At 61.9% G+C, this 84,542-nt stretch carries 67 protein-coding genes and 2 pseudogenes (1 of these 69 cut by a window edge); 42 read left to right on the top strand and 27 right to left on the bottom strand.

Translation table 11 applies throughout. From position 1 onward, the window contains the following. The coding region (locus ACFY9W_RS15320) for a TRAP transporter large permease subunit (RefSeq protein ID WP_391131634.1) at positions 1-498 on the top strand (498 nt) is incomplete at its 5' end. Positions 499-546: 48 nt separating this feature from the next. On the opposite strand, the gene ACFY9W_RS15315 is transcribed toward ACFY9W_RS15320, so the two are convergent. After that, positions 547-1,437 (bottom strand): LysR substrate-binding domain-containing protein, encoded by an 891-nt coding sequence (locus tag ACFY9W_RS15315; protein ID WP_391131632.1) that lies wholly within the window; start codon positions 1,435-1,437, stop codon positions 547-549. Between the two features lie 112 nt (positions 1,438-1,549). Between ACFY9W_RS15315 and ACFY9W_RS15310 the strand changes: the two genes are divergently transcribed. From ACFY9W_RS15310 to ACFY9W_RS15295, 4 genes are all read left to right on the top strand, one after another. Next, positions 1,550-2,932: an MFS transporter gene (locus tag ACFY9W_RS15310; protein ID WP_391131631.1), complete on the top strand. Its 1,383-nt coding sequence runs from the start codon at positions 1,550-1,552 to the stop codon at positions 2,930-2,932. Between the two features lie 142 nt (positions 2,933-3,074). Beyond that, positions 3,075-3,818, top strand: a complete 744-nt coding sequence (locus tag ACFY9W_RS15305) for a gluconate 2-dehydrogenase subunit 3 family protein (protein ID WP_391131629.1) — start codon at positions 3,075-3,077, stop codon at positions 3,816-3,818. Positions 3,819-3,825: 7 nt separating this feature from the next. Continuing rightward, entirely contained in the window at positions 3,826-5,589 is a 1,764-nt protein-coding gene (locus ACFY9W_RS15300) for a GMC oxidoreductase (protein WP_391131627.1), read from the top strand. After that, positions 5,586-6,809 carry a c-type cytochrome gene (locus ACFY9W_RS15295; protein ID WP_391131625.1) on the top strand — a complete coding sequence of 408 codons (1,224 nt, stop codon included), beginning with the start codon at positions 5,586-5,588 and terminating at the stop codon, positions 6,807-6,809. The genes ACFY9W_RS15300 and ACFY9W_RS15295 overlap by 4 nt, the downstream gene beginning before the upstream one ends. Before the next feature lie 39 nt (positions 6,810-6,848). Here ACFY9W_RS15295 and ACFY9W_RS15290 read toward each other — a convergent pair whose 3' ends face one another. From ACFY9W_RS15290 to ACFY9W_RS15280, 3 genes and pseudogenes are all read right to left on the bottom strand, one after another. Next, positions 6,849-8,084, bottom strand: coding sequence for a beta-propeller fold lactonase family protein (locus tag ACFY9W_RS15290; protein WP_391131623.1), 1,236 nt, complete (start codon positions 8,082-8,084; stop codon positions 6,849-6,851). Positions 8,085-8,235: 151 nt separating this feature from the next. After that, a complete protein-coding gene (locus ACFY9W_RS15285) occupies positions 8,236-9,105 on the bottom strand; it encodes a methyl-accepting chemotaxis protein (RefSeq protein WP_391131644.1) in 870 nt (289 codons plus the stop codon). Next, a pseudogene (locus ACFY9W_RS15280) lies at positions 9,097-9,867 on the bottom strand (MCP four helix bundle domain-containing protein); the annotation flags it as partial. The pseudogene ACFY9W_RS15280 and the gene ACFY9W_RS15285, both read right to left, overlap by 9 nt. A 249-nt stretch (positions 9,868-10,116) precedes the next feature. Between ACFY9W_RS15280 and ACFY9W_RS15275 the strand changes: the two are divergent. From ACFY9W_RS15275 to ACFY9W_RS15250, 6 genes are all read left to right on the top strand, one after another. Further along, positions 10,117-11,022, top strand: coding sequence for a LysR substrate-binding domain-containing protein (locus tag ACFY9W_RS15275; RefSeq protein ID WP_391131642.1), 906 nt, complete (start codon positions 10,117-10,119; stop codon positions 11,020-11,022). A gap of 149 nt (positions 11,023-11,171) precedes the next feature. Continuing rightward, positions 11,172-13,844 carry an aconitate hydratase AcnA gene (gene acnA, locus ACFY9W_RS15270; RefSeq protein ID WP_391131621.1) on the top strand — a complete coding sequence of 891 codons (2,673 nt, stop codon included), beginning with the start codon at positions 11,172-11,174 and terminating at the stop codon, positions 13,842-13,844. 115 nt (positions 13,845-13,959) lie between these two features. Continuing rightward, positions 13,960-15,012: a beta-propeller fold lactonase family protein gene (locus tag ACFY9W_RS15265; RefSeq protein ID WP_391131619.1), complete on the top strand. Its 1,053-nt coding sequence runs from the start codon at positions 13,960-13,962 to the stop codon at positions 15,010-15,012. A 63-nt stretch (positions 15,013-15,075) separates the two neighbouring features. Next, the gene (locus ACFY9W_RS15260; protein ID WP_391131617.1) at positions 15,076-16,392 is read left to right on the top strand and encodes an MFS transporter; all 1,317 of its coding nucleotides are present in this window, start codon (positions 15,076-15,078) and stop codon (positions 16,390-16,392) included. Between the two features lie 95 nt (positions 16,393-16,487). Continuing rightward, positions 16,488-17,741: an OprD family outer membrane porin gene (locus ACFY9W_RS15255; RefSeq protein WP_391131615.1), complete on the top strand. Its 1,254-nt coding sequence runs from the start codon at positions 16,488-16,490 to the stop codon at positions 17,739-17,741. Positions 17,742-17,797: 56 nt separating this feature from the next. Beyond that, positions 17,798-18,532: a transporter substrate-binding domain-containing protein gene (locus ACFY9W_RS15250; RefSeq protein WP_391131613.1), complete on the top strand. Its 735-nt coding sequence runs from the start codon at positions 17,798-17,800 to the stop codon at positions 18,530-18,532. A gap of 120 nt (positions 18,533-18,652) precedes the next feature. On the opposite strand, the pseudogene ACFY9W_RS15245 reads toward ACFY9W_RS15250, so the two are convergent. The 5 genes and pseudogenes from ACFY9W_RS15245 to ACFY9W_RS15225 all read right to left on the bottom strand — a co-directional run bounded on the left by ACFY9W_RS15245 (position 18,653) and on the right by ACFY9W_RS15225 (position 24,632). Continuing rightward, positions 18,653-20,034 (bottom strand): annotated as a pseudogene (locus ACFY9W_RS15245) (tyrosine-type recombinase/integrase). A gap of 466 nt (positions 20,035-20,500) precedes the next feature. Then, positions 20,501-21,451 carry a LysR substrate-binding domain-containing protein gene (locus ACFY9W_RS15240; RefSeq protein WP_391131611.1) on the bottom strand — a complete coding sequence of 317 codons (951 nt, stop codon included), beginning with the start codon at positions 21,449-21,451 and terminating at the stop codon, positions 20,501-20,503. A gap of 96 nt (positions 21,452-21,547) precedes the next feature. After that, the gene (locus tag ACFY9W_RS15235) at positions 21,548-23,071 is read right to left on the bottom strand and encodes a tripartite tricarboxylate transporter permease (protein ID WP_391131609.1); all 1,524 of its coding nucleotides are present in this window, start codon (positions 23,069-23,071) and stop codon (positions 21,548-21,550) included. Then, positions 23,068-23,598, bottom strand: a complete 531-nt coding sequence (locus tag ACFY9W_RS15230; protein WP_391131607.1) for a tripartite tricarboxylate transporter TctB family protein — start codon at positions 23,596-23,598, stop codon at positions 23,068-23,070. Before ACFY9W_RS15230 ends, ACFY9W_RS15235 begins: the two co-directional genes overlap by 4 nt. 20 nt (positions 23,599-23,618) lie before the next feature. Beyond that, positions 23,619-24,632: a tripartite tricarboxylate transporter substrate-binding protein gene (locus ACFY9W_RS15225; RefSeq protein WP_391131605.1), complete on the bottom strand. Its 1,014-nt coding sequence runs from the start codon at positions 24,630-24,632 to the stop codon at positions 23,619-23,621. A gap of 229 nt (positions 24,633-24,861) precedes the next feature. On the opposite strand from ACFY9W_RS15225, the gene ACFY9W_RS15220 reads away from it, so the two are divergent. The 8 genes from ACFY9W_RS15220 (at position 24,862) to ACFY9W_RS15185 (ending at position 34,874) form a co-directional block, all read left to right on the top strand. Next, positions 24,862-26,187 (top strand): MFS transporter, encoded by a 1,326-nt coding sequence (locus ACFY9W_RS15220; protein WP_391131603.1) that lies wholly within the window; start codon positions 24,862-24,864, stop codon positions 26,185-26,187. After that, on the top strand, positions 26,180-27,139 hold the full coding sequence (locus tag ACFY9W_RS15215) for an amidohydrolase family protein (protein ID WP_391131601.1): 960 nt from the start codon (positions 26,180-26,182) through the stop codon (positions 27,137-27,139). Before ACFY9W_RS15220 ends, ACFY9W_RS15215 begins: the two co-directional genes overlap by 8 nt. After that, complete coding sequence (locus tag ACFY9W_RS15210) at positions 27,136-28,149, top strand: 4-hydroxythreonine-4-phosphate dehydrogenase PdxA (RefSeq protein WP_391131599.1); 1,014 nt, start codon at positions 27,136-27,138, stop codon at positions 28,147-28,149. Before ACFY9W_RS15215 ends, ACFY9W_RS15210 begins: the two co-directional genes overlap by 4 nt. Before the next feature lie 105 nt (positions 28,150-28,254). Then, entirely contained in the window at positions 28,255-29,505 is a 1,251-nt protein-coding gene (locus ACFY9W_RS15205) for an OprD family outer membrane porin (protein ID WP_391131597.1), read from the top strand. A 195-nt stretch (positions 29,506-29,700) separates the two neighbouring features. Beyond that, positions 29,701-31,014: an MFS transporter gene (locus ACFY9W_RS15200; protein ID WP_391131595.1), complete on the top strand. Its 1,314-nt coding sequence runs from the start codon at positions 29,701-29,703 to the stop codon at positions 31,012-31,014. A gap of 31 nt (positions 31,015-31,045) precedes the next feature. Further along, positions 31,046-32,221: an L-lyxonate dehydratase gene (locus tag ACFY9W_RS15195; RefSeq protein WP_391131593.1), complete on the top strand. Its 1,176-nt coding sequence runs from the start codon at positions 31,046-31,048 to the stop codon at positions 32,219-32,221. 53 nt (positions 32,222-32,274) lie between these two features. Further along, on the top strand, positions 32,275-33,264 hold the full coding sequence (araD1, locus tag ACFY9W_RS15190; protein WP_391131591.1) for an AraD1 family protein: 990 nt from the start codon (positions 32,275-32,277) through the stop codon (positions 33,262-33,264). Between the two features lie 29 nt (positions 33,265-33,293). Beyond that, positions 33,294-34,874: an aldehyde dehydrogenase family protein gene (locus ACFY9W_RS15185; protein WP_391131589.1), complete on the top strand. Its 1,581-nt coding sequence runs from the start codon at positions 33,294-33,296 to the stop codon at positions 34,872-34,874. 34 nt (positions 34,875-34,908) lie between these two features. Here the strand turns inward: ACFY9W_RS15185 and ACFY9W_RS15180 are convergent, their stop codons facing one another. After that, a complete protein-coding gene (locus tag ACFY9W_RS15180; RefSeq protein ID WP_391131587.1) occupies positions 34,909-35,697 on the bottom strand; it encodes an SDR family oxidoreductase in 789 nt (262 codons plus the stop codon). Positions 35,698-36,070: 373 nt separating this feature from the next. Between ACFY9W_RS15180 and ACFY9W_RS15175 the strand changes: the two genes are divergently transcribed. The 3 genes from ACFY9W_RS15175 (at position 36,071) to ACFY9W_RS15165 (ending at position 38,884) form a co-directional block, all read left to right on the top strand. Next, positions 36,071-36,904: a transporter substrate-binding domain-containing protein gene (locus tag ACFY9W_RS15175; RefSeq protein ID WP_391131585.1), complete on the top strand. Its 834-nt coding sequence runs from the start codon at positions 36,071-36,073 to the stop codon at positions 36,902-36,904. Between the two features lie 69 nt (positions 36,905-36,973). Beyond that, positions 36,974-37,990: a 4-hydroxyproline epimerase gene (locus ACFY9W_RS15170; protein ID WP_391131583.1), complete on the top strand. Its 1,017-nt coding sequence runs from the start codon at positions 36,974-36,976 to the stop codon at positions 37,988-37,990. Positions 37,991-38,158: 168 nt separating this feature from the next. After that, positions 38,159-38,884 (top strand): FCD domain-containing protein, encoded by a 726-nt coding sequence (locus ACFY9W_RS15165; RefSeq protein ID WP_391131581.1) that lies wholly within the window; start codon positions 38,159-38,161, stop codon positions 38,882-38,884. A 113-nt stretch (positions 38,885-38,997) separates the two neighbouring features. Here ACFY9W_RS15165 and ACFY9W_RS15160 read toward each other — a convergent pair whose 3' ends face one another. After that, a complete protein-coding gene (locus ACFY9W_RS15160) occupies positions 38,998-39,261 on the bottom strand; it encodes a 2-hydroxymuconate tautomerase (RefSeq protein WP_391131579.1) in 264 nt (87 codons plus the stop codon). 299 nt (positions 39,262-39,560) lie between these two features. On the opposite strand from ACFY9W_RS15160, the gene ACFY9W_RS15155 reads away from it, so the two are divergent. From ACFY9W_RS15155 to ACFY9W_RS15090, 14 genes are all read left to right on the top strand, one after another. After that, a complete protein-coding gene (locus ACFY9W_RS15155; RefSeq protein ID WP_391131577.1) occupies positions 39,561-41,642 on the top strand; it encodes a hydantoinase/oxoprolinase family protein in 2,082 nt (693 codons plus the stop codon). A 20-nt stretch (positions 41,643-41,662) separates the two neighbouring features. Next, positions 41,663-43,369, top strand: coding sequence for a hydantoinase B/oxoprolinase family protein (locus ACFY9W_RS15150; protein ID WP_391131575.1), 1,707 nt, complete (start codon positions 41,663-41,665; stop codon positions 43,367-43,369). Between the two features lie 79 nt (positions 43,370-43,448). Beyond that, positions 43,449-43,946 (top strand): Atu1372/SO_1960 family protein, encoded by a 498-nt coding sequence (locus ACFY9W_RS15145; RefSeq protein ID WP_391131573.1) that lies wholly within the window; start codon positions 43,449-43,451, stop codon positions 43,944-43,946. 44 nt (positions 43,947-43,990) lie between these two features. Further along, complete coding sequence (locus tag ACFY9W_RS15140; protein ID WP_391131571.1) at positions 43,991-44,821, top strand: ATP-binding cassette domain-containing protein; 831 nt, start codon at positions 43,991-43,993, stop codon at positions 44,819-44,821. An 8-nt stretch (positions 44,822-44,829) separates the two neighbouring features. Next, positions 44,830-45,501: an ABC transporter permease subunit gene (locus tag ACFY9W_RS15135; protein WP_391131568.1), complete on the top strand. Its 672-nt coding sequence runs from the start codon at positions 44,830-44,832 to the stop codon at positions 45,499-45,501. Between the two features lie 11 nt (positions 45,502-45,512). Next, positions 45,513-46,178, top strand: coding sequence for an ABC transporter permease subunit (locus ACFY9W_RS15130; protein WP_391131566.1), 666 nt, complete (start codon positions 45,513-45,515; stop codon positions 46,176-46,178). 44 nt (positions 46,179-46,222) lie between these two features. Further along, a complete protein-coding gene (locus ACFY9W_RS15125; protein ID WP_391131564.1) occupies positions 46,223-47,569 on the top strand; it encodes an FAD-dependent oxidoreductase in 1,347 nt (448 codons plus the stop codon). 6 nt (positions 47,570-47,575) lie between these two features. Continuing rightward, on the top strand, positions 47,576-48,607 hold the full coding sequence (locus ACFY9W_RS15120) for a proline racemase family protein (protein ID WP_391131562.1): 1,032 nt from the start codon (positions 47,576-47,578) through the stop codon (positions 48,605-48,607). 75 nt (positions 48,608-48,682) lie between these two features. Continuing rightward, on the top strand, positions 48,683-49,558 hold the full coding sequence (locus tag ACFY9W_RS15115; RefSeq protein WP_391131560.1) for a saccharopine dehydrogenase NADP-binding domain-containing protein: 876 nt from the start codon (positions 48,683-48,685) through the stop codon (positions 49,556-49,558). 80 nt (positions 49,559-49,638) lie between these two features. Beyond that, positions 49,639-51,045 (top strand): DUF4147 domain-containing protein, encoded by a 1,407-nt coding sequence (locus ACFY9W_RS15110; protein ID WP_391131558.1) that lies wholly within the window; start codon positions 49,639-49,641, stop codon positions 51,043-51,045. Position 51,046: 1 nt separating this feature from the next. Beyond that, positions 51,047-52,321 (top strand): enolase C-terminal domain-like protein, encoded by a 1,275-nt coding sequence (locus ACFY9W_RS15105; protein ID WP_391131556.1) that lies wholly within the window; start codon positions 51,047-51,049, stop codon positions 52,319-52,321. A gap of 34 nt (positions 52,322-52,355) precedes the next feature. Continuing rightward, positions 52,356-53,477, top strand: a complete 1,122-nt coding sequence (locus tag ACFY9W_RS15100) for a tyramine oxidase subunit B (RefSeq protein ID WP_391131554.1) — start codon at positions 52,356-52,358, stop codon at positions 53,475-53,477. A gap of 54 nt (positions 53,478-53,531) precedes the next feature. Further along, the gene (locus tag ACFY9W_RS15095) at positions 53,532-54,377 is read left to right on the top strand and encodes a TIM barrel protein (RefSeq protein WP_391131552.1); all 846 of its coding nucleotides are present in this window, start codon (positions 53,532-53,534) and stop codon (positions 54,375-54,377) included. A 31-nt stretch (positions 54,378-54,408) separates the two neighbouring features. Continuing rightward, positions 54,409-55,779: an MFS transporter gene (locus ACFY9W_RS15090; RefSeq protein ID WP_391131549.1), complete on the top strand. Its 1,371-nt coding sequence runs from the start codon at positions 54,409-54,411 to the stop codon at positions 55,777-55,779. A gap of 426 nt (positions 55,780-56,205) precedes the next feature. Here ACFY9W_RS15090 and ACFY9W_RS15085 read toward each other — a convergent pair whose 3' ends face one another. From ACFY9W_RS15085 to ACFY9W_RS15035, 11 genes are all read right to left on the bottom strand, one after another. Then, positions 56,206-56,910, bottom strand: a complete 705-nt coding sequence (locus ACFY9W_RS15085) for an FCD domain-containing protein (RefSeq protein WP_391131547.1) — start codon at positions 56,908-56,910, stop codon at positions 56,206-56,208. A 97-nt stretch (positions 56,911-57,007) separates the two neighbouring features. Further along, the gene (locus tag ACFY9W_RS15080; RefSeq protein WP_391131545.1) at positions 57,008-58,042 is read right to left on the bottom strand and encodes a proline racemase family protein; all 1,035 of its coding nucleotides are present in this window, start codon (positions 58,040-58,042) and stop codon (positions 57,008-57,010) included. A gap of 69 nt (positions 58,043-58,111) precedes the next feature. Further along, on the bottom strand, positions 58,112-59,131 hold the full coding sequence (locus ACFY9W_RS15075) for a proline racemase family protein (RefSeq protein ID WP_391131543.1): 1,020 nt from the start codon (positions 59,129-59,131) through the stop codon (positions 58,112-58,114). A gap of 10 nt (positions 59,132-59,141) precedes the next feature. Then, positions 59,142-60,623: an aldehyde dehydrogenase family protein gene (locus ACFY9W_RS15070; RefSeq protein ID WP_391131541.1), complete on the bottom strand. Its 1,482-nt coding sequence runs from the start codon at positions 60,621-60,623 to the stop codon at positions 59,142-59,144. Then, positions 60,620-61,900 (bottom strand): FAD-dependent oxidoreductase, encoded by a 1,281-nt coding sequence (locus tag ACFY9W_RS15065; RefSeq protein ID WP_391131539.1) that lies wholly within the window; start codon positions 61,898-61,900, stop codon positions 60,620-60,622. The genes ACFY9W_RS15070 and ACFY9W_RS15065 overlap by 4 nt, the downstream gene beginning before the upstream one ends. A 58-nt stretch (positions 61,901-61,958) precedes the next feature. Continuing rightward, positions 61,959-62,834: a 4-hydroxy-tetrahydrodipicolinate synthase gene (dapA, locus tag ACFY9W_RS15060; protein WP_279839681.1), complete on the bottom strand. Its 876-nt coding sequence runs from the start codon at positions 62,832-62,834 to the stop codon at positions 61,959-61,961. A 28-nt stretch (positions 62,835-62,862) separates the two neighbouring features. Beyond that, positions 62,863-63,528: an ABC transporter permease subunit gene (locus ACFY9W_RS15055; RefSeq protein ID WP_391131536.1), complete on the bottom strand. Its 666-nt coding sequence runs from the start codon at positions 63,526-63,528 to the stop codon at positions 62,863-62,865. A gap of 10 nt (positions 63,529-63,538) precedes the next feature. Beyond that, positions 63,539-64,210, bottom strand: a complete 672-nt coding sequence (locus tag ACFY9W_RS15050) for an ABC transporter permease subunit (RefSeq protein ID WP_391131534.1) — start codon at positions 64,208-64,210, stop codon at positions 63,539-63,541. Positions 64,211-64,220: 10 nt separating this feature from the next. Further along, positions 64,221-65,042, bottom strand: coding sequence for an ATP-binding cassette domain-containing protein (locus ACFY9W_RS15045; protein WP_391131532.1), 822 nt, complete (start codon positions 65,040-65,042; stop codon positions 64,221-64,223). 53 nt (positions 65,043-65,095) lie between these two features. Then, on the bottom strand, positions 65,096-65,932 hold the full coding sequence (locus tag ACFY9W_RS15040) for a transporter substrate-binding domain-containing protein (RefSeq protein WP_391131529.1): 837 nt from the start codon (positions 65,930-65,932) through the stop codon (positions 65,096-65,098). A 218-nt stretch (positions 65,933-66,150) separates the two neighbouring features. After that, positions 66,151-67,071, bottom strand: coding sequence for a LysR substrate-binding domain-containing protein (locus ACFY9W_RS15035; RefSeq protein WP_391131527.1), 921 nt, complete (start codon positions 67,069-67,071; stop codon positions 66,151-66,153). Between the two features lie 101 nt (positions 67,072-67,172). Here ACFY9W_RS15035 and ACFY9W_RS15030 point away from each other — a divergent pair, with 101 nt between their 5' ends. The 3 genes from ACFY9W_RS15030 (at position 67,173) to ACFY9W_RS15020 (ending at position 71,610) form a co-directional block, all read left to right on the top strand. Continuing rightward, on the top strand, positions 67,173-68,519 hold the full coding sequence (locus ACFY9W_RS15030; protein ID WP_391131525.1) for an aminotransferase class III-fold pyridoxal phosphate-dependent enzyme: 1,347 nt from the start codon (positions 67,173-67,175) through the stop codon (positions 68,517-68,519). A 76-nt stretch (positions 68,520-68,595) separates the two neighbouring features. Next, the gene (locus tag ACFY9W_RS15025; protein WP_391131523.1) at positions 68,596-70,092 is read left to right on the top strand and encodes a CoA-acylating methylmalonate-semialdehyde dehydrogenase; all 1,497 of its coding nucleotides are present in this window, start codon (positions 68,596-68,598) and stop codon (positions 70,090-70,092) included. Positions 70,093-70,305: 213 nt separating this feature from the next. Further along, complete coding sequence (locus tag ACFY9W_RS15020) at positions 70,306-71,610, top strand: aminotransferase class III-fold pyridoxal phosphate-dependent enzyme (protein ID WP_391131521.1); 1,305 nt, start codon at positions 70,306-70,308, stop codon at positions 71,608-71,610. 69 nt (positions 71,611-71,679) lie between these two features. Here ACFY9W_RS15020 and leuS read toward each other — a convergent pair whose 3' ends face one another. The 4 genes from leuS to ACFY9W_RS15000 form a co-directional block, all read right to left on the bottom strand. Next, positions 71,680-74,274 (bottom strand): leucine--tRNA ligase, encoded by a 2,595-nt coding sequence (gene leuS / locus ACFY9W_RS15015; RefSeq protein WP_391131519.1) that lies wholly within the window; start codon positions 74,272-74,274, stop codon positions 71,680-71,682. Between the two features lie 1,106 nt (positions 74,275-75,380). Continuing rightward, entirely contained in the window at positions 75,381-77,747 is a 2,367-nt protein-coding gene (gene ppsA, locus ACFY9W_RS15010; protein WP_391131516.1) for a phosphoenolpyruvate synthase, read from the bottom strand. A 32-nt stretch (positions 77,748-77,779) separates the two neighbouring features. Beyond that, complete coding sequence (gabP, locus tag ACFY9W_RS15005) at positions 77,780-79,180, bottom strand: GABA permease (protein WP_391131514.1); 1,401 nt, start codon at positions 79,178-79,180, stop codon at positions 77,780-77,782. 93 nt (positions 79,181-79,273) lie between these two features. Then, complete coding sequence (locus tag ACFY9W_RS15000; protein WP_391131512.1) at positions 79,274-79,798, bottom strand: heme-degrading domain-containing protein; 525 nt, start codon at positions 79,796-79,798, stop codon at positions 79,274-79,276. Positions 79,799-80,123: 325 nt separating this feature from the next. Here ACFY9W_RS15000 and ACFY9W_RS14995 point away from each other — a divergent pair, with 325 nt between their 5' ends. The 3 genes from ACFY9W_RS14995 to ACFY9W_RS14985 all read left to right on the top strand — a co-directional run bounded on the left by ACFY9W_RS14995 (position 80,124) and on the right by ACFY9W_RS14985 (position 83,551). Further along, on the top strand, positions 80,124-80,957 hold the full coding sequence (locus tag ACFY9W_RS14995; RefSeq protein ID WP_391131510.1) for a transporter substrate-binding domain-containing protein: 834 nt from the start codon (positions 80,124-80,126) through the stop codon (positions 80,955-80,957). Positions 80,958-81,031: 74 nt separating this feature from the next. After that, positions 81,032-81,802, top strand: a complete 771-nt coding sequence (locus ACFY9W_RS14990) for an SDR family oxidoreductase (RefSeq protein ID WP_391131508.1) — start codon at positions 81,032-81,034, stop codon at positions 81,800-81,802. Between the two features lie 975 nt (positions 81,803-82,777). Next, the gene (locus tag ACFY9W_RS14985) at positions 82,778-83,551 is read left to right on the top strand and encodes a pyrroline-5-carboxylate reductase (protein WP_391131506.1); all 774 of its coding nucleotides are present in this window, start codon (positions 82,778-82,780) and stop codon (positions 83,549-83,551) included. Between the two features lie 373 nt (positions 83,552-83,924). Here ACFY9W_RS14985 and ACFY9W_RS14980 read toward each other — a convergent pair whose 3' ends face one another. Further along, positions 83,925-84,542, bottom strand: partial view of a hypothetical protein gene (locus tag ACFY9W_RS14980; protein ID WP_391131504.1) — the 3' portion only. Its footprint extends 120 nt past the window's final position; only the last 618 of its 738 coding nucleotides appear in the window; its start codon lies off the right edge, out of view; it ends in the stop codon at positions 83,925-83,927.

Below are 84,542 nucleotides of genomic sequence, written 5' to 3'. Positions count from 1 at the left end.
CCGCAGATGCAAGACCAGCGTCGACGCATCTCCGCGCATGCGCCGACTGCGCTCAACCAGATCGCGATCTTCCTGGCGGCAGGGATTCTCGCCGGCATTCTGTCCGGTACCGGCATGGTGGATGCAATGTCCAAGAGCTTCCTCAACATGCTGCCGGCGCAGTGGGGCCCATACATGGCGCCGATCACTGCACTGGCCAGTATCCCGGGGACGTTCTTCATGTCCAACGATGCCTTCTATTATGGTGTGCTGCCGGTACTGGCCAAGGCGGCCGAGGTGTACGGCATTACCCACGCCGAAATCGGCCGGGCTTCGCTGGTCGGCCAGCCGATCCACCTGCTCAGCCCGCTGGTGGCCTCGACTTACCTGCTCTGCGGCCTGGCTGGCGTGGAGTTCAGCGACCACCAGAAATACACGCTCAAGTGGGCGTTTGTCCTGTGCATGGTGATCATGCTGGTGAGCATGGCGTTTGGGTTGTTCCCCTGGAGTGCAGCCTGAACCCAGAAGCTCATGCAGGCCGCCAGGCCTGCATGATTTTTCAGCCGGTCAATGGCGAGCATCGGCTGGCAGGATTGTGCCCGTGACGAATTCGATGAAGCGCCGATTTGCCAAGGAAAGGTGCTCGTCGGCCCGCCAGCAAAGGCTGAACTGCAAGTGCTGAGGGGGCTCGAATGGAATGCCTGTCAGGCCGCTACTCGCCTGCATGTTGGAGCGGAATATCGTTGTAGCGCCCAACCCTCGTTGAGCGGCTTGCAGTACCAGTGGTGCATCGTTGCTTTCCAGCACGGTGTGGAATGCAATGCCATGGAGCTTGCAGTATTCATCCAGCATCACGCGCTGAGCGAAGCGGCCGTCGAGTAGCACCATGGGCTGTTCGTGCAGGCATTCTGGCGACAGGGTGTCATGCCGCGCCAGAGGATGTGTTGGCGATACGCCGATGATCAGTTCATCGGCGTCGACCAGCGCAGAGCGCCAGTGGGGTTTCACCCTGCGGGCATTCATCAGTGCTATGTCGATTTCTCGTGACTCCAGCCGCAAGCCCACTTCCTGGCCGCCCCCTTCCAGTGCCTTGAAGCGTACACCTGGGTAACGCTGGTGGAACTGTTCGAGCCAGGACGGAAGGCGCCCCATCCCGAACATGGGAGCAAAACCGAGCCGCACCTCACCCGATGCCAATTGATTGAGCGCGCCCAACTCTTGCCGGGCGCAGGCAAGCTCTTGCAGCGTCAAGTCCACCCGCCGCAGAAAGCGCTCCCCCTCGGCCGTGACGGTTACGCCTCTGGCATTGCGTTCGAAGAGGGCAACCCCAAGCTCCTGTTCGAGGCGTGCGATTGCCATGCTCAGCGCGGATTGCGCGACATGCAGACATTGAGCGGCGCGGGTGAAGCTGCCCGTATGGGCAACTTCAACTGCATATTTGAGGGCTTTCAGGTTCATGGCGTAAGTTATCACGGAAACAGATGCCTAACCCTACATTAATGAATTTTCTATTCCAATTTGTGGTGGTTAAGCTGTGGCCTTGATTCACAGGCAGGAATGACAGCGCGACATGAACCGATCAACTCAAATTGCTTTTTTGGTGGCGGCGACGTTCTTCATGGAAAACCTCGATGCCACTGTGATTGTCACAGCGCTGCCGGAAATGGCGCGCAGCTTTGGCGTCAAGCCGGTCGACCTCGGCATTGGCATGAGCTGCTATCTACTGGCGATGGCTGCGTTCATACCCCTCAGCGGATGGGCAGCAGATCGCTTCGGCGCCCGTACCACCTTCACCGTCGCTATTGCCGCGTTTTCTTTGTCTTCCCTGCTGTGTGGTCTGAGTCAAAGTCTTGAGATGTTCGTAGCCGCACGGGTGCTGCAAGGCGTCAGCGGGGCATTGATGGTGCCCGTGGGGCGGCTGGCGGTGCTCAGGGCAACCGACAAGAAGGACCTGGTCAGAACGCTTGGCTACATTACCGTGCCTGGGCTGGTGGCGCCCGTGCTTGGGCCGCCGGTGGGCGCTTTGCTGGTAACGCACGCTTCCTGGCCCTGGATTTTCTATCTGAATGTGCCTGTCGGCATTGTCGCACTGATCGTCGCAAGCCGTTTGCTCGATGATCATCGGGCAGGGAGCCGGGGCGCATTCGACTGGTTGGGTTTCGTTTGGGTATCGGGTAGTTGTGTGCTGCTGCTATCAGCCTTCGAAATGCTGGGCCATGCGAGTACCCAGGGTTGGGTCGCAGCGCTTGTGCTGTTGTCGGCTGTGCTGCTTGGCGCGATTGGCGTGCGTCACCTGCGGCTGGTACCGGAGCCACTGGTGAAGCTTGCAGTGCTGGGTGTTCCCACCTTTCGCCTTACATTCGTCAGCGGTTCGCTGTTCAGGGTCTGTATCAGCACACTGCCGTTCCTGTTGCCGCTGATGTTCCAACTGGCGTTCGGCTTCTCCGCTATCGCGGCAGGGAGCCTGATGATCGCTGTGTTTGCTGGCAACCTGGTGATGAAAGTGTTTACTACCGGGATACTCAAGCGCTGGGGGTTTCGGCGCGTATTGCTGATCAACGGTTGGTTGGGCGTGCTGTGTATCGGTGGCTGCGCGCTGCTTGACAGATCAAGCAGCCAACACCTGGTTCTCTTGCTGCTGTTCATGGGAGGGCTCTCGCGTTCGCTGCAGTTCACTGCCTACAACAACGTTGGCTTTTGCGAAATTCCAGCGGCCGACATGCGGGACGCATCCACGCTGTTCAGCATGGCGTTCCAGTTGAGTATGGGGCTGGGAATCGCGATTGGTGCGTTGCTGCTGCGCGCGGCAATGCTCACCCACGGCAGCGCGGGGATTCCGAGTGCGCATGATTTTCAGTTTGCATTTGTGTGCGTGTCTGTACTTGCGGCGGTAGCTATATGGGATAGCTGGAAAATGCGCCGTGATGCTGGCGCCCTTGTTTTACAAGGATAAACGCTTTGCGCTGGTGTCAATTCAACCGAGGCAAGCCCGCTGCTTCCGGTCGGATCTGAGCAATATTAATTTAAATTTTGTATTTTGATGTTACAAAATCCATTAACATGCCGGCCGCTCGTGATTGTCCTGAGAGGCCTGTATGAAAGAAACACCCAATGGGATCACTCGTCGCCAGTTACTGGGCGCCGGAACGCTCATCGCGGTGAGCTCGTCCTTCAGCAACGCTGCCACCATCGTCGGTGGCCAAGCGTTGCCCTGGACACCTGGCGCGGCTGACCCGCCTGCCGACATCAACCCGCATAACTGGACGTTCTTCAACGACCAGGAGCGGCTGGCGGTGGAAGCCATCGTAGAAACGCTAATCCCTGCTGATGAACTGAGCCTGAGCGGTAAAGACGCCGGTTGCGCCATCTACATCGATCGTCAGATGTCCGGGCCGCAAGGGCAGGGGGCGCGTATGTACCTGCAAGGCCCGTTCGCCAAGGGGCTGCCTACTCAAGGCCCGCAGTCGCCGCTGACACCCGCGGAGCAGATGCGCGCGGGCCTGGCTGCCCTGGACAAGCACTGCCAGGCTGCCTTTGGCCAACCGTTCGCTCAACTGGCCGCGCACGACCGCGAAGCGCTGCTGAGAGGGTTGGAGAGCGGCCATGTGGAGTTGCCCGACGGCGTTCAGGGCAGCGCATTCTTCGAAGTGCTGCTGTCGCGCACGATGGAAGGCTTCTTCGCCGATCCGATTTACGGCGGTAATCGCGACATGGTGAGCTGGAAAATGATCGGCTACCCAGGCTCGCGCTACGACTATCTGGACTGGATCGACAAGCATGGACAGACCTATCCGAACCCTCCCGTGAGTATTGCCGGTCGTCCAGACTGGAAGGTGTAAGAGTCAGATGATCAAGTTACCCAAGAAAGACGTCGCGATTGTCGGCCTGGGCTGGTGCGGTTCGATCATGGCGATCGAAATGGCCGAGGCAGGGCTGGAGGTGGTCGCGTTCGAGCGCGGACCATGGCGCGATACCGGCACCGATTTCAACCCCGGCTACGTGCAGGACGAACTGCGCTACGTGATCCAGCAAGAACTGATGATCACGGCCGCGGAGGACACCTACACCTTCCGCAATGCCTACGGCCAGACAGCGCTGCCGATGCGCGAGTACGGTTCGTTCCTGCTGGGTACCGGCCTTGGCGGCTCGGGCGCTCACTGGAGCGGCCTGACCTGGCGCTACAACCCAACCGACTTCGTCCTGCGCTCGCACCTGACCGAACGTTATGGCGCCAAGGCAATCCCCAAGGACCTGCTGGTTCGCGACTGGGGCGTGACTTACGATGAACTCGAACCGTTCTATGACAAGTTCGAGAAAATGGCCGGTATCGGTGGCAAGGCCGGCATGCTCAACGGCCAGTACCAGCCGGGCGGCAACCCGTTCGAAGGCAATCGCTCCAGCGAATTCCCGTTGCCGCCGATGCCGATGACCTATGCGCCAACGCTGTTCGCCGAGGCCACTGCGAAGATGGGGCTGCGGCCTTTCCCTACGCCCAGCGGTAATGCCTCCAAGGTCTATACCAACCCCTACGGCGTCACGATGGCGCCCTGCACCTATTGTGGTTACTGCTCGCGCTGCGGTTGTGCCAACTACTCCAAGTCGACGCCGCAGACCAACATCATCCCGGCGCTGATGCGGCGGCGTAACTTCACGGCCCAGGTGCAATCGGAAGTGCTGCAGGTCAAGCTCGATGCGTCTGGCAAGCGCGCTATTGGCGTGATTTATGTCGATGCCAGTGGTCAGCAATACGAGCAGCCTGCGGATCTGGTGATCCTCACGGCGTTTTCGGTACCGAACGTACGTCTGCTGTTCGCATCCGGCATTGGCAAGCCGTATGACCCCGTCAACGAGACCGGGCTGATCGGCAAGAACTACGCATACCAGACCAACTCCAGCGTGCAGGCGTTCTTCGACGACAAGAACTTCAACCCCTTCATCGCCGGTGGTGGCGTGGGCCAGGCCTGTGACGAGTACAACGGTGACAACTTCGACCATTCGGGGCTGGGCTTCTTCGGCGGTGCCTGCATCATGTCCAACGTCACCAGCGGCTGGCCGATCAGCAACCGCATGACACCACCGGGCACGCCACGCTGGGGCAAGGGCTGGAAGGCTGCGACCAAGCAGCACTACCTGAGCACTACGGTGGTCCGCACGCAAGGCAGTTCCTACCCGACCCGCTCGAACTACCTGGGCATCGATCCTACCTACAAGGATCGTCACGGCCGCCCAATGATGCAGCTGACCTTCGATTTCCCAGAAAACGACTTGAAAATGTCGGCCTTCGTCACCGACAAGGCCGCTGACGTGGCGCGCGCGATGGGTGCACGGCAGATCGTGGCCAAGCCGGCGAAAGGGCCGTACAACATTGTGCCGTTCCAGAGTACCCACAACACCGGTGGCGCGATCATGGGTGACAACCCGCGTGACAGCGTGGTCAACAAGTACCTGCAATGCTGGGACGTACCCAACCTGTTCGTGATCGGCGGCTCTGCTTTCCCACAGAATGCCGGCTACAACCCCACCGCGACGGTGGGCGCACTGGCTTACTGGGCCGCGCATGCGATCCGCACTCAGTACCTGAAGAACCCTGGCCCTCTGGTGCACGCATGATCAGGACAGCCACCGCAGCAATGGCTGCTTCGCTGATGCTATCCGCTGCCGCCCACGCGGACAGCGCGTTCTTCCCTGATATCGAAAAAGGCCGCTATCTGACGACTGTGGGTGACTGCACGGCCTGTCATACCAGCGAGCACGGCCCAGTGATGGCCGGCGGCAAGGCCATCGAGACGCCGTTCGGCAAGCTTGTCGCGCCCAACCTCACGCCAGACCGCGAAACAGGCATTGGCGCCTGGACCGACGAGCAGTTCGTGCAGGCCCTGCAGAAAGGCGTTGGGCACCACGGCGAACTGCTGTATGGCGCGTTTCCCTACACGGCCTACACGAAGGTCAAGCGCGAGGATCTGCTGGCGATCCGTGCCTACCTGGCCACCCTGCCGCCGGTCCACAACAAAGTGGTGGCCAATCAGCTGCCATTCCCGTTCAACGTCAGGACCAGCCTGTATGGCTGGAACATGATGTTTTTCAAAGAGGGTGAGTACAAGCCCGACCCAGGCAAGAGCGCCGAATGGAATCGTGGCGCCTACCTGGCCGAAGGCCTTGCTCATTGCGGCACCTGCCACAACTCGAAAAACCTGTTGGGTGGCGATACCGCCGACGGCCACCTGCAGGGCTACACCTTGCAAGGTTGGGTGGCGCCAACCATCACAGGCGATGCATACCGGGGCGTCGGCGGATGGAGCAATGCCGAACTGGTCGAGTACCTGAAGACCGGGCGCAACCGCTTTTCGGCCGCATCCGGGCCCATGGGCGAAGTGGTGATGCATTCCACCCAGTTCATGAAGCACGAAGACCTGAACGCGATAGCCACCTACATCAAAAGCCTGGACGCTGGGCTCAAGTCGCCCAAGCCCGTGGACGCGAAAACCCAGGCGATGGTGGCGGGCAAGGCGTTGTACGCCGACAACTGTTCGGCGTGTCACATGGCCAATGGTGAAGGTGTGGAGAAGATTTTCCCGTCTCTGCGCAATGCCGGTGCGGTGCTGGCGGACGACCCCGCCACGGTGCTACGGGTGGTGCTCGAAGGGGCTCAGGCGGTTGCCACCGATGCCGCGCCGACCGGCCCGTCCATGCCGTCTTTTGCCTGGCGCCTGGACGACAGCCAGGTGGCGGCGGTGGCCACCTACATCCGCAACACCTGGGATAACGCTGCGCCTGCCGTGACGGCCGACCAGGCCCGCGCAGTGCGCGAAGACCTGGCTGCCGGCCACTGAAAACGATCGAGCCCCGCGCAATGCGGGGCTCGGCGTGATTCAGATGTCCATCCAGAGCAGCGATTTGCTCTCGTCATCCATGTCGTATTTGCGCACGAACTGCAACTTGCCTGAATCTTCTATACGGAATACCGAAAGGTTCGAATGTTCCTTGCGCAGCGTGCCGTGGTCATTGACCCACTGGGTCAGCTGGTTGGCCACGATCAGCAACTTGCCGGACGGGTCCACCTGCATGGTGCGGGCTTCGATGCCGTGGCCGTCGACAATCTGGATGCGACGAGGTTCGCCGGTGCGGGGGTCGATAGCGAAGACTGCGATGTTGTTCTCCCCCCCGTTGTTGACGCGCTTGCCGTCTCGCTCGGTAGCGGCGTCGGCGCGGTTGCTCACGTACAGGAAGCGCCCGTCTGGCGACACCTGGATCACGCCACCGCGCTGACGCGGAAACTCCATGTTGTCGAGACTTTTCAGTGTGTCTTTCACATAAGTGGGTCGTTCTGCCAGCCGGCCATCGGCGTCGCGTGAATACATGTAGAGCTTGTTGCCCCTTTCCATCGCCATGTAGACCCAAGGTTGGCTGGGGTGATAAGCGAGGTGGCGAGGGCCGATGCCCCGGTCGATCGCCTGGCTGGAGACCTTGTGCAGCAAGCCCTGTGCGTCGAGCGAGAAGGTATTGATGCTGCCTGGCTGATCCGGTACTTGCTTGACAGCATCGTTGCCGCGGGCGAGTGCTATCACGTATTGATCGTCGGGAGTGAAGGTCACCTGATGGGTGAAAATGCCTGCCTGAGGAACCTGGCCCTGAGCCACGGCGTTCCCGACGCCGCCATCGGCGCCGATCGGGTGGACGCTGAGGGTCGCTGACTGGTTGTAAGCCACGATGGCAAACCGATCGCCGCGATCAAGCCCCAAATTGATGGGGCGTTCTGGAAGGTTCACATTCTCTCCGACCTGTACCAGGCGGCCGGAGGCGGTGTCGATGCGATAGGCCTGGAGCACATGGGTATCACCCTTGGCGCCGAGGGTACCGTTGCCAGCGTTGCTGGAAACTACGTACAACATGCTGCCTGTCGAGTTTTTCACCGCGAACTGCAAGTTTGCCGGGGCAAGCGTTTCGCCTAGCGGGTGCAGTTCTGCCGCGTCGGGATCCACTCGATAGGCGAGAATACGCTCACCAAGGCTCGCGTAGAGCAGTTCTGGTTCTTTGGGGGGGGAGTCAGCCAGAACCGCGGTTGGCAGGGCTGCTGCCAGCAGCAGGGAAATCATGTTTTTTTTCATGGGCGTCAGCTTTCCTGATTGTGCAATGCCAGCGTGAGCATGGCTGCTGTAATTGTATTTGAGTATGCACAAAAGCAATAATGAAAGGTGTCTCAGTTTCTTGCAAGCGGCTCGCGAGCGCTCCCCACAATTTGCTGGGCGCAGAACGGTATCAGCGAGCAATCTGGAAGCGGCCAACCAACTGCATCAGCTGCGCTGCGAGTGCACTCAGTTCGCTGCTTGCAGCGCTGGTTTGCCGGGCACCGGTGGCGCTCTGGATCGAGTGGTCGCGGATGCTGACCAATGCTCGGTCGATTTCGCGAGCGACTTGCGCCTGTTGCTCCGCTGCGGTAGCGATGACTGTGTTGCGATCATGGATCAGATGGGTCGAGTGAGTGATCTCATCCAGCGCCGCGCCCGCTTTATGCGCCAGTTCCCGGGTGGTCCTGACCTTGTCGGTATTGCGCTCCATGCCAGCCAGTACCTGACCGGTGCCTTCGCGCATGCCTGCAATCATCTGTTCGATTTCGAGGGTGGATTGCTGAGTGCGACCTGCCAATGCCCGCACCTCGTCGGCAACTACTGCAAAGCCGCGACCGGCTTCCCCGGCGCGCGCAGCTTCGATGGCTGCATTCAACGCGAGCAGGTTGGTCTGGTCGGCAATGGCGCGGATCACATCCAGCACGCTGCCTATTTCCTGGGATTGCGATTCCAGTACCTGCACGGCCGTTGCTGTTTGTGCAGCCTCTTGGCTCAGCTCGGCAATGGCGGTCAGGGTCATCTCCACACGTTCCCGGCCATGCTCGGCAGAACGGCTGGACTGGCTCGACGCTTCGGAGGTGGATACCGCATTGCGGGCTACATCTTCGACAGCAGTGGTCATTTCATTGACTGCAGTGGCCGCTTGTTCGACCTCCTCGTTCTGTCGGCGCAGCCCCTCGCTGGAAGCTTCGGTAACGGCGTTGAGTTCTTCGGCGGCAGCAGCCAGCTGCGAGCTCGAGTCGGCAATGCGTGCTACGGTTTCTCGCAGTTGCCCCTGCATCTGGCTGATGGCGAGTTCGAGCTCCGTCACTTCGTCCGCGCCGCTGATCTGCTGTGCATGGCGCAAGTCACCTGCTGCCACGCGCTGGGCTGCCTGGATCGCGCTGCGAAGGGGGGCAACGATGCTATGGGTCAGCAGCCACGCCAGGGCGATGGTTGCCAGGGCCGCCACTGCAACCATTGTCAGCACGATGGTGCGAGAACTGCTGAAGCCTTCGGCAGAGCGTGCGCCGGCCTGCTCGATTTCATGGCTGTACACATTGCCCAAGGCATCAAGCTGCTCACTGGTGCGGTCCACGATGCCCTTCATGCCCGTGAGTGTCAGCTCCTTGAGGGCCGCCTGTTCACCATTTCGGCTCAAGGCAAAACTCTGGGTCATGAAGTTGCGGTACGTGTCGAAACCTTTGGCGAATTGCTCGTATAGCTGACGTTCAACTGGTGTGTCGAGCTGGTCGCGCAGTTTATGCAAATTGGCATCGAGTTGGCGCTCTCGCTCTCGAAACTGAGTCATGAAATCTTCGGCATGCTCGGGTGATGCATCCAGTGCCAGGCGCAGGCCAACCGTGCGAATACGCAACATGTCCTCTCGCAGATTGCTGACCAGCTGAAGATTGGGCACCCAGCGCTGCTCGGTCTGGATCTGCCGATCACGCATCTGGCCCATCTTGGACAAAGAAAACAGACCGACGAAGGCCACGAGTACAGCGATCAAGGCGAAGCCGAAGCCTGCCCGGGGGGCGATTTTAAGTCGACGCAGAAACATCTCTACTGCCTTATGGGTAATAGGGGGAGCGGTAGCTGAATGCGAGGTGACGGAGCTTTCCTGGGCTCCTTCTGTCGCAGATGCGAAGGGTTTTTGGGTTATTGGCGCTCAAAAGTGCAACATAATGTGTCACATTGCCACCTTCAAATCATGGTTTACGGTCGGTGAGAAGGTAATGGACTGTATTTTTGTGATCTAAAGATCAATAATGACTGTGTTTTGGATGGCCGGCCCGGACAATTGAGGGCTATGACGAGGACTCATGCCGTGCTCTACGACCTTACAAGCCTTGATCTTTTCATCACGGTCGCGCAGGAGCGTAATCTCACCCGCGCCAGTCGCATCAAGCACATGGCGGTCTCAGCAATCAGCAAGCGCATCACCGAGCTAGAGGCACAGATCGGCTCGCCGTTGCTGGTGCGCAACGCGAGGGGCGTGGAGCTGACGCCAGCAGGCCAGTCGCTGTTGTTTCATGCCCGCCAGATCAAGCAAACGATGGCCCAGTTGGACATCGAACTGAGCGGGTACGCCAGTGGTGTCAAAGGGCACATCCACCTGCATGCCATCACTTCAGCCCTGTCCCAGTTCCTGCCACAGGATCTGGCGAGCTTTTCCCGGGTCTACCCTGCTATAAAATTCGACATCGAGGAGCGCGTCGGCTCAGCGGTGGTGCGTGCGGTCGCCGATGGGCGTGCCGAGCTCGGGATCATCGCCGAGCAAACCCCGACCCAAGGCTTGGAAACCTATCCGTACCGCCATGACGAACTGACCTTGGCAGTGCCCGTTGGGCATGCGTTGGCACATCGCGAGCGTGTGACCTTCAAGGAAGTGCTGGCCCATGAAATGGTGGGGCCTCACCTGGACAGCTCAATGCATACCCTGCTGACCGCTGAGGCTGCCAAGCTCGACATGACGCTCCAGTTGCGTATCCGCGTCAGCAGCTTCGATTGCATGTGCAGGATGGTGTCGAACGGGCTGGGCATCGCCGTGCTTCCACGCAGCGTGATCAGTCAGTATCTGCGCAGCCACAAACTCAAGGCGGTAACACTCGACGAGCCGTGGGCCAAGCGAACGCTGCTGCTGGTGGTGAAAAAATATGACGCAGCCTCCGCCACACTGAAAACCTTCATCGATCATTTGCGGCTGGCCCCATAGGCCTGTTTCTGAGCGTTCTCGGTTGACGAACGCTGTCGTGGCGAATGACCAATTTTCAACCTGGCAGGCTGCTTTTAGTATCGGTTCATCGACAGGACTGATTGCAATGCCAGTGCTGTTAAAACGATAAGAAGCCGAGCGAACCGAGCATGACCGAGACTGCCCGCGACCTGATGAGTCACCTGGAAATCGACCAGGTGCGATTTGCCTATGTTGACCTGAAGAAGCTGCTGACCCCAAGCCAATTGCAGCGCTTGCCTTATTCGATCCGCATCCTGCTGGAGAACGTCGCCCGGTGTACGCCCGAGGCTCTCGAGCCCGTGCTGGCGCGCGCCATCGGCCAGGGCCCGGATTGCGAAGTGCCGTTCCAGCCCAACCGTTTGATGTTCCATGACACCACCTGCCTGCCTGCGCTGGCCGACTTTGCCGGGATGCGTGACGTGGTCGCCGAGCTGGGTGGGGATCCGGCTGCGATGAACCCACAAATTCCGGCGGTGCTGACCATCGACCACTCGGTAATCGTTGAACGTTACGCCGAGCCTGAGGCAGTCGAGCAGAATCTCGACATCGATTTTCGCCGTAACAGTGAACGTTATCGCTTCATCAAATGGGCGCAAAAAAGCCTGGATAACTTCGGCGTGATCCCGCCGGGTACCGGCATCATTCACCAGATGAACATGGAAGCTTTGGCCAAAGTGGTGTGGGAAAGCCGCACTGAGGATGGCGAACGCTTGCTGCACCCGGATGACATGGTTGCCACCGACAGCCATACGCCGATGATCAATGCCATTGGTGTCCTGGGCTGGGGCGTAGGCGGTCTGGAAGGGCAGGCTGCGATGGTTGGTGAGCCGGTACCGATCAATTTCCCGCAGGTCATTGGCTTCAGGGTTACCAACGCCTTGCGCCCCGGTGTCACGGCGACCGACCTGTCACTGCATGTTGCGGAAATCCTGCGTAAACGCTCTGTAGTGGGCAAGTTCGTGGAATTTACGGGCCCAGGTCTGACTACCCTGAGTTGGGCTGCACGGGGCACGGTGTCGAATATGGCCCCGGAATATGGCGCCACCGTAGTGTTCTTTCCATTCGACGATCAGACCCTGGATTACCTCATGCTGACTGGTCGCTCGGAGGCGCTGTGCCTGCAGGCCGCCAGCTACATGCATGTTCAAAACCTGCATCGGCGTGACGAATTGCCTGAGCCCGAGTTCGACGAACTCATCGAGCTCGACCTTGCAAGCATCGAACCGAGCGTCGCCGGGCCGTATCAGCCACACCAGCGCCAGCCGTTGTCACGTTCGGGCCCCTCGTTCAGGGACGAAGTGCTTGGCGGCGGCAACCTGATTGCGGGGCCGAAGGCAGAACAGTTCTTCGAACCCTCCTTTGGCCAGCCAATCAGCCACGGCGCCGTGGTTATTTCGGCGATCACCAGTTGCACTAACACCGCCAACCCGGCGCAGATGATCCAGGCCGGCCTGCTGGCGCGCAATGCCCGCCGGCTTGGGCTGCAGCGCAAACCCTGGGTCAAGACTTCGCTGTCGCCAGGCTCGCAAGTGGTCGCCGATTACCTCGCTGAAGCCGACTTGCTACAGGATTTTTCTGCGCTTGGCTTCGAGCTGGCAGGGTTCGGCTGCATGACCTGCATCGGTAACTCCGGCAAGCTTGAGGAGCATGTCGAGATCTTCGCCGACCAGGGCCTGAAGGGCGTCGTGGTGTTGTCTGGCAACCGCAACTTCGAAGGTCGGGTGAACCCCAAGGTGCCGGCCGGCTACCTGGCTTCGCCGGCCCTGTGCGTGGCGTTCGCCATCACCGGCAACATTGACACCGACCTCACCCGGGATGCGCTCGGCTACGACGCGCAGGGCAATCCGGTATACCTGCACGACTTGATGCCTTCCGATGAGGAAGTAGCCGCGCTGGTAGCCCGAGTAGTCAAGCCAGAGTTCTTCCGCCAGCGCCTGGCCACAGTGTGGGACGGTACCCATCACTGGCAGGCGCTGTCGGCCGAAGGCAGCGTGCAGTTTCCTTGGGACGCCCGTTCGACTTACCTGCGCCGCCCGCAGTACCTGGCCGATATCCAGGCCGAGCCTAAAGCCAGCCTGGCCATTCAGGGCGCGCGGCCGTTGATGGTGCTGGGCGACAACGTCACCACCGACCACATCTCACCCGCTGGCGCGATCCCGGCCAACAGCCAGGCTGGCGAATGGCTGCTTGAGCGGGGTGAGGACCCACAGGACCTCAACCAGTACTCCACCCGGCGCAGCAATCATGAGGTTATGCTACGCGGTGCCTTCACCAACAAATCGGTGAAGAACCGCCTGCTCGGTGAGGAGCAGCCTGGCCCTGGCGCCTGGGCCTGGAATGCCGACCGCAGTCAGCGCGAGCCACTGTACGATGCCGCCAAGAGCTACGCCGAAACACCCATGGTGATCTTCGCCGGCATCAACTACGGCGCAGGCTCCAGCCGCGACTGGGCGGCCAAGGCGCAAGCCCTGCTTGGCGTGCGTGCAGTGGTAGCGCGCAGCATCGAGCGCATCCACCGCAGCAACCTGATCGGGATGGGCGTATTGCCATTGTTGTTCGAAGCAGGGCAGGGCGTGGAAGACCTGAACCTCGATGGCAGTGAGCACTTCGACTTTATTGGGCTCGACGAACTTGGCGTGGGTGATAACCGTATCGGCATGATCGTTCACCGGGCCAGTGGCCAGCGCGACGAAATCCAGTTGGTCGCCCGCATCGATTCGCTGCAGGAAATCCGTTACCTGAGCAACGGTGGCGTGCTGCCCTATGTCATTCGCAAGGTCGTCAAGCGTACCCGCCAATAAGGCGTAGAGACCCAAAGATCATCGGCGGTGGCAGTGATGCCACCGTATGGCCGGCGCTTGCGCGGACGAAAGTCCCCGTGTGCCTGCCACGCACCTCTAAACCGGAGAACAATCTATGTATGCCTATGTCGGTTCCCGTACCACCCGCGAGCGTAACGCGCGGGGCGATGGCATCTCGGTCTACCGTGTGGACCAGCAGTTGGGCACCCTGGACCTGATCCAGGTACTGGGCGATCTGGTAAACCCGTCATTCCTGGCGCTCAACCGTGCCGGCGACCGGCTGTATGCCGTGCATGGTGACCGCAGTGAGGTGAGTGCCTTCAAGGTCAGCGTGCAGGACGGTACGTTGAGCTGGCTGAACACCCAGAGCTGTGAAGGACGCAACCCGGTGCACCTGGCGCTGGACCCTAGCGAACGTTACCTGGTCGTATCCAATCACATTACGGGTACGCTGGCCGTACTTGATGTCCACACCGACGGCAGCCTGGGTGAGGTCAGCCAGTTAGTACAACTGGAGGGGCCGGTCGGGCCTCACCGAGTCGAGCAGCCTTTCGCCAAGCCCCACTTCAATCCGTTCGATACCTCGGGCCAGTTCGTGCTGGTACCCGACAAGGGCCTGGACCGGGTATTCAGCTTCCGTTTCGCCGATGGCAAGTTGCTGCCGGCCGACCAACCTTTCGTGGCCTGCCGCGAAGGCGCGGGGCCTCGGCACATCGCGCTGCACCCGAGTGCCCCATTGGCTTTCGCAGTCAATGAGCTGGATTCGACCGTGACCAGTTATCGCTTCGATGCCGCAAGTGGTGCGCTGCAACCGCTGCAAGTGCTTTCGTCGCTGCCTTCGACCTTCACAGGCAACAGTCGCGCTGCCGAGATCGAGATCGACCGTAGCGGCCGTTTTCTTTACGCCTCCAATCGTGGTTACGACAGCATCGCGGTGTTCGCCATCGACACCAATAGCGGCCTGCTGACGTTGGTCGATGTGGCGCCCACTGCCGGGCGCACGCCACGATTCTTTGCCTTGACCCCCAACCAGCGCTTCGTCTTCGCCCTCAACGAAGACAGCGACAGCATCGTAGCCCTGGCAGTCGATGCGCAGCACGGACGCTTGAGCAGAACGGACTTTTCGGTTTCGACCGGTAGTCCGGTGTGCATGGTTTTCTCTGCCTGAACCGTGCTGTAACGATAACAATGAAAAGGGGCTGCTCCAGGGCCGCCCCATAGTGAGGACGCCATGAACAACAATAAGACTGTCGATGAACAGGCCACGGTCCGCAAGATCACCCTGCGCATCATCCCCTTTATGTTCCTGCTCTACATCGTGTCCTACCTGGACCGGGCCAACATCGGCTACGCCGCGCTGGAAATGAACAAGGAACTCGCCTTGACCAGCGAGGCCTTCGGCTTTATTTCCGGGATATTCTTCATCGGTTACTTCCTGTTCGAAGTACCCAGCAACGTCATGCTCAACAAGTACGGTGCACGGGTATGGATCGCCCGCATCCTGGTGACCTGGGGGGCGATTGCCGCCGCTACCGCATTTGCCCAGACCGCCAACCAGTTGTACGTGCTGCGCTTCTTCCTGGGGGTGGCCGAGGCCGGCTTTTTCCCAGGTGTCATCGTCTACTTGACCTATTGGTTCCGCTCCAAAGAGCTGGCCACCACGGTAGCCCTGTTCACTGCCGCGATTCCGGTCAGCTATATCATCGGCGCGCCGCTTTCGACCTGGATCATGGACAACATCAAGTGGCTCGACTGGAGCGGCTGGCGTTGGATGCTGTTCCTCGAAGGTGTGCCAGCAGTGTTCCTCGGGGTGGCGTGCTTCTTCTTCCTGACCGACAAACCCGAGCAGGCGAAGTGGCTGACCGAGGCGGAGAAGCAGTGGCTGCTCGCCGAACTTGAGCGCGACCGTCAAAGCCGCAAGAACGTCAAACGCCTGAGTGTGTTCAAGACCATGATCAACCCTAAGGTGCTGTACCTGGCGTTCATCTATTTCGTCTACCAATGTGGCAGCCTCGGTGTCGGCTACTGGATGCCGCAGATCATCAAGGGCTTCTCCAGCAGCCTGACTCATACACAGATCGGCTTGATCGCCATGGTGCCCTACATCGTCGCGACAATCCTGATGGTTGCGTGGTCGCGCAGCTCTGATCGGCGCAATGAGCGCAAGCTGCACTCGGCCATTCCCTTGGCTGTGGCCGCGATGGGCCTGCTGGGCGCCGCGATGCTACCCAGCCCGGTCGCCTCAATGGCAATGATCTGCGTCGCGCTCACCGGCCTGTACAGCTTCAAGTCGCCATTCTGGGCGCTGCCCACGCTGTTCCTCGACCGCGCCACCGCTGCGGTTTCCATCGCCGTGATCAACTCCATCGGCAACCTCGGTGGCTTTGCCGGGCCGTCGCTGATCGGCGTGGTCAAGGGCGAGACTGGGAGTGCCGCGACCGGCCTGATGTTCCTCAGTGGGCTGTTGCTGTTGGCCTTCGTCATGACCTTGTTCATGCGGGTCAGCAACAAGGAACCTGGGCAGCCAATGGCCGCTTCTGCACATTGATCCTTTGGGGTTGCTGCGCAGCCCCTGTTTCATCCGCTAACGCCTGGCTCTGATTGGGCCACGGCATCCGCATGCCTGAAAAACGGAAACGCCAGATGCACAACAACAAAAAAATCCTGCGAATCTTGCTCACTCTGTCCCCCTGCCTGGCCGCTGGCGCCGCCAATGCCGAAGGTTTTTTCGAGGATAGTAAAGCCAACCTGCAACTGCAGAACTTCTATTTCAACCGCGACTTCCGAGATGGCAATGGGCAGTCCAAACGTGCCGAATGGGCGCAAGGTTTCATATTCGATTTCCGCTCAGGTTATACACCGGGTACCGTCGGTTTTGGCCTGGATGCGCTGGGCATGCTTGGCGTGAAACTCGACTCGAGCCGTGACCGGGCTGGCTCGGGATTGCTGCCGGTACATGACGATGGCCGCGCGGCCGATGAGTACAGTCGCGTTGGGCTGACCGCCAAGGTTCGCGTTTCGGCCAGCGAGTTCAAATACGGTACGTTCATCCCCAAGATGCCTACCCTGCAGGCCAACACCGGACGCATCCTGCCGCAGACATTTGAAGGTGGTGTGCTGAGTGTGAAGGAAATCCAGGGGTTGACCTTGACTGGCGCTCGGTTCGATCGAGTGACTGACCGCGACTCCACCAACCCTGTCAAGCTTAGCCTGAACAACAAGAACCGGCGTTTCTCCGGCAGCGTGGAGGCCGACGACTACTGGGTTGGTGGCGCCGACTATGCCGTCAGCAAGCAGCTCAACCTGAGCTATCAATACGCAGAGCTGCAAGATGTGTACCGGCAGCATTTCTTCGGTGTCGTTCACACGCTGGACCTCGGTCCAGGCAAACTGAAAAGCGATCTGCGCTACATGCGCAGTGACAACGCCGGCCGGGCGCGGGGCGGTGCGATTGACAGTGGAGCGCTCAACGGGATGTTCACGTACAGCCTGGGCGGGCATGCGTTCGGGTTGGGGCTGCAGAAGATGAACGGCGACACCTCGATTCCTTTCCTCAACGGTGCCGATGCCTACCTGGTGAACTACATCCAGATCAACGATTTTGCCGAGCCGGGTGAACGTTCCTGGCAGCTGCGTTACGACTATGATTTTGCCGCGCTTGGTATTCCGGGCCTCAGTTTCATGACGCGCTACATCCGTGGTGACCATGCCAACCCTTCGACTCAGGCAGATGAAGGGCACGAATGGGAACGCAACACTGACATCGCCTACGTGATTCAGGCCGGCCCCTTGAAGAATGTCGGCATTCGCTGGCGTAATGCTGCTTACCGTTCCAGTTTCACCCGTGACGCTGACGAGAATCGCCTGATCGTGTCCTACTCCTTGCCTATCTGGTGAGGCCCAATCGGGGGCCCATCCGCCGATGGGGCCGCCTGGAAAATGGAGAACAACTGATGTCCACCCTAATCACCCCGCAACTCCTGGCCGAACTTGCTCCTGATGGTGTACTCACCGCCGCCATCAACTATGGAAACCCAGTCCTTGCCCAGCGCGGCCCAGATGGCGAGCCTCAAGGGGTGTCGGTCGCTTTGGCAAAAGCCATGGCTGAAGAGCTGGGCGTCGCGCTGAGCATGCGCACTTTCGACGCGGCGGGTAAGGTGTTTGCTGCACTGGAAGAGGGGGCATGGAACCTGGCGTTCTTGGCCATCGAGCCAGTACGCGAAGAACAGATCTTCTTCAGTGAGCCCTACGTCCTGATTGAGGGCACTTACCTGGTCAAGCATGATGCGCCGTTCACCCATGTCGACGATCTGGATGAAGCCGGATTACGAATGGGCGTTGGGAAGGGCGCCGCTTATGATCTGTATCTCAGCCGTACCCTGAAGCATGCCGAACTGGTCCGTGCCGAGACTTCAGCAGGTGCTGTCGATCTTTTCATTGAACAAGGCCTGGATGCTGCCGCAGGCGTGCGCCAACCTTTGCAGAAGGTTGCTGATGGCAATGCTGCTTATCGGGTGCTCGATGGCGCGTTCACTGCTATTCGTCAGGCTATGGCAGTGCCCAGAGGTAAAGATGCAGCGGCGGCGTATGTGCGTGATTATGTCGAGCGCAGCCTACGCAGTGGTTTCGTGCGTGGAGCATTGTTGGCTACGGGGCAAACCGATGTCAGTGCAGATCCAAAAGACTGATCTGTAAAGCCAAAAAATGAATCCAGAATCACAGCTATCTCTGTTTCAGGGATAGCTGAGACATTTTTATTTTAGAGCCTCGCATCCCGATGCGAGCCTCGTTTCCCGCTTCACTGATCATTAGCTTGAGCTCGAAAGAATATTTACAAGGTGCGCCCCTAAGACGTGCCATGCTTCACTCTTTTCTTTTGCATAATCATAATGCAGATAGTGCCGACGGACTTTTGTACCTCCAAGTTGGTGATTCTGGCAGCGGTCGATGATGTCCAGGTTAACGCCCAGTTCCTGCATCAGAGTCGCTCCAGTGCGACGTAAGTCGTCCATTCACCTTTTGTCCCTTGACTCAACACCAGCGAGTCATCGTGATGGCGGCCAGGCAGCGGTTTGCTGCGATTTTTTAGGCTGCACTGCCGGTCGCCTACCAGTTTGCTGATAGTCTTTGTATCGACGTGACTATTTTCGTCTCTGCTGGGGAAGCAGAAACGCGTATGCCCGGTGTGTGCTTGCAACAACTTGAATTGCTCTAAAGCAAAAGCGGATAGGAAAACGTGATGATCTTGACGTTTCCCCTTATGTCCCTTGGTGGCCTCGGCCGGAATGAACCAGTTCCCCTTTTCAAGATCCAGGTGCTTCCATTCGGCTTTCAGCAGTTCACCGATGCGGCAGAGCGTACCCAGGCAAATCCATACGGCACATTGCACACGTTTGTTGGCCGGGCGGACGCCTGAGTATTTCTGGCCTGGATCCAGAGCTTCATAGTCGAGCTCCAAACGGGCGAAAATATCACGCAACTCGCGAATTTCGTCCGGAGAGAGCAGGCGGTTACGCTCCTCATGATAATCGTGATCAAGCAGTTGCTTCACATCTATCAGGTCTGCGGGGTTGCCGTCGACCATTAAAGACCGCCATGGCTTGCGTTTTTCAGCCCAGCGCAGCATCTGTCCGATATCGTTACTGCGAATCACGACTGTGCGGTTCAGCCCGCGGGCTTTCACCGAGCGCAGAACTGTGAGCAGATCTTTCTCTGTAAGACTACGTAGTGGCTTCTTCCCAATTAAGGGAAGTACATCCTTGGTAAAGCTTCGACGGAGCTCTACATTGGCGTCCTCGCGAGACACACCGTCGCGTATCCAATCCTCGAAGAGTTCAGAAACGGTCTTATTTTCGGCAATGCTCTGTTCGGCTAATGCGATGGTCGCTGCTACCGCTGCCTGAGCCTCTATGTTGGCGGCCTTGCGAGCAGCTGCGGGGAGAATGCCTTTGGTGGTAACGGCCTTGACTTCATCGCGTTCGGCGCGGATCTGGGCTAGCGATTTTTTGGGCCAACTGCCCAAGCTCAAATCGCGTTTCACGCCTTCGTGTTTGAACTCGAAGCGAAAGAGTATGGTTACGCCACGCACTCCAGCGCGGATTTTTGCGACCAGTCCACCGTCCTCTCGGAGAATGGTACCGTGATCATCAGCCGTGAAAGCTTCCAATTTTTTTGCAGTCAGCTTGGTCATGTGTCACCCCAGCTTGAACCGGTTAGCTCGAATTTTACCCCACTTTTACCCCACCGAGTGACTCGGCTGTCGGTGGATTCTGGCGGATTGAGGTGGAAGGCGATCGGGGCTGTAGTGCCCGAATTTGCTGGGTTTCGGCCTGCCAAGGCTGGCCATTGACATCCATGAAGAACCACGTAAAAGACGCATGGGGTGCAAGGGGTCGAGTGTTCGAATCACTCCGTCCCGACCAAACTCCAAAGAATCCAGTCACTTAGCGGTGACTGGATTCTTTTATGCCTGTCCGTTTTTCTCTGTTTGGCAATTTTGCCCCACTATATACCCCTCAAATTTCAGCTACCTAAAAGCACCTATGTATTCTCCAGGGTGCTCAAAGCTTGTTCACCCTCGAAAAAAGCCTTTGCCTGGCTCAGGATGAGCCTGGCGCGCCGCTTTGACATCAAGGCTGCAATGACCGTTACACGAATCACCCAAGCCGCTCTGATTGCCTTTGCTGTTCGTGTATTGCGGCCATGAACGTTTGCATCGCCGAGGAGAGTACCCGGTTGCGCCGTGTAATCAGCCCATAAGGCGGTAAGCGGGGCTCCAGCAGGATCGGCAGTATCGCCAGCAGATGGCGACCCGGGTAGTCATCGATCACCGAGCGTGGGGTAATGCCGATCATGTCGGTCTGCTGCAGCAACGCCAGTAAGGTCATGATCGAGGTGGTCTCGACGATGCTGCTGGGCAGGTCGATACGGGCGTTGTGAAATGCCTGGTTGACGATGTTGCGCATTGGGCTTGGATGCGGCTGCAATACCCAGGTCATTTCTTGAAGTTCGGTCCAGGCGATCTTTTTCGCCTTGGCCAGGGGGTGCTGGGCGCCGGTGATCACACACAGGGCCTCTTCGCCCAGGCTGTCGAACTGCAGGTCTTCGGCGCGCGCATTGCTGGGGATGCGGCCCAGCACCACATCGAGCTGGTCCTGCTGCAGGGCCTGCACCAGCACGTCGCTGGTGTCGACCTGCAGGCTCATCGACAAGCGCGGGTGGCTCTGCTTGAGCGTGGCGATGGTGCGCGTCAGCAACCCGGAGGCCAGGGCCGGAATGGCGCCGATGGTGACCCGGCCGAGGTTGCCTGACTCGAGGGCGACCATTTCCTCACGCATGCCGGACAGCTCGGCGAAGATCATCCGTGCGTAATAGATCAGTGTTTCGCCGAACGGCGTGGCGCGCATCCCACGGGCCAGGCGTTCGAACAGTTCGACGCCGAGCAGGTCCTCGGCCTCGTGCAGCATCTTGGTCGCGGCCGGTTGAGTCATGCCGATCTCCTCGGCGGCACGGCGCAGCGAGCCGAGTTCGTCCAGGGCCAGCATCAGGCGCAGTTGCCGCAGGCGCAGGCGGCTGTGGATGATATTGGCGTCGGGGATGCGGGACATGGTCTGGCTCGTGGTCATGGAGGTCGCCAAGATTGACAAGAAATGCAGGAGGGCGCCAGCGGTGGGGGCAGGCAACGCCCCCGCCGCTGGCAGTTTTCAGGCGTTACGGCGTGCCAGGTGGCGGCCGACGCCGGCACGCAGCCCGGCGACGGCCCTGGCCAGCAACGGCCAGCACAGCATCAGCAGTGCCGCGCCGGTCAGGCTGCCGACCAGCGGGTTGGACCAGAAGATTGACAGTTCCCCGTCGGAAAACAGCATCGACTGGCGGAAGGCGTCCTCGGCCTTGTCGCCCAGCACCGCAGCCAGCACCAGTGGCGCGATCGGGTAACCGAGCTTCTTGAACAGATAGCCCAGGGCACCGAACACCAGCATCAGGCCCACGTCGGTCATCGAGTTGTGCACCGAGTAGGCGCCGATGGCGCAGACCATGATGATGATGGGCGCAATGATCGAGAACGGGATGCGCAGGATCGAAGCGAACAGCGGCACGGTGGCCAGCACCACGATCAGGCTGACGACGTTGCCCAGGTACATGCTGGCGATCAGCCCCCAGACAAAATCGTGCTGCTCGACGAACAACGTCGGCCCTGGGTGCAAGCCCCAGATCATCAGGCCGCCGAGCATCACTGCCGCAGTCGCCGAGCCAGGGATACCCAGCGTCAGCATTGGCAGCAGGGCACTGGTGCCGGCGCTGTGGTCGGCGGTTTCCGGGGCAATCACACCTTCCACCTCGCCACTGCCGAAGCGCTCGCGGTGCCTGGAGAAGCGCCGCGCCAGGCTGTAGCTCATGAAGGACGCTGCGGTCGGGCCGCCGGGGGTGATGCCCATCCAGCAGCCGACCAGGGCGCTGCGCAGCCAGGTCAACCAATAGCGTGGCAGTTTGGCCCAGGTGCGCAGGATCACCATCGGCGTGATGCGTGCCCGTTCGCCCCGGAACACCAGGCCTTCCTCGACCGTGCAGAGGATTTCGCCAATGCCGAACAGGCCGATGACCGCGACCTCGAAGCTCAGGCCGGACAGCAGCCAGGGTTGGTCGAAGGTCAGGCGCAACTCGCCAGACACCGTATCCATGCCTACCGTGGCCATGCCAAAGCCGATCATCATCGCCACCACGGTCTTCAGCGGCGGGTTCTTGCTCAGGCCGATGAAGGTGCAGAACGCCAGCAGGTAGACCGCGAAGAACTCCGGCGAACTGAACTCCATGGCAAAGCTGGCGATGCGCGTGGACAGGAAGGTCAGCAACAGCACGCCGACCAGGGCGCCGAGCAGCGCCGAGGTGAACGCGGCTGTCAGCGCTTCGCCGGCCTGGCCGTTGCGTGCCATTGGATAACCGTCGAAGGTGGTCGCCACCGAGGACGGCTCACCCGGGATATTGAACAGGATCGAAGTGATCGAACCGCCGAACAACGCCCCCCAGTACATGCACGACAACAGGATGATTGCAGACACCGGTTCCATGGTGAACGTCAGCGGCAGCAGCAGTGCCACGCCGTTCGGCGCGCCCAGCCCTGGCAGCACGCCGACCAGAATGCCCAGCAGCACGCCTACTACCATCAGCCCGAGGTGGTGGGCGGTGAGGATCAGGCTCATGCCCTGCATCAACGAATCGATTTCGCTCATGGCCGCAGCCCTCCCAGGTAGCTGGCCAGGTCACCCAGCACGCCGGCTTCCAGCGGTACCTTGAACCACACCGCGAAAATCAGGTAACTGGCCAGCGCCGCGCCGCAGGCCACCAGGGCGATGGTCAGGCGCCCATGGCCCTGGCCGGCCTTGCGCGCGCGCCACATGAACCAGGCGATGAACAGTACCGAGGCCAGGTAGATACCGGCGAACGGCATGGCGGCGACATAGGCGGCGATCGGCAGAAACACCGCCAGCACCCGGCGGAACGCCTGGCGGCCAACGAACGCTTGCGTCATGGCTTGCCGGTGCAGCAGGGCTGGCAGCAGGTTGCCGAGGCTGGCGCAGGTCAGCAGCAGGCCGATGTAGAAGGGGAAGTAACCAGCCTCAGGGCCGGCATCGCCCCAACCGATGCCGATTGCCAGGCTGCCGTGCATGACGATGCCACCCAATGCGGCGGTGAACAGCGCCAGGCCAATCTCCACCCAGCGGGTGGTGATCAGCGGCTTGTCTGCGGTCGTGTTCATGATGCTCTCCCTTGCGCCGGTCACTGGCGCAGCCAGCCGGCATCCTTGAACAGCGGGATGACCCGCGCACGGTCCTGCTCGATGTAGCTCACCAGTGCCGGGCCTTCGAGGAAGGTCGGGGCCAGTGCCGAGCGCTCGACGTAAGCCTTGAACTCAGGGGTCTGGCTGACCTTGCGCAGCAGTTCGACGTAGAAAGCGCGTTGCGCGTCGTCGATGCCGCCCGGCAGGAACACCGTGCGCGGGAAGCGGTACTGGTCGATGCCCAGGCCCTGCTCATGGCAGGTAGGGATATCGGCCCAGGACTGTTCGGCGGTGACTTTCTCCTGGTAGATCATGCGTTCTCGGCTGAACACGCACAGCGGCCGCACCTGGCCGCCGCGCCACTGGCTAAGGCTTTCGGCGGGGTTGTTGAGGTTGGCGGCGATGTGTTTGCCAGCCAGCTGGATCGAGGCTTCGCTGCCGCTCTTGAAGGGAATGTAGGTAAGTTTGTTGCCGACTTGTTTGCCGATCAGCAAGGCCAGGGTCTGGTCGACATCCTTGGACTGGCTGCCGCCAAAGCGCAGCTTGCTGGTGTTGTCGGCCAACGCGCCCTTGAGCGCGGCCGCGTCGGCCCAGGGGGCGTCCTGATAGGTCCAGAGGATGAAGTCGTCTTCGGCGACCGCCGCCACCGGCGTCAGGTCGGTCCACTGGTAACCGAGCTTGGCCACCAGCGGCAACAGGTAGACGTTGTTGGTGCCGATCACCAGCTTGTTCGCGTCGCCCCGGGCCAGTTTCATGTCGAGGAAGGCTTCGGCGCCGTTGCCGCCGCCTTTGTTGAGGACCACGGTGTTGACGTCCAGCAGGTGGTGCTGGCTGATCGCCGACTGGATCAGCCGCGCCAGCTGGTCGGTACCACCGCCAGGCCCACCGGCGACGAGGATCTCGACGTTCTTCTCGGGTTTCCAGGCCTCGGCGGCGGCGGGCAGGGCAGTGGCGCAGAACAGGCTGCAGCCGGCCAGGAACGACGACAGGTGACGCGCGTAGGCGTATCGCATGGGTGACCTCTTTGTTGTCTTTGTTATGGGTCAGCGGAGTGTGCGAAGGGCGGTGATAAGCGTCTACTCAAAATTGCCTATACATCGATAGCCCAGGGTTATGCCACAGCGATAACCACAGGCAATGGCTGTATGAGCAGCTTTGATTAGACGGTTATCGTTGCCACGGCCCATAGTGGCCAGGCCGGAAAACACCCGAACACAACAATAACAACCAGAGGTACCTCCCATGGCTCAGGCACAAACCGCTGTGCTTAACGCCGGGCGCTCGGCCGACCAGGCCACTGCCCTGAAGGCCAGCAACGTCCGCTGGCGTATCTTCGCCATCATTTTCGCGCTCACGGTGATCAACCTGATCGACCGTGTTTCCCTGTCGATCGCCATGCCCACCATAGCTGCCGAGTTCGCGCTGACGCCGAGCATGCAGGGGCTGATCCTGAGCAGTTTCTTCTGGGCCTACGCCTTGCTGCAGATCCCGGGTGGCTGGCTGATCGATCGCTATGGCCCGCGTCGGGTGATCGGTTGGTCGACCGGCCTGTGGGGCACCTTCCAGACGCTGGCGGCTTTCGCCACCGGGGGCCTGTCGCTGATGTTCGCCCGGGTGGCCCTGGGCGCTGCAGAGGCGCCACTGTTCCCGTCGGGCGGCAAGCTCAATTCGCTGTGGCTGGGTGCCAACGAGCGCAGCCGCGGGGCGGTGCTGATGGACTGCGGTGGCCCGCTCGGCGCTGCGCTGGGCGGGCTGATCATTGCCTACCTGATCGCCGTGCTCGGTTCCTGGCGCATCGCCTTTTTCGTCGCCGGCATCGCCACCCTGGCCATGGCCTGGCTGGCCTGGCACTACCTGCGCGACAACCCCGCCGAACATGCGGCGGTCAACCAGGCTGAGCTGGACACGATCAACCAGGGCCGCGCAGTGCCGCTGGCGGATGCCGCCCGGCAAACGGCCAAGGGCCTGGGCATCGCCGCGCGTTCGCTGACGGGCATCCTGCTCGGCCGCGCCAGCTGGGCCATGGTGTTCTTCGGCCTGCTGACCTGGGGGCCAAGCTACCTGGCGCATGCCCGCGGCTTCGATATCAAGGGCATCGGCGCTGCCACCTTCATCATCTTCCTGTGTGGAGCGCTGGGTTCGCTGGTCGGCGGTTTTCTGTGCGACCTGCTGATTCGCAAGGGCGTGCGCCGCGGCCTTGCCGCCAAGGGCCTGCTGACCTTGTCTGGCCTGGTTGCGCTGTGCGCCTTCCTGCTGTTGCCTGGCCTGAGCGATGCCTACGCTGCTGTCGCGCTGCTGTCACTGACCGCCTTCTTCCTGATGTGGGGCAGCTTGTACTGGAGCTTCCCGGCGTTGCTCGCTGCACCGTCGCGAGTCGGCCTGATCGGCGGCGTGATGAACCTGGCCGGCAGCCTGGGCGGCATTGTCGTGCCGATCCTGGTGGGCGTGCTGCTGCAGCACTTGGGGGGCTACCCCGCAGTGCTCGGTTTCTTTGCCCTGTGCTCGGCACTGTTCATCGTCGGCACCCTGTTGATTTCGCTGGACAAGACCGAGGTGAACCATGGCTGAGCTGTACGACGGGCCGATCGTCGATGCCCACCATCATTTCTGGGACCCTGCCAACAACCCCCATCCGTGGCTGTCGGGCAGCGAGAACATCCCGTTCCGCTATGGGGACTACAGCGCCATCAAGCGCCGTTACTTCCCCCAGGACTATTTTGCCGATGCCGGCACGCATCGGGTGATCGAGACGGTGTATGTGGAAACCGAATGGGACCCACGCGACCCGATTGGCGAAACCCGCTTCATCCATACCCTGGCCGCGCGTTATGGCGCGCCCAACGCAGTGGTCGCCCAGGCCTGGCTGCACGCCCCTGATGCCGCCGACGTAATCGTCGCCCAGGCAAGTTTCGAGCGGGTGCGCAGCGTGCGCCACAAGCCGGGTGGGCCGACTCACCCCTCAGAAGCCGGCCGCTCGCGCAGCCTGATGAGCGATGAGCAATGGCGCCGGGGCTATGCCGAACTTGGCCGCCACGGTCTGCACTTCGACTTGCAGACCCCGTGGTGGAACCTCGACGAGGCGGCGCAACTGGCCCGCGACTTTCCGGACACCTTGCTGATCCTCAACCACGCCGGGCTGCCTTCGGACCGAAGCGAGCAGGGCCTGGCCAATTGGCAGGCGGCCATGGCGCGCTTCGCCGAATGCACCAACGTCGCGGTGAAGATTTCCGGCATCGGCCTGCCTGGCACGCCGTGGCGCGCCGATGACAACGCCTGGATCGTGCATCAGGTGATCGAACTGTTCGGCAGCGAGCGGGCGATGTTCGCCAGCAACTTCCCGGTCGACGGCCTGTGCGGCAGCTTCGATGACATCTATGGCGGCTTCAAGCGCATCGTCGCCGACCTGCCGCGCACGTCCCAGGAACAGCTTTTCTACCGCAATGCACGGCGCATCTACCGCACCGTGCCCGACACCTTGCGCCACGCCCAGGTGCCGACCGACAAGAGGACCCCCGCATGAGCAACCAACCCCTCCCGCGCCTGGCCATGGTGCTGGGTGACCCGGCCGGTATCGGCCCCGAGCTGATCGCCCGCCTGCTGGCCGAGCCAGAGGTACGGGCGAAGGCGCACGTGGTACTGATCGCCGACGAGCAGGAGCTGCGTCGGGGCATGCAGATTGCCGGGTGCGAATTCCCATATCGGCGTATCGACGCGCTGGCTTCACTGGACTTCAGCGACGAAACGCCGCTGCTGTTTGCCTATCGCGGTGACGCCCAGGGCGCCTTCCCGCGCAGCGAAGCCAGCGTGGTCGGCGGGCGCTACAGCCTGGACACGCTGGCGGTCGCGCTGGAGCTGACCCAGGCGGGCAAGACCGACGCCATTCTGTTCGGCCCGTTGAACAAGACCTCGCTGCACATGGCCGGGATGGGCCACAGCGATGAACTGCACTGGTTTGCCGAGCGCCTGGACTTCGCCGGGCCGTTCTGTGAATTCAACGTGCTCGATGCGCTGTGGACCTCGCGGGTCACTTCGCACGTGGCCCTGGCAGAGGTGCCGGGCCTGCTCAGCCAGCAGCGGGTGCTGGAGGCCATCGGCCTGATCGATACCGCGCTCAAGCGCAACGGCCTGCAGCGACCACGCATCGGTGTGTGCGGGCTGAACCCGCACAACGGCGACAACGGCAGCTTTGGCCGCGAGGAGCTGGACATCATCGGCCCGGCCGTACAGAGGGCGGCAGAGCAGGGGATCGACGCCGATGGCCCGTACCCGGGCGACACCATCTTCCTCAAGGTGCAGGGTGACGCCCAGGCGTTCGATGCGGTGGTGACCATGTATCACGACCAAGGCCAGATCGCGATCAAGCTGATGGGCTTCTCCCGTGGCGTGACCGTGCAAGGCGGCCTGCCTATCCCCATCACCACCCCGGCCCACGGCACCGCCTTCGACATCGCAGGCCTCGGCAAGGCCAATGTCGGCGCCACCCGCCAGGCATTCGAAATCGCCTGCCGCATGGGGCGCAACGCCCGCTGAGTACTCGGCGGCTCCGTTCGGGGCTGCCTCTTTTCTGACCACAACCCGTGCCTGGAGCCTGCTGGCTCCACGGCCGGTTTCACCCCGGAAAAAGGAAAAACAACAATGACAAAAGCCTTTTCTCACCTGCGCAGCGCCGGTGCACTTGCCCCGTGCCTGCTGGCCACCCTGGCACAGGGCGCCCATGCCGAGGGTTTCGTCGACGACGCCAGCGTCACCCTGGGCCTGCGCAACCTGTACTTCAACCGCGACTTTCGCCAACCGGGTGCGGCGCAGTCCAGGCAGGAGGAATGGGCCCAGGGCTTTCTTCTGCAGGCCAGCTCTGGTTACACGCCCGGAGTGCTGGGCGTGGGTATCGACCTGATCGGCCAACTGGGAGTGAAGCTCGACAGCAGCCCGGCGCGCAGTGGCTCGGGGCTGCTGCCTCGGCACAGCGACGGCCGGGCGGCAGACGAGTTTTCGCGCCTCGGCGTGGCGCCCAGGCTGAAGTTGTCGAAAACCGAACTCAAGTTCGGTGAACTGATGCCTGAACTGCCCATCCTGCTGCGCAATGATGGGCGCCTGCTGCCGCAGACGTTCCAGGGTGGCATGCTCAGCTCCAGGGAAATCGACGGCCTGCACCTGCAGGCCGGGCAGATGCGCTCGTTGAGCCAGCGCAATTCCACCAACCATGAAGACCTTTCGGTGGATGGTCGGGGCGGGGTGTTCGCCGATCGCTTCGACTACTTCGGTGGCGAATACCGCTTCAATGCCGACCGCACCCAGGTCGGTCTATGGCAGGCCCGGCTGGAGGATATCTACCAGCAGCGTTACTACAGCGTGAGCCACAAGCAGAAGGTTGGCGAGTGGACCTTGAGCGCCAACGCCGGGTGGTTCACCACCCGCGAGGACGGCAGCGAAGCACTCGGCGCCCTCGACAACCGGGCGTTGACCGGTTTCCTCAGCGCCAGGCGCGGCGGGCACACCGTCGGCGCCGGCTACCAGCGCATGTATGGTGATGACGGGATGATCTACATCGCCGGTACCAGCACCCCGTTGGTCAACGACATTCAGGTGCGCAACTTTACCACCGCAGGGGAGCGCTCGTGGCAGGCGCGCTACGACTACGACTTCGTCGCCCTTGGCATCCCCGGACTGGCGCTGATGGCCCGCTACGTCAGCGGTGACCATGCCCAGGTGGCGGGCGGCAGCAGCGGCCAGGCCTGGGAGCGCGACCTGGATATCACCTATGTGATTCAGGACGGGCTATTGAAGAACCTTGGCGTGCGCTGGCGCAACGCTACGGTGCGTTCCAACCATGTGGCCGATGTGGACGAGAACCGGCTGATCCTCAGCTACACGCTGAAGCTGCTCTAAGCCAACCGGGGCTGCGTGCCCCCTATAACCTCGTCGCTACCAACCCGGCAAAAAGTATTACCCCAGGCTATCGATGGATACGCATAAGTGATTATCCGCATGGCCTGGACCCCTCTACAGTCAGCCCAACACCAACAACAAGAAGCCCGCCCCGGCGCTACGCGGGGCGATCAAGGCAAAACGGGGAATTCCTCCATGAGCGATCATGCCAGCACCCTGGCTTCGGCCATTTCCACCAGCCGCGCGCGGCTACTGCCCTTTCTCATCCTGATGTACGTCCTGGCCTTCATCGATCGCGCCAACGTCGGTTATGCCCGTGCGTTCCTGCAGGCCGACACGGGCCTTGGCGATGCGGCCTTCGCCTTCGGCGCCAGTATCTTCTTCATCGGCTACGCCTGCTTCGAAGTGCCCAGCAACCTCATGCTGCACCGCCTTGGCGCGCGGGTGTGGCTGTGCCGGATCATGGTCACCTGGGGGCTGGTAAGCGCGGCAATGATGTTCGCCGACACAGCCTCCACCTTCTATGTACTGCGCTTCCTGCTGGGCATTGCCGAGGCTGGTTTCTTCCCCGGCATCATCCTCTACCTCACCTACTGGTTCCCCGCCCGCAGCCGCGCCCAGGCGCTGGGCCTGTTCTACTTCGGCCTGCCGCTGGCGCTGGTGCTGGGTGGCCCGCTGTCAGGCTGGCTGCTGGAGTTCCATGGCGTGTTCGGCCTGCGCAACTGGCAGTGGCTGTTCGTCATCGAAGGGCTGCTGGCTTCGCTGGTGGGGATAGCCGCCTACTTCTATCTGGTTGACCGCCCAGGCGATGCCCGCTGGCTCAGCGATGCGCAAAAGCAGGCACTGGAAGGCCAGCTGGCCGAGGAAGATGCGCACAAGCAGGCCCAAGGGCCCCATGGCTTCCTCGGTGCGCTGCGCAATGGCCAGGTGATGAAGTTCTGCCTGGTGTACTTCACCGTGCAGATGAGTGTGTACGGCGTGGTGTTCTACCTGCCCACACGCATTGCCAGTTTTCTCGATGGCCAGGTGGGCCTTAGCGTCGGCCTGTACACCGCCATCCCTTGGGCCTGCGCCCTGGTGGTCACGCGGCTGGTGACCCGCTATGCCGACCGCAGCGGCCTGCATCGGCAACTGGCGGTGGCCATGCTGGCCATGGCGGCAGCGGGCATCGCCGCTTCGGCGCTGGCCGGCAGCCTGCCGCTGGTGGTACTGGCCTTCTGTTTCGCCGCTGCCGGGTTCGTCGCCGTGCAACCGCTGTTCTGGACCTTGCCCACCGGCTACCTCAGTGGTGCGGCGGCGGCCAGTGGCATTGCCCTGATCAACTCGCTGGGCAACCTCGGCGGCTTCGTTGCCCCCAACCTCAAAACCCTGACTGAAACCCTGTTCGCTGACCCACGTGCCGGCATGTTCGCCTTGGCGGTGGTCGGTGTGCTGGGTGCCTGGCTGCTGTCCCGACTGAACGCTTCCCGACCCACTCCAGCCCCGCTGGAACCTGCGCGGGTCGGCTGATCAACACACTCTAGTGAGAGGAACTTCAAACATGAAAATCAAAGCTGTCCGTACCCGCGTGTTCGAGTGGAAAGGCAAGGTGGTACCGCCCCAGGCGCACTTCTGCACCAACGCCAGCGACATCCTGTTCGAGCGCGGCGATGCCATGGGCTCGTTCCGCTTTCACGGCTGGCTGGTGGTAGAGATCGAAACCGACACCGGCATTGTCGGTATCGGCAACTGCGCCCTGGCGCCACGTGTGGCCAAGGAGATCATCGACCTGTACCTGGCACCGATCTGCATCGGCGAAGACCCGTTCGACAGCGAGTACATCTGGCAGAAGATGTACCGCCGCACCCACGCCTGGGGGCGCAAGGGCATCGGCATGGCGGCGATCTCGGCGATCGACCTGGCGATCTGGGACATCATGGGCAAGGCGGTGAACAAGCCGGTGTTCAAGCTGCTGGGTGGGCGCACCAAGGAGAAGATCTGGGCCTACGCGTCCAAGCTGTACGCCAACGATAACCTCGACCTGTTCCTTGAGGAGGCCCAGGGTTACCTCAACCAGGGCTTCACCGCCCTGAAGATGCGCTTTGGCTACGGCCCCAAGGATGGCCCGGCCGGCATGCGCCGCAACATCGAACAGGTGCGTGCGCTGCGCGAACTGGCCGGCCCCGATGTCGACATCATGCTCGAATGCTACATGGGCTGGACGCTGGAATACGCCCGGCGAATGCTGCCGAAGCTGGCCGAGTTCGAGCCACGCTGGCTGGAAGAACCGGTGATCGCCGATGACATCGAAGGCTATATCGAGCTGAAGAAGATGGGCATCATGCCGATCTCCGGCGGTGAGCACGAATTCACCGGGCATGGCTTCAAGGACCTGCTCGAGCGCCGCGCGGTAGACGTGATCCAGTACGACACCAACCGTGTCGGTGGCATCACCGCGGCGCGCAAGATCAACGCCATGGCCGAGGCCTGGTCGGTGCCCGTCATTCCCCACGCCGGGCAGATGCACAACTATCACCTGACCATGGCCAGCACCGCCTCGCCGATGGCCGAGTTCTTCCCGGTGTTCGACGTCGAGGTCGGCAACGAGCTGTTCTACTACGTGTTCAAGGGCGAGCCGCAACCGGTCAATGGCTACATCCAGCTGGATGACGACAAGCCGGGGCTGGGCCTGGAAATTTCCGAGGAATACCTCAAGGACTTCAACATCATCGAATGACTGTGCAGGGCGCCGCCCTGCGCGTGCGCCCGGCCTTGGAAGGAGTGTTAACGATGCGTCTGATTCAATTTGAAGATCAGGCCGGCCAGCGCCGGGTCGGCGTGGTGGAGGGCGAGCGCGCCCTGGAAGTCCGCGGCGTCACCAGTACCCGCGAACTGGCCCTACAAGCCATCGCCGGTGGCCGCGACCTGGCCAGCCAGGTGCAGGCCATTGGCCTGGGCGAAGACCATGACTACCTGGCGCTTTTGGCGGCAGGCCGAGTGCTGCCACCGCTGGACCACGAAGACCCGGCGCATTGCCTGGTCACCGGCACCGGCTTGACCCACCTGGGCAGCGCTGCCACCCGCGACAAGATGCACCAGCAGCAAGCCGAGGGCGCCGTTACCGACAGCATGCGCATGTTCCAGTGGGGGCTTGATGGCGGGCGTCCACCGGCCGGCGAGCAGGGCGCGCAACCGGAGTGGTTCTACAAGGGCGATGGCGCCATTGTCGTGCGCCCCGGTGCCGACTTGCCGCTGCCAGCGTTCGCCGAAGATGCCGGCGAGGAGCCGGAACTGGTCGGGCTGTATGTGATTGGCCAATGCGGCACGCCGTTCCGCCTGGGCTATGCGCTGGGCAACGAGTTCTCCGACCATGTGATGGAGCGGCGCAACTACCTGTACCTGGCGCATTCCAAGTTGCGCGCCTGCAGCTACGGCCCGGAGCTGCGCCTGGGTGCATTGCCTTCGCACCTGGAGGGCAGCAGCCGGATCCTGCGTGATGGCCAGGAGCTGTGGCGCAAGCCGTTCCTGTCCGGCGAGCAGAACATGTGCCACAGCTTCGAGAACCTTGAGTTCCACCACTTCAAGTACGCCCAGTTCCTGCGCCCGGGGGATGTCCACGTGCATTACTTCGGCACTGCCACCTTGTCGTTCGCCGACGGTATCCAGGCCAGGCCGGGCGACACCTTCGAGGTCAGCCTCGATGCCTTCGGCCAGCCCCTGCGCAACGGCATCGTCGCGGCGCCACAGGTGGTTCGCCCTGGCGTGGTGAAAAGCCTCTGAGTTTTCCCTTGCAGCAACAGGAGTCACACATGTCTGGAAGCAACTTCATCGGCGGCGCGCGCAGCGCCGCTGGCACCGTGCAACTGCACAGTATCGACGCTCGCACGGGTGAAGCTTTGCCTGTGGCCTTCACCCAGGCCACCGCCGAGGAGGTGGATGCTGCGGCACGGGCCGCCGAGCAAGCCTTTGCCGGTTACAACAGCCTGGCGCCGGTGCGTCGTGCGCAGTTCCTCGATGCCATCGCCGAGCAGCTGGATGCGCTGGGCGAAGCCTTCATCGCCACGGTCTGCCGCGAAACCGCACTGCCAGCGGCACGCATCCAGGGCGAACGCAGCCGTACCAGCAACCAGCTGCGGTTGTTCGCCCAGCTGCTGCGCCGGGGTGACTACCTGGGCGCGCGCATCGACCGGGCACAGCCCGAACGCCAGCCGCTGCCGCGCCCGGACCTGCGCCAGTACCGTACCGGCGTCGGCCCGGTGGCGGTGTTCGGCGCCAGCAACTTCCCGTTGGCATTCTCCACCGCCGGTGGCGACACCGCCGCCGCCCTGGCCGCCGGTTGCCCGGTGGTGGTCAAGGCGCACAGCGGTCACATGGCCACGGCCGAATACGTCGGTGAAGCCATCCAGCGCGCTGCCGAGGCCACCGGCATGCCCGCCGGCGTATTCAACATGATCTATGGCGCAGGCGTCGGCGAGGCGTTGGTGCGCCACCCGGCAATCCAGGCGGTGGGCTTCACCGGTTCGCTAAAGGGCGGCCGCGCCCTGTGCGACCTGGCAGCAGCGCGCCCGCAGCCGATACCGGTGTTCGCCGAGATGAGCAGCATCAACCCGGTGCTGGTGCTGCCGGCGGCCCTGCAGTCCAGGGGCGAGCAGGTGGCCGCCGAGCTTGCGGCTTCGGTGGTACTGGGGTGTGGGCAGTTCTGCACCAACCCTGGCCTGGTCATCGGGATTGCCGGGCCGGCCTTCTCAGCCTTCGTGGCGGCGTTGAGCGCACGCATGGCGGATCAGCCGGGGCAGACCATGCTCAACGCGGGCACCTTGCGCAGCTATGCCAGCGGCGTCGGGCGGTTGCACCGGCACCCCGGCGTGCGTCACCTGGCAGGGCCCGAGCAGCAAGGGAACCAGGCCTTTGCGCAGCTGTTCCAGGCTGATGTCAGTCTGTTGTTGGAGGGTGATGAGCTGTTGCAGGAGGAAGTCTTCGGCCCGACCACGGTGGTGGTCGAAGCCGCTGATGAAGCTCAACTGCGAGACGCCTTGCAGAGCCTGCATGGCCAGCTGACCGCCACGCTGATCGCCGAGCCCGCGGATCTCGAGCGCTTCGCTGCGCTGGTGCCGGTGCTTGAACGCAAGGCTGGCCGCCTGCTGGTCAATGGCTATCCGACCGGGGTCGAGGTGAGCGATGCGATGGTGCACGGTGGGCCGTATCCGGCAACCTCGGATTCCCGAGGGACGTCGGTGGGGACCTTGGCCATTGACCGGTTCCTGCGGCCGGTCTGCTATCAGGGCTATCCGGGTTGGCTGCTACCCGATGCGCTGAAGGATGCCAACCCACTTGGCATCAATCGCCTGTTGGATGGTGTCACCACGCGTGAGTCCGCCGCGCCCCTTTAGCGATGACAAGTCGCTCCATGGGGTTGCGTGCTGCTCAACCCGGCTGCGAAGCGTAGGCAGCATAAGCCGATGTCACCAGCCAGCCGCAGTCCACCGGCAGGATCGCGCCAGTGATGGCCGAAGCGCCCGGTGAGCACAGGAAATGAATGGTCTCGGCCACTTCCGCCGGGTCGACGAAGCGGCGCAGCGCTGACTTGTCCACCACCGCCTTCGGGTCGCGTTCGCCGCTGTCGATGCGGGCCTGCATGGCGGGGGTGAGGGTGTAGCCCGGTGCCACGGCATTCACCCGCACACCATGCGGCCCCCACTGCGCCGCCATCACCTGGGTCAGCATGTGCAGCCCAGCCTTGCCCACGGCATAGCCGATCTGCGCCGACGGGCGGAAGCTGGTCAGCGAGCACAGGTTGATGATGCTGCCGCTACCCACCTCGCACATCGGCCGGGCCAACTCCCTTGAGATCAGTAACGTGCCGCGTACGTTCACGTTCTGCAGCCGGTCGTATTCCTCGATGTCCAGGTCGAACAGGTGCACGGCGTTCTGCAGCAACCCGCCCGAATTGACCAAGGTGTCCGGCACGCCATAGGTGTCGAGCACATGCCGGCAGAAGGTTTTTACCGCTTGCTCCGATGACACGTCGAGCTTGCAGGCATGCACCGATGCTCCGGCCTCGCGCAACTCGCCGGCCAGGTGTTCGGCCCGTTCGATGTTGATATCGCCGATCACCACGGTGCAGCCAGGTTGCCTGGCAAAACGGCGCACTGTTGCTTCACCGATACCGCTCGCACCGCCTGTTACCACGATTACTGACTGGTTTTTGGACATTTGCGCCTCGCTTGCGTCGCCGTTTGTTGTCGATCAGATGTCGACATAATGGTTGTACAGTGCGTTTTTGTTGTCAACAAATCTGAGGTGCGCTGGCGAAAAGAAAAAATAAATCCACTTAAATCAATTAGATAAAAAGTATCTGGAATTTTTACAACGAAAATGCGTTGACATGTGTCGGCAAAGGGTCGACAACATAGGCGTGCAATTTGATGGATTTCCCGGGCGCGGCGACAGGGCTAAGGCGTCGCGGCCAGCACTTGGTGCAATCGCATTGGGTGGGGAGAGAAAGCAATAAACCGAAGCCAGAGCGTCAACGACACTGCCTTGAAACTGTGTGGTTTCCCAATTCGAATAATAGAGAGGCTCTGAGATGTTCCAGTTAACCCATGTGGTCAAAACGCTAACAGCCGTCTCGTTGGCAGCGGCTGCCCTTTGTGCAGGCTCGGCCAATGCAGCCGATGCGTCCGACAGCTGGAAAGCGGTGAGGGATGCAGGCGTGCTGCGCTGTGGCGCCGCCACTTCGCCGCCCTATGTGATGCGCGACCCGAAAACCGGCACTTACTCCGGCCTGTTCCCAGACCTGTGCAAGCAGTTCGGCGAAGAGGTGTTGAAAGTGAAGGTGCAGTTCGTCGACACCAGTTGGGACAACATCGTCGCCGGGCTTCAGTCCTCGAAGTGGGACATCTCTTTGGCGCTCAACGACACCCCGGAGCGACGCAAGGCCATTACCTTTTCCAGGCCCGCTATCGGTTACAGCGTCAACTTCGCCTACAACAGCAAGAACCCCAAGCTTGCCGGGGGCGTCAACACGGTGGCGGATGTCGACAAACCGGGCATGAGCGTTGCGGTGATGTCTGGTACGGCTCAGGACAAGGCCATTACCGCGCTGCTCAAGCAAGCCAGGATCGTACGCTTGCCAGGCTTCGACGAAACCCGTTTGTCGTTGATGTCCAAGCGCGCCGACTTCCTGGCTGACGACAGCATGACCAACACCTTGCTGACCTCGGCGCACCCGGACTGGGCCAAGACTTTCACGCCTTCGCCCAAGCTGGCTGAGCAGGGCATCAACCTGGGGCTGAACAAGAACACCCCGGCATCGGACATTGCGGTGCTGGACGCCTTCATCGAGCAGAAGATCAGCTCGGGCGACATGGACAAGCTGACCAAGCACGCGGTGGATGTGTCGCTGGCCACCAGCAATTGATTCCGGCGGGGCTTGCGCAGTGCGCGCAAGCACCGTTGCCCCAGAACCCCGCACCCACCGAGGGACACCATGATTAGCTCCACCTATAAATGTATCGAAGGCCACACCGGGGGCATGCCGGTGCGCATGGTCATCAGCGGCGCCCCGGTGCTTGAAGGCGCCGACATGAATGCGCGCCGCCTGTTCTTTGTTGAACATTACGACTGGCTGCGCCGGGCATTGATGCTCGAACCCAAAGGCCACGGGCAAATGTCGGGCACGCTGTTCTATCCACCCATGTCGGCCAACGCTGACTTCAGTTTGCTGTTCATCGAAACCACCGGCTGCCTGCCCATGTGTGGCCACGCAACGATCGGTTCGGTGACGTTCGCCATCGAGGCCGGGCTGGTCGAACCCAAGACCCCAGGCGTGGTGGTGATCGACGTGCCGGCAGGGCAGGTGACCGCCCGCTATGAATATAATGGCGAGCGCGTCACCGGCGTGCGCTTCACCAACGTTGCCTCGTTCCTGCTGCACAAGGATTTGAAGGTGAGCATTCCGGCCCTGGGTGAACTGACCGTCGATGTGGCCTATGGCGGCAACTTCTACCCCATCGTCGAGGTTCAACCGAACTTCCCCGGTGCCGAGTGCTTCAGTGCCACGCAATTGCTGGACATGGGGCGCCAGGTGCGTGACCAGGTCAACCTGGCCGTCGATGTGGTGCACCCGGATTTCCCGCTGATTCGCGGCGTAAGGCATTGCATGTGGACCGGCCCGGCGCAAGCTGAAGGGGCCCACGGGCGCGGGGTGGTGATTTCCGGCGATCAGATCATCGACCGCTCGCCCTGTGGCACCGGCACCTCGGCCAGGGTCGCGCAGCGCCATGCCCGCGGCCTGCTCGATATTGGCCAGCCCTACCGGCACGAAAGCATCATCGGCAGCTACTTCATCGGCCGCGCCGAAGCCAAGGCCGCCTTGGTGTCGGGCTTGCAGGCGGTCTACCCGAGCGTCGAAGGGCGCGCCTGGATCACCGGGCGCAGCGAACACTACGTCGACGATTCAGACCCGTATGCCACCGGCTTCAGTCTGGACGACTTCCAGCCGTGACCGGCGGGGTGGAATGGCGGCTCGTGGGGTTGTAACCTGCATGAAAGCTTGAAGGGCCTGGTGTCGGCATGTTGTCGACACCGTCTTTGTCGATGCCTTGGCCCTGAGGTATAGTGCCGCTTTGCAGTCAGGCCTACACGTGTTGCCTGCCCCCTAGGAACCCGGAACATGGCCAAAGTTACAGAACCGCAAACCCAGAAAGCCACCGGCGCCTCGCGCGTCTACACCATCCTGCGTGATGAAATCCTTACGATGAAGCTTGCGCCGGGCACGGCGCTGGATGAAATCGGCCTGTCCGAGCGCTTCGACCTGTCACGCTCGCCTATCCGTGAGGCGCTGGTGCGGCTGTCAGCCGATGGCCTGGTGTCGATCCTGCCCAACCGCAGCACCATCGTCTCGCAAATGGATTTTCGCCGCATCCCGGAGTTTCTCGACGCCCTGGACCTGTTGCAGCGGGTGACCACCCGGCTGGCGGCCCTGCACCGTTCGCCGCTGGAACTGGCCGACATACGCACCGCCCAGAAGGCCTACGAAAAGGCCATCGCCAACTGCGTCAAGACCGGCACCAGCCAGGCGATGATCGAGAAGAACTACGACTTCCACATGGCCATCGCCAAGGCTGGCCACAACGTCTACTTCGCGGACCTGTATCGGCGTTTGCTGGAGGAGGGCAGGCGCATGCTGCATTTGCACTTCGAATTCCAGACCCTCGACGAGCACATGACCGCCGAAGAAATCGGCCGCGATCACACGCAGATAGTCGATGCCATCGAGGCCAAGGATGCAGACCTGGCCGAGGAGCTGGCGCACCGCCACGCCGCCCAGTTCAAAGGGCGGTTCATGCAGTTCCTGGATCGCAACATCACCGCAAACATGACCCTCACCTATCCCTAGCTTCACGGGCCGGGCCGGGGCTTTTTGCCGGGCCGCCGCACTGCCCGGAAGGGGCTGCACGGCAGCCCCGGTGATCGTGCAGCCCTGTCCAATCCTGGGGCTGCTGCGCCCCCTTACGGCTGCGCCGTCTCCTTGGGCACGGAGTTCATCACCCCGCCCACCGCCCAATCCGAGCGCTGGTAATCGCTGATGATTACCTGGATGTGCTCCTCGGGACAGCGCGCGATGCGCGCTGTCTCACGGGTGAGCACTGCGGCCAGCTCGTTCTTCTGTTCCTGCGACCGTCCGGTCAGCAATTCGACTCTCACTATCGGCATCTGAAAACCCTCGTCGTGATCTTTGTTGGGAACATGATGGTCATTATTTTGGTCGACCAAATGTCGACACAATGCTGTTCCTGATCCGATTCCGTGTCAATGACCGGCGTGATTCGCGTGTCGTTTTTGAAATTTTCTATTTTTTTAATTCAATGTAATCAATCAGATACGCAAAAGCGCATGTGATTTTGCGACAGCCATGGTTGACACGTGTCGGCATTAGGTCGACAAAATATATCCAGACGAAACGGTACATGGCAGGCACGAACGGCCCGCTGGTGCGGGCTCAGCCGAACCCACTGCCTGTCGAGTTTTCGCGATACGACATACCGCGCACTCACTGAACGGATGGACTTCATATGGCAAGCGCACGCATTGGCGTTGATATTGGTGGCACGTTCACCGACCTGGTTTTGCTCGATGACGAAGGGCAGGTCACTTTCACGAAGGTCTCGTCCACCCCGGCCGCCCCCGAAGAGGCCGTGCTGACGGGTGTGGCACGCATCCTGGAGCAAGCCGGGCTTGCCACCAGCGACGTCACCGAGGTGCTGCACGGCACCACGGTCGGCTCCAACACCATGTTGCAGAAGGTCGGCGCCAAATGCGGCCTGATCACCACCAAGGGCTTCCGTGACGTCCTGGAAATCGGTCGGGTGCGTACGCCGACCATGTTCGACCTGTCCTGGGACAAGCCCGTCCCGCTGGTCGAGCGCCGCTACCGCTACGAGATCGACGAGCGTGTGCTGGCCACCGGCGAAGTGCTGCGTGCCACCCCGATCGACGAAGTGCTGCAGGCCGGTCGCTTCTTCCAGAGCGAAGGCGTCGAGTCGGTCGCCATCTGCTTCATCAACTCGTACAAGAACAAGGCCAACGAAGCGGCTGCCCTGGAAGCCTTCCAGCAGCACTTCCCAGGCATCAGCGTGACCGCCTCGATTTCGGTGCTGCCTGAGATGCGCGAGTACGAGCGCACCTCCACCACCGTGGTCAACGCCTACGTGCTGCCGGCCCTGCGCACCTACCTGCAACGCCTGGAATCGGGCCTCAAGCGCATCGGCGTGAAGGCACCGCTGCTGGTCAGCAACTCCAATGGCGGCCTGTCCAGCGCCGCCATCGCCCAGGACACCCCGGTGTTCTTCATCTCCTCGGGCCGCTCGGCCGGGGTGGTCGGTGCTGGCCGTCTGGGCCAGGCGCGTAACGACAAGGACCTGGTGGTCTTCGATATGGGCGGCACCACCGCCTCGGCGTCGCTGATTCACAACGGCGAACTGGCGCGTACCAACGAGTACGAGTTCCGCGCCGGCATCTCCACCCCAAGCCGCTTCATCAAGGCTGGCGGCTACATGATGCGCGTGCCGACCATCGACGTGGCCGAGGTCGGCAGTGGTGCAGGCTCCATCGCCTGGCTCGATGCCGGTGGCCTGCTCAACGTCGGCCCGGTGTCTGCAGGTGCCTTCCCGGGCCCTGTGTGCTACGGCATCGGCGGTGAAAAACCCACCGTGACCGACGCCAACGCAATCCTCGGCTTCCTGCCGCAGAGCCTGGCCAGCGGCACCATGCAACTGAACATCGGTGCGGCCCGCGATGCGGTCGAAACCTTGCTGGCTGGCCCGCTGGGCATCAGCGTCGAGGAGGCCGCGGTGGGCATCCGCGAGGTGGTCAACGTCAACATGGCGCGCACCATCAAGGCGGTCACCGTCGAGCGCGGCGTCGACCCGCGTGACTTCACCCTGACTGCCTTCGGTGGCTCGGGCCCGGTGCATGCCTGTGACCTGGCCCGCGCGCTGGACATGAAGCGCGTGGTGTTCCCGGCCGCGCCGGGTGTGTTCACCGCCATGGGCATGCTGGCCGGTGCGGTGGAGCGCTACTTCGTGCACCCGTCGTTGCAGCAGCTCGACAACCTCGACCTGGCCGCGCTCGAGCAGCAAGTCGCCAGGATGCGCGCCCAGGCCCAGGAGGCCCTGGCCGCCGAAGGCTACAGCGCCGACCGCATCGAGTACGTCTTCGACCTCGACATGCGCTTCCGTGGCCAGGACTACGAACTGCCGGTGCGCGTGCCGGCCAAGCTCGACGAGTCGGCCCGCGCACAACTGCGCAGCGACTTCCTGGCCGCCTACACCGCGATGTACGGCTACGCCTCCAAGGATTCCATCGAGTGCGCCAGCCTGCGCCTGCTGGCCCGTGGCGTTGCGACCAAGACCCTCGACTTCAATGACCTGCGCACCCGCAAGGGCACGGTCCAGGCCGCTGAAGCGAGCACCCGCAAGGTGTACTTCGATCGCCAGAGCGGCTGGGTCGATACCCCCATCCTGCCGCGTGCAGCGTTGACCGGCGAGGTCGTCGGCCCGGTGATCCTCGAAAGCACCGACACCACCATCGTCATTCCACCTCGCTGGCGCGCCACCGTCGACTCGATCGGCAGCGTAATCGCCACCCTGGCCTGATATTTGAGGAATAGATAGCCATGACACAACGTAACGTTGACCCAATCACGTTCGCCGTCGTCAAGAACGCCCTCGACACCATCGTCGACGATATGGCCTTCGCGGTGATGCGTACCGCGCGTTCGCCAATCATCCGTGACGTGCTCGACTATTCGGTCACCATGTGCGACGCCTCCGGCCGCATCCTGGCCCAGGCCAAGACCGTGGCCCTGCACCTGGGCGCGGTGCCTGATGCGATCGATGTGATCATCGCCAAGTACGCCGACAATGTGGCGCCGGGCGATGTGATCATCCTCAACGACCCCTATGAAGGTGGCATGCACCTGCCGGACATCTTCATGTTCAAGCCGATCTTCTTCAAAGGTCGCCTGCAGGGCTTCTCGGTGGTGATCGCCCACCACTGCGACGTGGGCGGGCGCGTGCCGGGCTCCAACGCTGCCGACTCCACCGAGATCTACCAGGAAGGCCTGCGCATCCCGCCGACCAAGCTGTACAAGGCCGGTGAAGAAAACGAGACGCTGTTCGAGATCATCAAGAAGAACGTGCGCCTGCCGGACCTGGTGCTGGGCGACCTGGGCGCGCAGCTGGCCACCTGCAATATCGGTGAACGTGAGCTGGTTCGCCTGTTCGACCGCTACGGCGAGCAGGGCCTGCGCGACTACTTCGACGAGCTGCTCGACTACGGCGAGCGCCTGACCCGCAAGGCCATTCAAGCCTGGCCGGACGGCACCTACGAGTTCCTCGACCACATCGACAACGACGGCTTCTGCGAAACCCCGATCCCGATCAAGTGCGCCGTGACCGTCAAGGGCGACCGCCTTTCGGTCGACTTCGCCGGCTCTTCGCCACAAGTGCGTGGCGCGATCAACTCGACGCTGTCGTTCGTCAAATCGGCCACCTACCTCAGCATCCGCTGCGCGCTGGACGCCGATGTGCCGAACAACGCCGGGGTGTACCGCTGCATCGACATCACCGCCCCGCAAGGTTCGATCCTCAACCCGAACATGCCGGCGCCGGTGGCTGCACGGGCCCTGACCGGCTACCGCGTGGTCGACTGCGTGCTGGGCGCGGTGGCGCAGATCGCACCGAAGAAGGTGATGGCGGCCGGCGAGGGCGGCAACACCGTGATCGCCCTGAGCGGCTACGTGGAGAACTCCATCGAGCCGTACATCCTGGTCGACATGATCAACGGCGCCTGGGGCGGCCGGCACAACAAGGACGGCATCGAAGGGGTCACCAACCCGTCGCAGAACATGTCGAACATGCCGATCGAGACGCTGGAAGCGCGCTACCCCATCGTCATGGAAGCCTACGGTTTCGCCACCGACTCCGGTGGTGCTGGCGAGTACCGCGGTGGCCTGGGCCTGGTGCGCGAGTACCGCATCCTGTCCAGGGACGTGGTTGCGCAGATTCGCTCCGACCGCGCCGTGCATGCCCCTTACGGGCTGTTCGGGGGCAAGCCGGGCGCCTGTTCGGCGAACTACCTGCGGGTCAACAACGAACTGCAGCCGCTGCCGAGCAAGTTCACCATGAACCTGGGCCGTGACGCGGTCATCCGCCACGAACAGGCCGGTGGCGGCGGCTATGGCGACCCGCTCAAGCGCAGCTTCGAGCTGATCGAGCAGGACCTGGCCAACGGCAAGATCACCCAGGCCTATGCCGAGCTCCACCACGGCGTGGTGTTTGCCAACGGCAAGCTCGACCGGGCGCACTCCCGGGCGCGCTGACGGCCAGCCGGGGCAAGGCGCGGCAGGCAGCTGCCGCGCCCATTGAACGCAAACAAGAACAACAAGCAAGGGTGGTCAAATGGCTCAAACATTGAAGCAACGACTGGCAGCGCTGGGGCATGAGTACCCTGATGCACCCAAGCCAGGCGCCAATTTCGCCGCGACTCGTCAGGTCGGCAACCTGCTGTATGTGTCCGGGCAGGTGCCCGTTGCCGGTGGCGTCGACCGCTATGTCGGGCAACTGGGGAGCGATCTCTCGCTGGAGCAGGGCCAGGCGGCTGCACAGCTGTGTGCATTGAACATCCTGGTGCAGGTGGATCGTTTCGTCGCTGGCGATTTCGCCAAGGTGGCCGGTTGTGTGCGCCTCGGCGGCTTCGTCAACGCAGTACCCGGTTTTGCCGACCACCCCAAGGTGCTCAACGGTGCTTCCGACCTGATCATCAGCGTGCTCGGCGAGACCGGCCGGCATGCGCGTGCAGCCGTCGGCTGCAGCTCGCTGCCGCGCAATGTCGCCGTGGAAGTCGAGGCCATTTTCGAACTGGCCAGCAGCGAGGCATCGCTGACGCCGGCGCGCTGAAACGGTCGGTTCCATCAGGCGCGTTGCGCTGCGAGGAAAATCCCATGTTCTCTACGGAAATCAAAGCTGTGGCTACCTCACCTCTTACCGCCCAGGGTGTTACCCCGTTGACGGCGACTGGCGACTTCGTCCAGTTCCGTGAAGTGTACAAATCGTACGGCGAAAGCCTGGTGGTCATGGACGGCCTGAACCTGGACATGCGCGCCGACGACCGCCTGGTGATCATCGGCCCGAGCGGCAGCGGCAAAAGCACGCTGCTGCGGGTGATGATGGGCCTGGATGACATCCAGCGTGGCCAGATCAGCTTCCAGGGCCAGCCGTACATCAACGGTGCCGGCAAGGACCGCCCGCGCATCGACGCCCGCCTGCAGAAGCAGATCGGCATGGTGTTCCAGCACTACACGCTGTTCCCGCACCTGTCGGTGCTCAGCAACCTGATCCTGGCGCCGGTGAAGATCGCCGGGCTGACCAAGGTCGAAGCCACCGAGCGCGCCCGCAAGTACCTGGCGCGCCTGGGGCTGGAAAGCAAGCTGCACGCCTACCCCAGCCAGTTGTCCGGTGGCCAGAAGCAGCGCGTGGCCATCGCCCGCGCATTGATGCTCGAGCCCAAGCTGATGCTGTTCGACGAGGTGACCTCGGCGCTGGACCCGGAAATGGTCATCGAGGTGCAGAACGTGATGCTGCAGCTGGCCGAGCAGAAGATGGCGATGATCATCGTCACCCATGACATGCACTTTGCCCGCGACATCGCCACGCGTGTGGTGTTCTGCGCCAATGGCAAGGTGGTCGAGCAGGGCCCGCCAGCACAGATGTTCAAGTCGCCCAAGCAGCCACGGACCCGGGAATTCCTGGAGAAAGTCCTTCATCTGGAGTGAGACAGGCCATGCATTACGAATTTGATTTTGCGTTCTTGCAGAACAGTGTCGGCGTGCTGCTCGAAGGCCTGAAGGTGACCATCCAGCTGGCGTTGGCCGCCAACCTGATGGGCCTGGTGCTGGGCTTTCTGCTGTGCCTGCTGGTGATGAGCCGCTGGGCGATCCTGCGCTGGCCGGCGCAACTGTTCATCGAGTTCTTCCGCTGCACCCCGGCGCTGCTGCAGATCGTCTGGTTCTTCTACTGCATCCCGATGATGGTGGATGTGTTCATCGACCCGATGGTCATGGGCATCCTGGCCCTGGGCCTGAACCTCACCGCGTTCAACGCCGAGGCGTACCGCGCCGGTGTGCAGGCGGTGCCCCGCGAGCACCTGGATGCGTGCACGGCACTGGGCCTGAAGCCGTTCCACCGGACCTTCTACGTGGTGCTGCCGCAGGCGTTGCGCTCGGCGTTGCCGGTGCTGCTGACCAACGGGATCGGTTCGCTGCAACAAAGCGCGCTGGTGGCGATCGTGGCGATTTCCGACCTGATGTACGTGGCCAAGGGCCTGGCGACCGACGCCTACCGGCCCCTGGAAACCTATTCGGTGGTGGCGCTGGTGTACTTCGCCCTGTCGCTGCCGATTTCGAAACTGGCCAACATGATCGAGCGTCGTCAGGACGCTGCGATGCAGCGTTGAAGGGGGCGACCATGGAGCTGAATTTTTCCGCGGTACTGCCGTTCTGGAGCGTGCTGCTCGAAGGCCTGGCGCTGACGGTGGCCTTCACCTTCGGCTGCGCGCTGCTGGGGAGCCTGATCGGTTTTATCCTGAGCCTGCTGAAACGCTCGCCGTCGCGCTGGGTCACCTGGCCGGTGACGCTGTATGTCGAGTTCTTCCGCGGCACGCCGTTGCTCATCCAGCTGTTCTGGGTGTTCTTCTGCCTGCCGGTGGTGTTCCGCCTGGCGATCCCGGCTTACGCCTCGGTGGCCATTGCGCTGACCCTGTACATGGCGGCGATCACCTGCGAGACGTTCCGCGGCGCACTCAAGTCGATCGCCAGCGAGCAGCATGACGCCTGCGTGGCGCTGGGCCTGAACCGCTCGGTCAAGACGCTGTACGTGATCTTCCCGCAGACCTTGCTGCGCGCTGTGCCACCGCTGCTGTCGAACGTGGTCAGCCTGTTCAAGGAGAGCGCGCTGATCTCCTCGGTGGGGGTTGCCGACCTCATGTTCGTTGGCCAGAACATCTCCAACAGCACGGCGCGGCCCATCGAGTTCCTCACCATTACCGGGCTGATCTATTTCGCCATCGCTTTCCCGTTGACGCGCCTGGTCGGGCTGGTCGAGCAGCGCATGTTGCGCCGCTACGCCTACTGATCGTGTCGTTGACTGACCTGTTTCGTTGCATGGGAGTGCTTGAGTTGAACACTGACATACCTTCGCAAGATGCGGCTCGAGCCGCCCCGCACAAGGGCACCACGCTGGTGGTGGGCGGTGGCATCGTGGGGATCTGCTGCGCGCTGTACCTGCAGCGCGATGGCCACCAGGTGACCCTGATCGACCCGGCCGCACCGGGCGACAGCACCGCCAAATGGAGCTGCGGGCAGCTTTCGCTGGGCGAGATCATCCCGCTGTCCAAACCGGGCATCCTGAAGAAGATCCCGGGGTGGCTGCTCGACCAGACCGGCCCGCTGGCCCTGCGCCCGGCGGCGCTGCCAGCGTTGCTGCCGTGGTTCCTGCGGTTTCTGGGCAATGCACGGCATGCGCGCATCCAGGAGATTGCCACGGCCATGGCCTCGCTGACCCACCATGTGCTGACCGACTACGGCCGGTTGCTCGAAGGCCTGGAAGCCCGCGGCCTGGTGGTGCAGCGCCCGATCCTGCAGGTGTTCGACAGCCAGGCCGGGGTGGAACACGAGCGTGGCCACAATGAAATCCGCCGCTCGCTGGGCTTTGACAGCCAGGTGCTCAACGGCGCCGAGATTGGCGACCTGGAGCCGCTGCTGGCGGGCAAGTTCGCCCACGGCATCCTGCTGCCGCAGTGGCGGTTCGTCAGCGATACCGAGGGCTTCATGGTGGCGCTCACCGAGCGGTTCCTGGCCCAGGGCGGCCGCCGCGTGCGGGCCAAGGTCGCGCGGCTGGACGAAGCGGGCGGGCGCGCCACCGGGGTAACCCTGGAAAGCGGCGAGCGCATTCCCGCCGGGCAGCTGGTGCTCGCGGCCGGCGCCGGGGCGCGGGCGTTCTTCGGGCAACTGGGGGTCAACGTGCCGCTGCAGCCCGTGGCCGGTTACCAGGCGCTGGTGCGCGATGCCGGGGTGTCGTTCAACCACTCGGTCATCTATGGCGACGGCGGCTTCTGCTTCACCCCGATGACCCGCGGCCTGCAGATCGGCGGCACCATCGAGTTCGGCGGCAACAGCACCCAGCCCAACTTCAAGCGTGCGCAGATCATCCTCGCCAAGGCCAAGCGCCTGCTGCCGCAGATGCACACCGACAACGTCGAGTTCGGCGTCGGCTATCGCCCGTTGCTGCCCGACACCAAGCCGATCATCGACCGCTGCCGGCGCCTGCCCAACGTGTTCATGGCAGTAGGGCATGGCCAGCTGGGCCTGACCCTGGGGGCGACCACCGGCCGCCTGATCGGTGACCTGGTCGCGGGCCGCGAACCGCAGCTCGACCTCCAGCCGTTCAGTGCCTACCGCTTTGGCGGCGACCCGTCCCAGGGCAACCCGGACTACAAACGCTTCAGCGAAAACCTTCAGAGGTAGAACATCATGCGTTGGAATAAATCGCTTCAGATCGTAGGTGTGCACTGCGAAGGCGAAATCGGCAAGGTGATTACCGGCGGTGTGGTGGATATTCCGGGCAAGACCATGCTCGACAAGATGAACTACATCAACGAAGTCGACGACAGCCTGCGCAAGCTGGTGACCCTTGAGCCACGCGGCTGCCTGCAGATGTCGGTGAACCTGCTGTTGCCCCCGACCCACCCGGACGCCCATGCCGGCTTCATCGTGCTGCAGTCGGACAAGGCCCACCCCATGTCGGGCAGCAACTCCATCTGCGTGGTCACCACCCTGCTGGAGCTGGGCATGGTGCCGATGCAGGAACCGCAAACCACCGTGGTGCTGGACACCCCGGCGGGCCTGGTGACGGCGCGTGCCACCTGCAAGGACGGCCGCTGCCTCAGCGTGTCGCTGGACATGGTGCCGGCATTCGTCGAGCAACTGGACATCCAGGTCGAAACCGCCGAGCACGGCGTGATCAAGGCCGACCTGGCCTTCGGTGGCGTGTACTACGCGCTGGTGGACGTGGCGCAGACCGGCCTGAGCATCGAGCCGCAGCATGCCCGGCAGCTGGCCGACCTGGGCGTGGCCCTGCGCGAGCAGATCAACCGCCAGTTCAGCGTGCAGCACCCGCTGTATCCGCAGATCGACAAGGTGGCCTACGTGATGTTCCGCAACCGGGTCGGCGACAGCGCCTACCAGACCTGCACCACGCTGCCGCCAGGGCGTGTCGACCGTTCCCCGTGTGGTACCGGCAGCTCGGCCAACCTGGCCACCCTGGCCGCGCGCGGGCTGGTTGAAACCGGCAGCCAGCTCACCTCCCACTCGATCATCGGCAGCGAGTTCAAGGTGCAGATGCTGGGCACCAGCGAAGTGGCCGGCAAGCCTGCCGTGTTGCCGCGCGTACAGGGCCGGGCGTGGATCTACAGCATCGAACAGCACGGCGTCGACCCGCACGACCCGCTGGCCGGTGGCTTCATGCTCAGCGACACCTGGGGCGAAGGCTTCCCGGCGTCCTGACCTGCCGCAGCGCCCCCAGGCATGGGTTGCCTGGGGGCCGGCACACCCTTATTCCGCTTTTTTGAGGAGTCTTCAATGACTACTGGGAACACTCGCGTCTTTTTTATGGTGGCCGACCCCATCGAGCAGGTCCGCACGCCCGAAATTTTCAACAAGGTCCTGCCTTTGTGCGGCGTCGATGCGGTCATGGTGCCGTTGCAGGTTGCCCCGCAAGACCTGGTCGATACGGTGCGGGCGCTGTTCCGCTCCAAAACCACTGCCGGCATGGTGCTGTCGATCCCGCACAAGACCGACGCCGCCGGGCTGGTCGACAAACGCAGCAAGATCGCCAACACCGCCAATGCGGTGAACGCCATTCGGCGTAATGCCGATGGCAGCCTGGAAGGCGCCTTGTTCGACGGCCTGGGCTTCGTCAGTTCGCTCGAACGCTACCAGATGCCCTATGCGGGCAAGCGCGTGCTGATCATCGGCGCTGGCGGAGCCGGTTCGGCCATCGCCACCTCGCTGGCCGCTGGCGGCTCGGCCGAGATTGCCGTGTTCGACCCGGATGAGGCCAAGGCGCTGCAGGTGACCGCCGCCATCCGCGAGCACTTCGACGTGCCGGCGGTGGCCGCCCTGAGCAACGACCCGGGAGGCTTCGACCTGGTCATCAATGCCTCACCGTTGGGCCTGAAGCGCGATGACCCGCTGCCGCTGCCGGTGGCCTCGCTGCAGCCTGGCACCCAGGTCTGCGACATCCTCATGAAGAACCAGCCCACGCCACTGTTGCAGGCCGCAATGCACAAGGGCCTGAAGGTTCAGCCGGGCTACGACATGCTGATTCTGCAGACGCCGCTGTTCTTCGACTTCTTCGGCCTGACCCAGGTCGCCGAGCACCTGCGCACGGACGATTCGGCGATTCGCGAAATGCTCTTCCCCAGCGAGTTGCTCGGGTTGGTCGAGCCTGCGTGAACCGCCGTCCCCCGCCCAGGCGGCGGGGCTTCTGAGCGATGAACATTCCGATGTACGTAACGCTGACTGCAGGAATTGAAATGAAGAAGATTCGAAATTTCAGGGATTTGCTGGAAGGGGGCGACATCACGTCGCGTCAGGTCGTGCTCGAGATTGCCGACCAGACCTTGGTGCGGCTGGACGGCTACGAGCGCATTCGCAGCATCATGCGCCTGGACGGCGACGTGCTGCACGTCGGCAGCCGTAGCTGGGACCTGAGCAAGAAGCGCAATGTGTACCTGTTCGGCGCGGGCAAGGCCTGCAACCACATGGCCATGGCCGTCGACCATGTGCTGGGCGACCGCCTTACCCGTGGCATCGCCATCGTCAAGATCCACGAAGCCAGCGACCGCTTCAACAAGACCGAGGTGCATGTTGGCGGGCACCCGCTGCCCAACGAGGAGGGCTACCGCGCCTCCCGCGAAATCATCCGCATCGTCGAGCAGGCGAACCAGGATGACCTGTTTATCGCGGTCATCAGCGGCGGCAGCTCTGCGCTGATGTCGTGCCCGCGTGACGGGATAAGCCTGCAGGATGAGATCGATGCCACCGACGTGATGCTCAAGTCGGGCGCGGGCATCTACGAGATCAATGCCGTGCGCCGGCACATCTCGGCCCTTAACGGCGGCATGCTGGCCAAGCGTATCCAGGACATCGGCGCCGAGCTGATTGGCATTGGCATCAGCGACGCGGTCGGCACGCCGGCCACCGGTGATATCGGCGAGCCGTACAAGGCCTACAAGAGCACCCCCATCGGCCCGGACGCCACCACCCTGGACGATGCGCGGGCGACCATCGTCAATTTCAACCTGGCCGACAAGATGCCCAAAAGCATCGTCGACTACCTCGCCAAGGTCGGGCCCGAAGGCGAAACGCCCAAGGCGTTCCCGGACAATACCTACTACCTGCTCAACACCCTGCCGGACTCCTGCATCTACGCCCGGCAAGCCTGTGAAGCCATGGGCATCCCGGCGTTGATCGTGTCCTCGTTCCTTGAAGGTGAAAGCCGCGATGCCGGCACGTTCATGGCATCGATGGCCCGTGAGATCCAGGCCTACGGCAACCCGATCAAGCCACCGTGCGTGCTGCTCAGCTCCGGCGAGGTCACCACGCAGATTCTCGACAACGCGGTGATCAAAGGCCACGGCGGGCCCGGCCAGGAAATGGCAGTGGGCTTCGCCATCGCCGCCGCCAAGGCGCCAGGTGCCTGCCTGCTGTCGATCGACAGCGAAGGCACCGACGGCACCACCCAGGTCGCAGGCGGCATCACCGACTCGCAGAGCCTCGCGGCAGCCTCGGCCCAAGGCATCAACCTTTATCAGGCACTGCGTGAGCACAGCACCTTCGAGGCGCTCAAGGCCATTAACTGCGCCATTTTCACCGGCAACACCGGCACCAACCTGTGTGACCTCAATATCGTTTACGTGCCTGCCGTGGAGGGTCAATGACATGGCCGACAAGATCGTTTCGGTAATCGCCCAGCAGATCATCGACTGCAAGTGCCGCCCGGCCGTCGAAGTCGAAGTCCGCACCGAAAGCGGGGCCGTGGGCCGTGGTGCGGCGCCCACCGGCAGCTCGGTCGGCATGCATGAGGCGTTCGTGCTGCGCGATGGCGACTTGTCGTCCTACGGCGGCCTCGGCGTGCACAAGGCGGTCGAGGCCGTGGTCAAGGTGATCGCCCCGGCCATCGTTGGCCTGGACATCCATGACCAGCGGTCCATCGACCAGGTGATGATCAACCTGGACGGCACCGCCGACAAACACGTGCTTGGCGGCAACGCTATCTATTCGACCTCGATTGCGGTGTTCCGCGCCGCGGCCGACGCCAAGCGCATCCCGCTTTACAACCACATCGCCGGCGGCGCGATCCAGACCGTGCCGGTACCGTGCTTCAACGTGATCAACGGCGGCAAGTACAGTGACTTTACCCAGGCGTTCAACGAGTTCCTGATCGTCCCGTACAAGACCGACAGCGTCGACCATGCGGTCGAGATGGCCGTCGAAGTGTTCCAGGCACTCAACGAAGTGCTCACCGAGTACCTGGGGCACAAGCCGGCGGTGGCCAGTTCGTATGGTTACGCCGCGCCATCGGACGACCCTGAAGTGGTACTGCGGCTTATGCAGCAGGCCATCGAGCGCACGCCTCACCGCGGCGCCATCGCCTTTGCCCTGGACTGCGCGTCCAGCGAGTTCTACGACAAGGCCAGTGCCACCTACCTGCTTAAGGGCCAGCGGGTCAGTGCGCAGGCGTTGATCGAATACACCCGGCAACTGACCGAGCAATTCGATTTTGTGTTCATCGAGGACCTGCTCGACGAGAACGACTGGGACGGCTACCAGCAGGCCAAGCGCGCGCTGCCGCGCACGCTGATCCTGGGCGACGACCTGACCGTCACCAACCTGGAGTACCTGCAGAAGGCCCTGGAGCTGAACGCGGTCGACGGGTTCATTCTCAAGCCCAACCAGGTCGGCACCATCACCGAAGCCCTGGATGCGTACCACTTCGCTGCCCGTCACGGAATGATCGCAGTGCCCTCCGGGCGTTCGGGCGGGGTGGTGGATGACGTGGTGATGGACCTTTCGGTCGGGCTGCAGGTGCCGTTTCAGAAGAACGGCGCCCCGCGTTCCGGCGAGCGGATCGAAAAACTCAATTTCCTGATGCGTGCCAGTGCGCGCAACCAAGGCTGCCGCTTGTTCGATATCCAACCGCTGTTGCGCTTCTGACTGTTCCTTCCCCATTCGTAGCGAGAAAACCACCATGTATCCGAAGATCGATTTCACCTACCTGTCCGAAGCCGACATGATCGCCGCTGGTGTCCTGGATGCCGCGCGTTGCGTGGATGTGTGCGAAGAAACCTTCAGCCTGCTGGGCAAGGGCGACTACCTGATGGGCGGCGCCAACCACAACAGCCACGGCCTGAACATCGTGTTCCCCAAGCAAAGCCCGTTCCCCAACATGCCGGTTGCCGGCCCCGACCGCCGCTTCGCCGCGATGCCGGGCTACCTGGGCGGGCGCTTCGATGTGTGTGGCAACAAGTGGTACGGCTCGAACCACGCCAACATGGAAAAGGGCCTGCCGCGCTCGGTGCTGACCATGATGCTCAATGACAAGGATACCGGCGCCCCGCTGGCGCTGATGTCCGCCAACCTGCTGAGCGCGGCGCGCACCGGCGCGGTGCCCGGTGTCGGTGCCCGCCACCTGGCCAACCCGGGCAGCCGCAAGCTGTCGGTGGTCGGCTGCGGCCCGATCAACAAGGCATGCTTCTCGGCGATCATCACCCAGACGCCTTCCATCGACGAAGTGGTGTGCTTCGACCTGTTCCTCGAAAAGGCCAACGAGTTCGCTGCCTGGGTAAGCGAAACCCACGGCATCCGCGCCCGGGGTACTGACGACACGGAGACGGGCTTCCGTGACGCCGACGTGATCACCGTGGCCGCCTCCCGGCTCAAGCCGTTGTACTTCAAGGATGAATGGATCAAGGCCGGTGCCACCGTGCTGGTGTCCGGGCCGGTGCTCACCGACGACAGCTTCCTCACCAGCGCGCGCATCGTCTACGACCACACCCAGTTGCACGAAGCGTACGTGGAAGACGCCGTGGCGTCCGGCAACAAGGACGCTTACTACAGTGGCGTGATCGGCGGCCCGCTGTACCGCCTGATCGACGCCGGCAAGCTGCCGGCGCTGACCGAGTCCACGGGCCTGGGCGACGTGGTCAACGGCGTCAGGCCCGGCCGCAGCAGCGCCTCTGATCGCGTGATCTTCATCGCCTGCGGCATGGCGGTGTTCGATATCAGCTGGGGCTATGAAGTGCTGCAAACCGCCAGCGTCAATGGCATCGGCACCAGGCTCAACCTCTGGGACGCGCCGCATCAGGGCTAGTACCGCGATAGACGCACCCATGCTCCGTATCTGAACGACAAAAGGAAGCCTGCCATGACGCAGCAGCTCGATCTTTCACGTTTTGCCATCAACCAGATCACCACGCCGTCCTGGTCAATGCCCCAGGCCATCGATGGCTATGCCCGCCAGGGTGTCAGCGGCATCGCCGTGTGGCGCAACTTCATGGACGACTACGGTGTGGCCCAGACCGCGCGCCACCTTAAGGATGCCGACATGTGGGTGGCGTCCCTGTGCACCAGCGCCTGGTTCAACGACGCGGCTTCGGCGGGCGGAATCGCCAAAGGTATCGAGGCCAACCGCAAGATCCTCGACCAGGCCGCGCAGATCGGCGCGCCCTGCGTGGTCATGGTGGTTGGCGCGATGCCGGACGGCGAGAAGGACATCGCCGCGCACCGCGCCCGCATTCGCGACGCCCTTGCCGAACTCACCCCGCATGCGCGTCAGGTCGGGGTGAAGCTGGGGCTGGAGCCGCTGCACCCGATGTATGCCGGGAGCCGCAGTGTGCTCAACCGCATCAAGGATGCCAACGACCTGTGCGACCTGCTCGGTGACGACACCAGCATGGTGGCCGATACCTACCATTGCTGGTGGGACCCGGATTTCGAAGCCGAGCTGCGCCGCACCGGCAAGCAGCGCCTGAGCACCTTCCACCTGTGCGACTGGCTCGCCGAAACCCGCAACCTGCGGGACCGCGGCATGGTCGGCGATGGGGTGATCGACTTCGCCCGCCTGCGCAGCGTGCTCGACGACATCGGCTACGACGGCCCGTTCGAACTCGAACTGTTCTCGGAGCTGGACTGGTGGAAGCGCGACCCGGAAGAAACCGTGCGTATCGGCATCGAGCGCTGCGCACCTTTCGTTGGCGCTCGCCTGCGCTAACCCGTTCCTGTTCGCTGCCGAGGGCTTTGCGATGAGCGCGTCGAATGTAGTGGATGTGCATACGTTTCTGGATGCCCGACCGATAGGTCGTCAGCAATGGCGGGTCATCGTGCTGGGGCTGTTGATCCTGGTACTGGACGGCTTCGACACGATGATGATGGGGTTCATTGCGCCGGCGCTGATCCAGGATTGGGGCTTGCAGCGCCAGGTGCTCGGGCCGCTGATGATGAGCGGCCTGGTCGGGTTGTCGCTGGGGTCTTTGTGTGCGGGCCCATTGGCCGACCGCCTCGGTCGGCGCTGGGTGATCATCCTCTCGGTGGCGTTCTTCGGGTTCTGGTCACTGGCCTGCGCGTTCGCCCAGGACCTGACCATGCTGACCCTTGCGCGCCTGCTGACCGGTGTGGGGCTGGGCGCGACCATGCCCAACATCACCACCTTGCTGGCCGAGTGCGCGCCGCTGCGGCGCCGCTCGACCCTGGTCACCTCGACCTGGTGCGGGTTCGGGCTGGGCGGGGCTTTGGGGGGGCTGCTCAGCGAGTACCTGATCGAGGACTATGGCTGGCAGGCGGTGTTCGTGGCCGGTGGGGTATTGCCTTTGCTGCTGGCCGTGGCCTTGTTGGCGCTGTTGCCCGAGTCGCTGCGCTTCATGATCCAGGCGGGCAAGCCCCAGGCGCAGATCGTAGCCGCGATCAATGCCCTGGCCCCCGGCACTGCCGATGCACGAACCCAGGCCATCAGCACCGAGCACAGTGACCTGGGTAAAGCCCGCCAGGGCCTTGGCAGCGTGTTGAAGGGGCCGTATCGCCTGGGGTCGCTGATGATCTGGCTGGCGATGTTTGCCGGCTTTCTCAACCTTTACCTGCTCAGCAACTGGCTGCCGATCACCGCGCAGTCTGCGGGCATGACCCTTTCCCAGGCCGCGTTGATCGGCGCGGTGCTGCAACTGGGCGGGGCGGTCGGCGATTTCAGCGTCGGCCTGAAGATGGACCGCTGGGAGCAGAACAACGTGGTCAGCCTGATGTTCGCAGGCAGTGCGGCGATGTCACTGCTGATCGCGATCTGGGCCGGGCATGCGTGGGCCCTCTATGTGCTGGTGTTCAGCCTGGGCTACTTCATGATGTCTGCGAATGCCGGCTGCTTTGCCCTGGCCACCAATTTCTACCCCACGGCGATCCGCGCCACCGGGGTCAGCTGGGTTTTCGGCATCGGCCGTACCGGGGCGATTCTGGGGGCGGGTGCGGGGGCCTTGATGATGGGCTGGAACTGGTCGATCACGCATATCTTCCTGTTTCTGTGCTTGCCCTCTTTGATTGCCGTCATCGCCATTCAGTGCAAGCGCCTCCATGCGCTGAGAGGGCCGTCCACGACTGCAGTGTCGAATGTGCCGGATGACGAGAGATAGCTTTCGAGTTACGCACAGGGCGGGTGACAAGCCAGCTCCCACAGGTGCCGCGCAGATCTTAAGCTTTGCGCAGTCCCTGTGGGGGATTGCCCAGCCCGTTGGGCTGCACTGTCGCGCAGAAAACTGATGTCGGGCGCTGTGGGAGCGGGCTTGCCCGCGAAGAATCCAACGCGGTGCATGGCACCGGCTGCGCCGGTGTTCGCGGGCTTGCCCGCTCCCACAGGGTCCCTGCTAAATCAGTAAGTGACGTGCAGCCTCTGTGGGAGCTGGCTTGCCGGCGATGGGCCGCAAAGCGGCCCCGAATGGCTTGACTGACTGGCACTACGGCCTGGGCCGTTTTTTTTCTATGGTAGCAATGCGGGAGGGGGTATCCAGATGTTCAGCCGGGACGGCCAAAGGCCTGCCAGGGTGGATACTGCTCGTATCTCAAACCACCGACATGCGCGCTGTAAGGTTCTGCTGCATGTAATCCAGAAAACGCCGCTGGAACAGCATGGTGTGCTCATGGGCAGCGGCTTCCGCGGCATCTGCATCGCGTGCTGCGATGGCATTGATGATTTCGTCGTGGTCGCGACCCAGTTTGTGGGTGCTTGCCGTACTTACAATATGGTCGAAGTGCAGGTGAAGCAGGCGCTGACCTTCACCCAACAGGCGCTCGTAGTAGTTGATGAAATAAGGGTTGCGACCGGCGTGGGCAATGGCCATATGGAAGGCCTTGTTCAACTCCGACATGGACTGGAAGTCACCCGTGGTTACTGCCTTGAGGTAGTCGGCGTCGGCCTTGCGGATTTTTTCGAGGTCTTCCGGGCGATGTTGAGTGGCTGCCAGGCGCGTGACCGCACGTTGCATCAGGTCCAGTGCAGAGATGTAGTTGGGGAACTCTTCAATCTCGAACGGTGTAACCAAGGTGGTACGGTTCGGAAGGATGACCACCAGGCCTTCAGTAATCAGCCGGGCCAGTGCATCCCGCACGGGGGAGCGAGACAGGCCGAACTGGGCGGCAAGCGATACTTCGTCAAGTTGCACCCCGGGCTTGAGTTTCAGGGTCAGGATCTGCTTGCGCAACTCTTCATAGATGTAGCGCCCACTGTGGCGACGCACGCCACTTTCTTTATCATTATCTTTGCTCATCATCAGGTCTCATCAGCTTTGGCCTGTATCATACAGGCCGGGCCTTGTCATGGTGCAACTCCTGGCGGCCGCCCAATGAGTCATGGCAGTCGCGGGTTCAGGTGCTTTCCATCCAGGTGTCGGACAATGTGAAGCCCGCTGGATAAGGGTCGGTAGGGTCTATGCCCATCTGATAGAAACCTGTAATCCACGCTTGACCCGCGATGGCGGGGATCACCGCAGGGTAGGGGCCGACTTCGCCCAGGCTTTCGATACTACAGGTGAACCGGCTACCGGTGATCGACTCATGGATGAATGACTCACCAGGCGCAATCAGCCCGCGTGCGTGCAGCAACGCCAGTCGCGCCGAGGAGCCGGTGCCGCAAGGGGAGCGGTCACAGCGCCCCGGTGAGACGACCACGCAGTTTCTGGCACTGAGTACACCGCTTTCACGGCGCAGCGGGCCCATGAACTCGGTATTGGTGATGCCCGGAATCGCCGGGTTGAGCGGGTGCTCTACAGACAGTTGCTCAACGGCCGCCTGCTTGATGCGTTGCCCCACTTCGCACAGTTCCCGGGCTTCGGACGGGGTTATGCTGAAACCCAGGTCTGCGGCCTCGACCATGGCATAGGTCATGCCACCGTAGACGATGTCGACTCGAACGGTACCCAGCCCTGTTACTTCAATGGTGCGGTCGCGGTAGTAGCAGAACGCAGGCTGGTTGACCAGGCGCACGCTGGTGACCTTGCCGCCCTTGCATTCGCAGTTGACGCGAATGAGCCCCGCCGGGGATTCGAGCGTAAGCTGTGTCACCGGCTCGTGCATCGGCAAAATGCCGGTTTCGAGCAGTACCGTTGCCACGCACATGGTGTTTGAGCCCGACATGGCGGGATACTCGGTCGTCTCGAGGATCACATAGCCCATGTCTGCTTCGGGGTGATTGGAGGGCAGAATGATGTTGGCATTGTGCCAAACCGCGCCTCGCGGCTCGAACAGTACCAGTTTGCGTATATGGTCCATGTGGGTTTCCAGATGGACCCGTTTGTCGAACATGGTATGGCCTGCCACCTGGCCCACACCCCCGACTATGACCTTCCCGCTTTCACCTTCGGCATGACAATCCACTACAGACAGCACTTGCTTGAAACGCATGGCTTTACTCCGTTGAGGGCATCAGAAAGCCGTGCCCAGGCACCCGGGCACGGCGCAGGGGCAATGCGGTCAGCCTTCTCCCCAGGTGTCGCTGAGCATGAAGCCAGCAGCCAGCGGATCATCCGGATCGACCCCCAACTGCTGAAGGCCGTATAGCCAGGCTCGCCCGGTCACCCGTGGCAGTACCGCCGGCTTGCCGCCGACTTCTGTATGGCCGAGCAGGGCAATCTGGAACTGGCCGCCAATGGTCGACTGCGAGACCAGGTGGTCGCCGGCCTGAACCTTTCCGCGCGCGGCCAGCGTGGCCAGGTTGGCCGAGCTGCCGGTACCGCAAGGGGAGCGGTCCACCCGGCCAGGAGGCAGGGTGGTGCACGTCTGGTAGGTGCGATCATCCAGGCGGTTGCGGAACATCACATACGCCACCTCGTTCACGGACGGAAGTAGCGGGTGCTGGATGTTCAACTGCCGGTTGATCACCTCCCGTAGTGCTACGCCAGCATCGGCCAGCTGCCGGGCATTTTCCGGTGCAATCGACAGCCCGACTTGCTCAACGTCGATCAGCGCGTAGTACACACCGCCGAACGCCACATCGATCTTGATCGTGCCGAAGGCTTCGGTTTCGATCGCCAGGTCCAGGTGCTCGACAAAGGCCGGCACCATGTCCAGCGACACGTTCAGGCAGCGGCCATCTGCGCACTGGGCGCGAGCGGTGACCAGGCCTGCTGGCGTGTCGAGCACTACCGTGGTTTCCGGCTCCTGTATGGGCACCATGCCCAGTTCGAGCAGGGCGGTGACCACGCAGATGCAGTTGCTGCCGGACATCGGGTGGGCCTTGTCGGCCTGCAGCACGATGAAGCCGGCTTGAGCCTCGGGCCGGGTCGGCGGCAGCAACAGGTTGACCGACATCTGCAGGCAGCCGCGCGGCTCCAGCGTCACCAGGCGGCGCAGGCTGTCGTCGACTTCGTTGATGTAGTTCATCTTGTCGAGCATGGTGGCACCCGGGACGCCGATGACGCCCCCGGTGATGACCTTGCCGATCTCGCCTTCGCAGTGCACCTCAGCCAGCTGAAGCGTCTGTTTCCAACGCATGGGTGTTACCTCACTTGATGTACCAGCCCCAAGGCTGTTCGCTGTCGTAGCGGGTGATCTGCTTGGTTTCCAGGTAGTTGTTCAGGCCCCATTCGCCCAGCTCGCGGCCGATGCCGCTGGTTTTGTAGCCGCCCCACGGTGCTTCGGTGAAGGTCGGTTGCGAGCAGTTGATCCAGACAATGCCGGCGCGGAACTTACGTGCGACACGTTCGCAGCGTTCGATGTCCCTGGACATGACTGCGGCACCCAGGCCGAAGCGCGAGTTGTTGGCCGACTTGACCGCTTCTTCTTCGGTGTCGAACGGGCGGATGCACACTACTGGGGCGAAGATCTCTTCGTTCCAGATCCAGCTGTCTTCCGGCACATCGGCGAACACGGTCGGTTGCAGATAGAAGCCCTTGTCCAGATGCGCCGGGCGCTCGCCGCCGCAGACCAGGCGCGCACCTTCTTCCAGGCCGCGCGAGATGGCTTTCAGTGTACCTTCGTATTGGCTGCGGTTGACCAGCGGGCCGAGCAGCACGCCTTCTTCCATGCCGTTGCCGATCTTGATCTTGCGGGTTTCCTCGGCCAGGCGCTTGAGCAGCGGCTCATAGGCCGAACGCTCGACCAGCACGCGGGAAGTGGCCGAGCAGACTTCGCCCTTGTTCCAGAAGATGCCGAACATGATCCACTCGACGGCTTTTTCAATGTCGCTGTCGGCGAAGATCACGAACGGCGACTTGCCGCCCAGTTCCAGGGTGACATTCTTGATGTCCTGGGCCGCGGCTTGCATGATGCGGCTGCCGACCGGCACGCTGCCGGTGAAGGCCAGCTTGTCCACGCCTGGGTGGGCGGTGAGGGCGGCACCCACCTTGGAGCCTGGGCCGGTGACGATGTTCAGCACACCAGCAGGCAGGCCGGCTTCATCGGCGATGCGGGCCAGCTCCAGGGCGGTCAGCGAGGTTTGCTCGGCGGGCTTGAGGATGATGCTGCAACCTGCGGCCAGGGCCGGGGCGATCTTCCACGAAGCCATCAGCATCGGGAAGTTCCACGGCACGATGGCGCCGGCGACGCCGATGGGCTCTTTACGGGCGAGCGAGCTGAAACGGTCGTCGGACAGGGCCACAGGCTTTTCGCGGTTGCGGTCCAGCTCTTCGGCCAGGTTGGCGTAGAAGTCGAAGCAGCCGGCCGTGTCGCCGATATCCCACATGGCTTCCGGGAACGGCTTGCCGTTGTCGCGCACTTCCAGTTCGGCCAATTCCTCCTGGCGGGCACGGATGCCGTCGGCGATCTTGCGCAGGTACTCGCCACGCTCGGCACCGCTCAGGCGCGGCCACGGGCCCTCGTCGAAGGCGGCGCGGGCAGCCTTCACCGCGATATCGATGTCTTCTTCGCTACCCGAGGCCACGCGAGTGATCAGGCTTTCGTCGCTTGGGTCATACGAATCGAAGCTGCCGCCCAAAACAGGGCTGACCCATTGGCCATTGATGTAGAACTGGTCGTAGCGGTTCATGCAGTAACTCCAATAAGGGCGAAGCGACGAGCGCTGAAAGCGGACAGGTTTTGTGCCGGTGTACGGTTTGCCGCCAGGTCGGCGACCAGGCGGCCGGTGGTGGCGCCCAGGGTCAGGCCGAGCTGGCCGTGGCCGAAGGCCATGATCACGTTGCTCAGGCGGGGCGAGCGGTCGATGACCGGTTTGGTGTCTGGCAGGAACGGCCGATAGCCGACGCCGAACTCCATGCCTTGGGTATTGAGTTGTGGCAGCACGCGGCGGGCCTTTTCCATGATGATTTCGGCGCGCTTGAAGTTGGGTTCGGCGCCAGGGGCGGCGAACTCGATGGTGCCGCCGATTTGCAGGCCGCGGGTCATCGGGGCGAAGCAGAAGCCGCCATCGGCGTAGATCACCGAGTGGCGGATTTCTACATCAGGCGTGGGCAGCACGGCCTGATAGCCCGCAATGCCGGCCAGCGGGATGTTCACCCCAAGGCTGTCGAAGAACGGGCGAGCCCCGGTTCCGGCCGCCACGACCACGTGGTCGGCTGGCAGGCGGGTGCCGTCGGCCAGGGTCACGCCGCTTGCACGGTCGTGGTTTTCGTCGATCTTCACGGCCTTCTGACGCAGGCGCACGCCACCTTGGGCGATGAAGCTTTCGGTCAGTGCGGCAATGAAGCCTTCGGTATCGCTGACGGCGCGCCAGTCAGGGAACATCAGCCCATGCTGGAATTTACCGGCCAGTGCCGGCTCCAGGTCGCCAATGGCGGCGCCGTCGAGTTCTTCGGACTTGAAGCCCAGCTGCCTGCGCAGCTCCAGGTGCGGGCGCTCGTGGGCCAGGCCGGCTGGCGAGTCGAACACTTCAAGGATAGGGCGGTCGCCCAACAGGGTTTTGTCCGGGCAGGCATCCAGCAGCGGGGCGTAGTCGGTGTAGACGTGTTGGGTGAGGCGTGCCATGTCCTCGGCGATCTCATGGATCTTCGACGAACGTGCGCAGGCCAGAAAACGCAGGAACCAGGGCAGAATGCCAGGCAGGGCGCTGGGGCGCAGTGCCAGTGGGCCTTTCTGGTCCAGCAGCCAGCCCGGGATCTTCATCAGAATGCCCGGCTTGGACAGTGGAATGACTTCACTGACCGCCATCTGACCGCAACTCCACTTGGCGGTACTGTCGCCCGGTGCGGCGGGGTCGATGAGCGTGACCTTGTGGCCTTCGCGCTGCAGGTACAGCGCGCAGCATACACCGACGATACCGCCGCCGATGACTACGGCGTTCTGCGATGACGATTGTGGGGTGTTCATGGGTTTGTCTCGTATCCAGAGAGATTGCGAAGGGGCCGCCGGGCGGCCCCGTGTTGCCTTACTGCTGCGAAGCTTCGAACACTTTACGGAACTCGGCTTTTTCTTCATCGGTGAGTGGCAGCAGCGGTGCGCGGGCGTTGCCGACCTTGAAGCCAGCCAGCTCGGCGCCGTACTTGACCTTCTGCACGAACTTGCCGCTTTCCAGGTTGGCCATGGCCGGGAACAGGCTGCGCATGACTTGCTGGGCGCCACGGATGTCACCACTGGTGAAGGCTTTGTGGAAGGCCACGACCTTCTCCGGGAAGATGTTGGCCGGGCCGCAGATCCAGCTGTCGGCGCCCCACAGGTAGAAGTCCAGCGCCTGGTCGTCGGAACCGCAGGACAGCTGGATGCCTTTGTATTTTTCACCGATTTCGATGGCGCGCAACAGGTTGCCGCTGCTCTCTTTGATACCGATCACACGCGGGTGCTCGTGCAGTGCGGCAATCACGTCCAGGCCAACTTCGACGTTGGTACGGATCGGGTAGTTGTAGAGCACCACATTGATCTCGGGGAAGGTCTCGAGAATGGTGTTGTAGTGCGCCAGCAGCTCTTCCTGGGACGGCAGCGCGTAGTATGGAGGGGCGATCAGCAGGTTGGTGTAACCGGCATCGACGGTTTGCTTGATCTGCTCCAGCACTTCGCGGGTGCAGGAACCGTTGGCGCCGGCGATCAGGGTGCCGCGGTCACCGACCACTTCCTTGACGGTGGCCAGGATCTGGCGGCGTTCTTCATTGGCCAGTGCGTAGTATTCACCGGTCGAGCCCAGTGGCACGAAGCCGCTGACACCGGCCTTGAGTTGGTGCTCGAGGATCGACGCCAGGGTGTCGTGGTCGACTTTGCCAGCGGCGTCGAACGGGGTGACCAGAGCGGGCAGGATGCCATTCAGTTTCATGGTGGTTCTCCAGGTTATCAAGGGAGGTTTAGTAGGCGTAGCGGCGCAGCAAGCGCCCTTCGACCACGCCGACCATGCGGGTCAGCGGGAAGGCCACGAGGAAATAGATGACCGCTACCGCCGAAAGGAACTCGACCGGGCGGGCAGTGCTGTTGGAAATGTTCTGGCCGACGAACATCAGGTCCGCAACGCCCACCGAAGAGATCAATGCGCTCTCCTTGAACAGGCTGACGATGTTCGACAACAGCGGCGGCACCGAGCGCAGCAGGGCCTGCGGGAAGATCACGTAGAGCACCTTCACCTTCGACGTCAGGCCCAGCGCGGTGCAGGCGTCATGCTGTTCACTGGCGATCGACTTGAGTGCGCCACGGAAGGTCTCGCTGGTGATTGCACCCATGTACAGCGTCAAGGCGATCAGCACCGACACGTACGGCGGGATGTCCAGGCCGAATACCACCGGGAAGCAGAAGAACACCCAGAACAGCTGGATCAGCAACGGCGTGCCGCGGAAGAATTCCACATAGAGGGTCAGCGGCAGGCGCACCAGTTTGAGCTTTACCTGGCGCAGCAGGCTGACCGCAAACCCAAGCAGGCTGCCGAGCAGGGCGCACACGCCGGTGAACGCTAAGGTCAGGGCCAGGCCCTTGAGCAGTACGGGCCAGTAGCCCAGCACAACCGAAAAATCGAGTGGCATGGTGGTTTCCTCAGCGCTGTCCGGCCAGTTCCTGGCGGCGCTCGAACCACTGCACCAGCTGCGCGATCGGCAGCGACATGGCGAAGTAGATGAGGGCGATCAGGGTGTAGGTTTCCAGGGGGCGATAAGCCTCGGTGGCCAGGCTCTTGCCCACGTACATCAGGTCGGCGACCGCGACGATGGCCACCAGTGCGCTTTGCTGCAGGGTGCCGATACCGTTGGTGATCAGCACCGGCAGCGCGCTGCGCAGCGATTGCGGCAAAATCACGTACAGGGTGCGTTGCCAGCTCTTCAAGCCCAGGGCAATCGAGGCGTCCAGGTGCTCGCGCGGCACTGCCTGAACACCAGCGCGGTACGCCTCGGCATTGAACGCGGTCAGGTTCAGGCCCAGCGCCAGGAAGCCCATGGCAATGGGGTCGATGAACACGTCGAACAGCATCGGCACGCAATAGAAGAACCAGACGATCTGCAACAGCGCCGGGGTGCAGCGGAAGAACTCGATGAACAGCTGTGCGGGCCAGCGAATGAAGAACCAGCGGCTCAGTGTCAGCAAGCACAGCAGGAAGCCGCAGACGACACCGATCAGGTTCGAGACCAGCGCCAGTTCCAGCGTTACCTTGAGCCCGTCAAGCAGCGCCGGCAGGGTGCCGCTGAGGAAATGGAAGTCGAATTGGTAGTTCATGGCAGTGCCCTCACTCGAAATGCACGACCTTTTCCAGGAACTCGCGGGTGCGGGCTTCCCTGGGTTGGGTGAAGATCTGTTCGGGGTGGCCTTGCTCGACGACCTTGCCGTTGGCGCAGAACACCACGCGGGTGGCGATATGGCGGGCGAAGTGCATGTCGTGGGTGACGATGATCATCGCCATCTTCTGTTCGGCCAGCTGCATCATCACGTTCTGCACTTCGATGACCATTTCCGGGTCCAGCGCCGAGGTCACTTCATCGAACAGCATCAGGCGCGGTTCCAGCATCAGTGCACGGGCGATGGCCACGCGCTGCTTCTGGCCGCCGGAAAGCTGGCTGGGGTAGGCGTGCAGTTTGCTTTCCAGCCCCAGGCGGGCGAGATAGGCGCGGGCTTTTTCGGTGGCCTCGGCCTTGCTCAGGCCATGGACCTTGACCGGCGCCAGGATCAGGTTGCCCAGCACTGACAGGTGCGGGAACAGGGTGTAGTGCTGGAACACCATGCCGATTTGCTTGTGCAGCACCTCATCCAGCGGTTTGCCCTGCTTGCGCGCACCGTCGATGTAAGGTTTGCCCTGGAACTGGATGCTGCCGCCCTGGATGCCTTCCAGCCCCATCAAAACGCGCAGCAACGAACTTTTGCCGCTACCGGACGGGCCGATGATGACCAGGCGATCATTGGCGCGCATGTCCAGGTTCATCTGGTCCATCACCACCAGCTGCTCGCTGTAGGCCTTGCGCACGCTGCGCAGCTGGATGAAATCGCCGTTCATGTCGGAATTCGGGGTGAGCGAAGCCTGTGGCTGGGAAGCCACCAAATGAGGAGTGGTCATTACAGTCGTCTCCGGAGGGGCCCTGTGCCGGGCCCGCTGTGTGTCCGCTGGAGTTACTGGGCTTTGCCGCCCGCGATGATTTCGGCCGAGGCCTTGTCGACCAGTTTGTCGATCTCACCCGACTCGCGACGCTGGGTCAGGTAGGCATCGAGCTGGGCAAGGTCGGCAGCAGGGGTGTCATGGGCGAGGGCGAAGGACACCCCTTGCTTGGCCATGGCAGGGACAGGGAGCACTTCCTTGACCCAGCTGTTGGCCATGGCGAACAGGTGGTTGGTGTCGTTGGCGTCGGCGAGCACGTCGGCGCGGCGGGACATCAGCGCCATGCGGGTTTCGTCGGAGCCGGGCAGGCGCATCAGCGTGGCGTTCTTGATGGCGGCGCTGACGGCCTTGTCGGCGGCGGTACCGGAGATGACCGCAATGGTGACGCCTGGTTTGTCGAAATCAGTGATGGCGTTACCGGCACCGCTGAACTTGGGGTTCTTCTCGTTGATCAGCAACGACACCTGGTAGTCGGTGGCCGGGGTCGAGAAGGCCACGGCTTGGGCACGCTCGGGCGTCATGTTCAGCGCCATGGCCATGTCCCACTTGCCGCTTTGCAGGCCGGCCACCTGGTTGTCCCAGCTGGTGTCGACGAATTGCGCTTTGACCTTGAGCACGTTCTCGGCGAAGTCCCGGCACAGGTCGACGAAATAGCCGCTGTACTGCCCGGAGGCCGGGTCGCGCATCACATAGGGGGCTGCGACAGCTGCGCCGCAACGCAGTACCCCGGCTTTCTGGACGCTTTGCCAGGTGTGGCTGTCGGCGTGCGCCGCAGGTTGCGACAGCAACGCCAGGGCTGCGGTAAGGCATGCAACGCCAGCGCTGACTTTGCGTGAAAGGGACCGTGCCATGTTGAATCTCTCCGGTAATTTGTTTTTGTAGGCAGAAGAGCAAGCAAACGAATCGCTGTGTTTTATTTGAGTGCTGCAATGTGTGCAGCGATGCATTCAGGCTATTGCGACTCTGCGCAAGCTGTCAACACGCTTGAAAGAATTTTTTGACGCAAAGCGCTCCCGATCACCTGCAAAAGTGATTGGGGGAGCGCGCTGTGGGGGAGGAGGGGGCGAAGCTAGGCGGGGCTGCCGGTCAACTGCAATTCGTTGAGAAAACGCTCAAGGATCATGTTCGGGCGGCGCCCTTTGCGGGTGGCGATGGCGAGCTTGGCATCGAAGTGCAGGCGGTTGGGGTCAAGCGCTGCCATGATGCCTTTCTCCACCCAGGTGGCAGCGTAATGATCGGGCAGGAAACCGATGTAGCTGCCGGTGAGGATAAGAAATGCGATCCCCTCGCGGTCAGTCGCCGAAGCCGCGAAGTTGAGCAGTTGGTGCAGCCCGATTGCCTCGGCGGTCATCCGGTAGGTCGGCACGACGGCATCGGCCTGGGCCAGTTGTTCATCGGTGACACTGGCGGCATGGGCGAACAGCGGGTGCTCGTGGCTGCAATACAGGTTTGAACGTTCCTCGTAGAGCAGGCTGTAGTCCAGGCCGGACAGCGGCGAAATCAGCGGCACTGCGCCAACGTGCAGGTGGCCATCCAGCAGGCCGCGCTCGATTTCACCGGGGGTACTCATGCTGAGGTTGATGCGCACGCCGCTGCCCTCGGCGCGCACGGCCTTCAGCGCATGGGTGATGCGCATCTTCGGCTGGGTGACCAGGTTGTTGACGATTGCGACGTTGAGGTCGCCCCGCAACTGTTGGTGCATCTGGTTCACTTCGCTGCGAAAACCCTCGATGGCCACCAGCACGGTTTCACTGGCGCGCAGCACCTCACGGCCTTCGTCGGTAAGGGCAAAACCTGCGCGGCCCCGCTGGCACAAGCGCATCCCCAGGCGCTTTTCCAGGTCGCCCATGTGCAGGCTGATGGCGGAGCGGGTGATGCCCAGCGCACTTTCGGCGCCCGAGAAACTGCCGCATTCGGCGACGGTTTTGAAAACCCGTAGCAGCCTGAGATCAAAATCACTTACCTGATGCAGGGGCGTCTTCTTGGTCATGCGTGAGTTATCCAGTAACTGAGTGCAAGAAAATATAGATTTATCGCACATGACTTTCCAGCACAAGCTAGGCGCATCACTCCACGCTCAGGATTACCGTCATGAACCAGGCCCTGCAGACACCTCTCTCCCTGGCCAGTGGCCTGCAGCTCGAATCGCACTGGATGCCGTTTTCCTCGAACCGGAATTTCAGGAAAGACCCACGCTTCATCGTGGGTGCCAAAGGTAATCACCTGATCGATGAGCATGGCCGCGAGGTGTTCGATAGCCTCTCGGGTTTGTGGACCTGCGGCGCGGGCCATTCCCGGCAGGAAATTGCCGACGCTGTCGCCAGGCAACTGGTGTCCCTGGATTACTCGCCAGCGTTTCAGTATGGCCACCCCCTGTCGTTCCAGCTGGCTGAAAAGATTGCCGGTTTGGTGCCAGGTAATCTCAACCACGTGTTCTTTACGGGGTCGGGGTCGGAAAGTGCCGATACCGCTATCAAGATGGCCCGTGCGTACTGGCGCCTTAAAGGTCAGCCACAAAAAACCAGGCTGATTGGTCGTGCCCGTGGCTATCACGGCGTAAACGTTGCTGGCACCTCGCTGGGTGGTATTGGCGGCAACCGCAAGATGTTCGGCCCCTTGATAGAGGTAGACCACCTGCCGCACACCTTGCAGCCAGGCCTGGCGTTCACCAAGGGGGCCGCCGAGACGGGTGGCGTGGCCTTGGCCAATGAATTGCTGAAGCTGATCGAGCTGCATGACGCCTCCAACATCGCGGCAGTCATCGTCGAACCGATGTCTGGCTCGGCGGGTGTCATCGTGCCGCCGCAAGGCTACCTTCAGCGCCTGCGCGAGATCTGCGACCAGCACAACATCCTGCTGATCTTCGATGAGGTGATCACGGCGTTCGGGCGCCTGGGCAGCATGACCGGTGCCGAGTACTTCGGCGTTACCCCAGACGTGATGAACATCGCCAAGCAGGTCACCAACGGTGCCATCCCGATGGGCGCCGTGGTTGCCTCCAGCGAGATCTACAACACCTTCATGTACCAGGCGTCGCCCGAATACGCGGTCGAGTTCGCCCACGGTTACACCTATTCGGCCCACCCGGTGGCCTGCGCAGCGGCCCTGGCCACCCTGGACCTGCTGGAAAAGGACAACCTGGTCCAGCAGTCGGCAGAACTGGCCCCGCATTTCGAGCAGGCCATTCATGGCCTGAAGGGCAGCCGGCACATCGTCGACATCCGCAACTGCGGCCTGGCCGGTGCGTTGCAGATTGCGCCGCGCGATGGCGACGCGCTGGTTCGCCCGTTCGAGGCGGGCATGGCGTTGTGGAAAGCAGGTTTCTACGTGCGCTTTGGTGGTGACACCTTGCAGTTCGGCCCAACGTTCAACACCCAACCCCAGGAACTGGATCGCCTGTTCGATGCCGTGGGCGAAGCCTTGCACGGTATCGACTGATCAGCATGTGCCCGCGCGACGGGCGCTTCCTTAATACAACAAACAGACAGCTTGGCACCAAGCTCGAGGAAAGAAGATGGCAACTATCAAGCACTTGATCCATGGTGAGCACATCGCGGACGACGCCCGCACCACGGATGTGTTCAACCCGTCCACTGGCCAGGCTATCCACAAATTGGGCCTGGCGAGCCGCGCCACCGTGCAAAAGGCCATCGAGTCGGCCCAGGCCGCCTTCCCGGCCTGGCGCAACACCCCGCCGGCCAAGCGCGCCCAGGTGATGTTCCGCTTCAAGCAACTGCTGGAGGCGAACGAGCAGCGTATTGCCCAGCTGATCAGCGAAGAGCACGGCAAAACCATCGAAGATGCCATCGGTGAACTCAAGCGCGGTATCGAAAACGTCGAGTTCGCCAGTGCCGCCCCCGAAATCCTCAAGGGCGAATACAGCCGCAACGTGGGCCCGAACATCGATGCCTGGAGCGACCTGCAGCCCATCGGCGTGGTCGCCGGTATCACCCCGTTCAACTTCCCGGCCATGGTGCCACTGTGGATGTACCCACTGGCCATTGCCTGCGGTAACTGCTTTATCCTCAAACCGTCCGAGCGCGACCCAAGCTCGACGCTGCTGATCGCCGAACTGCTGCACGAAGCCGGCCTGCCAAAAGGCGTGCTGAACGTGGTGCACGGTGACAAGGAAGCGGTGGACGCCCTGATCGAGGCGCCTGAAGTGAAGGCCCTGAGCTTCGTCGGTTCGACCCCGATCGCCGAATACATCTACGCCGAAGGCACCAAGCGCGGCAAGCGCGTGCAAGCCTTGGGCGGCGCCAAGAACCACGCGGTGCTGATGCCGGACGCCGAGCTGGACAACGCCGTCAGCGCGCTGATGGGCGCCGCCTACGGTTCGTGCGGCGAGCGCTGCATGGCGATCTCCGTGGCCGTGTGTGTAGGTGACCAGGTGGCAGACGCCCTGATCGCCAAGCTCGAACCCCAGATCAAGGCGCTGAAAATCGGTGCTGGTACCACCTGCGGCCTGGACATGGGCCCGCTGGTTACCGCGGCTGCGCGTGACAAGGTGCTGGGTTACATCGATGACGGCGTTGCTGCCGGTGCCAAGGTGGTGGTCGATGGCCGTGGTTTCAAAGTGGCGGGCAACGAAGACGGCTACTTCGTGGGCGGTACGCTGTTTGACCGTGTTACCCCGGAAATGCGCATTTATAAAGAAGAGATCTTCGGCCCCGTACTGTGCGTGGTGCGTGTGAACAGCCTGGAAGCGGCGATCCAGCTGATCAACGACCACGAGTACGGCAACGGCACCTGCATTTTCACCCGCGACGGTGAGTCCGCGCGCCTGTTCTGCGACGAGATCGAGGTTGGCATGGTGGGGGTCAACGTACCGCTGCCGGTGCCGGTGAGCTACCACAGCTTCGGCGGCTGGAAGCGTTCGCTGTTCGGCGACCTGCACGCCTACGGCCCTGACGGTGTGCGCTTCTACACCCGCAAGAAGGCGATCACCCAGCGCTGGCCGAAACGCACCAGCCATGAGGCTGCGCAATTCGCTTTCCCTAGCAACAGCTAAGGCATGACGTGTTCGAGTGGCAGCGCCATTGGTTGTTCTGACGGAGAAAGCCGATGGCGCTGTTGCTCAACCCCCCGTAGAGCTGCTACGGGCCCCCGGTAAAGGCCGGGATTCATTCTCACCCTTTGTCAAAAGCCTTGGCTGGAGACCTCGCCGCCACCACGCTGGCGGCTTTTCTTTGTCAGGCTGATCAATTAGAGGTCGCTGTGCATCATGGCAATCACCAATGAATACGTTAAAGGTCTGGACCGCGACTATGTGTTCCACTCGTGGTCGACGCAAGGTTTACTCAACCCCCTGGTGATCGCAGGCGGGGAGGGGTGCACGGTATGGGACCACGACGGCAAGCGCTATCTGGACTTCTCCAGCCAGCTGGTCAATACCAACCTGGGTCATCAGCACCCGGCAGTCATCAAAGCGGTCCAGGAACAGGCCTCCACGTTGATGACCGTGGCTCCGGCCACTGCCAACCTGGCGCGAGGCGAAGCGGCCAAGCGCATCATTGAGCAAGCGCCGAAGGGCTTCAAAAAGGTGTTCTTCACCAACGGCGGCGCTGATGCCAATGAAAACGCCATGCGCATGGCGCGGCTGTTCACCGGGCGTGACAAAGTGCTGTCCGCCTACCGGTCGTATCATGGCAATACCGGCTCCGCGATCGTCGCTACTGGCGATCCTCGTCGCGTGCCGAACGAGTACGCTCGTGGCCACGTGCATTTTTTCACCCCGTATCTGTACCGCAGCGAGTTCAGCGCGCAGAACGAGGCTGAGGAGACCGAACGTGCACTGCGGCATTTGCGCCGCGTCATCGAAGCCGAAGGTTCCAGTTCGATCGCTGCCATTCTGCTCGAAAGCCTGCCTGGCACTGCCGGTATCCTGATGCCGTCTGCCGCCTACATGCAGGGCGTGCGCGAACTGGCAACCGAGTTCGGCATCATGCTGATTCTCGACGAGGTAATGTCGGGCTTCGGCCGGACCGGCAAATGGTTCGCCCTGGAGCACTATGGTGTCGTGCCAGACCTCATCACTTTCGCCAAGGGCGTCAACTCAGGCTATGTGCCAGTAGGCGGCGTAGTGATCTCCGAGAAGATTTCGACATACTTCGATACCCACTTCTTCCCGGGCGGCCTGACCTATTCCGGGCACCCACTGGCCATGGCTTCGATCGTTGCCGCGATCGACGCCATGCGCAAGGAGCAGGTTGTCGAGAACGCACTGCACATCGGCACCGAGGTGCTGGGCCCGCGCCTGCGCGAGCTGCAGCAGCGTCACGCTTTAATCGGTGAAGTCCGTGGTGCCGGCGTGTTCTGGGCGCTGGAGCTGGTCAGCGACAAACAAAGCCGTGCCCCGCTGGCTGCCGACAAGATGCTGGCGATCAAAGGCAAGTTGCTGGAACGTGGCTTGCTGCCATTCGTGGTCGAAAACCGCATTCACGTGGTGCCACCTTGCGTTGTCAATGCGCAAGAGATCGAAGAGGGCGTTGCCATTCTGGATGAAGTGATCGGCTCGGTGCTGGGTTAATACGCACAACGAAAAAGCCGGCATTCTCCAGTAATGCCGGCTTCTGGCTTTCAGGGGCAGCCCGTAAGTTCAGACGATGAAGTTCACCAAGCGGTTAGGTACCACGATCATTCTCCCCGCACCTTCCATATACTTGCTCAATGCCCCATCGCAGAGCGCTTGGCTGCGGATCGTGTCATGGTCGGCGTCGGCCTTTACGAAAATCTCCCCGCGCAGTTTGCCGTTCACCTGCACCATCATCCTCACTTCATCCTGTTTCAGGGCTTCGCTGTCCGGTGTCGGCCAGGCACTGTCGTAGATCGCGCCAGGCAACGCCAGTGCTTCCCAGAGTGCCTGGGTAATATGCGGCGTCACCGGATGCAGCACCTGCAGGAGAATGGACATGGTGTCCCGGCATACCTGGCGGCCAGCGCCGCGGGCTCCCTCGAGCACCTTGAGCATCTTCATGGCGCCCGAGACGACGGTGTTGTACTGCAGGCGCTCATAGTCGGTATTGATCTGCTGCAGCAGGCCATGGGTCTCGAAGCGCACACGGCTGGCTTGCGCGGCATCCGTCACCAGATCGGCACCTTCTTCCCAGCGGGCTTGCTCTTCAACGGCAAACTTCCAGAGACGGCGCAGAAAGCGATAAGCCCCTTCGACACCGCTATCGCTCCAGATCGTGCTCTGGTCCGGAGACCCTGCGAAGATGGTGAACAGGCGTGCAGTGTCGGCGCCGAACCGGTTGATGATGTCTTTGGGCTCGACCACGTTGTTCTTCGACTTGGACATCTTCTCCACCCCGCCCAGGCACACGGGCAAGCCATCCTCCACCGCAGTGGCGCTGACCGGGCGGCCTTTCTCATCGTAGTGAACCATTACCTCTGAGGGGTAGAACCAACGCCGGCTGCCGTCTTCGGCCTTGCGGTAGTAACTCTCTCGCAGCAGCATGCCTTGGGTGAACAGGTTCTTGAACGGCTCACTGAAGTCCACCAGTCCCTCGTCGCGCATCGCCTTGGTCCAGAACCTGGCGTAGAGCAGGTGCAGCACCGCATGCTCGATGCCGCCGATGTACTGGTCGATGGGCATCCAGTAGCGACTGCCAGGCCCGACCATCGAGCTATGGCAGTCCGGGTCGCAGTAGCGCATGAAGTACCAGCTTGAATCGACGAAGGTATCCATGGTGTCCGTTTCCCGAAGCGCGGGCGCGGCACAACGCGGACATGCGACGTGGCGGAACGCATCATGCTGCTGCAGCGGGTTGCCACTGCCATCGGGAATGCAGTCGGTCGGCAATACCACCGGCAGGTCCGCATAAGGCACCGGCACATCGCCACAGTGTTCGCAATGGATGATAGGAATAGGTGTTCCCCAGTAGCGCTGCCGGGATATGCCCCAGTCACGCAAGCGCCAAGTGGTGGCTTGCTCGCCGCATTCGCGCTCAGCCAAGGCATCGACGATCGCCAGAGACGCCTGGTCCACCGTAAGGCCATCGTAGGCGCCTGAATTGATCAGGCGACCTTCCCGACTGGCGTAGCGATCCGACCATGTGGCAGGGTCATAGGCCGCCCCTTCGAAAGCGATGACGGGGCGCACCGGCACGCCGTACTGACGGGCAAAGTCGAAATCACGCTCATCGTGGGCCGGCACCCCCATCAAAGCGCCTTCACCATATTCACCGAGCACATAATTGGTGATCCAGACGGCGACCGGTGCGCCTGTCAGTGGGTGCTCGACGTGCAAGCCGCTGGGGATGCCGAGCTTCGCCTGTGCCCCGGCGTCAGGGCTGGCCTGTGCCGACTGCCGGCACGCCTGCACCTGTTGTTCGAGCCCAGGCTCGAGCTCAATGGCTCGTTTTGCCAGAGGATGATCTGGGGAAACAGCGCAGAATGTCACACCCATCAGTGTATCGACGCGCGTGGTGAATACCCACAGCTTGCCCGCGTCTATCAACTGCCCGCTGGCATCTTCGATCGCGTGGCGGAAGGCCAGGCGCACGCCGCTGACCTTGCCAATCCAGTTGCGCTGCATGCTGCGAACCATGTCCGGCCAGCCTTCCAGGGTATCGATGCCCGACAGCAGCTCTTCGCGATACTGCGTGATGCGCAGGTAGTAGCCAGGAATCTCGCGCTTCTCCACCAGCGCTCCGGATCGCCAACCCCGTCCATCTACCACCTGCTCATTGGCGAGCACGGTCTGGTCGATGGGGTCCCAGTTGACGATCTGGGTTTTCTTGTAGGCCACGCCCTTTTCCAGCAGTTTCAGGAATAACCACTGGTTCCACTTGTAGTATTGCGGATCGCAGGTGGCGATTTCCCGTGACCAGTCAAACGCCAGCCCGAGCGGTTGCATCTGCGACTTCATGTCGGCAATGTTCAACCGTGTCCATTCGGCTGGAGGCACGCCCGATTGCATGGCGGCATTTTCCGCCGGCAGGCCGAAAGCATCCCACCCCATCGGCATCAGGACGTTGTAGCCCTTCATCCGCAAGTGGCGCGCCAACATGTCGTTGATCGTATAGTTGCGCACATGGCCCATGTGCAATTTCCCCGACGGGTAGGGCAGCATGGAGCAGGCATAGAACTTTGGCCGACTTTCGTCTTCTGTAGCCTTGAAGACTTCCGCGCGAAGCCATTTGGCCTGGGCTGTGCTTTCAACCCAGGCAGGATCATACTGCTGTCGCATAGGCGCTCCTCGATGTTACTTGTGCCAAGTGGAAATCAATCGCCCGACTCATGCGTTTTTTGTTGGACGATACTTGGCCGGCTGAAGACTATTTAGTTCGCCGCGCATCTGGCCAAGCGTGGGTCGATCTCCAGCCCGAGATAGGAACACGCGCACATGTGCATGAACTCGTGCCCGCTCTGGTCAACCATGCGGCTGCGCTCGACATGCCTGAGGCTCAAGTCGGTCAACCCGGAGTTTTGTGCGAGCTGCCAGGAGGGATTACCAGTTTCGACCGTCCTTGCACAGGCATCTATATAGGCTGAACGTGAAGAACTGACCTGATTTTCAGATGCTGGTCACCGTCGAGAGAGTTGAGCGGTCAGTTGGTCAGTGAGGCCGAATATGGCCAAGACCAAACTTCCATGTCAAGCGTTTCTTTCAGAATAATGTAGTGATCTATGAATAGTAGCTCGGAGGGTGAGAATTATTGAGTTATCTCATCTTGGCCGCACGGGCAGCGGTGTGGTCTCGGAGTTGTGTAAAGACTAGTATTAATTTTTGTAAGGAGAGTTGTTGGTGTGTTTAATTGTGTCGATGTGGCTGTAGGAAAGTTTGAAGTAATATGTAGGAAAAGCCCTTGTGATATGTCGAGTTAATTTACAAAGTGTTTGCTGTAAGTTGCTTTTTTAGAGATATGGACGATGTCGAGTGTGGAGGCTTATCAGTTCGACTGATCACGAAGGTGGCTTCCGCCTGCGTGTTATGTGGGCGTGCTGGTCAGTAAAGTACATAGGAGATCCGCCAGCCCTTTGGGCTGCGCAGTCGCGTAGAGAACATAGTTCGGGGCGCCGCAGTTCCCTGTCATGCTTCGCGGGCAAACCCTAATGCCAGTCAGTTAAGTCTATAAGGCACATTGGGGCTGCTGTGCAGCCCATCGCCGGCAAGCCAGCTCCCACAGGGGCCGCGCCGATCTCAAGCGGTGCGCCGACCCGGTGGGGGCTGGCGGGGCGGCGCGTGGCCGCAAAGCGGCCCCGAATGGCTTAACTGACTGGCATTAGGGCAAGCCCGCTCCCACAGCCAGTGCTCAATCGAGGCGTTGGATCAGGGGGAGGGGCTTTGAAGGCTTACTGGTCTTCAGCCAGGAACAGCCACGTCTCGATCACCGAATCCGGGTTCAACGAAACACTGTCGATGCCTCGCTCCATCAGCCACTTGGCCAGGTCCGGGTGGTCCGACGGGCCCTGGCCGCAAATGCCGATGTACTTGCCGGCCTTGTTGCACGCGGCAATGGCGTTGGCCAGCAGCTTTTTCACCGCAGGGTTACGCTCGTCGAACAGGTGGGCAATGATACCCGAGTCACGGTCCAGGCCCAGGGTCAGCTGGGTCAGGTCGTTGGAACCGATCGAGAAGCCGTCGAAGTACTCCAGGAACTCTTCGGCCAGAATGGCGTTGGACGGCAGCTCGCACATCATGATCACGCGCAGGCCGTTGTCGCCGCGGGCCAGGCCGTTTTCAGCCAGCAGGTCGACGACCTGGCTGGCTTCGCCCAGGGTGCGCACGAACGGCACCATGATCTCGACGTTGGTCAGGCCCATCTCGTTGCGCACGCGCTTCAGCGCACGGCATTCGAGTTCGAAGCAGTCACGGAACGATTCGCTGATGTAGCGCGAAGCCCCGCGGAAGCCCAGCATCGGGTTTTCTTCTTCCGGCTCGTACAGCTTGCCGCCGATCAGGTTGGCGTACTCGTTGGACTTGAAGTCCGACAGGCGCACGATGACCTTTTTCGGGTAGAAGGCCGCCGCCAGGGTGCTGATACCTTCGACCAGTTTCTCGACGTAGAAGCCGACCGGGTCGTTGTAGCCGGCGATGCGCTTGTCGACGCTCTCTTTCAGCTCCGGTGGCAGGCCGGCGTAGTTCAGCAGCGCCTTGGGGTGCACGCCGATCATGCGGTTGATGATGAACTCCAGGCGCGCAAGGCCGACACCGGCGTTGGGCAGCTGGGCGAAGTCGAAGGCGCGGTCCGGGTTGCCGACGTTCATCATGATCTTGAACGGCAGTTCGGGCATGGCATCGACCGAGTTCTGCTTGATGTCGAAGCCCAGCTCACCTTCGAAGATGAAGCCAGTGTCGCCTTCGGCACAGGAAACCGTCACGCCCTGGCCGTCCTTGAGCACCTGGGTGGCGTTGCCGCAACCGACCACGGCCGGAATCCCCAGCTCACGGGCGATGATCGCGGCGTGGCAGGTACGCCCGCCGCGGTTGGTGACGATGGCGCTGGCGCGCTTCATCACCGGCTCCCAGTCCGGGTCGGTCATGTCGGAGACCAGTACGTCACCTGGCTGGACCTTGTCCATTTCCGACACATCGTTGATCACGCGGACCTTGCCGGCGCCGATGCGCTGGCCGATGGCACGGCCTTCGACCAGCACGGTGCCCTTTTCCTTCAGCAGGTAGCGTTCCATGACATTGGCGCTGGAGCGGCTTTTCACCGTTTCAGGGCGGGCCTGGACGATGTACAGCTTGCCGTCGTCGCCATCTTTGGCCCACTCGATGTCCATCGGGCGCTGGTAATGCTGCTCGATGATCATGGCCTGCTTGGCCAGTTCGCTGACCTCGGCATCGCTCAGGCAGAAGCGCGCGCGCTCGGCACGGTCGACTTCCACGGTCTTGACCGAACGGCCGGCCTTGGCTTCGTCGCCGTAGACCATCTTGATGGCCTTGCTGCCCAGGTTGCGGCGCAGGATGGCCGGGCGGCCGGCCTGCAGGGTGTTCTTGTGCACGTAGAATTCGTCAGGGTTGACCGCACCCTGCACCACGGTTTCGCCCAGGCCGTAGGCGCCGGTGATGAACACCACGTCGCGGAAGCCCGACTCGGTGTCGAGGGTGAACATGACGCCGGCGGTGCCGGTTTCGGAGCGGACCATGCGCTGCACACCGGCAGACAGGGCGACCAGCTTGTGGTCGAAGCCCTGGTGCACGCGGTAGGCGATGGCGCGGTCGTTGAACAGCGAGGCGAACACCTCCTTGGCCGCGCGGATCACGTTGTCGACGCCACGGATGTTGAGGAAGGTTTCCTGCTGGCCGGCGAACGAGGCGTCCGGCAGGTCTTCGGCGGTGGCCGAGGAGCGCACGGCCACGGCCATGTTGTCGTTGCCGGCAGCCATCGCGGCGAAGGCGGTTCGGATTTCCGAATCCAGACGCGCCGGGAATTCGGCTTCCATGACCCACTGGCGGATCTGCGCGCCGGTCTTGGTCAGGGCGTTGATGTCATCCACGTCCAGCGCGTCGAGCGCGGCGTGAATCTTGTCGTTCAGGCCACTCTGCTCGAGGAAGTCACGGTACGCCTGCGCCGTGGTGGCAAAGCCGCCCGGCACGGACACCCCGGCACCTGCGAGGTTACTGATCATCTCGCCCAGGGATGCGTTCTTGCCCCCCACATGCTCCACATCATGGACGCCGAGCTTATCGAGGGACACTACATACTCAACCACGTTTGAATCTCCGGTAGACGTTGCAGACATGCTCATCGCTCAGGCAGCGCGGCACGTTGTTCGTGATGCTGGGCGCCTGTGGCATGCGTCCTTCTCTGGTGGAGCAGGCCAAGGCAGATGATCATCACGGCCAGCAGCCCGGTGGCGGTGATCTCCGAGCGATAGGCCGGGATGAAGAACATGCCGATCAGTGCCCCACTGATGAACAGGATCACTGCCCAGGTCAGCCACGGGAACAGCCACATGCGAAACGCCGGCGTGCTGCCTGCGGCCATCAGCTTCTTGCGCAGGCACAGCTGCGAGATGGCAATGACCAGGTAGACCAGCAGGGCGACAGCACCGGAGGTAGAAAGCAGGAACTTGAACACGTTTTCCGGCGCGAAGTAGTTGATGAAGGTTGCCGCTATACCGATCACCGTAGAACCGGCTACCGCCGCAAGCGGCACATTCGCCTTGGTGGTGTACTTGTACAACCGTGGTGCATCACCGCGTTTGGCCAGCGAGTAGAGCATGCGAGAGGCGGTGTATACCTGCGAGTTCATGCAGCTGGCGACCGCCAGCAGTACGACGATGTCGATCAGCAGGTTGGCGTTGGGAATGTTCATTATCTCCAGCGCGCGCTGGAACGAGCCGACTTCTGGCAGGCGTGGGTCGTCCCAAGGTACGACGCACAGAATCATCAGGATCGACAACAGGTAGAACACGCAGATACGCCATACCACCGAGTTGGTGGCGCGGGTGATCTGGCGAGCGGGGTTCTTCGACTCTGCTGCTGCGATGGTCACCACTTCGGCGCCGATGAAGCTGAACATGGTCGTGAGCATGGCGCCGATGACCGCTGATAATCCGTTCGGTGCGAAGCCGCCGTGCTGGGCCATCAGTTGCCCGATGCCGCTGACTTCACGATTGGGCAGCAAGCCCATCAGTGCAGCTGCGCATAGCGCAATGAAGGAGATGATGGCGACAATCTTGATCAGGCCAAACCAGAACTCGAACTCACCGTAGCGGGCGACACTGAACAGGTTGGAGCACGTCAGCAGCACGATCACGGCCATGGCAGTGATCCAGGTGTCGATAGCCGGCACCCACGCATGGACGATGTTAGCTGCAGCAATGGCTTCCAATGGAATGGCCAGTACCCAGAACCACCAATACAGCCAGCCGATGCTGAAGCCGGCCCAAGGGCCGATGGCCCGGTCGGCATAGGTAGAGAACGAACCTGTATCCGGTGACGCAACCGCCATTTCGCCCAGCATGCGCATGACCAGCACCACAAGCGCGCCAGTAAAGATGTAGGCCAGGATAACGGCCGGGCCGGCCTTGGCAATGGCATGCCCTGAGAAGACGAACAGGCCTGCACCGATGACGCCGGCAATCGAAAGCATGGTGACATGGCGCTGCTTCAAGCCGGGAGCGAGTGATGTATTTGACATGGATAGACTCATTAGTTGTTCTTGGAGCGTTCTAATCCGTACAACAGGCAAGGCCCCACCGCACTGCGTGCTGCCGTGCGGTGGGGCAGGGCGCTAGCGCAGGCTTGCCTTCTGGAACGGGCACTGCGGTGACAGTGCCAAGGTGTCTGGGGCATGGCCGAGCAGCTCGCAGAGCGCGTCGACGATGATTTGGTGATCCTGCCGATCAGGCAGGCCAGAAACCGTTACCGAGCCGATCACGCCTGTGCCGCGGACGATGATCGGGAAGCCGCCGCCGACGCTTGCGTAGTCGGCCGGTGCAAGGAAATAGCGCTGGCTGATGTCCAGGCCTTCCAGGGCCAGCTGGTAGCGGATGCGATAGGAACTGCGCAGGAAGCGCTGAACGGTGTTGTTCTTGCGCGCCACCCACGCGAGGTTGTCCGGGGTGATGCCGGGCCTTGCGGCGAAAAACAGGGGGCGGTCGAAGCGCCTTACATCAATCACTAGCGGCCACGAATTGGCCTCCGCCTGCTGGTACAGAAGACTGCCCAGTTGCCAAGCCGTTTCCTCGTTGAAACGCGGAAACTGGAGGGTTTCTTCCTGGTGAATCAAAAGCGCCAGTTCATCGTTCAGGCTCATGGTCATCCTCCATTCAGCGGTCTGCCGCTCGCGCGGACCCTACAGAGCACAAAAGCTTGGGGTGAAAGCATTGTTGAGTTAAATCCATTTATTCTCACGCTATGTTTTAAAAATGCTCACCAATTATCAGGCAGCGTATTGAATGCTCTAGCGTTTGGTATTTCTGTTCACAACAGCCTTCCCTGGAGGATAAATCGCTACAGAGCAAAGCTGTTGACAGCCTCTATCATAGTTTTTATTGTGAATGCAGTCATGCACACAAAATCGCATGCAGAAAGTGCCGTACCTTCCTGCCAAAAAACAATGAATATCAGTGAGGTGTGAAATGGTTCTTCCGGTCCCTTCGTATCTGAAAGGTCTGTTCGTTGGCGCAAGCCTGTGTGGTGCACTGCAGGCCCACTCCGCTGCCCAGGCTGCAGACACGTCCGTTTGGCAGGGTATTCAAAAGGCAGGCGAGTTGCGCTGCGGTGCGGCGGTGGCCGCGCCCTATGTGATGCGCGACGCCAAGACGGGTGAGTACAGCGGCTACTTTGTCGACCTGTGCCGCGATTTCGGGGAGAAGGTGCTGAAGGTCAAGGTGTCGTTCGTGGACACCAACTGGGACAACCTGGTAGCCGGTTTGCAAAGCAGCAAGTGGGACCTGGCCATGGCGTTGAACCAGACCCCAGAGCGTGCCCTGGCGGTAGCCTTCACCGTGCCCGCTACCGATTACCAGGTGTCGCTGCTGGTGAACAAGGACAACCCCAAGGTCGCTGATGTGAAAGAGGACATCGCGGCCCTGGACAAGCCCGAAGTGACCTTCGCCGTGATGTCGGGCACCGCCCAGGACAAAGCCATTTCTTCGGTGATCCATAACGGCAAGATCATGCGCTTGCCAGGCATGGATGAAGCCCGCCTTGCCGTCATGTCCAAGCGCGCCGACGTACTGGTTGATGCCAGCGACACCAACCACTTGTTCGCCCTGGCCAACCCCACCTGGGCGCGTGAGATTCTGCCCAAGCCGGCTTTGGCCAAGCAGGGCGTATCGTTTGGTGTGCGGCGCGACATTTCGCCTGCTGACCTGGAAGTGCTGAACATCTACCTGCGCCAACGGCGCGACACCGGCGATATCCAGCAACTGGTCGACAAGGCTTCAAATCAGGCCAACGCGGCCAACTAGCATTCCCTGGCATGCTGCCCGGGCTTTTGAAGCGGGCAGCATTTCCCGTTCTTGAACCAAGAAGGTGATAACTGATGTATGACCCGACACGCCCCCTGGCAGGACAAACCGTACTGGTGACTGGTGCTTCTGGTGGTATTGGTGCCGCGATCGTGGAACAGTTGGCGGCTGAGGGCGCGCGCCCGATCATTCATTACAGCCGGGACGAGCAGGGTGCCCGCGCATTGCTTGAGCGCATCGGCGGTAATGGCTGGATCGTGCAGGGCGACCTGAGTGATGAGGCCGGGCCGGAACAACTTTGGCACGCAGCGCTTGAGTTGAGCGGTGGCCGTATCCACGGCCTGGTGAACAACGCCGGCATCCGCACTGAAATTGCGCTGGATGCCAGCTCGGCAGAGTGGCGCGCGGCGTGGCGTCGTGAGTTCCAGGTTAACTTCTTTGCTGCTGCTGATCTGAGCCGTGAAGCTGTGCAGCACTACAGCGCGAATGGTGGCGGGCGGATCATCAACATGGCCAGCCGCGCCGCCCAGCGCGGCTACGCTGCGGATGCCCTGCCTTACGGCACCAGCAAGGCTGCGTTGATCAATCTGACCAAGTCGATTGCACGGAGCATGGGTGGTTGCGGGGTGGTGGCAGTGGCCATCGCGCCGGGCTGGGTGCGCACCGACATGGCGGAGCAGTTTGTTGCTCAGCATGGTGAGGCTGCGGCGGTGAGCGATATTCCCGTTGGGCGCATGGCGAGCCCGGCAGAAGTGGCAGAGTTGGTTGCCTTCACGCTGCGGCCATCACAAGCATCGCTGAACGGGGCCACGCTGGATGTGAATGGCGGTAGTTATATTCGTTGAGGCTTCAGCTTAGGCAGCGCTCGCGTTGAAACGTGGCCTTGCATCCAGTCCTTCAGGCTGCGCTGTCGGGCAGAGAGCAGAGCTTGTAGGCGTGTCGCGGACCTTGTGGGAGATCAGGTGCTCGCCACAGCATCTTCAGCGCCTGTTAGACCGAGCCCCGCCCGCATGGCGCATCGCGAGCTGGCGCTCGCTCTCACAAAACTGCGCATAACTCAGTGATATAGCAGGAGACCCTGTGGGAGCCGCGCTTGCCGGCGATGGGACGCGAAGCGGCCCCGGCAATTTATGCATCAACCTAGAAATCGCGGGGCCGCCTCGCCACCCATCGCCGGCAAGCGCGGCTTCCACAAGAACAGCTGCGGGTAATCCCGCCACAGGAAATGCGGCGCCCTTGCCAGCAACAGTTCTCTGCGCGACAGCCCAGCCCAAAAAGCAGGGTGATCTCCTGCATTTGTTCCGGGCCAACAATCCCAGCGGGATTAGCGCACGAACACGTTGGCGCATGGCTCGATATCGCGACGTGCAAACAAGGCGGTCGCGCGCACCTGGCACAGGCGTTACTGGCCCGAAACAAACGTAGGAGCGAGCGCCAGCTCGCGATGCGCCGCGCGGGCGGCGCTCGATCTCACAGCCGCTACATATCCCGTGGCCACCACCTGTCAGCCCTCACGCAATCCCCTGTGGGAGCGGGCAAGCCCGCGAATGCGTCCGTACAACCACCATCGCATTCACAGGTAAATCCGCCCCCACAGCCGAATGCCAGTCAGTTAAGCAATTTGGGGCCGCGCTGCGGCCCATCGCCGGTAAGCCAGCTCCCACAGGTACAGCGCATGGCTTGAGTTCAGTGCAATCGGTGTGGGAGCTGGCTTGCCGGCGATGGGCTGCACAGCAGCCCCGGCAGTCTTAACTGACTGGCATTACCCCAAAGCCCCCCTAAATCAATAGCTTATGAGTGGTCCTATGAGAGTTAAACGAATGATTTACGGCTTCATCGGCACGGGCACGATCACCGAAGCCATGATCCACGGCTTGATGGCATCGCCACTTTCAGCCAGCTCGTCGGTGATCGTTTCGCCCAGGAGTGAACAAGTTGCCTCTCGTCTCAGTGCTCAGTACCAACAGGTAACGGTGGGGCACAGCAATCAGCAGGTAGCAGATTCGTGCGACATCCTGGTGTTGGCTATCCGTTGGCAGGTTGCGGAGGAGGTGCTGCGAAACCTGGTAACCCCTGCAAACACCAAGATCATCAGCGTGATCGCCGCCACTGACCATGAAGCCCTTGCCCGCTGGGCCAATGTAGCGGCTGAGCGCATCATCAGGGCTATTCCACTACCGTTTGTTGCCCAGCGTGACGGCGTCACAGCTATCTATCCGGCTGACCCGCTTGCGAGCGAGTTATTTGATGCGTTGGGAACTGCTGTGTGCTGTGACAGCAAGGCTGAGTTCGACCAGTTGGCGGTGGCTAGCGCATTGATGGGGACCTATTTCGGCATTCTTGATCAGGTCGCCAGTTGGCTGGAGGGCAAGGGCTTGCCCAGAGCCAAGGCGCAGGGGTATCTGAAACCACTGTTTGCGAGCTTGGGCAATTTTGCATGCGAGTCAGAAGGGGTTGATTTTGTGGGGTTGCGCAATGAGTTCTCTACGAAGGGAGGGTTGAATGAGCAGGTGCTTCGGGACTTTGAGAGAGGAGGAGGTAGCCGGGCACTGTTGGCGGCTTTGGATAATGTGTTGACCAAAATCCAGGGCTGAATGCGTGGTCTCAAACGGCCGACCGTCGTTGGCTCCTGCCCGGCGTTTATAGCCGATTATCTATCCTATAGCTGCATGGGATAGCTGCTCTGAAGGTCGGCCTTGAGGCCGGGATAATTTGTGTCGAGAATAAAAATATTGGAATACCGTTTGGAATGCCGTCAAGGTGAAAACCATGCTATGAACTGCTCAACTGCTCAACTGCTCAACTGCTCAACTGCTCAACTGCTCAACTGCTCAACTGCTCAACTGCTCAACTGCTCAACTGCTCAACTGGTCTGACACGGCACGCTGCAGTAGATTGAAATTTGGGCGTCCTTGCCCTTCTAATCTTGGGAGGCGACGAGCGTGATGCCAATCGCGCCTTGCGCTTTTATATCAGATGCGGCCAGAGGCTCTTAACAAAATCCGAGTCACGCCCAGTATTCCACCAAGAAAGCATACTTTCGACATAGGGCCGAAGATACTTTCCCTGTGCTTCTACTAGACGAGTACGGTAGTCAGGCTGTTCACGTAAACTCTTCCAATGGATGCCAGCGAAATTTGATAATATGAAGTCTATTGCTAAAACTACGTCCATTGGAGGGTGGCCAATTCTAGGGCTCGGCATTATCAGGATCCCACCATGATTACCTCCGAGAGGTCCTAAGTTCTTCCCGCCATACTGAAAATGATAAAGTGGATGAGCGTCTTCTGGGTCTCCATCCCCGCCGTTGTCAGAGACTAAATGTTTGTCAAAATGCCAAGACGATAGATAGGAGTTATCTTCATTGGTTACCACAATGCTGAATTCAAGCAGCTTTATCAAGTCTGTGAGGTCGTTTGAGCATTTTCCTTGAATTTTAAAGTTCATCATGACATGCAGATAGTCACCTACCGTGCTCGGTATGACTTTCTGAGGTGTTTTCACCCTAAAGCGTAAATCGTCAACTTGATAGCCCCAAGACTCTGGGCCATATGGTTTAGAAATCCCACACATGTTTGCAGCTTG

This window comes from Pseudomonas sp. NPDC008258, from assembly GCF_042956345.1.
Lineage (GTDB): Bacteria > Pseudomonadota > Gammaproteobacteria > Pseudomonadales > Pseudomonadaceae > Aquipseudomonas.
This window is presented reverse-complemented; position numbering and strand designations above follow the sequence as displayed.

Bases quoted from the DNA above. Each gene is read 5' to 3' on its own strand.
- ACFY9W_RS15290 (WP_391131623.1), bottom strand. From the start codon at position 8,084: ATGAAAAAAAACATGATTTCCCTGCTGCTGGCAGCAGCCCTGCCAACC.
- ACFY9W_RS15140 (WP_391131571.1), top strand. From the start codon at position 43,991: ATGTTCTCTACGGAAATCAAAGCTGTGGCTACCTCACCTCTTACCGCC.
- ACFY9W_RS15145 (WP_391131573.1), top strand. From the start codon at position 43,449: ATGGCTCAAACATTGAAGCAACGACTGGCAGCGCTGGGGCATGAGTAC.
- ACFY9W_RS15235 (WP_391131609.1), bottom strand. From the start codon at position 23,071: ATGAGCGAAATCGATTCGTTGATGCAGGGCATGAGCCTGATCCTCACC.
- ACFY9W_RS15165 (WP_391131581.1), top strand. From the start codon at position 38,159: ATGGCCAAAGTTACAGAACCGCAAACCCAGAAAGCCACCGGCGCCTCG.
- ACFY9W_RS15255 (WP_391131615.1), top strand. From the start codon at position 16,488: ATGCACAACAACAAAAAAATCCTGCGAATCTTGCTCACTCTGTCCCCC.
- ACFY9W_RS15310 (WP_391131631.1), top strand. From the start codon at position 1,550: ATGAACCGATCAACTCAAATTGCTTTTTTGGTGGCGGCGACGTTCTTC.
- ACFY9W_RS15085 (WP_391131547.1), bottom strand. From the start codon at position 56,910: ATGAGCAAAGATAATGATAAAGAAAGTGGCGTGCGTCGCCACAGTGGG.
- ACFY9W_RS15250 (WP_391131613.1), top strand. From the start codon at position 17,798: ATGTCCACCCTAATCACCCCGCAACTCCTGGCCGAACTTGCTCCTGAT.
- ACFY9W_RS15265 (WP_391131619.1), top strand. From the start codon at position 13,960: ATGTATGCCTATGTCGGTTCCCGTACCACCCGCGAGCGTAACGCGCGG.
- ACFY9W_RS15030 (WP_391131525.1), top strand. From the start codon at position 67,173: ATGAACCAGGCCCTGCAGACACCTCTCTCCCTGGCCAGTGGCCTGCAG.
- ACFY9W_RS15305 (WP_391131629.1), top strand. From the start codon at position 3,075: ATGAAAGAAACACCCAATGGGATCACTCGTCGCCAGTTACTGGGCGCC.
- ACFY9W_RS15070 (WP_391131541.1), bottom strand. From the start codon at position 60,623: ATGAACCGCTACGACCAGTTCTACATCAATGGCCAATGGGTCAGCCCT.
- ACFY9W_RS14990 (WP_391131508.1), top strand. From the start codon at position 81,032: ATGTATGACCCGACACGCCCCCTGGCAGGACAAACCGTACTGGTGACT.
- leuS (WP_391131519.1), bottom strand. From the start codon at position 74,274: ATGCGACAGCAGTATGATCCTGCCTGGGTTGAAAGCACAGCCCAGGCC.
- ACFY9W_RS15040 (WP_391131529.1), bottom strand. From the start codon at position 65,932: ATGGCACGGTCCCTTTCACGCAAAGTCAGCGCTGGCGTTGCATGCCTT.
- araD1 (WP_391131591.1), top strand. From the start codon at position 32,275: ATGCGTCTGATTCAATTTGAAGATCAGGCCGGCCAGCGCCGGGTCGGC.
- ACFY9W_RS15175 (WP_391131585.1), top strand. From the start codon at position 36,071: ATGTTCCAGTTAACCCATGTGGTCAAAACGCTAACAGCCGTCTCGTTG.
- dapA (WP_279839681.1), bottom strand. From the start codon at position 62,834: ATGAAACTGAATGGCATCCTGCCCGCTCTGGTCACCCCGTTCGACGCC.
- ACFY9W_RS15050 (WP_391131534.1), bottom strand. From the start codon at position 64,210: ATGAACTACCAATTCGACTTCCATTTCCTCAGCGGCACCCTGCCGGCG.
- ACFY9W_RS15135 (WP_391131568.1), top strand. From the start codon at position 44,830: ATGCATTACGAATTTGATTTTGCGTTCTTGCAGAACAGTGTCGGCGTG.
- ACFY9W_RS15095 (WP_391131552.1), top strand. From the start codon at position 53,532: ATGACGCAGCAGCTCGATCTTTCACGTTTTGCCATCAACCAGATCACC.
- ACFY9W_RS15205 (WP_391131597.1), top strand. From the start codon at position 28,255: ATGACAAAAGCCTTTTCTCACCTGCGCAGCGCCGGTGCACTTGCCCCG.
- ACFY9W_RS15295 (WP_391131625.1), top strand. From the start codon at position 5,586: ATGATCAGGACAGCCACCGCAGCAATGGCTGCTTCGCTGATGCTATCC.
- ACFY9W_RS15130 (WP_391131566.1), top strand. From the start codon at position 45,513: ATGGAGCTGAATTTTTCCGCGGTACTGCCGTTCTGGAGCGTGCTGCTC.
- ACFY9W_RS15155 (WP_391131577.1), top strand. From the start codon at position 39,561: ATGGCAAGCGCACGCATTGGCGTTGATATTGGTGGCACGTTCACCGAC.
- ACFY9W_RS15300 (WP_391131627.1), top strand. From the start codon at position 3,826: ATGATCAAGTTACCCAAGAAAGACGTCGCGATTGTCGGCCTGGGCTGG.
- ACFY9W_RS15105 (WP_391131556.1), top strand. From the start codon at position 51,047: ATGGCCGACAAGATCGTTTCGGTAATCGCCCAGCAGATCATCGACTGC.
- ACFY9W_RS15285 (WP_391131644.1), bottom strand. From the start codon at position 9,105: ATGCAGGGGCAACTGCGAGAAACCGTAGCACGCATTGCCGACTCGAGC.
- ACFY9W_RS14995 (WP_391131510.1), top strand. From the start codon at position 80,124: ATGGTTCTTCCGGTCCCTTCGTATCTGAAAGGTCTGTTCGTTGGCGCA.
- ACFY9W_RS15230 (WP_391131607.1), bottom strand. From the start codon at position 23,598: ATGAACACGACCGCAGACAAGCCGCTGATCACCACCCGCTGGGTGGAG.
- ACFY9W_RS15100 (WP_391131554.1), top strand. From the start codon at position 52,356: ATGTATCCGAAGATCGATTTCACCTACCTGTCCGAAGCCGACATGATC.
- ACFY9W_RS15225 (WP_391131605.1), bottom strand. From the start codon at position 24,632: ATGCGATACGCCTACGCGCGTCACCTGTCGTCGTTCCTGGCCGGCTGC.
- ACFY9W_RS15220 (WP_391131603.1), top strand. From the start codon at position 24,862: ATGGCTCAGGCACAAACCGCTGTGCTTAACGCCGGGCGCTCGGCCGAC.
- ACFY9W_RS15200 (WP_391131595.1), top strand. From the start codon at position 29,701: ATGAGCGATCATGCCAGCACCCTGGCTTCGGCCATTTCCACCAGCCGC.
- ACFY9W_RS15170 (WP_391131583.1), top strand. From the start codon at position 36,974: ATGATTAGCTCCACCTATAAATGTATCGAAGGCCACACCGGGGGCATG.
- ACFY9W_RS15195 (WP_391131593.1), top strand. From the start codon at position 31,046: ATGAAAATCAAAGCTGTCCGTACCCGCGTGTTCGAGTGGAAAGGCAAG.
- ACFY9W_RS14985 (WP_391131506.1), top strand. From the start codon at position 82,778: ATGATTTACGGCTTCATCGGCACGGGCACGATCACCGAAGCCATGATC.
- ACFY9W_RS15215 (WP_391131601.1), top strand. From the start codon at position 26,180: ATGGCTGAGCTGTACGACGGGCCGATCGTCGATGCCCACCATCATTTC.
- ACFY9W_RS15115 (WP_391131560.1), top strand. From the start codon at position 48,683: ATGACTACTGGGAACACTCGCGTCTTTTTTATGGTGGCCGACCCCATC.
- ACFY9W_RS15025 (WP_391131523.1), top strand. From the start codon at position 68,596: ATGGCAACTATCAAGCACTTGATCCATGGTGAGCACATCGCGGACGAC.
- acnA (WP_391131621.1), top strand. From the start codon at position 11,172: ATGACCGAGACTGCCCGCGACCTGATGAGTCACCTGGAAATCGACCAG.
- ACFY9W_RS15185 (WP_391131589.1), top strand. From the start codon at position 33,294: ATGTCTGGAAGCAACTTCATCGGCGGCGCGCGCAGCGCCGCTGGCACC.
- ACFY9W_RS15055 (WP_391131536.1), bottom strand. From the start codon at position 63,528: ATGCCACTCGATTTTTCGGTTGTGCTGGGCTACTGGCCCGTACTGCTC.
- ACFY9W_RS15090 (WP_391131549.1), top strand. From the start codon at position 54,409: ATGAGCGCGTCGAATGTAGTGGATGTGCATACGTTTCTGGATGCCCGA.
- ACFY9W_RS15275 (WP_391131642.1), top strand. From the start codon at position 10,117: ATGACGAGGACTCATGCCGTGCTCTACGACCTTACAAGCCTTGATCTT.
- ACFY9W_RS15315 (WP_391131632.1), bottom strand. From the start codon at position 1,437: ATGAACCTGAAAGCCCTCAAATATGCAGTTGAAGTTGCCCATACGGGC.
- ACFY9W_RS15240 (WP_391131611.1), bottom strand. From the start codon at position 21,451: ATGTCCCGCATCCCCGACGCCAATATCATCCACAGCCGCCTGCGCCTG.
- ACFY9W_RS15045 (WP_391131532.1), bottom strand. From the start codon at position 65,042: ATGACCACTCCTCATTTGGTGGCTTCCCAGCCACAGGCTTCGCTCACC.
- ACFY9W_RS15120 (WP_391131562.1), top strand. From the start codon at position 47,576: ATGCGTTGGAATAAATCGCTTCAGATCGTAGGTGTGCACTGCGAAGGC.
- ACFY9W_RS15260 (WP_391131617.1), top strand. From the start codon at position 15,076: ATGAACAACAATAAGACTGTCGATGAACAGGCCACGGTCCGCAAGATC.
- ACFY9W_RS15075 (WP_391131543.1), bottom strand. From the start codon at position 59,131: ATGCGTTGGAAACAGACGCTTCAGCTGGCTGAGGTGCACTGCGAAGGC.
- ACFY9W_RS15065 (WP_391131539.1), bottom strand. From the start codon at position 61,900: ATGAACACCCCACAATCGTCATCGCAGAACGCCGTAGTCATCGGCGGC.
- ACFY9W_RS15020 (WP_391131521.1), top strand. From the start codon at position 70,306: ATGGCAATCACCAATGAATACGTTAAAGGTCTGGACCGCGACTATGTG.
- gabP (WP_391131514.1), bottom strand. From the start codon at position 79,180: ATGTCAAATACATCACTCGCTCCCGGCTTGAAGCAGCGCCATGTCACC.
- ACFY9W_RS15150 (WP_391131575.1), top strand. From the start codon at position 41,663: ATGACACAACGTAACGTTGACCCAATCACGTTCGCCGTCGTCAAGAAC.
- ACFY9W_RS15110 (WP_391131558.1), top strand. From the start codon at position 49,639: ATGAAGAAGATTCGAAATTTCAGGGATTTGCTGGAAGGGGGCGACATC.
- ACFY9W_RS15035 (WP_391131527.1), bottom strand. From the start codon at position 67,071: ATGACCAAGAAGACGCCCCTGCATCAGGTAAGTGATTTTGATCTCAGG.
- ACFY9W_RS15180 (WP_391131587.1), bottom strand. From the start codon at position 35,697: ATGTCCAAAAACCAGTCAGTAATCGTGGTAACAGGCGGTGCGAGCGGT.
- ACFY9W_RS15210 (WP_391131599.1), top strand. From the start codon at position 27,136: ATGAGCAACCAACCCCTCCCGCGCCTGGCCATGGTGCTGGGTGACCCG.
- ACFY9W_RS15000 (WP_391131512.1), bottom strand. From the start codon at position 79,798: ATGAGCCTGAACGATGAACTGGCGCTTTTGATTCACCAGGAAGAAACC.
- ACFY9W_RS15080 (WP_391131545.1), bottom strand. From the start codon at position 58,042: ATGCGTTTCAAGCAAGTGCTGTCTGTAGTGGATTGTCATGCCGAAGGT.